The organism is Pseudomonas oryzihabitans NBRC 102199 (assembly GCF_000730625.1).
GTDB classification, from domain to species: domain Bacteria; phylum Pseudomonadota; class Gammaproteobacteria; order Pseudomonadales; family Pseudomonadaceae; genus Chryseomonas; species Chryseomonas oryzihabitans.
Genome location: NZ_BBIT01000011.1, coordinates 1 through 101,364 on the forward strand (window position 1 = coordinate 1; position 101,364 = coordinate 101,364).

A 101,364-nucleotide genomic window follows, 5' to 3' on the forward strand; every position below is an offset into this window, starting at 1 on the left:
CGGAAAAGGCTGCGCCGTTTTCCACGCTACGGTGCGGTCGCGCCCACATAAGGAAGCTCTGCACTATCCACCTTAAATGCGTGTAGTAAATAAAACTCGAATTAGGATATGCGCATAAGGAATTTCCTTCTTATGCCTTGCCTGCCTAAGGTGGACCCCAGCCAACGCCTTCCAAGAAGGCATCCCCTTACCTCGGCACGGGATTCACCACCATGAGCGTTCAATTCCTCGGCATGATCGGCCATCGCCTCACCTCGGAGATCATCGCCCCCTCCGGTCCCATCTTCGACAAGGGCTACGTCACCCGCTTCGCCCAGGCCCACGAGCAGGCTGGTTTCGACCGTATCCTGGTCGGCTACTGGTCCGATCAACCCGACGGCTTCCTCGTCACCGCCCTGGCGGGGCAGGCGACGCAGAAGCTCAAGTTCCTGCTGGCCCACCGGCCCGGCTTCGTCGCCCCGACGCTGGCAGCGCGCAAGCTGGCGACCCTCGACCATCTGCTCGACGGCCGCCTGGCGGTGCATATCATCAGCGGTGGCAGCGACCTAGAGCAGCGCAAGGACGGCGACTGGCTCGACCACGACCAGCGCTATGCCCGCACCGAGGAATTCCTCGACGTGGTGCGCCAGGAGTGGACCAGCACCCAGCCCTTCGACCACCAGGGCGAGCACTACCGGGTGGCGAACGGCTTCTCCGCCATCAAGCCGCTGCAGCAGCCGAGCCTGCCGGTCTATTTCGGCGGCTCCTCGCCCGCCGCCCTGCGGGTCGCCGGCAAGCACGCCGATGTCTTCGCGCTCTGGGGCGAATCCCTGGCCCAGACCCGCGAGACCATCGCCGCGGTCCGCGCCGAGGCGGCGCGCCACGGCCGTACCCCCAGGTTCAATGTCTCCTTCCGGGTGATCCTCGGCGACACCGAGGAGGCCGCCTGGGCCAAGGCCGAGGCCATCCGCCAACAGGCCAAGGCGCGCCTGGCCGCAGAAGGCGCCGTGCATCCGGCCAAGCCGGAAGCGGTCGGGGCCCAGCGCCTGCGCGATACCGTGGCCCTGGGCGACCGCGTGGATCGCCGGCTCTGGACCGGCATCGCCGCCCTGGTCGGGGGTGGGCACAACTCCACCGCCCTGGTGGGCACCGCCGAGCAGGTGGCCGATGCCCTGCTGGACTACTACGACCTGGGCGTCGACAGCTTCCTGATCCGCGGCTTCGATCCGCTCAACGACGCCGTCGAATACGGTCGCGAGCTGATTCCCCTGACCCGGGAGAAGGTCGCCGCGCGCCTGGCCGGCGCTCGTCGCACCGGCTGACACTTTCTGACCAACCCACCGCGCGACCGTACCCACGGAGCGCTCCCGATACCCTCGAGGAGACGCCTTCGTGATCAAGGGATTGCTATTCGCCGCCAGCCTGCTGGCCGGCACCTCCGCCGGCCTGGCCCAGGCGGTCACCCTCACCATCGGTGACCAGTTCTACTACAGCAGCACCCTGCTGGAGCAGGCCGGCGAACTCAAGGATCTGCCGTACCAGATCGAGTGGAAGAGATTCAACGCCGGTGGACCGGTAGTCGAGGCGCTCAACGTCGGCTCCATCGACCTGGGCATCGTCGGCGACACCCCGGTGATCGCCCTGGCGGCCCGCGGCGGACCTGTCAAGGTGGTGGCGGTGACCCGCAACCGCCCGGACGGCACCGCCATCGTGGTCGGCAAGGATTCGCCGATCAAGACGGTGGCCGATCTCGCCGGCAAGCGGGTGGCCATCTGGAAGGGCTCCTGGAGCCAGCAACTGGTCTATTCGGCGCTGGAACAGGCCGGCCTGCCCAGCGATGCGCCGCACTACAGCTACCTGATGCCCACCGAGGCGGTCGCCGCCGTAAGCCAGGGCACCCTGGATGCCACCGCGACCTGGGAGCCCTATGTCAGCATGGTGGAACGCCAGGGCGGACGGGTGCTGGTCACCGCCAAGGACCTGATGCCGGCTCCAGTCTATGTGGTGGCTAACACCGGCCACCTGGACGAGAACCGCGCCGCCATCGGCGATTTCGTCGCCCGTTTGCAGCGGGCGCGCAGTTGGGCGCGGGACCACGTCGACGTCTATGCCCAGGCCTGGGCCAGGCGCAACAACTCCGATCCCGCCATCGCCGAGAGCTGGTTCCGCCGCGACGCCACCTGGGTCGAGCCAATCAGCGCCCAGACCCTCGCCGACGGCCAGCAGACCGCCGATTTCCTGGTCAAGGCCGGAGTGTTGCAACAGCCCTACGACGTCAAGCCGCTCTATGACCAAAGCTTCAACCGCTATCTGCAGACGCCCCGGGAGGCCAGCCGATGAGCCGTCAACTGCACCTCGCCGGCTTTCTGCTGGCCGGCCCGGTCGTCCATAGCCATGCCGTCTGGCGCCATCCCGAGACCCAGGGCGACTTCCTCGACCCGGACTACTACGTGCGTGCGGCCAAGGCGCTGGAGGAAGGGCTGTTCGACTTCCTGTTCTTCGCCGACCGCCTGGCGGTGGGCGACCAGCTCGGCGGCTCGCGGGAGACCGCGCTGCGCCTGGGCGCCCAGGACGCCACCCGGCTCGACCCCTTGCCGCTGCTCTCCTACCTGGTGGCCCATACCCGTCGTCTTGGCCTGGGCTGCACCCGCTCCACCACCTACTACGAGCCGGCTCATGTGGCGCGGGCCTTCGCCACTCTGGATCACCTGTCCCGCGGGCGCGCGGCCTGGAACATCGTCACCTCGATGAACGACAGCGAGGGCCGGCTGTTCGGCAAGGAGCGTCACCTGGAGCACGATCTGCGCTACGACCGCGCCGACGAATTCGTCGAGGTGGCCGTCAAGCTGTGGCGCAGTTGGGGACCCGAGGCGCTGCGCCTGGATCGGGCCGCCGGCGTGCTGGCCGACCCCGCGCAGGTGCGCGCCCTCGATCACCAGGGCGACTGGTTCCGCGTGGAAGGGCCGCTCAATATCCCGCGCAGTCCCCAGGGGCGCCCGGTGCTGATCCAGGCCGGTTCCAGCGGCCGCGGCCGACGCTTCGGCGCGCGCTGGGCCGAGGCCATCTTCACCATCCAGCCCAATCTCGCCGCCATGCGTGCCTTTCGCGACGACGTCCGCCGCCAGGTGCTGGAGCAGGGGCGCTCGCCGGATGGCTGCAAGATCCTCACCTCGGTGATGCCCTTCATCGGCGGCAGCGAAGCCGAGGCCCGTGCCAAGCAGGAAAGACACAACGCCCTGGCGCAACCGGAAGTGGGGCTGATCACCCTCTGCTCCCAGCTCAACATCGACCTGTCGCGCTTCACCCTGGATACCGCCCTGGGCGAGGTGGTCGAGGTCGCCGACCTGCCGCCGCCCGCTGCCGAGAAGCTGCTGGCGCTGGGGTCGCGCACCACCCTGGCCGAATTGGGTCGCAGCTACGCCGCCAGCGTCCGCGTACCGCAACTGGTGGGTACCGGTGCCCAGATCGCCGACCAGCTGGCCGAGCTGTTCGAAGCCGGTGGCTGCGACGGCTTCGTGATTTCCCCCGGCTACCTGCCGGGTTCCTTCGTCGAATTCAGCGAAAGCGTGGTGCCGCACCTGCAGCGTCGCGGGCTGTTCCGGCGCCAGTACCAGGGCTCGACCCTGAGAGATCACCTGGGCCTCGGCCCACTGGAGGACTAGATGAGCACATCCAAGGATGCCGAGGGCTGGCTGACGCTGGCCCGCGAGATCGGCGCGGAGTTCGCCGCCCGGGTGGTGGCCGACGAGCGCGACCGCATTCGTCCCGATGCCCAGCTGCAACGACTCAAGGACAGCGGCCTGACCAACCTGGTCATACCTGTGCGGCTCGGAGGTGCCGGCCAGCTCTGGTCGCTGGCCATGCGCGTGCTGCGCGAGATCGCCGCCGGCGACGGCTCGGTGGGCCTGCTCTTTGGCTATCACCTGCTCAATACCGTGAACCTGCGCCGCGAGCCCCAGCCGCGGCGTGACCGTCTGCTGGCGGAAATCGCCGAAGGCCGACTGTGGCTGGCCGGGGTGGTCAATCCACGGGATGACGACATCCTCGCCACGCCGAGTGCTGATGGCGGCTATCGTCTGACCGGGCGCAAGGGCTTCTGCAGCGGCGCCGCCTTCGCCGATCGGCTCACCATCAGCGCCCGCGATCGAGAGAGCGGGGCGCGCCTGATGGTCACCCTGCCGGCGGACCGGCCGGGACTGGCCTATGCCGACGACTGGGACCACTTCGGCGTGGCCCGCAGCGACAGCGGCAGCTTCACCCTCGATGACGTCTGGGCCAGTGCCGAGGAGGTCCAGGTCTGCGACCTGGAAGACGCGGGCGACTTCGCCGCGGTGATCCGCACCCCGGTCAACCAGTCGGCCTTCACCCAGTACTACCTGGGCGCCGCCCAGGGCGCCCTGCGCGAGGCGCGGCGCTATCTGCACACCGAGGCGCGGCCCTGGGTGCATTCCCTCGCCGCCAGCGCCAGCGAGGACCAACTGGTGGTGAGCCAGGTGGGCGAACTCTGGATCGCCCAGCAGGGCGCCGTGGCCCTGGCCGATGTGGCCGCGCGGCAGGTGGACGCCTTGCTGGCCGCCGATGACGCCTTCACCGCCGAGCTGCGCGGCGAGACGGCCATCGCCGTGGCCAGCGCCAAGGTACTGGCCGCCCGTACCGCCCTCGATGTCACCACCCGGGTATTCGATGCCCTTGGCGCCCGCGCCACGCACAACCGCCTGGGCCTGGATCGCTTCTGGCGCGACGTGCGCACCCACAGCCTGCACGACCCCCTGGCCTACAAGGTGCTGGAGGTCGGGCGCTATGCGGTCAACGGCCAATATCCCGACATCCGCGCCTACACCTGAGGAATTTCCATGCTGCGCAAGACCCTCTTCGGCCTCACCCTCGGCCTGCTGGCCGCTACCCAGGCCCTGGCCACCACCCTGGTGGTGGGCGACCAGAGCTACAACACCCGCACCGTGATGGAAGCCGCCGGCGTCCTGAGCAACCTGCCGTATCAACTGGAATGGAAGCAATTCACCGCCGGCTCGCCGGTGGCCGAGGCGCTCAATGTCGGCAGCCTCGACCTGGGCCTGCTGGGCGATGCGCCGCCGCTGTTCCTCGGTGCCCTGGGCGCACCGATCAGGGTAGTGGGCATCAGCCGCCAGAGCCTGGAGGGGGTGGCAGTGCTGGTGCGCGGCGACTCCAGCATCCATAGCCTGGCGGATCTGCAGGGCAAGACGGTGGCCATCTGGAAGGGCTCTTGGAGCCAGCAGCTGGCGTTGGCCGCGCTGAACCGCGCCGGGGTGCCGCGCGAGCAGGTGAACTTCCGCTATCTCAACGCCCTGGACGCCTCCCATGCCCTGGAAGGCGGCTCGGTGGACGCCATCGCCACCTGGGAACCCTATGTCACCCAGGCCCAGCGCCACGGCGCCCGGGTGCTCACCACCGCCGAGGGCCTGATCCCCGCGCAGAGTTTCGTAGTGGCCAGTCAGGGTGCGCTGAACGATGTCGCCCGGCACCAGGCCATCGCCGATTTTCTCCGGCGGCTGCAGCAGGCCCGGACCTGGGCCAATGCCGATCCCGAACACACGGCGCGCTACGCCAGCGCCTGGGCCGAGCGTACCCGTGCCGACGCCGCCATCGCCCAGGCCTGGTTCGCCCGGGCGCGCACCGCTATCGGACCGGTGACTCCTGCGGCCATCGCCCAGGCCCAGCGCACCGTCGACTTCTTTGCCGGCGAAGGGCTGGTCAAGGGCTATGAGGCCAGTCGCCTGTTTTACGACGGCTTCCAGGCAGCCCTGGAACCCCCGGCGCAGACCGCGCAACGCTGAGTACGACACCCACGGAGGCGGCCTTGCGTTATGCTTGAGGCGCATGTCCAGCAGCGGGAAGTCAGACGCCTCCTCATGAAGACCGACGATATCGAAGCCTTTGTCGCGGTGATCCGCAGCGGCTCCCTCAATGCCGCTGCCCTGTCCCTGGGGCTCACCCAGCCGGCCATCACCCGCCGCCTGCAGAGTCTCGAACAGGACCTCGGCGTCGACTTGCTCGACCGCCACACCAAGCCGCTCAAGCCGACCCGCCTGGGGCAGGAGGTCTATGGGCATTGCCGTGCCATCCTGCGCGAGATGGACGCCCTGCGCGAGCGGGTGGCGGGCGATGCGCCGCCCTCCGGGCTGCTGCGCCTGGGCGTACCCCAGACCCTGGGCGATGCGCTGTTGCTGGAGGCCGTGAAAGACATCCGCACCCGCTACCCGGAGCTGCGCACCCAGGTGGCGACGGGTTGGGGCAGCGTGCTGGTCAACCGTATCGAGCAGGGTGAGCTGGACGGCGCCCTGGTGCTGTTTCCGGCCAACAAGGTATTTCCCGATGGCGTCGAGGCCCGGCCCCTGGGCGCCATGCCCTTGCAGGTGGTCGGTGCGCGCGACCAGGCGCCGGCCAGGGCGCAGCGGCTTGCCGATATCCAGGGGCAGGGCTGGGTGCTCAATCCCGACGGCTGCGGTTTCCGAGCCAGTCTGCAACGCACCCTGGCCGAGCAGGGCCAGGCGCTGCGCATCAACCTGGAGACCTATGGCACCGAACTCCAGCTCGGTCTGGTGGCGGACGGCCAAGGGCTCGGCCTCGTTCCAGCCCCGCTGCTGGCCCGCAGCGCCCATCGCGAACGCCTGGCGGCCATCCCGCTGAAGGACTTCAAGCCGGAGATCCAGCTGTGGCTGATCCATCCGCGTTTTCTCGGGGCGTTGCAGGAAGTGGTTGAAGGCTTCGGGCGGGATGCACGCCAGCTGTTGGCTGTCTCCTGAAAGCAGAACGCCCGGCAGCCAGGCTGCCGGGCGTCCGTTGTCGCCGGCTCAAGCCGCCGGCTTGGCCAGGAACTCCCGCAGCACGAAGTGCAGGATGCCGCCGGCCTTGAAGTAGCTCACCTCGTTGAGCGTGTCGATGCGGCAGAGCACTTCCACGCTTTCGCGGCTGCCGTCCTCGCGGGTGACCTCCAGGGTCAGCGGCATGCGCGGACGCAACTCGACGCCGTCGATGCCCAGCACGGCGATCTTCTCCTTGCCGGTCAGCCCCAGGGACTTGCGATCCACGCCGTCCTTGAACTGCAGCGGCAGCACGCCCATCCCCACCAGGTTGGATCTGTGGATACGCTCGAAGCTCTCGGCGACCACGGCTTTCACGCCCAGCAGGTTGGTGCCCTTTGCCGCCCAGTCACGGGAGGAACCGGTGCCGTATTCCTTGCCGGCGATGATCACCAGCGGGGTGTTTTCCAGCTCGTACTTCATGGCCGCGTCGTAGATCGACAGCTTTTCACCGGAGGGGACATGGAAGGTATTGCCGCCTTCCTCGCCGCCGAGCATCTCGTTCTTGATGCGGATATTGGCGAAGGTGCCTCTCATCATGACTTCGTGATTGCCGCGGCGGGAGCCATAGGAGTTGAAGTCGGCGTAGTCCACGCCATGCTCGGCCAGATAGCGGCCGGCGGGGCTGTCCTTCTTGATGTTGCCGGCCGGGGAGATGTGGTCGGTGGTGACCGAATCGCCCAGCAGCGCCAGGATGCGGGCGTCGTGGATGTCGGCGATGCGCGGCGGATCGCCGGCGATGCCCTCGAAGAACGGCGGATTCTGGATGTAGGTTGAATCGGCGTCCCAGACGTAGGTCTCGGCGTCCGGCACCTGGATGGCCTGCCACTTTTCATCGCCGTCGAACACAGCGCCGTATTGCTTGTGGAACATGGCGGTGTCGAGCTTCTGCACGGCGTCGGCCACTTCCTGCTGGCTGGGCCAGACGTCCTTCAGATAGACCGGCTGGCCATCGTTGCCGGTGCCCAGCGGATCCTGGGTCAGATCCACCTTCACGCTGCCGGCCAGGGCATAGGCCACCACCAGCGGCGGCGACGCCAGCCAGTTGGTCCGGACCAGCGGATGCACCCGCCCTTCGAAGTTGCGGTTGCCGGACAGCACCGAGGCCACGGTGAGGTCGGCGTCCTGGATGGCTTTCTCGATCGGATCGAGCAGCGGACCGGAGTTGCCGATGCAGGTGGTGCAGCCGTAGCCGACCAGGTCGAAGCCGAGGTCGTTGAGATAGGGCGTGAGGCCGGCGGCGTTGTAGTAGTCGGTCACCACCTTGGAGCCGGGGGCAAGGGACGACTTGACCCAGGGCTTGCGCATCAGGCCCTTCTCCGCGGCCTTCTTCGCCAGCAGACCGGCAGCCATCATGACACTGGGGTTGGAAGTGTTGGTGCAGGAGGTGATGGCGGCGATGACCACGGCGCCGTCTTCCAGCTGGAAGGTCTCGCCGTTCACCTGGACCTCGACGCTGCTGCCGACCTTGGCAGCCTCGGCCTTTTTCGGCGCCAGCGCGGTGAAGTCGCCAAAGGTCTTGGCCACCTCGCCGAGCAGCACGCGGTCCTGGGGCCGCTTGGGACCGGCCAGGCTGGACTGGACCTCGCCCATGTCCAGTTCCAGCACATCGGTGAACACCGGCTCGTCGCCTGGATTGCGCCACAGGCCCTGGGCCTGGGTGTAGGCCTCCACCAGCTGCACGGTTTCCTCGGGGCGACCGGACAGGCGCAGGTAGTCCAGGGTGATCTGGTCGACTGGGAAGAAGCCGCAGGTGGCGCCGTATTCCGGGGCCATGTTGCCGATGGTGGCGCGGTCGGCTAGGGGCAGGGTGGCCAGGCCGTCGCCGAAGAATTCGACGAACTTGCCCACTACGCCCTTCTTGCGCAGCATCTGGGTCACCGTCAGCACCAGGTCGGTGGCGGTGATGCCCTCGCGCAGCTTGCCGGTCAGCTTGAAGCCCACCACCTCGGGGATCAGCATGGACACCGGCTGGCCGAGCATGGCCGCCTCGGCCTCGATGCCGCCCACGCCCCAGCCCAGCACGCCCAGGCCATTGATCATGGTGGTGTGGGAGTCGGTACCCACCAGGGTGTCGGGGAAGGCATAGGTGCGGCCGTCTTCGTCCTTGGTCCAGACGCTGCGGCCCAGGTATTCCAGGTTGACCTGGTGGCAGATGCCGGTGCCCGGTGGCACCACGCGGAAGTTGTCGAAGGCGTTCTGGCCCCAGCGCAGGAAGGCGTAGCGCTCGCCATTGCGCTCCATCTCGATCTCGACGTTCTCGTGATAGGCGTTCTCGCTGGCGTAGCGGTCCACCATCACCGAGTGGTCGATCACCAGGTCGACAGGGGAGAGCGGATTGATCCGCTGCGGATCGCCGCCGGCCTTGGCCACGGCTTCGCGCATGGCGGCCAGGTCGACCACCGCCGGTACGCCGGTGAAGTCCTGCATCAGCACACGGGCGGGGCGGTACTGGATCTCGCGGTCGGCGGAGCGGGTCTTGGTCCAGTCGGCCAGGGCCTGGAGGTCTTCGCCGGTGACGGTCTGGTTGTCTTCCCAGCGCAGCAGGTTCTCCAGCAGCACCTTGAGCGACTTGGGCAACTTGTCGAGATTGCCCAGGGTCTTGGCCGCATCGGGCAGGCTGTAGTAGTGATAGGTGCGCTCGCCGACCTGCAGGGTCTTGAGGCTGTTGAGGCTGTCCAGGGCTGGCATCAGGGGTCTCCTAATCGACGTTTCGACGGTTGCCCGCTGGCCGTTCGGGCCTCGAAAGGTGAAAGAGAGCCGAACCAGCGCTGGGCGGACTGATTTTTCTAGGTGTAGTACTGGACCGATAGGCGCCGCCGGCGTTCCCCAGTGGGCGCGCTGGGGTATAGTGCGCGCCCTGCGTGACCCCTTGAGGAAGCCCTGTCGTGAATACCCTGTTGCTGCTGTGCCGTACCGGATTCGAAGGCGAGGTCTGCGCCGAGCTCGGCGAACGGGCGGCGCTGCTCAGCGTGGCCGGCTACGCCAAGGGCAAGCCGGGTGCGGCCTATGCCGAATTCGTCTGCGGCGACGCGGCGGACGCGGCGCGGTTGATGCAGCAGCTCAGCTTCGCCGAGCTGATCTTTCCCCGCCAGTGGTCACGCGGCGCCTTTCTCAGCCTGCCCGAGCAGGATCGCATCGGTCCGCTGCTCGAGTTGCTGGCGGACTATCCCGTCTGCGGCAGCCTGGCCCTAGAGATGCCCGACACCAACGACGGCAAGGCGCTCTCCACCTTCTGCAAGAAGTTCGAACGCCCCCTGACCCTGGCGCTGCGCAAGGCCGGCCGCCTGGTGGACGATGCCCGGGCGCCGCGTCTGCAGCTGACCTTTCTCAGCGGCCGCGAGGTCTTCGTCGGCCTGGTCGAGCCGGACAACGCCGCGCTCTGGCCCATGGGCATCCCGCGGCTGAGATTCCCGCGCGAGGCCCCCAGTCGCTCGACCCTCAAGCTGGAAGAGGCCTGGCACCACTTCATCCCTCGTGCCGACTGGGAGACGCGGCTGTCGTCCGAGATGCGCGCCGTGGATCTGGGCGCCGCCCCGGGCGGCTGGACCTGGCAGCTGGTGGCCCGCGAGATGCTGGTGACGGCGGTGGACAACGGCCCCATGAACGAGGCGCTGATGGACAGCGGCCTCGTCGAGCACCTGCAGGTCGACGGCTACGCCTTCGTGCCCAAGCACCCGGTCGACTGGATGGTCTGCGATATCGTCGAGAAGCCCGCCCGCACTGCGGCCCTGATCGAACGCTGGATCGGCGAGGGTCATTGCCGCGAGGCGGTGGTCAATCTCAAGCTGCCGATGAAGCAGCGCTATCGCGAAGTGGCCGGTATCCTCGAACGCCTGCACGACCACTTCGAAGCCCGCGGCCAGCGCGTCACCATCGGCTGCAAGCAGCTCTACCACGACCGCGAGGAAGTGACCTGTCATCTGCGTCGGCTGGATCGGAAACCCTAGGCCGCCGTCAGGCTCTGAATGCAGATCGCTGTAACCGTTCTATCCCTGGAGACCCCATGACCCTCGAAGCCGATGCCACCCTCGACGCCAGCGGGCTGAACTGCCCGGAGCCGGTGATGATGCTGCACAACAAGGTGCGCGACATCGCCCCCGGCGCCCTGCTCAAGGTCATCGCCACCGACCCCTCCACCCAGCGCGACATCCCCAAGTTCTGCGTCTTCCTCGGCCATGAACTGGTGGAAAAGAGCGAAGGGGAAGGGCGTTATCTGTACTGGATTCGTAAGAAGGTGGAGTGAGGCGCGCGCGAAGGCTCGCTTTGCTATTGTGAATTGGTTCACAATCAGTGATCTAGCAAGCAGGGAAGCCTCATATGAAAGCCAGGATGCTCGGTGTTGTCTCGCTCATTCTCGCGGGGTGCACGTCGGTACAGGTCCAGCCCGTCGCCGTACGCCCGGATGTGGTGTGTATCCAAGAGAATCCTGCTGTTTGGGTTAAAGACTTTCTCCCCGTGGTCCGGGCCGGTTTTGCTCGGCACGGTGTGCCTACCGAAAGCTATACACAGGTGCCACGCGAGTGCCCATACGTTCTTGAGTACACCGCGCGGCAAACCTGGGACGGCGTGCCTTACTTGTCAGCTGCCGAACTGACCCTACGCGACGCCAGTGGGCGCCTGGTGGGTCAGGCTGACTATCACCTGCGGGGTAAGGGCGGTTTCTCCCTTATGAAGTGGCAGGGGACCGCGACAAAGATCAATCCGGTGGTAGATGAGCTCCTGGGTCAGATGCGTCCCGCACCTGTCACCAGGCCGATCACGCCTGCTGTCTCGTCTTCTACACCTGCCGGGCTGACCTTTGAAGACGAATTGGCTGCGCTTCAGGCAAAAAACCTGAGTTACCAGGACTACAGCAATCAGTACCGTGCGCTGCGGCAGCGCTATGGTCTGGATCGCTGACTTCAATGTTGAACCCGTGGCGTTGGGCTTCGCCGCGCTCAACCCAATCTACGTCGCTTCCTTGGCCATAAGCTGGTGGAAAAGGGCGTTATCTGTACTGGATTCGCAAGAAGGTGGAGTGAGGTCAGGCACCGCTCCGCAGCCTGTCGAGCACCTGTAGGAGCGGCCGCATCGGCGGACCGCCAGGGTCGCGATAAAGCGGGCTCATCTCGTCACTTCGAGCCAGGGCCTAACCTCCTATCGCGGCCATGGGCCGCTCCTACACAGGGAGTGAGGCGTAGGTTGGGTTGAGACGGCTTCCTCGTCGAAGCCCAACAGGCCGGTGCCAAGCGAGTCGTAGCGTGGAAAACCGCGCAGCGTTTTCCACTGTGGGCGCCTACGTTCAGACGACACCTAGGCCCCTGACCACCCCCACCAGATGCTCCCCCAGCCGCCGATGCTGGTCCGCCTCGAAATGCACGCCGTCCACCGGACTCACCTGGATGATCTCGCCCGCGTCGACGAAGGCCGCGCCCTGGGCCTCGGCCACCTGGCGATACCGTGCGGCCAACTCGCGGGACTTGGCCGCACCACCAACGAAGATCTCGCCGAGAAAGCCCACTTCCTCGATGGGCACCGGCGCCATGACGATGAGCCTGGGCGTGGCACCGTCCGGTCCGGCGTTGCAGCGCCTGATCTCTTCCAGCAGCACCTGCAGGGCGCTGGCGATGTCCGCCGGTGTCACCGACAGCCGCGCCTTGAGGTCGTTGGTGCCCAGCATCAGCAGCAGGACATCCACCGGTAGCTGACTTTCCAGGCAGGGCCTGAGATAGCTGAGGCCATTCTTGTGATGGCCGTCGATGGGATCGTCGTGCACCGTGGTACGAGCGGGCAGGCCTTCCTCGATCACCCGCCAGTCGGCGCCCAGCCCGCGGGCCAGGACGCCGGGCCAGCGTTCGTCCCAGCCAAAGCGTTCGAGTACGCCGGGCTGGGTCAGGGGGCGGGTGCCGTGGGTGTTGGAGTCGCCATAGCAGAGCAGGGTACGCAAGGGCATGGAAAAGCCTCGTCGGGACAGGTCATCCCCACCCTAGAAGCTATTCCCGCCGATCGCGAGGGCCGGCGGTCGTGCCAGCGCGGCCGGGTCAGCCCTCGCTGGGCGCCTGGCCGCCCCGCGTCGCCTGATCCAGTGGCGAGCCGCCCACCTCGTAACGCACGTTCATGCGCGGCGAGGCCAGCTCGATGCCGGCATCGTCCAGGTAGCGTTTGAGCCTGAGGTTGAACGCCCGGGAGACCTCCCACTGCTTGATCGGCGCGGTCTTGAAGCGGAATCTGAGGATCGCCATGCCGGAATCGAAGCTTTCCACCCCCTGTAGCTCCAGCGGCGACCAGATGTCCCGGCCCATCAGCGGATCCTGGCGCAGCGAGCGGCCGACCTCCTGGACCATTTCGATGGCCTTGTCCACCGACAGCGCCTGGGGAATCGGCAGACGGAAGATGGCGTAGCCGAATTGCCGCGAGTAGTTCTGGATGCTCTTGATCTCGCTGAACGGGATGGTGTGGACGATGCCGTCGATGTCCCTCAGCCGCACGGTGCGGATGGTCAGACCCTCGACGGTGCCCAGGTGGTTGCCGACGTCGACGTAGTCGCCGATGGCCAGGGAGTCCTCGATGATGATGAACAGCCCGGTGATGAGGTCGGCCACCAGGCTCTGGGCGCCGAAGCCCACCGCCAGGCCGATGACGCCGGCACCGGCCAGCAGCGGGGTGACGTTCACGCCCATGTTGGCCAGGGCGACGATCAGGGCGATGACGAAGATGGTCAGGAACAGTACGTTGCGGATCAGCGGCAACATGGTCTGGGCGCGGGCGTTGTTCGGGCTGACGCGGTGCAGGTTGAGGCCGCGGTGGATGGCGGTGTCGGCCAGGATCCACACCAGCCACGCCAGCAGCAGGGTGCCACCCAGGCCGAAGAACTTGCTGGCGACCGCATGGCCGTCACCCTGGCTGAATCTGAGCAGCGAGAGATTCCAGGCGCGCAGGGCCAGCTCGATCCCCACCAGCCAGATGGCGATGCCCAGCACCAGCACGAAGAAGGCGCGCAGCCGTTCGGCATAGGCCTCTTGGATACGGCCGTGCGGCCGCCGGCGCAGCAATCGCGCTCGCACCAGGGCGTTGAGTCCCAGGGCGGCGCCCATGGTCACGGCGAACAGCAGCGCCCGGCGCAGGGCGTCGCTGGTATCGCCGGCGGAGACGAAGGTGGCGACCACCGAGACCGCCACCAGGATCAGCAGCGGCAGGTGCCAGAGCCGGGCGATCAGGTGGCGCACGCCCTGCAGACCGTGCAGCGCCTGGCGCTTGGCCAGCGGCTGGTTGCGGATCAAGTGGGCGATGGGGCGGCGGAATCTCAGGGCGAACTGGGCGGTGAGCAACGCCGCGCAGATGTTGGCGCCGATGGCGATGACCGCGGCCAGGTGTGGCCCCAGGGTCTCGGCCAGGTGCGGATCGCTGGCGGCGCCGCCCAGCGCGGCCAGGCTGCCGATGATCCACAGCGGGCGGAAGGCGCGGCGGCGCAGGATCAGCAGGGCGCGACTGCGATGGGCGCCGCTGGGCAGCGAGCAGATCACCACCACGGTAGCGGCGAACAGCGGGCCGGTGACGGCGGCATAGGCCAGGGCGACGGCCACCGTCTTGCCCAGCGAATCCGGCAGCCACAGCGACACCACCAGGGTCAGGATGAAGGCCAGCAGCCAGGGCGCCAGCTTGCGCAGGGCGAAACGGACCAGGTCCAGGGTGCGCGGCCTGAGCGGCAACTCCTCGGACAGTCCGAATCTCACCCGCAGGCGATGGCTGATGGTCTTCAGGCCCAGGGCGCAACCGGCCCAGAAGGCCAGGGTGACGACAAAGCCGGAGAGCAGGTTGAGGCGCTGTTCGGGCGCCGGCGCCAGGGCGGCCAGCTCGGCGCCGGCCTGGTCCAGCTGGTATTGCCAGCGTTCGCGCAGGTTGTCGCGTTGCAGCTGCTGCTCGACCACCGTCAGGGTGTCGGTGATCAGCCCGATCACGCCCTGGGAGGCGCTGGGCTCGGCCTTGTTCTGCGCCGCCTGCAGCTTCTTGAGATCCGCCAGCAGGCGATTGCGCTGCTGGTCGCTCTCCAGGGTCTTGATGACCTGGTCCAGGGACTGGCCGAATTGCGGATCGACCTGGTCCTTCTGGGCGCCCGGCAGTCCGGGCAGGGCGGCCTGAGCCGGGCCGATGAGCAGAAAGCAGAGGCAGAGGAGTTGTAGCAGGCGAAAGATCATCGAAGCCGCACGCTCGCGAAAGAGGGAAACGCCCGTCCCGGTCGGCAGGACCGCCGGCCGGGGCGAGGGCGCCAGTGTACCAAGGGCAGCGCGCTAGGCGCTGTGGATGCGTCGACGGGCGCTGCGGGCCAGCCGCACCGAGAGCAGGATGGCCGCGCAGGTCAGGCCCAGCACCAGCCCCTGCCAGAGGCCGGCCGGACCCCGTGGGGCACCGAACCAGTCGCTCAGGCCCAGTGCCCAGCCCACCGGCAGGCCCACGCCCCAGTAGGCCAGCAGGGTGATGATCATGGTCGCGCGGGTGTCCTGGTAACCGCGCAGGGCGCCGGCGGCGGTGACCTGGATGGCATCGGAGAACTGGAAGATGCCGGCGAATACCAGCAGCGAGGCCGCCAGCTGGATCACCGCCAGGTCCTGGGAATAGAGCCCGGCGATCGCCGTGCGCGCGGTCAGCATCAGGGTGCAGGAAACGCAGGCGCAGAGCAGCCCGGCGGCCATGCCGACCCCGGCGGAAAAGCGCGCCTCGCGTGGTTCGCCGCGCCCCAGCGCCTGGCCGACCCGCACCGTCACCGCCATGCCCAGCGCCAGGGGCACCATGAACACCAGCCCGGAGAAGTTGAGCGCCACCTGGTGCCCGGCGACCACGGTCGGTCCCAGCTCGCCGATCAGCAGGGCCACCACGGAAAAGATGCTGGATTCGGCGAAAATCGCGATGCCGATGGGCACGCCGATGGCCAGCAGGGCGCGCAGCGTCGGCCCATGGGGCCGCTCGAAGCGGGCGAAAAGGGCGCAGGCGCGATAGCGCTCGGTGCGGATGATTGCCAGCATGGCCAGCAGTATCGCCCACATCACCGTACCCGAGGCGAAGCCGCAGCCGGCGCCGCCCAGCGCCGGCATGCCCAGGTGGCCGTAAATGAAGATCCAGTTCAGCGGCACGTTCAGCGCCAGGCCGGCGAGCCCTACCAGCATCGCCGGGCGGGTACGCCCGAGGCCGTCGCTGAAGCAGCGCAGTACATAGTAGAAGGCGGTGGCGGGCAGGCCCATGGCGATGCCCTTGAGATAGAGCAGGGTCGGCCCGATCAGCTGGGCGTCGACATGCATGGCCACCAGCAGCGGGCGGGCGTTGAGCAGCAGCAGGCTGGCGATGAGGCCACAACCCAGGGCCAGCCATAGCGCCTGGCGCACCAGCGGACCGATCTCCTGGCTGCGGCCGCCGCCGTGGCGCTCGGCTACCTTGGGGGTGGTCGCCAGCAGGATGCCGGTCATCAGCAGGAACACCGGAATCCACACGGAGTTGCCCAGGGCGACGGCGGCGAGGTCGAGCGGGCCGACCCGGCCGGCCATGACGGCGTCGACGAAGCCCATGGCCGAATGGGAGAGCTGGGCGATGACGATGGGCGCGGCCAGGGAGAGCAGGGCGCCGAATTCACGTCTGATGCGGGGCAGGGAGGAGGTCACTTGATCGTTCGGTCAGCTTCGGGGCCGATAGTCTAGTCCTCATGGCCCGGGTGGCAACCCTCGCGGCGACCATTGCCTGCCGCCGATGGCCTGCTAAAGTGCCGGTCCCCGCCCTTGCGAGTGCCCAGGCATGCACATTCTCGCCGACGAAAACATTCCGCTGCTGGACGCCTTCTTCGGGCCCCACGCCACCCTCGAGCGCCTTCCCGGCCGCGCCTTTGATCGCGCCGCCGTGAGTCGCGCCGATGCGCTGCTGGTGCGCTCCATCACCCGTGTCGACGCCGCGCTGCTGGCCGGGTCCAGGGTCGGCTTCGTCGGCACCTGCACCATAGGCACCGATCACCTGGACCTGGGCTATCTCGACCAGGCCGGCATCCGCTGGAGCAATGCGCCCGGCTGCAACGCCCGCGGCGTGGTGGACTGGGTGCTCGGCGCCCTGCTGGCACTGGCCGATGGTGCCGGCGCCGAGCTGGCCCAGCGCACCTATGGCATCGTCGGCGCCGGGCAGGTCGGTGGCCGCCTGGCCGAGGTGCTGCGCGGACTGGGCTGGACGGTGCTGGTCTGCGATCCGCCCCGCCAGGCCGCGGAGGGGGGTGACTTCCACAGCCTCGACGAATTGCTCGAGCGCTGCGACGTGCTCTGTCTGCATACCCCGCTGATCCGGGACGGCGAGCAGCGCACCTTGCACCTGTTCGATGCCACTCGCCTGGCCAGCCTGCGCCCGGGGACCTGGCTGCTCAACGCCTGCCGGGGCGAGGTGGTCGATAACGCCGCGCTGCGGACGCATCTGGCCAGCGGCGCCGAGCTCAGGGTGGCGCTGGATGTCTGGGAAGGCGAGCCGGGCATCGATCCTGAACTGGCCCGCCTGTGCCATCTGGTCACGCCCCATATCGCCGGGCACAGCCTGGAAGGCAAGTGGCGCGGCACTGCGCAGATCTACGAAGCCTTCTGCGCCTGGAGCGGGGAGACACCGCGGCTGAATCTGGGCGATCTGTTGCCGCCGCAGCAGCTGGAGCGCCTGGTGTTCAGCGGGGATACGCCCGAGGCGACTGTCTTCAGGCGGGTCTGCCGCGCGGTCTATGATCCGCGTGACGACGATGCGGCGCTACGCGCGACCCTCGGCTTGCCGGCCGTGGCGCGCGCCCAGGCGTTCGACGCCCTGCGCAAGGGCTATCCCATGCGTCGGGAGATTCCGGGGCTGGTGCTCGAAGGGGCGGGCGTGGCTCGGCTGGCGAGGGCCCTGGGCTGCAGCTGGCGACATGGCGACGGCTCCGAAAGCGGCGGTGTCGCTTAGGACCGAGGCGAGGCGCAAGCGTTCAGGTGGGGTAGCGGCCTCCCGCCAGCCGGCCGGGACGGCCTAATGACGGGAGCGCAAGGCGCGGGAGCCGCATGGCTCCCCCGGACTTAGTGGTATGCGCAGAGGTAGGCGGTGTCTTCCGCGACCTTGAGCTGGAACTTGGCATTGGCCGGCACGGTGAACTGGCTGCCCGCGGCGAAGGTTTCCCAGGTCTCGCTGCCCGGCAGCTTGACGGTCAGGGCGCCGGCCACCACGTGCATGACTTCCAGCTGGCTGGTGCCGAATTCGTATTCACCGCGGGCCATGACGCCCAGGGTGGCGGGCTTGGACTTGAGGCTGAAGGCGATGGATTTGACGGTGCCGTCGAAGTATTCGTTGACCTTGAACATCGGATTTCCTTGTGCGAAAGCGGTTGGGACCGTCGGCGAGTATGCCCAAGGCCGAGGCCCACTGTCACCGCTCCAGACGAGGCTAGCGCGCGAAGGCTGGCAGGCTGGCGGGCAACAGCTTGGCGGTGTTGCGGGCGTCGGTCTCGGCCCGGTGCAGCACCCCGGTAAAGGCCAGTCCCGCCGATTCCAGGGCGGCGGTGAGTCCCAGCGGACGCGCCAGGCCGCGGGCCTTGGCGAAGGCCTGCTTGAGATTGCGATGTGGCACCCGGGCCAGGTGGGTATGCAGGTCGTGCTCGCGCCAGGCGCGTTCAAGCAGGCGACGGTCGAAATCGCCCCAGCTGCACCAGCCGGCGAGGGTGGTCTCGTAGGCGCCCAGCCAGGCCTCGAACGCCGGCCAGGTGCCTTCAAGCGGCTCGGCGCCATCGACGTCGGCCTGGCTGATATGGGTGAGGTTGCGGCAGAAGGGCGTCAGCAGCGGCAGCCGCCGGGGCTGGACGAAACTCTGGTAGCGACCGAGCTCCTGGCCCTCGGCGTCCACCATCACCGCGCCGATCTCGATGATCTCCATCAACTCCAGGGGCCAGCCGCCTTCGTCGGTGGTCGCTTCCAGGTCCAGCACCAGCCAATGCTTCATCGTCACGCCCTCGGGGAGCCGCCTCGATCGTCGCAGATAAGACGGTGGAAAGGCCGCGGGGTTGCGTGGCGAGGTGCGAATGAATGTTACATTCATGACTCGATAGCGACATCTGGTCACGATTCGCTTGTGAGGCCCCGGCCTTGCTCTTAAGCTTGAAGCCTCTTTCTCTGCGAGTTTCACCCATGGAGTGCCGTCCGGGTTGTGGCGCCTGTTGCATCGCGCCGTCGATCTCCTCACCGCTGCCACGCATGCCCCAGGGCAAGCCCTCCGGCGTGCGCTGCGCCCACCTGGACAGCACCAACCGCTGCGACCTGTTCGGCTCGCCGCTGCGCCCGGCGGTGTGCGGCGGCTTCCAGGCCGAGCTGGCGTTCTGCGGCACCAGCAGCGCCGAAGCCATGGCCATCCTGCTGCGCCTCGAAGGTGAAACCGCCGCCTGATCCGGTTTTGAATTGCGCTCTCCGACAACCACAACAACAAGGGACGTCCCATGCACAAGCCGCTTCGCTCCATCCTCGCCCTGACCCTGCTCGCAGCCACCGGCCTGGCCCAGGCCGAGGACTGGCAACTCGCCAAGCAGGAAGACGGCATCCAGGTCTACACCCGCGCGGTCGCCGGCTCCAAGTACAAGGCCTACCGCGGCGTGGTCCAGATCAAGGCCGATCCGGCCACCATCGCCAAGCTGCAGGACGACCCCGTGGGTTCCTGCAAGTGGATCTTCCGCTGCCAGTCGCTGCAGGTGCTCAAGCGCCAGGACAACCAGGCCTGGACCTACATGCGCATCGACATGCCCTGGCCGGTGACCGCCCGTGACGTGGTGCTGCACATCACCGAGCAGAAGACCCCCGATGGCGGCTTTACCCGCACCCTCGAAGGCCAGCCGGACTATCGGCCTGCCGCCGACGGCTATGTGCGGGTCGCCAGCTTCCAGGGTCAGTGGCGCGTGGTACCGAAGAACGGCGGCTCGGAAGTGACCTACGAGGCCCAGAGCGAGCCGGGTGGCAGCGTGCCGTCCTGGCTGGCCAACAGCTTCGTGGTTGATGCCCCGCTCAACACCCTGAAGGGCCTGCGCCAGGCCGCGCAGCGCTGATCAACCGCCTTCGGGCAAAGGCCTGGCCCGTTGGCGCCAGGCCTGTTCAATACCTCCCCCGCGCCAAACCGTGGCGGTCCACCCGCATTCCTGAGTAGGCGTCTTTAATACCACCCCTTTGGTTTTGATGCATGAAGGGCGAACCCCTCTGCCTCGACGCTGGTAATCAGCGAGCAGGGGCAGTGGCTGCCCGGCTGCGTCTCTTGCGACGCCAGCCATCCACCAGCCGGAAGGCCAGCAGCGCGGCGCCGATGGCAGCGTAGATCGCCCACTCTTCCAGGTCCGAACGCACGATCCAGAGGTAGTGCAGCAGCCCCAGGCCTAGCACCAGGTACGCCAGCCGATGCAGCTCCTTCCAGCGCTTGCCCAGGCGGCGCATGGCCGGGCGATTGGAGGTGACGGCCAGGGCCAGCAGGATCAGCAGGGCCGCGGCCCCGACGATGATGTAGGGCCGGCGCTGCAATTCCACGCCCAGCTGCGACAGGTCGAAGCCCAGCACGAAGGCCAGGTAGCCGAGGAAGTGCAGCAGGGCATAGGTGAAGGTCCACAACCCGAGCTGGCGGCGGATCACCGGCCAGAGCTTCCAGCGGGTGAGGCGCGACAGCGGGGTCAGACTCAGGGTCAGCAACAGCAGCACCAGGGCGCCGGTGCCCAGCTTGTCCACCAGTGCCTTGCCCGGGTCCGGGCCGAGGGCGAAGATCCAGGCCTGGTACAGCCACCACAGCGGCGGGCAGAGCGCGGCGACGAACACCGCCAACCGCCAGAGCAGTACACCCATTAATAGTTTCTCCGCAGATCCATGCCGCTGTAGAGCGAAGCCACTTCCTCGCCATAGCCGTTGAACATAAGCGTCGGTCGCACGTTGGGGCTGAACAGGCCGCTGGGCAGGCGCCGTTCGCGGGCCTGGCTCCAGCGCGGGTGATCCACTTCCGGATTGACGTTGGCATAGAAGCCGTACTCGTTGGGCGCCATGCCCTGCCAGGTGGTGCGCGGCTGCTCTTCCACCAGGCTGATGCGGACGATGGACTTGATGCCCTTGAAGCCATACTTCCAGGGCACGATCAGGCGCAGCGGCGCGCCATTCTGGTTGGGCAGCACCCGCCCGTACATGCCCACCGTCATCAGCGTCAGCGGATGCATGGCCTCATCCAGGCGCAGGCCTTCCACATAGGGCCAGTCCAGCAGGGCGAAGCTGGAATTCATGCCGGGCATGTGCTGCGGATCCTTGAGCGTCTCGAACCTCACGTAGCGCGCCTTGCCGGTGGGCTCGACGCGCTTGAGCAGGCTGGCCAGCGGAAAGCCCAGCCAGGGGATGACCATGGACCAGGCCTCGACGCACCTCATGCGGTAGATGCGCTCTTCCAGGGTATCCGGGGCGAAGAGGTCTTCCAGGCCGTAGGTGCCGGGCTTGCCCACCTCGCCATCGACCACCACGCTCCAGGGCTGAGTGGGCAACTGGGCGGCATGGGCCGCGGGATCGCTCTTGTCCGGGCCGAATTCATAGAAGTTGTTGTAGTGGGTGGCGTCCTTGAAGGGGGTGATGTCCTCGCCCTTGACCGTGGCCGCCTGCCAGCGGGTATCCGGCAGCTTACGCTCGAACCAGTCCGGGCCCTTGGCGGCTTCGACGTCGCCGTAGCTGGAGGCGGCGGCCAGCGCCCAGCCGGGCAGGGCGGCGCCGGCGAGCAGGGCACCGCTGGCACCGAGCAGTTGGCGCCGAGACAGGTAGACGGCTTCGGGGGTGATCTCCGACCCACGACAGGCAGAGCGTGGAACGATCTTGATCGGCATGACGGACCTCGACGGGGGCGCGCAGGAGCGCGGCTGGCTAACAGCGTGAGACATCCCGGTCGTGAAAAGCTTCCCGGGCCAACGATAGCCTGCCGTCCCGGTCCGGCGGAAGGCCGTTGCGCGCCTGTCAGTCGGCCGTTCAGGTCGCTGCCAGGCAGGCGCGGGACCCCGTGCCATACTGCGGCGACCTCTCGCCCTCAGGAGTCCCCGATGAAGAAGCTGATCAATAGCCCCACCACGGTGGTTCGCGAACTGCTCGAAGGTCTCGTCAGCCTGGATCCCGGCCTGGCCCTGCTGGCCGAGGAACAGGTCATCCTGCGCCAGCCCCTGGCCGCAGCGGGCGAGCGCCCGGTGGCGGTGATTTCCGGCGGCGGCAGCGGCCACGAACCGGCCCATGCCGGCTATGTCGGCGAGGGCATGCTGACCGCGGCGGTGGCGGGAGACGTCTTCACCTCACCGAGCGTGGATGCCGTGCTGGCCGCGATCCGGGCCGCGGGCGGTCCTGCCGGCGCCCTGTTGGTGGTCAAGAACTACACCGGCGACCGTCTCAACTTCGGCCTGGCCGCCGAACTGGCGCGCAGCGAAGGCATTCCGGTCGAGACGGTATTGGTGGCGGACGACGCGGCCCTGCGCCACACGGTGGCGCCGGAAAGGCGCCGGGGCATCGCGGGCACCGTGCTGATCCACAAGCTGGCGGGCGCGGCAGCCGCCGCCGGACGTCCCCTGGCCAAGGTGGCCGCCCTGGCCCGCGCCGCGAGCGCCGAGTTGCGCAGCATGGGCGTGGCCCTGGGCGCCTGTACGGTGCCGGCGGTGGGGCATCCGGGTTTCCAGCTGGCGGACGACGAGGTGGAATGGGGCCTCGGCATCCATGGCGAGCAGGGCGTCGAGCGCGGCCCCCGGCTGGGCGCCGACGCCACCGTGGCGCGGCTGCTGGATACCCTCATCGAAGACGGCGGCTATCCAAAGGGCACGCGCCTGGCGCTGCTGGTCAATGGCCTGGGCGCGACGCCGCCGCTGGAACTCGCCCTGGTGGCGCGGGCTGCACTGAGCCAGTTGCGCGAGCGGGGCCTGGTAGTGGAACGCGCCTGGACCGGCACCTTCCTCAGCGCCCTGGACATGCCCGGCTGTTCGCTGTCGCTGCTGCCAGTGGATGAGGCGTGCCTGGCGCTGCTCGATGCGCCGACCCAGGCGCGAGCCTGGCCGGGTGACGGCCGGGTCCCGGCGGCGCCCACGCTGTTGCCCGCACCGGCGGCGGCAGCCGAAACGATCCCTCGCACCCCCGGTCCCCTGGCCGCGCGGCTGCAGGCGGCGGCAGATGCCGTCATCGCCAGCCTGCTGGCCAACGAAGCCCGCCTCACCGATCTGGACAGTCGCGCCGGCGATGGCGACCTGGGCACCAGCCTGGCCCGGGGCGCCGAAGCCATGCGCGCCTTGCCGGCCAGTGCCTGGTATACCCCGGCCAGCGCCCTGGCCGCCACCGGTCAGGCGCTGCGCCGGGCCATTGGCGGCAGCTCCGGCCCCTTCTATGCCTGCGCCCTGGTTCGCGCCGCCCAGGTGCTGGATGGGGTGGAGCGTCCGACCCTTGCGCAGTGGGCCGAGGCGTTCGACGGGGGCGTCCAGGCCCTGGCCGAACTGGGTGGCGCCCAGCCGGGCCAGCGCACCATGCTCGATGCCTTGCGCCCGGCCGCGGATGCCCTGCTGGCCGGCGCCCAGGCGGGCGCCAGCCCGACGCAGGCCTTTGCCGCTGCCCTCGCCGCTGCCCGTGAGGGCGCCGAGGCCACCGCCGAGATGCTGCCGGCCCAGGGCCGTGCCAGCTACCTGGGCGAGCGCGCCCGCGGCATTCCCGATGGCGGCGCCGTCGCGGTGGTCTGCTGGCTGGAGGCGCTGGAACCCGTAATGGCCCGCTAGGCCGAGCCAGGGCCCTGACTAGTCCTGCGGCGTCCGAGCCAGCCATGGCGGCAACCCAGGGAGAGCAGGGCGCCGAGAAAGGCCAGGGCCATGTCCTTTTGCGCATCCCAGGGATCGCCCTGGGCGCCGACGAAGGCCTCCCCGGCGTCTTCCGCGAGCAGGTCGGCGCCCAGCCACTCCATCAGTTCGTAGCCGGCCGAGGAGGCCAGCACGAATTCCAGGGCCACATAGGCGCTCCGCCAGCCACGCAGGCCGCTCAGGCCCTGGACCACCTCGCGAACGGGGCGCGCCAGCAGCAGGCCGTAAGCGAAATGCACCAGCCGGTCGTAGTGATTGCGCTGCAGGCCCAGCGCCTCGTCCAGGCGAAAGCCGGTCAGCGCCTGCCAGGCCTCCTCGTAGGGCACCTGGGAATAGGTGTAATGAGCGCCAATCTGGTGCAGCACCAGAAAGCCGCAGAGTTGCAGACTGGCGCTGGCCGACAGCTGGAAGCGCCGCTGCACGAGGGCGACGCCCGCCAGCGTAGCGATCACCAGCAGCTGCTCGATCATCCAGGTGAGACGGTCGCTGGGTGCCCAGCCGAGCGTCAGGGTCAGTAGCGCCAGCATCAGCAGCAGGGCGAGTTGCAGACGAGAGCAGCGGGTGGTGTTCAAACACGAGCGCCTTGTGCGGAAAGCGGAGCATCGCGACGGCGATCCCAGCAGCATGGACCGGCATTCGAGCGCTGCCGTTCCAGCGCAGCGATCCCGTGTCGGCGCGGCTTCGCTGGCAAAAACCGCAAGCGCAACGGCGGCACCGGCGCCGCTTGCCGGCGGTCCCACGAGCAGGTCTTTCCGCTACCCTGGAGCCTCTCCGATGTCCATCCTGCCCAAGCTCCCGGCCTTCGATTCGAGCCTGGCACTGCTACGCGAGGGCTATGCCTTCATCAGCAATCGCTGTGAACGTCTGGAAAGCGATGTCTTCGCCACGCGCCTGCTGCTGCAGCCCACCCTCTGCCTGCGCGGCCCGGCGGCGGTCGAACTGTTCTATCGCGAAGAGCGCTTCAGCCGGGTGGATGCTGCGCCTCGTCAGCTGCGCAAGACGCTCTTCGGCGAAGGCGGCGTCCAGGGCCTGGACGGAGCGGCCCATCGCCAGCGCAAGGCACTCTTCGTCGACATCACCCGATCGACGCGGGTGGAAGTCTTGGTGACCCGGGCGGAACAGGAGTGGCACGCCAGACTGGCCAGCTGGCAGAGCCGCGGCGAGATCGTCCTGCTGGACGAATTGCATCGCCTCTATACCCGCGCGGTCTGCGACTGGGCGGGTGTCGCTCTGGACAGGGAGGAGGAAGGGCAGCGCTGTGCCGAGTTGGTCGCCCTGATCGAGGGCGGTGGCCGCGTGGGTCTGGGCAACCTGGGCGCCCGTCGCGCTCGACAGCGGCTGGAGCTCTGGCTCGGTCGCCAGGTCGAGCAGGCCCGCCAGCGGCCGGCGCCTGCCGGCAGCGCCCTGGCGCTGATCGCTCAGCACCGGGAAGCGGATGGCCAGCCGTTGTCGCCGCAGGTGGCCGCGGTGGAACTGCTCAATGTCTTGCGGCCGACGGTGGCCGTGGCACGCTTTTCCACCTTCGCCGCCCTGGCGCTGTACAAGCAGCCGGCCTGGCGCGAACGGCTGCGGGCCGATCCCGCCGCCCGGGTACCCTTTGCCCAGGAGGTACGACGCTTCTACGCCTTCTTTCCCTTCACCGTAGCGCGGGTACGGGAGAGCTTCGAGTGGCACGGCGTCGCCTTTCCCCGCGGCACGCGGGTCTTGCTCGATCTCTATGGCACCAACCGCGATCCGCGCAGCTGGTCACGTCCCGAGGTGTTCGATCCCACGCGTTTTCTCGCAGAACAGCCTCCGGAGGCCGCCTTCGTACCCCAGGGCGGCGGTGAGGTGGCCCACCAGCACCGCTGTCCGGGTGAGGGCATCGCCCTGGAACTCATGACCTCCGCCCTGCGCCTGCTGCTGCAGGACATGACCTACCAGGTACCGACCCAGGACCTGCGCATCGACCTGGCCCGGATGCCGATGCGCCCGGCCAGCGGCCTGATCCTGAGCGAGGTTCAGGCGGTGCAGCGGACGCGCAGTTCGGTCAGCTAGGCGGCCCGCGCCGCCACCTGGGAGCGCGCCGTGAGCAGACTCACCACCACGAAGCTGACCAGGCTCAGGCCGAGGCTGAAATAGATCGGCGTATTGGCCTCCAGGCCGTCCTTGAGCATGAAGACGATGGCCGCGCCGGAACCCAGCAGCATGCTGGCCAGGGCACCCGCCGTGGTGGCGCGCGGCCAGAGGATGGCCCCCAGCAGCGGCACCAGGATGCCACCTACCAGCAGGTTGTACGCCAGGGTCAGGGCGCCGATGACGTCATTGACCAGCAGCGCGATGGCGAGCACGGCGAGACCGGTGAGCAGGGTGAACAACCGGGCCATGCCCAGGGTCGAGGCCCGGCCGCCGCGCAGTCGCGGCAACAGGTCCTCGGTCAGGGTGGTGGAGGCCGCCAGCAGGCCGGCACTGGCGGTGGACATCATGGCGGCCAGGGCAGCGGCGATCACCAGGCCGCGGATGCCGTCCGGCAGGGCGCTGCGGACGATGGCGGCGAAGGCGTTGTTGGCGTCGGCGAGATCCGGCAGCAGCACCCGGGCGCACATGCCGATCAGTGCGCCCACCAGGCCGTAGATCACGCAATAGACGCCGGCCAGGCTGCCCGCCACGCGCGCCACGCCTTCGCTGCGCGCGGTGAGGACCCGCTGCCAGATGTCCTGGCCGATGAGGATGCCGAAGAAGTAGATCAGGAAGTAGGTGAAGATGGTGTCGTAGCCGAGGGTGGTCAGGGCGAAGGCGCTGGCCGGCAGCTTGGCCACCAGGGCATCCCAGCCACCGACCTGGGTCAGGCAGATCGGCAGCAGCACGAACATCAGGCCCGCGGTCTTGATGACGAACTGGACGATGTCGGTCAGCGTCAGGGACCACATGCCGCCGATGCTGGAATAGATCACCACCACGCTGCCACCGAGCAGGATGGCGCTCCAGAAGGGCAGCTCGAACAGCACCTGGATCACCGTGCCCATGGCCAGCACCGAGACCACGCTCAGCATCAGCGCATAGACGAACATGATGGCGGCGCTGGCCTGCCGGGCCAGGGGCGTATAGCGCCGTTCCAGCACCTGGGTCACGGTGTAGATGCGCAACTTCAGCAGGGGTTTGGCGAGAAACAGATTGAGCACCAGGATGCCACCACCCAGCATGGCGCACAGCCAGAAGCCGGACAGCCCGTGGACGTAGCCCAGGCGCACCGTGCCCACGGTGGCGGCGCCACCCAGCACCGTGGCGGCCATGGTGCCCAGGTAGCAGGCCGGGCCGAGGTTGCGACCGGCGACGAGGAATTCTTCCTGATTGCGGGCGCGGCGCATGCCGTACCAGCCAAGCAGGAGCATGGCCAGGGCGTAGGCCAGAACGACGGAAATATCCAGGAGCATGACGGAATCTCTTGCAGGACTAGACAGGGCCGGGCGCACCGACCCCGTGACAGGGTTCAGGTATCAGGCGGCGCGGATGCCCGGGAGCGCGGTGCGGGCACGACTGCGTCTGGAGCGTCGGGGGCCGGTCGGGCCATAGACGGCCGCCGGTTCCGGGAACAGCAGGAGCAGCAGCAGATAGAGCAGGGCGGCGCTGCCCAGGGCCAGCGGCAGGCTCAGGTCGATGCCGCCCGCCAGTTCACCCAGGGGCCCGACGAACTGACCGGGCAGATTGACGAAGGCGAGGCCGAGCAGGGCGCTGGGAATCCAGGCGCCCATGCCGCGCCAGTTCCAGCCATGGTGGAACCAGTAGCGGCCACCCTGCTCGCCGCGGGTGAACACCTGCAGATCGTCCGGGCAATAGAAGCCGCGGCGGACCACCAGCCCGAGGATCATGATCACCATCCAGGGGCTGGTGCAGGTCACGATCAGCACGGCAAAGGTGGAGACGCTCTGCACCAGGTTGAAGCTGAAGCGCCCGATGAAGATGAAGGCGATGGCCGCCAGCCCGATCAGCAGGGTCGCCCGTACCCGGGTCAGCAGCCGGGGTAGCACGCTGGAGAGATCCAGGCCGGTGCCATAGAGCGCGGTGGTGCCGGTGGACAGGCCACCGATGATCGCCAGCAGGCATACCGGCAGGAAGTACCAGGTGGGCGCGATGGCCAGCAGACCGCCCACATAGTTGTTTTGCGCGATGTAGTCGGGTGCCCTGGTCGCCACCAGCGAGGCGGTGGCCAGGCCGAATAGGAAGGGGATCAGGGTGGCGGTCTGGGCCGCGATCACCGCCAGCAGGATGCGCAGGCGGGGCGTCTGCCGCGGAATGTAGCGCGACCAGTCGCCGAGAAAGGCGCCAAAGGACACCGGATTGCTCATGGCCACCAGGGCCGCGCCGACAAAGGCTGCCCAGAAGCCCGGCTGACCCGCTTGCAGGGTGCCGGCGTAACCGGCGTCGAAACTGCCGGCGAAGGCCGGGATGCCGAGCAGGAACAGCAGGCTGGCACTGACCACGGCGATCTTGTTGACCCACAGCATGAAGCGAAAGCCATAGAGGCACACCGTCAGCACCAGCACGGCGAACAGCCCGTAGGCCAGCCCCAGGCTGAGCGCGTTCTCCGGCAGTCCGACCAGGCGCTGGGCACCGCCCACCAGGGCATCGCCGGAACTCCAGACCGACAGCGAAAAGAAGGCGATGGCGGTCAGCAGCGAGAGAAAGGAGCCGACGATACGGCCGTGGACGCCGAAATGGGCACCGGAGGAGACGGCGTTGTTGGTGCCGTTGAGCGCGCCGAACAGCCCCATGGGCGCGAGGATCAGGGCGCCACACAGGACCCCGCTCGCAATGGCCAGCACCCCGGCCTGGAAGGACAGGCCGAACAGGATCGGAAAGCTGCCGAGCACGGCGGTGGCGAAGGTGTTGGCCCCGCCAAAGATCAGGCGGAACAGGTCGAAGGGGGTGGCATGGCGTTCGTGGTCGGGAATCTGCTCGACGCCAAAGGTTTCGATACGGGTGATGCCGTCATGATGGTCCATGGATGACGCCTCGACACGGTTATACGCAGGCCGGACCCGCGTTCTTGTTGTCGGCGGACCAGGCGGTCCGCCGGTGTTCGGCAGCGAAAAGACAGCGGGTGGGCGACCGTCATGGCGGGTCGCCGCACCTTGGAGCGTCAGCGGTAGGCCACCCCCGGCAGCACGCAGAGCATCTCGTAGAGCAGGTTGGCGCCGAGCAGCGCGGTATTGCCGGTGGTGTCATAGGGCGGCGAGACCTCGACCAGGTCGCAGCCCACCAGCTCGAGGCCACGGCAGCCGCGGATGATCTCCAGCGCCTGGATGGTGGTCAGGCCGCCGATCTCCGGCGTGCCGGTCCCTGGCGCCCAGGCCGGGTCGATGCTGTCGATGTCATAGGACAGATACACCGGTCCGCCCCCGACTCGCTCGCGCACCTCGGCCATCAGCGGCGTCAGCGATCTGTGCCAGCATTCCTCGGCCTGCACCACCCGAAAGCCCTGCTCGCGGCACCAGTCGAAATCGTCGGCGGCGTAGCCCTGGGCGCGCAGGCCGATCTGCACCACCCGGTCGCAGTCGAGCAGGCCTTCCTCCACCGCGCGGCGGAAGGTGGTGCCATGGGCGATCTTCTCGCCGAACATGTGCTCGTTGACGTCGGCGTGGGCATCCACGTGCACCAGACCGATCTTGCCGTACTTCTTCTTCATGGCGCGCAGGATCGGCAGGGTCAGGGTGTGATCGCCGCCCAGGGTGAGGGGGATGACATCGTGCTCCAGCACCTGGTCGTAATGCGCCTCGATCAGGCGCACCGTATCGAGCAGATTGAAGGTATTGATGGCCACATCGCCCAGGTCGGCGACACTCAGGGAATCGAAGGGCGCCGCGCCGGTGGCCATGTTGTAGGGCCGGATCATCACCGATTCGCTGCGCAGCTGGCGCGGACCGAAGCGGGTGCCGGAGCGCAGCGAGGTGCCGATGTCCAGCGGGATGCCGATGAAGGCGGCATCGAGGCCTTGAGGGGAGGCAAGGTGGGGCAGTCGCAGCATGCTGGCGATGCCGCCGAAACGGGGCATCTCGTTGCCGCCCAGCGGCTGGTGCAGGATCTTTTCCACGGGTCATCCTCGTCGTAGTGATGTCCCGATTGTGCAAAGCCGATGGCGGCTGAAGAATCGGCCCGGGCAAAAAATCACTTCAGAGATTTCTGAACTAATGGCTAGACTGCCGGGCTGCGTCCACCGGAGTCCGCCATGGCCAATGCCCTCCACGACATCCGCCTGCTCAAGCTGTTCGCCTGCGTGGTCCGCCACCAGGGGTTCGCCGCGGCGCAGCAGGAATTGAACCTGTCCACCTCGGCCATCAGCACCTACATGAGCCAGCTGGAGGGTCAGCTCGGCGTCACCCTCTGTCATCGCGGCCGGGGCGGTTTCGCCCTGACCAGCAAGGGTGAACTCTTCCATCAGGAAACCCTGCGCATCCTGGGCGAGATCGAGGGCTTCGAACGCTATGCCACCACCCTCAGGGGCGAACTGAGCGGCACCCTCAACCTCGGCGTGCTGGATTCGCTGTCCAGCGAACCGGCATTGCCGCTGGCTCAGGCGATCGGCCGCTATACCCATGACTATCCCGGCGTGCATCTGCACCTGGCCGTGACCAGCCCCTATGAATTGCAGCTCGGCGTCCTGGAAGGACGGCTGGATCTCGCCGTGGGCGCCTTTTCCGCCCGTATGAACGGGGTGGTCTACCAGCCGCTGTATCGCGAGCAGCACTGGCTGTATTGCAGCGATCGGCATCCACTGTTCCAGGAGCGGCGCATCCCGGCCGAGATGATCACCCGCCAGCGGATGGTGCGACGCGGCTATTGGAGTCAGGCGGAGTTGGCTCGCCATGGCTTCAAGGAAAGCGCCGCCACCGTGGAAAGCATGGAAGCGCAGTTGATCCTCATTCTCTCGGGTGCCTATATCGGCTATCTCCCGGAGCACTATGTCCACGCCTGGGTCGACCAGGGACGGCTCAAGGCCCTGCAACCGGCCACCTTCGGCTATCAGGCGCCGTTCTCCCTCATCAGCCGTCGAGGGCGCGGAAAGGAGCCGCTTATCCAGAGTTTTCAGCGCATCCTTAAAGCCCAGATGCAACATGCCGATAGCTAGTATGACGATAACCAAATGGTTACCGTCGGCGCCTGTGACGGCAGTTGGCCACCATTGAACTGGTTGATGTCGCACGGAGTAGATAACCCGCTAGATAAGGCACCCGCATGCGCACGAATTTGCCGGTCACCCAGCAAGGCCGTACCTTCAAGGAAGAGGAACGACTCATCTCCACCACTGACCTGCAGGGGAACATCACCTACTGCAACGAGGCCTTCATCGCCATCAGTGGCTATACCCGGGAGGAGCTGATCGGCAGTCCGCACAATCTGGTGCGTCATCCCGACATGCCGCCGCCGGTGTTCGGCCACATGTGGGCGACCCTCAAGGAGGGCAAGCCGTGGATGGGCATCGTCAAGAATCGCTGCAAGAACGGTGATTTCTACTGGGTGAGCGCCTATGTCACCCCGATCCTCGAGCAGGGCCGGGTGATCGGTTACGAATCCGTGCGTTCGCTGCCCAGCGCCAGCGAAGTCCGTCGCGCCGGCGAACTCTATGCCCGCATCAATGCCGGCAAGGCCCCCGTGCCCATGACTCGCCGCCTGGGCAGCGCCATCGCCGCCTGCTGGTCGACGGTGGCAGCCACTGGCGTCATCCTCGGCGGCCACTTCCTGCTTGATGACACGTCTCAGGCGGTCCTCATCGTCGCGGCGCTGCTGGGTATCAGTGGCCATCAGCTGTATCGCCAACGCGCCAGCATCGAGCGCATCCTCGCCGATCATCCAAAGATGTTTTCCAGTGCCGTGGTCGCCCCGACCTACAGCGACCAGTGCGGCGCCCCGGCCCGCCTGGACCTGGCGCTGCACAGCGAAGCCGCGCGACTGCAGACGGCCCTGACCCGCCTGGCCGATGTCGGCGACAGCGTGCGCCTGAAGGCCCGCGAATCCTCCCAACTGGCCCAGTCCGAGGCCGAATTGCTGGATCAGCAGCGCCATGAGACCGACCAGTCCGCCGCTGCCATCACCCAGATGACTTCCACCATCCACGAGGTCTCGCAGAACGTCCAGGAGACCGCCCAGGCCGCCGCCAATGCCGAGAGCCTGGTGCATTCCGGGCGGGACAAGGCCGAAGAGAGCCTGACGTCCATGCGCGAACTCGGCGCGGCGGTCAGCGACATCGGTCAGGCCGTTGGCGAGCTGGCGAACTCGACCCAGAGCATCGGCAGCGTTGCCGACGTCATCACCGCCATCGCCGAACAGACCAACCTGCTGGCGCTCAACGCCGCCATCGAGGCCGCCCGCGCCGGCGAAGCCGGTCGTGGTTTCGCCGTGGTGGCCGACGAGGTCCGCTCGCTGGCCTCGCGCACCCGCGAATCCACCGAACAGATCCACCAGATCATCGCCAATCTGCAGGCCAATGCCGACCGCGCCGTGGCCACCGCCAGTCGTGGCGAAGAGACCTCGCGCCAGAGCGAACGTCACTCGGCAGCGGTACGCGAATCCCTGGAAGGCATCAGTGCCTCGGTCAGCCTCATCACCGCCATGAGCCAGCAAATGGCCACCGCGGTGGAAGAGCAGAGTCACGTGTCCGAGGACATCAACCGCCAGATCAGCCGCATCGCCGATCTCTCCGACCACAGCTCGGCCCAGGCCCGTCGTGGCTCGGAACTGAGTCGCGAACTGGAAGGCATGGCCGACTACCTGCACGATCTCACCGCGCGCTTCAATCGCTAGGGCGGAGCAGGGCGGCGGCGATCCGGTATGATCGCCGCCCCGATTCGCTCCGGAAGCCCTGATGTCCCGTCCCGCCTGCGCCCGCTGCCAGCGTCCCCTGTCGCTCTGCCTGTGCGCGCTGATTCCTGCCCTGGCCAGTCGCACCCGGGTGCTGCTGCTGCAGCATCCCAGCGAGCGGCGCCATCCGCTCAACACGGCGCGCCTGGCCGCCCTGGGGCTCGACAATGCGCAGCTGGAGATTGGCGAGTCCTTTCCCGACCTGCCGCTCTGGCTCGCTGACCATGACGCCTGGCTGCTGTTTCCCGGACCCGAGGCGGTCACGGTCGATCTGTTGCCGCCTGCTGCCGTGACCAAAGCGCCACGGCTGCTGGTGATTCCCGACGGCACCTGGCGCAAGGCGCGCTTGCTGCTGCACGCCAATCCGCTGCTGGCGGCCCTGCCCAGGCTTACCCTGCCGCCTGGCGCACCCTCGCGCTATCGGGTGCGCAAGGCCCCGGCGCCGGATGCGCTGTCGACGGTGGAGGCCGTGGTCGCGGCGTTGAATGCGCTGGAGGCGCCGCGCCGCTTCGATGCCTTGCTGGCACCCTTCGAGGCGCTGATCGACGGCCAGATCGCCGCCATGGGGCCGGAAACCTTTGCACGCAATCATGGCGGCGCAGAGCCGCGCGACTGAGGGAATTACCCGGGTGCCGGACCACTCTACCTAGAGAGAGTCAGCAGAGGAGTCACCCCATGTCCCGCTTCCCGATCCGCCAGCACGACGAATTCGCCAGCCTTGCCATGCCCCGCGCTGGCGGTGAACCCGATCAGCCCGATCCGGCGCCCATCCAGCCCAGCGAGCCGGGCGAGCCCACCGTCCCCGATCAGGCACCGCCGACCCCCATGGCCAGAGCCGCCTGAGCGCCGCTGCGTTTCCCATGAAAAAAGGGCGATCATCACTGATCGCCCTTTTTTCACGCCGGTCGCGCGGCTAGCGCCGGGTCTTCTGCCGGAGCAGGTAGACCGTCACCGCCGCGCAGCTGGTGAAGGCCGCTACCCGTGCCCAGACGTAGGGCACCAGCCAGCAGGAAAAGCCCACGCTGATCCACATGGCGACGATGGCGTAGACCTTGCCCTTGAGCGGGATGCCTTCGCCTTCCAGATAGGGCTTGACCCATGGCCCCAGCCATTTGTGGTTGATCAGCCACAGATAGAAGCGCTCCGAACTGCGCATGAAGCAGGCCGCGGCCAGGAGCAGGAAGGGCGTGGTGGGCAGCAAGGGCAGAAAGGCGCCGATGATGCCCAGGGCCACGCTGAGCCAGCCGAGGCCCAGCAGCAGGTAGCGGACCCAGCCCTTGCGCTGGCGGGGTCTGGGGGTGGCCTCGTCCATCGCTCAGTGACGCGGCTTGAGCAGCGCCGGCTTTTCTTCGGGGGAATGGCAGAGCAGGAACAGCTGGGTCAGCAATTCCGGGATCTGCACCATCATGTCGGCGACCAGGCGACGGTCCTGGGCGATTTCGGAGAACTCCGGCTGTTCGTCGAACAGACCCGAACCCACCATGATCGGCAGCAGCAGCTCGCTGACCTCGTCTTCGGCGTCTTCGAACCACACGGCTTCGCGCAGGAACACGCCTTCCATGAAGCCGATGCACCAGCCGCGCAGTTCGGAGTCGTCCGGCTCGGGGCCGAGATCCAGGTCGCAGGGCAGGTCCAGCTCTTCGTCACTGCCCAGCACGCGTAGGATATGCGCCTTGAGCTGCACCAGGGAGCGCTCGATCTCCTCCTGCTGGGCGGCGTCGCGATACTGCGGCGGCTCGGCGAAGAGGGCGTCGATCCACTCGCGTTCGGGAACCTCTTCCGGGCAGATGGACAGGGCGGTCAGGTAGCCATGGGCGGCTACGTAGTCGAGCGCTTCTTCGTGCAGATCGTCTGCATCGAGAAAATCGCGCAGACGGGTCAATTGTTCGGCGAAGGACATCGGCTACTTACCTCGGAAAGGATTCGAAAGGGCAGAACGGCCGGAATTGTAGACGAGCGCCCCGGTCACGTCGAACCTGACGGCCCGGCGCCGGCCGACGGAAAAGCACCGCCGCAGCGACCTCGGCATCCGTATAATGGCCGTTCCATTCGAGGAGGCTTCATGTCAGAACCTGCGCTGCGCATCCTTAAAGACGTCTTTGGCTACGACGCGTTCCGTGGCAACCAGGCCCGGATCATCGAGCGCGTGGCCAGCGGTGGCGATGCGCTGGTGCTGATGCCCACGGGCGGCGGCAAGTCCCTGTGCTACCAGGTGCCGGCCCTGCTGCGGCCCGGCGTGGCCGTGGTGGTCTCGCCGCTGATCGCGCTGATGGACGACCAGGTCGCCACCCTGCTGGAACTGGGCGTGTCGGCGACCGCGCTCAACTCCACCATGACCGGCGAACAGCAAAGAGCCGTCGCTGCGCAGCTGGAGCGCGGCGAGATCAAGCTGCTTTATCTCGCACCCGAGCGCCTGGTCCAGCCGCGCATGCTGGATTTCCTCAAGCGCCTGCCGATCGCCCTGTTCGCCATCGACGAAGCCCACTGCGTGTCCCAGTGGGGCCATGACTTCCGCCCGGAATACATGCAGCTCGGTCAGCTGGCCGAACACTTTCCCGGCGTGCCGCGCCTGGCGCTCACCGCCACCGCGGATTCCCGTACCCGCGAAGAGATGGCCAGCCGCCTGCACCTGGAGCAGGCCGAGCGCTTTCTCTCCAGCTTCGACCGACCCAACATCTTCTATCGCATCGTGCCCAAGGAGTCGCCACGCAAGCAGCTGCTGGCCTTTCTGGCCGAGCGTCGCGGCGATGCCGGCATCGTCTACTGCATGTCGCGCAAGAAGGTGGAGGAGGTGGCCGAGCAGCTCAGCAACCAGGGTTTTCCGGCCTTGCCCTATCACGCCGGCCTGCCCAATGACGTGCGCGCCGCCAACCAGAAGCGTTTCCTCAACGAGGAAGGGCTGATCATGGTCGCCACCATCGCCTTCGGCATGGGCATCGACAAGCCCAACGTGCGCTTCGTTGCCCACCTCGATCTGCCCAAGAGCCTGGAAGCCTACTACCAGGAAACCGGGCGTGCCGGCCGTGACGGCCTGCCGGCCGACGCCTGGATGGCCTACGGCCTGCAGGACGTGCTGCTGCTGCGGCAAATGATGCAGAACTCCGAAGGCGACGAGCGCCACAAACGCATCGAGCGGCACAAGCTCGAAGCCATGCTGGCATTGTGCGAAGAAACCCGCTGCCGGCGCCAGGTGCTGTTGGCCTATTTCGACGAGCACCTGCCCCAGCCCTGCGGCCATTGCGACAACTGCATCGACACCGTGGAGACCTGGGACGCCACCGAACCGGCGCGCCAGGCGCTGTCGGCCATCTACCGCAGCGGTCAGCGCTATGGGGTAGGGCACCTGGTCGACATCCTGCTCGGTCGGGAAACCGAAAAGATCGTGAGCCTCGGCCATCAGCGCCTGGCCGTGTTCGGCCTGGGCAAGGCCCGCGGCGAAGACGAATGGCGCACCCTGTTCCGCCAGCTGGTCGCCCGTGGCCTGGCCGAGGTGGATGTCGACGGGTTCGGCGGCCTGCGCCTGACCGAAAGCTGCCGCCCCCTGCTGCGCGGCGAAGTGCGCATCGAATTGCGCCGTGATCCCAAGCCCCAGCGCGGGCGGGGCAGCAGTGGCAGTGGTTCGGCCAGTGCCGCCAGCCAGTTGGTGCGCGCCGACGAACGCGAACTCTGGGAGGTCTTGCGCACCCTGAGACGCAAGCTGGCCGAGGAGCACTCGGTGCCGCCCTATGTGATCTTCCCCGACGCCACCCTGCTGGAGATGCTGCGCAGCCAGCCGCGCTCGCTGGACGAGATGAGCCGGGTCAGCGGCGTGGGCGCGCGCAAGCTGGAGCGCTATGGCCAGGCCTTTCTCGACGCGCTCAATGACGGCGACGCCGCGCCCGCGCCGGTCGCCGACGTGCGCCACGAGGTGCTGACCCTGGTACGCGCCGGGATGACGCCCGAGCAGGCGGCGCGCCAGCTCAATTGCTCGGAAAAGAATGTCTATGCACTATTGGCCGAGGCCATCGCCGGGCAGCAGATCGCCCTGGAGCAGGCCCTGGACCTGCCAGAGGATCTGCTGGCGGAAATCCAGGATGCCTTCCTCGAAGATGAGGGCGAATTGCCGCCGGTAGCCCAGGTCGCCGCGCGCTTCGAAGGGCGGGTGGCGGCGGGTGCGCTGTACTGCGTGCGGGCAGCCCTGCAGGCGGAATTGGCGGACTAGCGAGGCGCGGCGGTTGCCCCGCCATGCCGGTAAACAGAATAATGAGAAAATCCAAGTACAAGGTTTAGCCTGAATGACCCCTACCGATCCACACCTGTTTGGCCGCCAGATCTTCCACGTGTCCCGTGCCTGGCGCGCCGAGCTCGACCGGCGCCTGAGTCATCTGGGGCTGTCTCAGGCGCGTTGGCAGGTATTGCTGAACCTGGCGCGGATGAAGGGCGTCCAGCCCACCCAGCGTGAGCTCGCCCAGAGCATCAGCATCGAGGGGCCGACCCTGGCACGGCTGCTGGACGGTCTGGAAAAGCAGGGGCTGGTCAAGCGCCTGGCGGTTACCGAGGACCGGCGTGCCAAGCGCATCATGCTGACCCAGGAGGCCGGTCCGCTGATCGAGAAGATCGAGACCATCGCCGAAGCCCTGCGCAAGGAGCTGCTCAGCGGCCTGGACGACGAAGAGATCGCCATCTGCCAACAGGTACACCAGCGCGTCCTGGCCAATCTCGAGCGCGGTTGACTGCCGTCTGGCGGCTTGCCCCGCGCGGGTAGCGCCCCCCGCCGTCAACACCCGCTTCGGCCGAGGCGTCTGGGTCGCCTATCGCGCCCAGTCGCCTTCGCGGTGGGCTTTTCGGCGCGTGCGGCCATCGGTTTGCCGTCTGTCGGTATCGATGCTACGTTCCAGCGTAGCGGAGGCGATTTTTGTGAGCCACCGCGCTAAAACACCGGTTTACTCGAATACCTGACGCAGCGGTATCCATGGTCGCGAAACGCCGTCCCCTTGCCTTTGTCATCCTGTCGGCCGCCGCGCTGACCACTCTTCCTCAAGCGGCGCTCGCGCTCGGCCTGGGGGGCATCACCCTGCAGTCCGCTCTGAACGAGCCCCTGCGCGCGCGGATCGAGCTGGTCAATATCGGCGATGCCGATGCCGGGGACTTCCGCATCCACCTGGCGGCGAACGAGGCGTTCGCCCAGGCTGGCGTGGACCGCACCCAGTTCCTCGATGACCTGGTATTCACCCCGCACCTGCGCACGGCGGCCGGCAGCTACATCGAGGTCACCTCGCGCCGCTCGCTGGTCGAGCCCTATCTCGGCTTCATCGTTCAGCTGGAACAGCCAGGCGGCAAGCAGCTGCGCGAATTCACCCTGCTGGTGGATCCCCCGCGCAGCGGTGGCGCCCCTACCAGCGTCGCCAGTACGGCGCCGGCGCGGGTCCAGGCTGCACCCGCGCGCGCCGCCGCTGCGGCCCCCGCCACGGGCTCGATGGCTCGACAAGCCGTTTCGGCGCCGCGCCAGGGGCTGGCACCTTCGCCGGATCTGGCTGCCGGGGAAGGCGTCTACCAGACGCGTCCCAAGGACACCCTCTGGAGCATTTCCAAGCGCCTGGGGCCCATGGCGAACCGGTCGGCGGAGCAGCTCATGGCCGATCTGTTCGCGCTCAATCCGGCGTCCTTCGCCAACAACGATCCCGGGCGACTCAAGGCGGGGCAGCGCCTGCGGCTACCGGTGGGGGTCAGCGAGCCTGCGCCGCGGCAACCCGTGGTGGCCAAGACCGCCCCATCGCCGGCGCCCACCCCGGTGCCCGCGGCACCGGTCGCCGCCGCGCCGGTGCTGGCACCTGCACCCGCGGCCTCGGCAGCCGCACCAGCGCCCGTCGCGGCCCCAGCCCCGGCAAGCGAAGGGGCGGCGCCACCCGTAACGGCGCCGCAGCCCGCCGCAAGCCCTGCCGAGGACACCAAGCCGCTGCTGGTGACCCAGGACCTGGGTCGGCAGGTCGGCGATCTGGAGGGTCAGCTCACCCAGCTGCAGGAGCGCTACGACGCGCTGCTGGCGCAGAAAGAGGCGATGATCGAACAGCTTCAGCAGGACCGTGACGGTCTGCAGCAGCAGTTGAAGCAGGCGCGTTCGGTGGCCCTGGCCGCGCCGACGCCGGTAGGCACCCCCGCGGCACCTGCAACGCCAGCGCCGCAGGCGGCACCCGTTGTGGGTTCCACGTCCGACAGCGCCGACGAAGGCCTGCTGTCCCTGCGCTCGCTGTTGCTGGCTGGCGCCGCGGCCATTCTGGCCCTGGCCGGGGTGCTCTGGTGGCGTCGGCGCCAGGCCGAAGAGGCTGCTGTCGACGTGGAGGACGAGGTCGAGCAGCTCGACAGGGCGGAGCCCCTGCCCGAGCCCGTTCTGGCCGCTACCCAGCCGGTGCCTGCCAAGGCCAGGCCGGCGACCGTCGCCAGCCCGGCGCCGGTCGACGATCATGCCGGTCGTGCGGAGATCTACATCGCCTATGGCCGTTACGGCCAGGCGCGAGAAGTGCTGGAAAGCGGTCTCGCCGAAGACGATCGGCGGCAGGATCTGCGGCTGCTGCTGCTCCGGGTACTGGCCACCCTGGGCGAGGCCCAGGCGTTCCGGCAGCACGAACAGCGCTTTCTCGCGCTGGGCGGCGTGGCGGCGAGCCTGGCAGTGCTGCATGCCCAGTTTCCCGGGATGTCCGCCGAACCGGTGGACCCCCTGCTGGAAGATGATCTGGACCTCGACCTGCCGGCGTTCGACGCGCCAGCGAGCGAGTGGTCGGCGGAATTGCAATTCGCCGAGCCGGCGGCGCCTGCCCCGGTGACCGAAGAGCACTATGACCTGGATCTGGCCGACCTCAGTCTCGATGAGGCCATTGCCCTGACCGAGGAGCTGGATGCCGATTCCGGGTGGAAGCAGGTCGATGCCCTGGAGGTCAGCCTCGAGGACGACTTCCCCGAAGGCCTGGGCGAGTTGCCGGCGGTCATGGAGCTGGACCTGAGTCTCGACGAGCACTTCATGGCCGACACCATCGCCCGGCGGTTCGCCGAGGCCGAGGCCTGTCTCGACCAGGGCGACGTCCAGCACGCGACCTCGTTGCTGCAGGAGATCGTCAGCGAGGGCAGCGACAGTCAGCGCGAGCGGGCCGAGATCCTGCTGTCCCGCATCGCCTGATCAGAAGCTGTTGCCCAGGTTGATGTAGAAGGCGTGCTCGCCCTGGTCGCTCAGGCCATAGGTGAACTTGAGCGGCCCCAGTGGCGTATCCAGGCCGAGGAACAGGCTGGCTGCGCTGATGTTGCCGCTGTCGTAGTCGTCGTCGCGGTTCCAGATCCGCCCCTGCTCCAGGCTGCCACCCAGGTACACCGGGGTGTCCAGTGGGAACAGCGAGCGTTGCGTGAGCTGGTGGTAATAGATCAGCCGCGCCAGACCGTAGTTCTGCCCGGACAGGGCGTCCTGCCGATAGCCCGAGAGCTGCCAGGCTCCGCCCAGCAGGAAGCTGCTGGTCACCACATTGGTGTCGCTGTCGGTCGATAGGGTGCGGCCCAGACCGCCACCCAGCACGAAGGTGTTGTAGCCGTAGCTGAGCGCCTTGTTCAGGTGCAGATCCAGCTGACGATATCGCGAATCCGAGCCCAGGCTCGGATCGAATTGCTTGAGCGTCAAGGCCAGGTCCTGGCCCTCGCGCGGGAAGTTCACGTCGTCCAGATCGTCCAGCGAATAGCGCAATACGTAGAAGCCTTCGGTAAAGGACTCCTCGGGTGTCTCTCGCGGGCCGACGTGCACCTTGGTGCTGCCCCAGTCGTGGCCGATGCCCAGGCGTATCTCGGCCTTGTTGCCGATCTGCCTACCCACGTTCAGGCCGAAGCCATAGCGTTCGCGGCGGTATTCGGCGATGGGGTCGTTGCGTTCCAGCTGTTCGATGTTGCGCGCCTCGCCGCCGATATAGGGGGCGATGAAATAGCGTGAGCCGACGTCCAGCGGCTGGTAGAACTCGCTGTAGAGCTCCTGGTGATCGCCGATCTGCACCCGCGTCAGCCATTCGCCACCCAGGCGATTGAGGCCATTGATGCGATAGCTGGCACCGAAGTTGAAGGCGCTGTCGCCTCGCAGGTCATCCGACAGATTCAGGCCCAGCCGCAGGAAGTCCGTGCCGCTGCGCTTGCCGCGGGCGTAGATCACCAGCACGTTGTCACCGGGGCCATCCCGGCGGATGCGGTATTCCACCTGGTCGAAGTAGTCCAGGCCATAGAGGGTGCTCATGTCATCCTGCAGGCGCTCGACATTGAGCGGTTCGCCCAGGCGCTGGCGGATGTAGTGGCGGATGACCTCGTCCTCGACCTTGGAATCGTTTTCGATGCGGATGGCGTCGATGACCGGGGTGCGGCTGCTAGGTGCACGCGCGGCCGCCACCGCGGTGGTGCGTTCGTTCTTCGCGTCCTTGCGCAGCACCGCGAGCTCGCCGGCCATGGCCATCGTCGCCCGGTAGCCCGCATCGATCAGCGCCTTGACCTCGCTGAAGTCGGCGCTGGTATAGCTGGCCAGCGGCGGCTGGATCAGCAGGTCCTGCTTGCCCAGGGTCGCCAGTTGCGCCTGGGAGTTGTTGCGGGTCATCAGGGTGGTGGACTGATTGAGCACGTCCAGCACCGTGGTCAGGTCCTTGCGCTTGAGCAGCGCGGTGCCGATGTCGACCACCACCACCCGCTGCGCGCCCATGTCCCGCGCCACGTCGATGGGGATGTTGTCGACCATGCCGCCGTCCACCAGCAGCCGACCGTCGATCTCCACCGGGGCGAACACCGCCGGAATCGACATGCTGGCGCGGATGGCCCGGGGCAGGTGGCCGTGGTCGAACACCACCTTCTCGCCGGTGGTGATGTCCGTGGCCACGGCGCGGAAGGGGATGGCCAACTGGTTGAAATCCCGGGTGTCGCTGGTATGCACGAACAGCTTTTCCAGCATCATCCCCAGGTTCTGGCCCTGGATCACCCCGATCGGCAGGCCCAGGGTGCCATCGTCGCGAAAGCTCAGCTTCTGCTTGACCAGGAAATCGCGGTCATCCTGCTTGCGCCTGAAGGGCACGTCCTTGCGTGGCGGCTGGTCGGAAAGCACCTGGCCCCAATCCATGTCCAGCGCGATGCGTTCCAGTTCCTCGGCGCTGTAGCCGGCGGCATAGAGACCACCGATCACCGCGCCCATGCTGGTGCCGGCGATGGCGTCGACCTGGATGCCCTGTTCCTCCAGCGCCTTGAGCACGCCGATATGCGCCAGCCCCCGGGCCGCGCCGCCGGACAGCACCAGTCCCACCTTGGGCGGTGGCGCACCCCAGGCCAGGGCGGACAGCAGAAGGCAGACTACGGGCAGCAACAGGCGCATAGGACGGACCACATGGCGGACGGGATCGAGGGCTGCGTATTATAGGGAGCCCAGGCCTTGCGAGGTGTACCGTGGCGAACGCCAAACCTGTCATCACCATCCATTACTGCACCCAGTGCCAATGGCTGCTGCGCTCGGGGTGGCTGGCTCAGGAGCTGCTCAGCACCTTTGGTACCGATCTGGGTGGGGTGACGCTGCTACCGGGGACCGGTGGTGTGTTCGAGATCGCCTGTGGCGGGGAGGTGCTCTGGGAGCGCAAGCGGGATGGCGGCTTTCCCGATGCCAGAACGCTGAAGAACCGGGTCAGGGACCTGGTGTTTCCGGAGCGCGATCTGGGGCACGGCGAGGGACAGCGGCGCGAAGGCGGGGATGGCGCCCCCGAAGGGGCGTGAGATCAGGCTTCCGAGCTGACCGTATCCCGTACATCGAGGGTATTGGTGACTGGCGCTGCGGCGGGTGCGCTCACTTCGGCCGCGCGAATCTCGACGGCGTGCAGGCCCTTGGGACCCTGAACGATGTTGAAGTTGACCGCCTGGCCCGCCTTGAGTGTGCGGTAACCGTCCATCTGAATGGCCGAGTAATGAGCGAATAGGTCTTCATCACTGTTATCTGCAACGATGAAGCCATATCCTTTGGCGTTGTTGAACCATTTGACCTTGCCACTGAGCATACCGGCTCCCTCTGCAAAGGACTCCAAGCCTGGAGTATCATTCGACTACAGTTCCAGTGAATCCACACAGACGCCACTACAACGGAACCCTTGGTACCTCGTCGGGTACAGGATGTTTGTAACACCCTTTCAGTCTTAGTCAAGGCAAGGCACTAGGCGGCTGAGACGTGGATCAAGCTCTTTTTTTCCTGCTATTCATCCCGTAATTCGGAATCGATCAGAATGCGTGTAATCGACCCCATCCGACTGGCGGCGGACGACAACGAACATCAGGACGGCGACAACGGTGGCCTGGCGGTGCAGGAAGCCAAACCTGCACTAAAACGGCCAGCCAGATATCGCGTTCTGATGTATAACGATGACTACACCCCGATGGAGTTCGTCGTCGAGGTGCTGGAACGCTACTTCAGCATGAACCGCGAAGCGGCTACCCAGGTGATGCTCACTGTGCATACTCAGGGAAAGGCGGTCTGCGGAACATTTACTCGCGATGTCGCTGAAACCAAGGCCATGCAAGTCAATCAATATGCGAGGGAGTGCAACCACCCGCTGCTGTGTGAAATCGAAATCGAAAGTTAGATCTGTGCTGCTTGGGCTACTGTGCTGCTTGGGCTATGAGGTGAAGCTATGTTGAATCGTGAGCTCGAAGTCACCCTGAATCTCGCCTTCAAGGAGGCGAGGACGAAGCGTCATGAATTCATGACCGTTGAGCACCTCCTGCTGGCGCTGCTGGACAACGAAGCGGCCGCCACCGTGTTGAGAGCCTGCGGCGCCAACATCGATCGCCTGCGTCGCGATCTGTTGGAATTCATAGATTCCACCACGCCCCTGATTCCACAGCAGGATGACGAGCGCGAAACGCAACCGACGCTGGGCTTCCAGCGGGTCCTGCAGCGTGCGGTCTTCCACGTGCAGAGCTCGGGCAAGCGCGAAGTGACCGGGGCCAACGTCCTGGTCGCCATCTTCAGCGAACAGGAAAGCCAGGCGGTGTTCCTGCTCAAGCAGCAGAGCGTGGCGCGGATCGACGTGGTCAACTTCATCGCCCACGGCATCTCCAAGGTGCCCGGCGCCGCCCCTGAAGCCGAGCAGGATCAGGACGCCGCCGAGGAGGAGGGTGCCGAACCCAGTTCCTCCAACAATCCGCTCGAAGCCTACGCCAGCAACCTCAACGAGCAGGCGCGGCAGGGCCGCATCGACCCGCTGGTCGGCCGCGAGCACGAAGTCGAGCGCGTTGCCCAGATCCTCGCCCGGCGTCGCAAGAACAATCCGCTGCTGGTGGGTGAGGCCGGGGTCGGCAAGACCGCCATCGCCGAAGGCCTGGCCAAGCGCATCGTCGACGGTCAGGTCCCCGACCTGCTGGCGGACAGCGTGGTCTACTCCCTGGACCTCGGTGCCCTGCTGGCCGGCACCAAGTACCGTGGCGACTTCGAGAAGAGATTCAAGGCCCTGCTGGCCGAGCTGAAGAAGCGGCCCCATGCCGTGCTCTTCATCGACGAGATCCACACCATCATCGGTGCCGGCGCGGCCTCGGGCGGAGTGATGGATGCCTCCAACCTGCTCAAGCCGCTGCTGTCCTCCGGTGAGATCCGCTGCATCGGCTCCACCACCTTCCAGGAATTCCGCGGCATCTTCGAAAAGGACCGGGCACTGGCTCGGCGCTTCCAGAAGGTCGACGTGGTCGAGCCCTCGGTGGACGATACCTACGGCATCCTGCGTGGCCTCAAGGGGCGCTTCGAGCAGCATCACCACATCGAGTACACCGATGAGGCGCTGCGTGCGGCAGCCGAGCTGGCCGCCCGCTACATCAACGACCGCCACATGCCTGACAAGGCCATCGACGTCATCGACGAAGCCGGCGCCTATCAGCGCCTGCAGCCCGAGGATCGTCGCGCCGAGCGCATCGACGTGCAGCAGGTCGAGGACATCGTCGCCAAGATCGCGCGGATTCCCCCCAAGACCGTCAACAGTTCCGACAAGGAGCTGCTCCGCAACCTGGAGCGTGACCTCAAGTTGACCGTGTTCGGTCAGGACCTGGCGATCGAATCCCTGTCCACCGCCATCAAGCTGTCCCGTGCCGGTCTGAAGTCGCCGGACAAGCCGGTCGGTTCCTTCCTCTTCGCCGGTCCCACCGGCGTGGGCAAGACCGAGGTGGCGCGGCAGCTGGCCAAGGCCATGGGTGTGGAGCTGGTGCGCTTCGACATGTCCGAGTACATGGAGCGGCATACCGTGTCCCGGCTGATCGGTGCGCCTCCCGGCTACGTCGGTTTCGACCAGGGTGGTCTGCTGACCGAGGCCATCACCAAGACGCCGCACTGCGTGCTCCTGCTCGACGAGATCGAGAAGGCCCACCCCGAGGTGTTCAACCTGCTCCTGCAGGTCATGGACCATGGCACCCTGACGGACAACAACGGTCGCAAGGCCGACTTCCGTAACGTGATCCTGATCCTGACCACCAACGCCGGTGCCGAAACCGCATCCCGTGCCTCCATCGGCTTCACGCTGCAGGATCACACCACGGATGCCATGGAAGTCATCAAGAAGAGCTTCACGCCAGAGTTCCGCAACCGTCTGGACACCATCATCCAGTTCGGCCGCCTGAGCACCGAAGTCATCAAGAGCATCGTCGACAAGTTCCTCACCGAACTGCAGGCGCAACTCGAGGACAAGCGTGTGCAGCTTGAGGTCAGCGATGCGGCCCGTGGCTGGCTGGCAGAGCGTGGCTATGACGTGCAGATGGGTGCTCGTCCCATGGCGCGCCTCATCCAGGACAAGATCAAGCGGCCGCTGGCCGAGCAGATCCTGTTTGGCGATCTGGCCGATCATGGCGGTATCGTGCACATCGATGCGGTGAACGACGAGCTGGAGTTCGAGTTCGAGACCACGGCCGAGCCTGCCTGAGGGCAGGTCGCGGTTTACAATCGCTCATGAAAAAGCCCGGCATCGCCGGGCTTTTTCATGAAAGGATTCGCTTAACGCGCGCGGTAGGTGATCCGGCCCTTGCTCAGATCGTAAGGCGTCAGCTCCACGCGAACCTTGTCCCCCGTCAGGATGCGGATGTAGTTCTTACGCATCTTTCCGGAGATGTGCGCGGTGACGACGTGCCCATTTTCCAACTCCACGCGAAACATGGTGTTGGGCAGGGTGTCGACGACAGTACCTTCCATTTCGAAGCTGTCTTCTTTCGACATATATAGAAAAGCCCTCGGTGACAAGATAGGCCCAGAGCAGTCCGGGCGAAAAAGGCCCATATTCTGACAGAAATTCAGAAAAAGCGCTATTTCGTCAGGCCAGGGCGACCCAGCGCTGATTGACGAAGAGCTCGATGGGGCGATACTCGGTCTTATAGGACATCTTGCGACACCCTTTGATCCAGTAACCGAGATAAACCGCATCCAGGCCGAGGCGCCGGGATTCCGCGATCTGCCAGAGGATGCCGAAGACGCCGAGGCTGCGCTTCTCCTCGCTGGGATCGTAGAAGGTATAGACGGCCGACATGCCGTTGGGCAGGACATCGGTGACGGCGATTCCGATCAGACGATCTTCCACCCGCATCTCATAGAAGAAGGCGTAGGGCAGGTTGCTGACCAGGAAGGTGGAGAACTGGCCGCGACTCGGCGGGAACATGTCGCCGTCGGCGTGCCGCTCGCTGATGTAGCGGGCGTACAGCTGATAGCGTTCTTCGGTGAAGCCCGGGTCGCAGCGGCTGACCTTGATGTCGAGGTTGCGCTTGAGGACGCGATTCTGCTTGCGGCTGGGGCGAAAGCGGGCGACGGGAATGCGGGCGGGGACACAGGCCTTGCACAGCTGGCAGTGAGGGCGATAGAGGTGGTCGCCACTGCGGCGGAAGCCCAGTTCGGACAACTCCGCGTAGATCTGGCCGTTCATGGGCTGCGAGGGGTCGAGAAACAGCGTGGTCGCCTGCTCGTTGGGCAGGTAACTGCAAGCGTGAGGCTGGGTTGCGTAGAACTTGAGTCTCGCCAGCTCGGTCATGTCGAACCTCTACATAAGCCTAGCCTGAGTGTAAGTCACCCGCAGGAGGTAGGCCAGGCGGCCATGCTGGCCTGATCCAGGTATTTGGCCAGGTATTCGGCAAAGCGTTCCCGAGAGAGACAGCTCGCGCCGAGACTCTGCAGATGTGCGGTTTGCATCTGGCAGTCGATCATCACGAAGCCCCAGGCCGCCAGGTCCCGGACCAGGGTCACGAAGCCGATCTTGGAGGCGTTGTCGACGTGGCTGAACATGGATTCGCCGAAGAACAGCTTGCCCATGGCGATGCCATAGAGGCCGCCGACGAGCTGGTTGTCGTCCCAGACCTCCACGGAGTGGGCCCAGCCCTGGGTGTGCAGTTGCTGGTATGCCTGACGCATCTCCGCGGTGATCCAGGTGCCGTCCGCATCGCGGCGCGGACCGGCGCAGGCTAGGATCACCCGCTCGAACGCCTGGTCGTAGGTGACCCGCAGCGGCGTCTTGCGCAGAGTCTTGGCCAGGCTGCGAGAGACGTGCAGATCCGGCGGAAAAAGCACCGTCCGCGGATCCGGCGACCACCAGAGCAGGGGCTGGCCGGCCTGGTACCAGGGAAAGCAGCCATGTCGATAGGCGCTGATCAGGCGCGCCGCACTCAGGTCGCCGCCGATGGCCAGCAGGCCGTTGGGTTCGCGTAGCGCCTGCTGCAGTGGCGGAAAGTCAGGGCTTTCGCGGGTCAGCCATTTCACCATGGTAGGGGAGGGCGCCTTCTGATGGGTGGAGCCGAAGCTGTGCCGCTTGTGCGTAACAAGCTCAAGAAATCGTCATAACTCTTTGTCAGGACAACGAAAGAATGCTCCAATGTTGTGCCTGAAGGCGGTTCCGGTACGGCCGGCCGCTATCGTGCCATGTTTCGCCGTGGGACTGTAGAAGCAGGGCCCGGGCGATCTAGAATGGCGCACTGTTTTTGATTCACGGTCACACGTTCCGTGTGCGGGAAAAGCGCGCTTGAAGCAATCCAGTTCTGTCAGCCACGTCAACCAATGGCGTGAGCATCTGCATTATCGTCTCAAGGAGGTGGTGCTCATCGCACTGGCCGCCTTGTGCCTGTATCTGCTCATGGCTCTGCTGAGCTACGACCCCTCAGATCCGGGCTGGACCCACACCAGTCGCATCGATCAGGTCCATAACACTGCGGGCCGCGCCGGCGCCTGGCTGGCCGACGTGCTGTTCATGGCCCTCGGCTATTTCGCCTTTGTGTTTCCCGTACTGCTCGCCGTCAAGACCTGGCAGATCTTCCGCAAGCGGCATCTGCCCTGGGAATGGAGCGGCTGGCTGTTTTCCTGGCGGCTGACCGGCCTGGTGCTGCTGGTGATCTCGGGTTCGGTACTGGCCTATATCCATTTCCATGCGGCTTCGGCGCTGCCGGCGTCCGCCGGCGGCGCGCTGGGCGAGAGCCTCGGGCAGCTGTCGGTCGCCGCCCTCAATGTCCAGGGCAGCACGCTGCTGTTCCTCGCGCTGTTCCTGCTGGGGCTCACCGTCTTCACCGACCTGTCCTGGTTCAAGGTGATGGATTTCACCGGCAAGGTCGTGCTCGATCTGCTGGATCTGGTGCAGGGTGGCTTCAGCCGCCTGGCCGGCGGTCGCCGTCAGGCTCCGGAGCTGGACCCCTTCGACGAGCCGGTGTCACCGCCGGTGGCCCGCAAGAGCAAGGCGCGTGACGTGCCGGTTCCGGTCGCCGACGAAGACCTCGACGACCTGCTCGACATCGCGCCCCCGCCACGGGTCGAGCGCGCCGCGCCGCGCATCGAGATGCCGGCGCCCAGTCGCTTCGTCGCCGAGCCGGCGGAGTCCGCACCAGTTGCAGCCGCACCCGTCGCGGCGGCTGCCAGCGTGGCCATGCCCAGCCCGCCGCCGCGCAAGGCTGCGCCGGCGCCAGCCCCTGCGCCTTATGCGCCGGCAGCCGCCGTCACCCGTGTCGATGCGGACCTGGAGGGCACCCTGCCGCCGCTATCGATCCTGGATCGCGCCGAAAAGAAACAGCAGAGCTACTCGCCGGAATTCCTCGAAAACATGTCGCGCCTGCTGGAGGTCAAGCTCAAGGAGTTCGGCGTCGAGGTGCTGGTGGAGAGCGTCCATCCCGGCCCGGTGATCACCCGCTTCGAGATTCAGCCGGCGGCCGGGGTCAAGGTCAGTCGCATCTCCAACCTGGCCAAGGACCTGGCGCGCTCCCTCGCCGTGTTCAGCGTCCGGGTGGTGGAAGTCATTCCCGGCAAGACCACCGTGGGTATCGAGATTCCCAACGAGGATCGCCAGATGGTGCGCTTCTCCGAGGTGCTCGAATCGCCCGAGTACGCGGCTGCCAAGTCGCCCGTCACCCTGGCCCTGGGTCACGACATCGGCGGCAAGCCGGTGATCACCGACCTGGCCAAGATGCCGCACCTGCTGGTCGCCGGTACCACCGGCTCCGGTAAGTCGGTGGGCGTGAACGCCATGCTGCTGTCGATCCTGTTCAAGTCCAGCCCGGAAGACGCGCGGCTGATCATGATTGATCCCAAGATGCTGGAGCTCTCGATCTACGAGGGCATTCCGCACCTGCTCTGTCCGGTGGTCACCGACATGAAGGAAGCCGCCAACGCCCTGCGCTGGAGCGTGGCGGAGATGGAGCGGCGCTACAAGCTGATGGCGGCCATGGGCGTGCGTAACCTGGCCGGCTTCAACCGCAAGGTGAAGGACGCCGAGGAAGCGGGCACGCCGCTGACCGATCCGCTCTATCGTCGCGAGAGCATGGACGACGAGGCGCCGCTACTGAAGACCCTGCCGACCATCGTGGTGGTGGTGGACGAATTCGCCGACATGATGATGATCGTCGGCAAGAAGGTCGAAGAGCTGATCGCGCGGATCGCGCAGAAGGCGCGAGCGGCTGGCATCCACCTGATCCTGGCCACCCAGCGTCCCTCGGTGGACGTCATCACCGGTCTGATCAAGGCCAACATCCCGACGCGGATGGCCTTCCAGGTGTCGAGCAAGATCGACTCCCGGACCATTCTCGACCAGGGCGGCGCCGAACAGCTGCTCGGTCACGGTGACATGCTCTATCTGCCGCCGGGTACCGGCCTGCCGATTCGCGTCCACGGCGCCTTCGTGTCCGACGACGAGGTCCATCGCGTGGTCGAGGCCTGGAAGGAGCGCGGCGCCCCCGACTACATCGAAGACATCCTCAGCGGCCCGGACGAGGGCGGCGGGGCAGGCTTCGAGGGGGCTGGTGGCGAAGGCGGCGAGAGCGACGAGGACGATCCGCTCTACGACGAAGCGGTGCGCTTCGTTACCGAGAGTCGCCGGGCTTCCATCTCCGCGGTCCAGCGCAAGCTCAAGATCGGTTACAACCGGGCGGCACGCATGATCGAAACCATGGAAATGGCCGGTGTCGTATCGCCCATGAACACCAACGGCTCGCGTGAGGTCACAGCGCCTGCTCCGGTGAGAGACTGACATCCATGAGGACCTCGATGCACAAGCTGCGTTGCTTCGCCCTGGCCGCCCTGGCCGCCGTAAGCTTTTCCGCCCATGCCGACCAGGCGTCGGTGGGTCGCCTGTCGCAATTGCTGGACAAGGCCCAGACCCTGACCGCGCGCTTCTCGCAACTGACCCTGGATGGCTCGGGTACCCGCCTGCAGGAAACCGCCGGCAACATGAGCCTCAAGCGTCCCGGGCTGTTCCGCTGGCATTCCGATGCCCCCCAGGAGCAACTGCTGGTGTCCGATGGCAAGCAGGTCTGGCTGTACGACCCGGACCTGGAGCAGGTCACCATCCGCAAGCTGGACCTGCGCCTGACCCAGACGCCGGCGCTGCTCCTGTCGGGCGACATCTCCAAGATCGAAAGCAGCTTCGACGTCACCAGCAAGGACGCCGGCAACGTCGTCGACTTCGTGCTCAAGCCCAAGACCAAGGACACCCTGTTCGACAGCCTGCGGCTGTCCTTCCGCAACGGCGTGATCAACGACATGCAGTTGATCGACGGTGCCGGTCAGCGAACCAACATCCTCTTCTTCAACGTCAAGCTCAACGAGCCGGTGGCCGCGTCCCAGTTCACCTTCCAGGTGCCCAAGGGAGCCGACGTCATCCAGGAGTGATCGCACCCCATGGATCTCTTCAGCACCGCACCCGTCGGGCAGCCCTTGGCTGCCCGCATGCGTCCCGAGACCCTCGATGAATACGCGGGTCAGCAGCACCTGCTGGCGCGGGGCAAGCCCCTGCGCGAGGCGCTGGAGCAGGGTGCGCTGCATTCGATGATCTTCTGGGGTCCGCCCGGGGTGGGCAAGACCACACTGGCGCGGCTGCTGGCGCAGGTCTCCGATGCCCATTTCGAAACGCTGTCGGCGGTGCTCTCCGGGGTCAAGGAGATCCGCCACGCGGTGGAGGTGGCCAAGCAGCAGGCTGCCCAGTATCGTCGCCGCACCATTCTCTTCGTCGACGAGGTGCACCGCTTCAACAAATCGCAGCAGGATGCCTTTCTGCCCTATGTCGAGGATGGCACCCTGATCTTCATCGGGGCGACCACCGAGAATCCCTCCTTCGAGCTCAACAACGCGCTGCTCTCGCGGGCGCGGGTCTATGTGCTCAAGAGCCTGGACGACGAGGCCCTCGCCGGCCTGGCACGCCGCGCCCTGACCAGCGCCAAGGGCCTGGGCGAACGCCGGCTGAGTCTGCCCGACGACGCCCTGGCGCTGCTGCTGGCCGCCGCCGATGGCGACGGTCGCCGACTGCTCAACCTGCTGGAGAACGCCGCGGACCTGGCCGAGGACGGTGGTGTCCTGGATGCCGAGCTGTTCCAGAGTCTGCTGGGCGATCAACGCCGGCGCTTCGACAAGGGGGGCGAGGCCTTCTACGACCAGATCTCCGCGCTGCACAAATCGGTGCGGGGCTCGAATCCCGATGGTGCCCTCTACTGGTTCGCACGGATGATCGACGGTGGCTGCGATGCGCTGTACATCGCCCGGCGCGTGGTGCGCATGGCGAGCGAAGATATCGGCAACGCCGATCCGCGCGCCCTGAGCCTGTGCCTGGACGCCTGGGACGTCCAGGAGCGCCTGGGCAGTCCGGAAGGCGAGCTGGCCATCGCCCAGGCGATCGTCTATCTGGCCTGCGCGCCCAAGAGCAATGCCGTTTACCTGGGTTACAAGGCCGCCCTGGCCGATGTGCGCCAGAACGGCTCGCGCGAGGTGCCACTGCACCTGCGCAACGCGCCGACCAAGCTGATGAAGAATCTTGGCTACGGCGACGAATACCGCTATGCCCACGATGAGCCTGAGGCCTATGCCGCGGGCGAGGACTACTTTCCCGAAGAGCTCGAGCCGCGCCGCTACTATGAGCCGGTTCCCCGTGGGCTGGAGCTGAAGATCCGCGATAAACTGCAGCACCTGGCGGACCTCGACCGGTCCAGCCCGCGCCAGCGCCGGCGGCGTTCCTGACCCCCCGCCCGCGCCGTTGCCCCCATTCCTAAGCAAGAGAAACGGACATGCTTGATTCGAAACTGGTTCGCACCCAAACCGAGGAGGTGGCCGCGCGTCTGGCGACCCGTGGCTACGTCCTGGACGTCAGCCTGGTGGAGTCGCTGGAAACTCGTCGCAAGGCCGTGCAGACCCGCACCGAGACCCTGCAGGCCGAGCGCAATGCCCGCTCCAAGGGGATCGGCCAGGCCAAGGCGCGCGGTGAAGACATCGCGCCGTTGCTGGCCGAGGTCGATCGCATGGGCAGCGAACTGGAAGAAGCGAAGCGCGAGCTGGATCTGGTCCAGGGCGAGCTGGATGCCCTGCTGCTGGGCCTGCCCAACCTGCCCGACGCCTCGGTGCCGGTCGGCAAGGACGAAGACGACAACGTCGAGGTCCGTCGCTGGGGCACGCCGCGTGAGTTCGACTTCGAGATCAAGGATCACGTCGCCCTGGGCGAGACCCACGGCTGGCTGGACCTCGAGACCGCTGCGCGTTTCTCCGGCGCCCGCTTCGCCGTGATGCGTGGCCCCATCGCCCGTCTGCACCGCGCCTTGGCGCAGTTCATGCTCAACCTGCACACCGGCGAGCACGGCTACGAAGAGACCTATACGCCCTACCTGGTGCAGGCCGAAACCCTGCAGGGCACCGGTCAGCTGCCCAAGTTCGAGGAAGACCTGTTCAAGATCGGCCGCGAAGGCGAGAGCGATCTTTACCTGATCCCCACCGCCGAGGTCACCCTGACCAACCTGGTCGCCGGCCAGATCCTCGACGCCAAGCGTCTGCCGCTCAAGTTCACCGCCCATACCCCCTGCTTCCGCAGCGAAGCCGGGGCCTCGGGGCGCGACACCCGCGGCATGATCCGTCAGCACCAGTTCGACAAGGTGGAGATGGTCCATATCGTCGAGCCGAGCACCTCCTTCCAGGCCCTGGAAGAGCTGACCGGCCACGCCGAGACCGTACTGCAGCGCCTGGAACTGCCCTACCGGGTGCTGTCGCTGTGCACCGGCGACATGGGCTTCGGTGCCACCAAGACCTACGACCTGGAAGTCTGGGTGCCGAGCCAGGGCAAGTATCGCGAGATCTCGTCCTGCTCCAATTGCGGTGATTTCCAGGCGCGCCGCATGCAGGCCCGCTATCGCAACGCCGAGGGCAAGCCCGAGCTGGTGCATACCCTCAACGGCTCCGGCCTGGCCGTGGGTCGTACCCTGGTCGCCGTGCTGGAGAACTATCAGCAGGCCGATGGCAGCATCCGCGTTCCCGACGTCCTCAAGCCCTACATGGGTGGCCTCGAGGTCATCGGCTGATGGACTACCTGCCGCTCTTCCACAAGCTCGACGGCCGTCCGGTACTGGTGATCGGCGGGGGCGATATTGCCCTGCGCAAGAGCGTGCTGCTGGCCGAAGCCGGCGCCCTCATCACCCTGGTGGCGCCGGAGATCGAGCCTGAGGTGCGCGCCTTCGTCGAGGCGCGGGGCGGCAGTTGCCGGGTCGAGCGCTATGCGGCGGATCATCTCGCCGGACATTGCCTGGTGATCGCGGCCACCGACGATGACGAGGTCAACGAGAGGGTGTCTCACGATGCCCAGGCCCTGGGCCTGCCGGTCAACGCGGTGGATGCGCCGAAGCTGTGCACCGTGATCTTCCCGGCCATCGTCGATCGTTCGCCCCTGGTGATCGCCATTTCCAGCGGCGGTGACGCCCCGGTGCTGGCGCGCCTGGTGCGGGCCAAGCTGGAGAGCTGGATCCCGGCGACCTACGGGCAGCTGGCGCAACTGGCCCAGCGCTTTCGCGCCCGGGCGAAGACGCGCTTCGCCGATCTGCAGGCGCGGCGGATCTTCTGGGAAGAGGTGTTCCAGGGCGAGGTCGCGGAAAAGGTCTTTTCCGGGCAGCCCCAGGCGGCCGAACAGCTGCTGGAAGCCAAGCTGACCAGCGAGACCGCCACCTTCCGCGGCGAGGTCTATCTGGTCGGCGCCGGTCCCGGCGATCCGGATCTGCTGACCTTCCGCGCCCTGCGGCTGATGCAGCAGGCCGACGTAGTGCTCTACGACCGCCTGGTGGCCCCGACCATCCTCGACATGTGCCGGCGCGATGCCGATCGCATCTATGTCGGCAAGCGTCGCGCCGAGCATGCGGTGCCTCAGGATGATCTCAATCGCCTGCTGGTCAAGCTGGCCCGGGAGGGCAAGCGGGTCCTGCGATTGAAGGGAGGCGATCCCTTCATCTTCGGTCGCGGCGGCGAGGAGATCGAGGAGCTGGCGGCCGAGGGCATTCCCTTCCAGGTGGTGCCGGGCATCACTGCGGCCAGTGGCTGTGCGGCCTATGCCGGCATTCCCCTGACCCACAGGGACCACGCCCAGTCGGTGCGCTTCGTCACCGGTCATCTCAAGGACGGCTCGGCCGATCTGCCTTGGACCGATCTGGTGGCGCCGGGGCAGACCCTGGTGTTCTACATGGGCCTGGTGGGACTGCCCACCATCTGCGAGCAACTCATCGCCCATGGCAAGGATCCGGCAACGCCGGCGGCGTTGGTGCAACAGGGCACCACGCTCAATCAGCGGGTATTCACCGGTACCCTGCAGGATCTGCCGCAGCTGGTTGCCGAGCATGAGGTCCACGCGCCGACGCTGGTGATCGTCGGCGAAGTGGTGGCACTACGCGAGAAGCTGGCCTGGTTCGAAGGCGCCCAGACGACGGTCTGACACCTAGACCGCGCCCTGGATGCCGGCACTGCTCAGGGCCTCGCGGCCATGGGGCAGATCCAGCTCCAGGGCCGGCCCCTTGGGCACGATACCGGTCGGATTGATCTGCGCATGGCTGCCATAGTAGTGGTGCTTGATGTGCTCGAAGTCCACGGTCTCGGCGATTTCCGGCCACTGATACAGCTCCCTCAGCCAGCCCTGTAGCGCCGGATAGTCCCGGATGCGCCGCAGATTGCATTTGAAGTGGCCGTGGTAAACGGCGTCGAAGCGAATCAGGGTGGTGAACAGGCGCCAATCGGCTTCCGTCAGCCATTCGCCGGTGAGATAGCGCTGGGTCTGCAGCAGCTTTTCCAGTTCGTCGAGGGTGGCGAAGACCTCGTCGAAGGCCTCTTCGTAGGCCTCCTGGGTGGTAGCGAAGCCAGCCCGGTAGACGCCGTTGTTGACCGTCGGATAGATGCGCTCGTTGAGGGCGTCGATGCGCCCGCGCAGGGCCTCCGGGTAGAGGTCCAGGCGATTGCCGGTCAGCTCGTCGAAGGCGCCGTTAAACATGCGGATGATCTCGGCGGATTCGTTGCTGACGATGCGCTCCTCCTGGCGATCCCAGAGCACCGGCACGGTAACTCGGCCGGTGTAGTCGGCCTGGTCGCGCTGATAGAGCTGGTAGAGACGCTCAAGGTGATAGAGGTCGTCACCACTGGAGCCCTTGGCCAGGTCGAAGGTCCAGCCTTCCTCGCGCATCAGCCAGCTGACCACCGAGACGCCGATCAGGTCCCTGAGGCCCTTGAGCTGGCGATAGATCAGGGTGCGGTGGGCCCAGGGGCAGGCCAGGGACACATAGAGGTGGTAGCGCCCGGCTTCCGGGGCATAGCGCGAGGCGCCTTGCGGAATGGCTTGCTCGGGGCGGGCGATCCAGTCCCGACGCTGGGCCTCTTCCCGTTTGAAATGGCCATCCTTGCCATTGTCGTACCAGCGGTCCTGCCACTGCCCATCGACCAACAAGCCCATATCGTCATCCTCCGCTGCGTTGCGGTTAGGAACCCGGGGAGCCGCTCCGGGTTCCTGAGGCGACGTCAGAGCGTCCGGTCGCGCGCTTCCCAGCGTCGCTCGGCTTCGCGCTGGGCGCTGGCCTGGTCCTGGCCCAGCGCGCGCAGGGCTACGGCCAGGGTGGCGATGACCGCCAGGCGCCCATAGGGGTCTTCCGCTTCCCCGCGCCAGGTGGCGGCGAGCAGGGCCGGATCGAGGCGCTCCGGCTTGACCTGGCGACGCTCGGTCAGCGCCGGCCAGCTTTCGTCCCAGGCTTCGCCGCCACGGGTGCCGTAGAGGTGGGCGATGACATCGGGATTGCGCTCGACTTCACCGCCTTCGCCCTTGATGACGATGCTGTCATCACCCAGCAGACGACTGGCTTCGCGGTGCACCTCCTGGTAACCCGGATGGAAGATGCTCTGCAGGATGCAGCGCGCCTGGCTGGGGTTGAGCAGCCGGACCAGGGAGTGGATCGGCGAGCGCAGGCCGAGCTCGGCCTTGAGATCGATCATCCGCTGCAGGGCTGGCATCCAGGCGGCCAGCGGCAGGAAGGCCGGCTGACCGCGATCGAGCAGGGCGTCGACGTCCTGCCAGTCAGTGGCGGTCGGCATCCCCAGGTCGGCCAGGCACTGTTCGGTATAGAGCCGGCCCGCGGTGTGGGTACCACCGCCATGCATGACCACCCGCACGCCACTGCCGGCCAGGCATTTCACCGCCAGCAGGTACCAGGGCAGGTGACGCTTCTTGCCCGCGTAGGACGGCCAGTCGAGATCGACGGCGAAACCTGGCGGCTGCAGCCGCGCCCGGACGGCGCGGGTAAAGCCAGCCAGTTCCTCGGCGCTCTCTTCCTTGTGTCTGAGCAGCATGAGAAAGGCGCCGAGCTGGGCTTCGGTCACCTGGCCGTCGAGGATCAGGCCCATGGCCATTTCCGCCTCGGCCTCGGTCAGACTGCGGGCGCCGCGCTTGCCCTTGCCCAGGGCCCGGACATAGACGGCGAAGGGGTGTTCTTCGGGCGTGGTGAGGGTCATAGGCAATTATCCGGTTTCGGCAGGCCGGCCAGTTTGGCGCCGAGCTTGGCCGGCGCGCCCTTGAACAGCAGGTTGAGCTGCAGACTGGTGCCCAGATCCGGGCCCAGCGTCTGGGCAATGTACTTGATCAGCGGCCGATTGGCTGGTGAAAGCTGGAATTGTGCGTAGAAGTCACGCAGCGCCTGCAGCACCTGCCAGTGGCGTTCGGTCAGCTCGATGCCTTCCTTGAGTGCCAGTTGCTGGGCTACTTCGGGACTCCACTGGGAGAGGTCGCGCAGATAGCCTTCGGGGTCGAGGTCGAGAGGCATGGCTAGGTCCAGCTGATGACCTTGGCGTAGCTCACGCTCAGGTCGACGAAGGTGGGGTAGTCGATCAGGGTCACGGCCCGCTCGGGTTGCAGGCAACGCGCCTGGACGTCTTCCGCCAGGGCATAGAGGGCCGCCTCGGCTGGCAGTTGCGTCAACAAGTCGGCCGCCGTGCTGCCAGGGCGCAGGGCCTCGACGGCAGCGCCGGTGAGCAGAACGGCGTCCTCGCCGCGGACCCAGCTCAGGCCATCCAGGGCGCCGGCGTCCAGCAGCGGCGAGCGGGAAAACAGGTGCAGGGTAGTCAAATGGAAATCACCTGGTCATGATCGTGGATCAGCGCCATCAGGGCCTCGGGCTCCAGCGGCGTTACCCAGGCGGGCAGCTGCTCCGGCGTAATGCCCAGGCGGCGCAGGGCGGCCGCTTCGGCGTAGATGGCCTCGACGCCGAACAGCGGCAGCGCGGAGAGGTTGGCGCTCAGGTCCTTCTGCTCAAGGGCAGCGCTGTCGGCCGACAGCAACTGGGTCACCCCGGGGCCTGCGAACAGCAGCGCCAGGGGCAATTCGAAGGCGCCACCGGCCAGCACGATATCCAGCGCTTCGCGCGGACCGGGGCCGCTCAGGGCCGGCTGGCGGGAGATGACGAGAGTACTCCTGGCCATGCTAGTCACCTCCAAAGCAGAGCAGGCGATCGGCGTCCTGCACCGCCTCGTGCAACTGGCCCAGACCGGACAGCTGCCAGGGCGCCCGCACGTTCACCGCGCCCTCACGTTCGTAGCGCCGCGCTTCGTTCTCGTCCAGCAGTCCACGCTTGAGGGCGGCGGCGATGCAGACCACGGCGTCGATCTGATGACGTTCGATCAGCTCGCGCCAGCGCGCGGGCAGATCGGATTCGTCCTGGCCACTGACCAGGGCGTGAGAGGCGTTATGGACGCCGTCGCGGTAGAGAAAGAGACGCGACAGCTCGTGACCCCCGGCCAGCAGTGCCTCGCAGAAATGCAGGGCCCGACGCGCCGAAGGCGCCTGGGGTGGGGAAAGGATAACGATGGCAAATTTCATGGATGCAAAAAGGCCCGCCGAAGCGGGCCTCTCGGGCTACCGCTGGTGATCAATCGTTGTTGCTGGCGAATCCGAAGATCTGCAGCAAGCTGATGAACATATTGTAGATCGAGACGTACAGGGTGATGGTAGCCATGATGTAGTTGTCTTCACCACCGTGCACGATGGCGCTGGTCTGGAACAGGATGGCCGCGGCGGCGAACAGCACGAAGCCCGCGCTGATGGCCAGTTGCAGACCGCTGATCTGGACGAAGAAGGACAGCACTACGGCGCCCAGCAGGATCCAGAAGCCCGCCATCAGGAAGCCACTAAGGAAGCTCATGTCCTTGCGGCTGATCAGGGCGTAGGCCGACAGGCCGAAGAAGGCCAGGGCGGTCATGCCGGCGGCGGAAGCGATCACGCTGCCACCGTTGGGCAGGCCCAGGTACATGTTCAGGATCGGGCCCAGGGTATAGCCCATGAAGCCGGTGAGGGCGAAGGTGCTGACCAGACCCCAGCCGCTGTCGCGGGTCTTCACGGTCAGGAAGAACAGGCCATAGAAGCCGATCAGGACCACGAAGATGTTGGGGTAGGGCAGCCGCATCTGCTGCGAGACGAAGGCGACCAGGCCGCTGAACGCCAGAGTCATGGCCAGCAGGGCATAGGTGTTGCGCAATACACGGCTGACGTCCCGCGGTTGCGCGATAGCAGGGTTGTAGGCGTATTGACGCTCGTTCATGGTGTACTCCAAAGCTAAATTAACGGTGTGATGTACCGTACGACCCCGAAGATAGCAAATGTTGCTTAAGGATCGCTTGCGACTGTTTGACAGTGTGTTGCCATCAGGTACTATGCGCCCCTCTTACGGAAGTGTGGCCGAGTGGTTTAAGGCAGCGGTCTTGAAAACCGCCGACTCGCAAGGGTCCCAGAGTTCGAATCTCTGCGCTTCCGCCAATATTTTCAAGCACTTAAAGCTGACTGTTCCTATCCTGCAGCCTCAGTTGGCTAGGCTTCGTAAGCGAATCGTAAGCAGCAGTCGGAGTCGCCGGTATGGGTGTATACCGCGTAGCAGAAGTCTGTCCTAATGGGCATGTCACCACTAGCCGTGCAGATGCTCGCCCTGAGCAACGCGAGCCCTTCTGCTCCAGGTGTGGAGAGGCAACGTTAACCTCTTGTGACTGCTGTGCTGCCTCTATCCGAGGACACTATCAAGTAGATGGGGTGATCGGTGGCCTAGCTTATGAGCCTCCGGCGTATTGCTACAATTGCGGTGCCGCATTCCCTTGGACTCAACGTAAAATTGATGGCGCAATGGAGCTTCTAGAGCTTGACACGGTGCTTTCCCACACTGAGCTCCTGCAAATGCGCACAGACTTGGTGGAGCTGACTAAGGATACCCCTAAGCTACAAGCAGCTTCACTGCGTTTTAAAAAGGCTATGAGCAAAGCTGGGGTTGGGGTAGCCACTGGCGTTCGTGAAATCGTAATCGACGTCCTAAGCGAAGCTGCCAAGAAGGCAATTTGGAGCTGAGCCACATCTAAACCGTTCATGTCCCAAAATGTGACTTTTGTCACGTTTTTGTTGAGTGGACAGCAAGCGTCAGACGATTCTCTCCTAAGTCTATGTCAGCTTAGGGAGCTGGTGATGTTGAAAAAGGACGTTCAAAATTATGCGGAGACGCTTCAGGTCCCTTTCTTGGTGCATTTTACGCGTGCTCAGAATCTCGATCGTATAATGAGACATGGTTTGTGCCCTTCGTCAGAATTGAAGAGGCTAGGTATTGTACCGGACTGTAATGACGAGCTGAAGCTGGATGGGCGCGGTGGCGGGATTTCCACATCTATCGCTTTCCCCAATTGTAAAATGTTCTATAAGTATCGCGAAAGCTGTCCCGGCACCGATTGGGCAGTGATAGTTTTGAAGAACTCTATACTTTGGTCGAAGGATTGCGCGTTCTTTAGGCACAATGCGGCAGACGCTTTGATGAGTCGTCTTGACATTGATGACTTAAAAAGTCTGTCGGCATTCGAGAAAATGTATGAGAGTGTGGATTGGTTAGATTCGCGTGACGATCAGTGTCTTCTGCCATATGATCCAACCGACGTGCAGGCAGAAGTAATGTTTTTCGAAACCATTGGTCCGGAATTGATTTTAGGGGCGGCCTTTGAATCTTTCCCTGTGATGAAGAAGTACGAGCATCTTTTTGCCGGTAAAAAAGTTCGCGTTGATGGTGTGAAGAAGAAATTTTTCGCCTCTAGGGGTTACGTAAGGAAGTATTAATTTTGGCTGAGAGACCAGTGTTTCTACCCGTTTTCAATGATCAGCGTTTTGTTGACGTTGATTTTATTGAATTCAAATGGTTTGCGGGTATGTCGGTCTCTCAAAAGCAGCGCTCGGTAGACTCCTTGCATCAAGCTACTAGGAAGACGAAACATGACATTCGTCTTCTAGAGATCTCAAGTAAATCTACCAGTGCTCTCGGGGTAAATCTTAGTGCTTTCAATCTGAGTTTCACCACTCAGAAGCACAACCTAACTATGAGCGTTGAGTCCGCCTTCCAGGGAAGCAAGGTTTTTGAACGTGGTGGACCCTATAAAGATCTATTTTGGTGCACATCTAGAGATGCGAAGAGGGATCCTAGGCTTGTTTCTTCGGGTCGGCTGATTTGTTTCGAGTTTTTTAAAGATCGCTGGCCACTAGAGCCTTTGACTTCATTTTATGACTGGCTGTATATCAATGCGTTGAGTAAGCAGCCTGGAAGTGTAATAGATGAGCTGTTAGCCTATAATGCTTTTACTGATATCGAATTCAATCCTGATAAGTCGATTAATTGTCAGGCTCATTCTGCCGCGTTGTTTGTTTCTCTCGTCAAGAAGGGTAAGTTAGAATTCGCTCTATCCTCTAAGGAAAATTACTTTTCGCTATTGTCGGGTCGCCTTTCTAACAATCAAGGTCCACAAGAGGATTTTTTCGGTAGCGTACCTAAATCCCCATGAGCTACAAGCCAGCCAGTCGCCGCCGAAACGCGGATTCGGCCGGGCTCAACGGTAACGGTAGGGGGAGTGGCGCAATGCTGCTTGGTCGGCAGCATAGGCATTACCTCGGCCCATAGCTGCATTCCCTCAAGCTCCAAAATGCCCCCAGTATCGCCAGGCTCAATGAACCCAATGATCTCGCCGGGCAGGGTGGGTTTGAGGGCGTCGAAGCGTTCGGGGTCAATTCCAAGGTGCATGAGGTACTCCGGTATCTTCAACTTCTGACACAGGGGTAGCCCAGTCCAGGTAATCGGCTGACCTTGCGACTCAGCGAACCGGCTAGCGCCGTTGAATACCTGATCGTCAGCAGAAGCCGGCAAACGGTTTGCCACTGGCAGGCTGTGGTCAATGGGTGCCGCAGGCTGAATACCGGCGAAGTCTCGTTCCCAGTTAGCCAGGTAGGGCGCTAGGCGCTCAACGGGCCATGAATCCATGTCAGCCATGGCCAGCGAGAACTCGCGCGACATGTGCTCAGGCTCGACGTAATCAGGATCGGTGGCTTTCAGACGCTCGTTCTCTAGGGCGTCGTCAAGTGGAACTAGAGGAACGATGTATAGCCACTTCAAATCTTGGGCGTCCTTGACCACAAGGGGGATTGACGTGTGGTGCCTGTCCTTGGCCGGCACGTCGCGCAGAAAGGCCCGCTGACTGCGGAAGAAGCTGCATTGATAGGTGCAGGGTGGCGCATCAGGGTCCAGGAGCGCCTGTTGCTGCTGCACTGCGATGCTTTCCCATGCGTCAGCCGGCAGGATGGGCGGCATAACCAGATCGAACTGCGTGGCCGTACCTGACCACCCAATGTCCACCTTCTCCTGTTCATCCAACCGCTTGCCAAGAGCGCGAAGCTCTTTGAGTTGCGCTGTCAGTGCTCGCATGTCGCTTTCTCTAGGTGCTTGAACACTTCGGGCATCAATGCATCGGCGACTGTATTGCCATCTCTGTCGCGCCAAGCAATGGGGCAGCTTTGCTTCCTGTAGTGCTCAAGTTCTTTGATAAACCATCCGTACCAGTCTTGATCTATAAGACCTTCAATCAGGGCATAGTCCAAGAGGCTTAGCAGTTGCTCCGCACGGCCACCAGAGTTGCAGAACCTCTCAAGTAGCGTTCCTCTGGCCAGGTCGCGAACGTCTTTCTGCAGTGACCTCCTAGCCATCCAAATCAGGAAGTGCCGGCGGCTGCTATAGAGAGCGTGCTCTTTTACCGCAGCCACTTGCCCCGTGGTCAACGAGGAATTGCTGAAGTAGAACGTCACGCACCCATGATATAGGCCGTTCCCCGAAAGTTTGTGCTCATAAGAAGACACCCCTCCTGCACTTGCAGCTTCAACAATCCTCGCACTCACGCTTGCATAGAACTCTTTGTTAGTTTGCTCAGGCGTTCTAATGAGAACCTCGCTGAATGGCGGCAGGTCTAACCTTTCGTAATGGAAGATTTCCGCGTGCGTAAAGCTGGACGAACTTTTGTCACCCTCGTTGCGTATCGAATAGGGTGCATCAACCCACAGGACAGGATTCATACCGCCACCTCCAGCCGCTGTTTGATCGCCAAGATTTCTACGGCCAGTTCATCTACCTGCTTGAGGCTGGCATAGGTGCCCAGGGCATCGAGCAGCATCTTTCCCTGATCCACGCTGAGCTGCCCTTTGCTGATGGCCTCGATGATCTGCCCGGCCTGCTCGGTCAACGTCAGGCTGCGATCCAGATCGAACGTCACAGGCTCGTAGGTGGCACGCAGCGGGGGCTGCACGCGGGCCAGCACCAGGCCCATGGCCATGGTGTCGCCATCAAGGGCTTTCTGGACGATGGCTGCTGCCAGTTCCTTGCCCTTGGTCTCCAACTGCTCCGCGAGAAGGGTCCGCTTGTTCTTGCTGCCCTTCGGCCGACCCTTGGGGTTTGCGATCTGGCCAGGCTGAAACCCACCTTTCCTTCTTACCGGCGCCGGGCCTGTAGCCGGCTGTGACAGATCACCAATAGCTACAGTAGAAGCATCGCGCTGATCACAGTCATGGTTCGCTCCCGCAAGCGTAGTTTTTTGTTGCGTATCAAATGCAGTGGGCTGGCTCATGGTCAGATCACCCCGAACCGGCGAGCGGTGAGGAAGCCTTGCTCTTGCTCGGTCTTCAAGGCCGCCACCTTCTTCTGACTTGCAGTGACGCGCTCACGCACCTGCTGCGCCTTGCGAAAACCACCACGACCCAGCGCTTTCTCAGCACCGGTGAACACGAGGCCGCCACGCTCTTCAAGAAGGGCACTGGCCTGCTTCATCACCTGGAGGCGCCGGAACATCTGCGGGTTCTGCTGCTGTTGGTAAAGGCGGGTGTAGTGATCGACCTCTACCTGTTTCAGCCCGGACAGGTAGCCAGGGCCAGCGAGGACAGCTTCGAGGCTGGCCGTATCGCCGCTTTCCAAGGCCTCAGCGAACCAGGCCCGGCGCTCATCCGCCGGCAATGCTTTGACATGGGCGCGGATTTCCGAGGTCATGCCGGTGGTTGCTTTGGTGGCTTTCAGCGGTGCATTCAGCTCAGCTTCTGCGTGGGCGATGCGCTTGCCGAGGCTGTCCGTCGCGTTTTGCATTGCCCTCAAAGCCGCCTCCATACGACTGCCAGCGTAGTCAGCAACATTCAGAAGTTTGGCGTCGTCGGTCAGTGAAGTGTCGGGCTCAATTGCTTCGCTGAACTCGTGGATCTTGCCGAGTTGCGTATAGGCGGAGGTGAAGGCACGTACGGCATCGGCAACGTGACTGGCCGTCTCGTCGTTATAGCCTTCGATGCTTTCGATTACTGCGGGGTGAAGGCTGGGGGAAACTTTGGTATTGATGTCCATTGGAATCACCGATTCGTCTGATTGGAAGTCAGGCGATTTTCCGGTTGCGCCAACGGGGTTGCTTATTTACTGGTTACATAGTGCCCTGTTTTTTAAAAGGTCTACAAGCGAATACTGTAAAAATAATACAAAGAACAGCAAATACAGTGTTTGTCGTTCTAGTTTTTGCATATTGGCGACGGCCGATTGGCCGGCAAGGGGGGGGGCCAGGTGTGCAGCTCAGTTGTGCACTGATCGGGGGGGGGTAAAGCGGTGCACAACTGCACTTCTACACAACTGAGCGTATATATAAGATTTTGATAGATTTTATTAATTAAATCTAATAGATGTAATGGCCGGTTACCTATACTGCAAGGCTAGGTGTGCAGAAGTGCAGGTGTGCAGCCATAAGGTATGGCCCGATCGCTTGCACAACTGACATGCCTTGCCGATTTCGCTTAAAGTACAGGGGGCTTACTTCTGTACATTTTCCTACCCCTCTCACCATTAACCTGCTCAACGCCCATCCTGTCCAGCATCTCATCCACTACCTGCCAGTGCCGGCGGTTCTGGGCTGATCCGATCCGCTCTTCAACCTGCTCACGGGTGACACTAGCTCCAGCCTGCTCGCGAAGAAGGCCATCCATCGCCTGCACGATGCCATGGACGGCCGCCTGCTTCTTCGATGATGATTCAGCGCCCTGAGAGGCATCCTCTGGCCTCTTGGTAGCGTCATCCCATAGCGCCTTGACCTTGGCATAACCCCAGGAGATAGGGCTAAGCTTCACTGCGCAGAGAACGCTGGAGCTGCCATCGCTCCGTATCTGAAGGGTGTGGACGGGGTGAGTTTGGTAGAGCGCCGCGAAAGGTTCAGTCAGAGAGTTCTTCACCGTACAGATCGCGTAGCTGTATTCGTCCCCTTGATCGTACGCGCACATGAATGCCTGGCGGAGAGAAGACGTCCAAGACGATGACCCGGCCACCGTGTCCGCAAGGTTATCGTGCTTTCCTTTGTTGACGTGTCCAACGATGGCGATGGTCACCCCGTGCCTGTCGCATAGCGAAAGCAGATATGCGGTGAGTCGCTTGACCCCACCGTCATCGTTCGCACTTTCGCCCTTTCCCCAGGTGGTCAGGGCGACAGCAGTATCAAGCACAACCAGGCGGAGCGGTTTTTGCTGGGACCGGGTTTTTGCCTCTTCGATAGCGGCGTCCAGGTGCTCGTAGGTATTGAAGTTGGCAGCTACCGGGCGACCGTCTTCATCTTGGTGTGCCGCGATGGCCTTAAAGACGTGAAGCGTTCCAGCCACGCCACCGCTCTTTATATGGCGTGCCTTGATCTGATCGGTAGGTTCTTCGGTGCTGATCCAAAGAGATGAGTAACGGTTTGAAAGCTGTGCTGCCTGAGTCGCCAGGAACGATGACTTGGCAGTACCACCTCGACCATAGAAACCCACTACCTGCCGCTCCGGCAGCCATGGGTCGCTCAGATACTTTACTTGGGCGGTGGTATCTCCGATCATGGCAGTCTCCAAAATGATTGATGCATTCGCGATAGGCCGCTTGGGCTGGGCGGCGTTGCTTTTCGGATTGATCCATCCCTGGTCCTGAGCCTCCTTGAAGACGGCTTGATAGCCAGTCCTATCGCCTGTGAAGGTGCCCCACTTGCTGGAGGCTTCGGCCGCGTTGAACTTGAGAGACGTCTGCGACCAATCAATCCAGAGCCCGCGTCCGGTCTGACCAAGCTCACTCAGTGCCTGCCCTACCTTTACCCATAGGTGATAATCGTCCGCTGGCAGGTGATTGAGGGCGGAACGCAACTCGGTCACAGTTTCCCCTGACAGAGAGATCGTGCCTTTAGCCTGCTCTTCCCTTGATACGCCAGCGTTGAGACGCGAGTGCCTCGGCCTAAGCACCTGCTCGACATATTCACCAAGGCATACACGCGAGGAACCTCGCACGGTCTCTTCCGTGAATGTGAAGAACCGCCCTTCGCAGTAGGCCTCGATGCCAGAGGCGTTAGAACCCAGCGTCTTGAAGTGCCGGCCATACCCGAGAGCATGGCATCCGCGTCCGCTTGGGCTTTTCTCAACATACCCTGGACAGTGATTAGCCAGGTCAGAAAGCCCATTAGAAGGGACGTCATCTAGGTCAATCCCTTGCCAATATCCGTCACCGTCCCTACCCAATGCGATGGCAAGGCCCTCATATCCGCCATTACTCATTGCGAGTGTATGTTCTGCGTTTTCATAGGTCGCAAGGTTCGCCACGTCGTCAGGGGAGTCGAGCGCTCCACGACGCCTCTCGCCATTTGTATAGAAGGGCACTTTTCGACCGGAGATGAGTCGCCATAGGAGCCAGCGCTTGGAGCCCTTTAAGGCGGTTAGCGTGTCGGTGGCTACAGCTCGCTGCGGCTCGCTGTGCTGGGCGATCGGCACCTGATCAATGCATTGGTACTGGGTGGCAACTGGCCCGCTTTGTATGGAAGCACAGCTCACTCCAAAATTATCAACGTATGCTCTAATATTTTCGGGTACATTAGGCTTGTTCATTTGGGTGTATCATCCTTGAAGCCGGCGCGGCAACGCCGGCTTTTTCTTGATCGCTAACTATCTGCTTACGGCTATCGCTGCCGGAATGACGTAAGCGTTGGAAATATTCAGGGCGTGCGGAAGTGACCATCTAATGTGTGGTTAGGCGGTCTTGGAATATTGGCTGGTACTGTTGAAGGTCTGGCTATCAAGCCAGGCTACGACTTCGGACTTTACGTATCGGATAGAGCGGCCAAATTTACGGAAGGCTGGGCCTTTACCGTGGATGCGCCATATCTCTAGAGTGGTGGGCTTGATGCCAATAATGTCTGCGGCTTGGGCGTTATTGATGTAGTCCATGATAGCGGTCTCATTTCACCGCCATACGCGCACAAAAAATGGCAGTACGGCGGTTGGTCGAAGCGCCTGTCAGCGCTTTAGTCTCCGCCGTCTGCCATGCAGACTTTTCGTTGAACTAGCAGGGCCATGCCGTTGCTAGTAAAGCTGAGTTGGTATGTGGGTTACACCTTACTGTGACTTATGGCGACTTAGCAAGCTGTCAAGTGCCTACTCACGCAAATTATCCAACTTTAAGTTCGGTGACGTTGGCACCGGTCGCCACCGCCCTAGCAATATCGGCTCTCTGCTCCATCCAGTCGGCGATCCGCTGCACCTCTGGCCGCAGATACTCAAGCCTAGAGGTCTCAAGATAGTGCCTAGCTGTCACTCCCTTTGGAACGTGGTTTGTCAGGAGCTCTATCTTGTGCAGATCAATGCCTGCGTGCGCCACTCCTATCGTTGTGAAGGTACGCCGTAGGTCGTGCGGCGATAGCTTGACCCCGGCAACCTCTGACACTCGCCGCATGGTATCGCGAGGGTCTTTCAGGTGCCCGACCTTGCCCCACGACGTGAACACAAACGGGCTGCCTGGTACTCGCTGCCGGGTCTCCAGCAGCTCAGCAGCCTGGGACGAAAGCGGCAGCCACACCGGGTTCGAGTTCTTAGGGTCTGGAATGTGCCACCAGCCTTCATCGAGATTTACCCGATCCCAGGTCAGGGCGGAGGCCTCGCCGATACGTGCGCCGGTCAGCAGCAGAAAGCGCACCAGATCAATAGCGGCCAGGGTGTCACGGTTGTACGCCACCACACGCGAGTCAGTGAGAAAGCTCCAGACCGCACCGATCTTGCTATCCGGTACACGGCTCGTCCTTGGTTTTAGCGAGGCCCATTTCTTGTGCAGCACGTCCACCGGATTCTCTTCAATGATCTTGCCGCCATCCTGCTTGCGGTACTCCCGCATCGCGTAGTTGAACAGCGCTCGAAGGACGGAGAAGCCTTGGTTGGCCTGGGCTGGTGCTGGGCCGGTACCGCGCAGTCCTTTGGTTTTGATTTCGTTGAATCTCTTAGTGACCTCATCCCGACTGATGCTCGCAACAGGGCGCTTAAGCCAAGCCTCGAATGTTGTGGTTACGTGACGCTCGATCTCGCTCTTGCTGCTTTCCTTCAGCGGGCGGTCCCGCAGGTAGCCGTCCGCAACGTCGCGAAGAGTCACCTTGGTGGCTGCTTCCTCCTTGGCGACTGCTCTCGGGTCTGTGCCCATCCGCATCGTCCGTAAGTGCTCCCGAGCAACGTCACGTGCTTGCTCTGCGGTGAATACGCCGTGAGGGCCGATGCTGATTCGCATGGATTTGCCGGCAGCCCGGCCTTGGACGACGTAGGTGATCTTACGACTGGGCGTAATGCGAAGGCCGAAGCCCTTGAGTTCGCTATCCCAGAGCAGCTCTTCCTTTTCGGTAGGTGCTACCAGCTTGTCGACAAAGCTTTTGGTAATCTTCGGCATGTCGCTTCCTGTACAGAGGAGGGTGACCACGCGGTCGGGGCTGTTGGCGCAGCCGCCGGCCGCTCCTATAACGCGATGCCCGCCGATTGCTTTTCATAAGCGCTTCGTAAACGGGCTGCGTAAAGGTAGGACAGGCTACATAAGGTTGCCAAGCGATCTAAAGCCTTGAGACGTATGGCTTTGTATTGCTTACGGAGGGAGGGTAAGGCTCTGTAAGGCTGCGCTCCGGGAAACTTGAAAACCGCCGACTCGCAAGGGTCCCAGAGTTCGAATCTCTGCGCTTCCGCCATCTGCGAAGCCCCGTTCTTACGGGGCTTTTTGCTGTCTGCAGGGTCGAATTTCAAGAGCGCTCGGGCGAGAAAAAAGAGCAGTTCCGAAGTTCTTTCGGAACAGCGCCGATGCCTGACCTTCTATAGCCCTGGACTTGATGAGGGTGAGCATCGCGGCAACCCTGGCCCCCGAACGAGAGCCAGGGCTGAGCTGAGTGCGATCGTGGGGAACTGCCTTTTGAGATGAGCAGGCAGAACGGCCTGAGTCAGGACGTGCCAAGCATCGTCAAACTATCGGTCATCCGCAAGCTGACGACCCTGGTCACGCGCCATCGTCAGCAGGCCACCATGGCCACCACAAAGATGGTTGCCAACCCGATACACATGGCACCCAGGGTGAGCGCCAGTAGGCCCTGATCGCTGGCCAGCGATCGTGGACGAATGAGTGCAGATTTGAGCGGGACGCTATTTAGCCGGCCGTGGGGCCTCGACTCGAAGAGCGTCACTGTCCTTGTCAATTGATAGCGCAACTGAAATATCCTTTTCAGTTTCGGTACTGGGCTGCGGCACCCAGCTATTGGCCGCGATTGTGGCTTCAGCGAAGCTCAACAGCAAGACCATTGCTGCTACGCAAGTTCCTATGGCAATCGCATTGATTACCTTCTGTTCTTTCACAGGCGCATTCATGTTGCTTGCCTAGCCCGGGTCCACGTCGAATGAGGTGGTCTGACAACCGCAGGCGGCAGAAGTGCGGAGGCATTAGGTTTTCACGATCAACCCTGGCTCCCGTCACCGCGGTAAGGCGTCGCTATTCAGCGCGAAACCGGTATCCTGTCTGACGACTTTGTACTCCGGTCTTCCTGCTCCCACATGCCACCGCCGCCGATGACTGCAACTCGGCTGAAACCCCTCGTGCGCCCCGGCGTTCGTATCGATGGCGGTGCGATATGCTCCGCTGCGGATCCAGTTCCAGTATCTGGACATGAAAAAGCCCGCGCGAAGCGGGCTTTTTCCAGACCGAGGAGCAGCGTCCCAGTCAGGGCGTGTTGCCCTTGGCCAGGGCGGCAGCGATGGCCGGTGCGTCGATGGCGTTGGTCAGGACCTGGGTGCCCGAAAGGATGACGTTGTTGGTCGGGCCGCTGCCTTTGATCTCGTCGCTGGCGAGCAGCTTGCCCTGGTCGTCGAGGACCTGGGTGATGACGTCATAGTCGAAGCGGACGCGCATGTAGGCGTCGGATTTCCACTCCCGCAGTTTCAGCACCAGCAGCTTCTGGCCCTGGGGCGCGCGGTCGCTGGCCTGGCTGGGCATGGCGGTGATGGCGGCGCGGGCCAGGGCCTTTTGCACGGCGTCCTGCAGGTCGGCGGAGAGGGGGCTACCGCTGTAGGTGCGGACGCTCCAGGGGTTGTAGTAGAGACCGCGGATGTTGCCGACGTAGGTGGCGTCCTTGTTCTGGGCGACCACATAGGGGCGCTCATCGAGTACCGCGACGGCGACCGGCTTGTCGGCCTTGACGGTGAGTTGCGGGGCGGTCTGGCGGTAGTCGATCTTCTGGCCGATGGCGCAACCGGCCAGTTGCAGCGCAGCGAAGGTGATGAACAAGAGATGGGACGGCTTCATGCGAAACTCCTTTTTCGAGAGGCGCGCAGTCTAAGCCATCAGCTCCGTCATGCCAAAATAATGTGATGCAGGTCACTAGATATCTGGATGGCCACGAGTCGATTGCCGGGCTCCGCAGCCGGGTGGATGCGCCTGGCACGCTTATCAGTGGGGTAGGCAGGCCAGGGGATTACCTGCCTTTCAGTGGCGGGGACTCACGCAGCCTCAAGGGAAGGCACAGCGCTCAATGATAAGACAGTCCCCGGGCTCTGCCCCGACCCGGGCGGGCTACAGCGTCTTCTTGTATTCCTTGTCCACCTTCTTGTCTTCGCGGTGGCGTTCCTTGTCCAGATGGGTATCGGTGCGGTCGGCTTCGTCGGCGGCATGGGCCGCGCCCTTGTCGACTTCCTTGCGGTCGTGGCGGGCGTCCTTGCTCACATCCCGGCCGTCCTGGCGGATGCTCTTTTCCACCGGGCTTTCGGCCAGCGCGACACCTGTGGCGAGGACACTCAGCAAAACGGTCATGGCTGCTGCGGTAAGGCGGGATTTCATCGAGAAGCGCTCCTGAATCGAGAGAGAGGGAGTGGCCGTCCAGAGCGACCGCTTCGTTTGCAGTAAAGCGGTAAAGCGGCCGTTTTGAAAGGAAAGCTGCAGAGACGCCCTGTTCAAGCGGGCGAGCTGGAGGCCCAGGCGGACGCATCGTGCGGATGCAGACTCTCCAAATGGCGCACCTGGAGGCTCACGTCCCGGTAGCTGTCACGCAGGGCGACCAGCAGGCGGCGGGCGGCGTCCTCGACGAACATCAGGTTGCTGCCATTTAGCGCGGCGAAGGCCTGTTCGTCGGCGCGCTTGACGGCGGTCTGCACCGGCGTGCCCAGGGCCTGTTCGCACTGGTCGATCAGGGGCAGCAAGCCGAAGTCGACTGCCCCGGCCGGCAGGCTGATCCGTACCCGGGCCAGGCTGCGCTGGCTGTGCGGGGTGGCCAGGGAGGCGTGACGGCTCAGCCAGTGGGCGACGGTGGCGGGATCGAGCTGCGTGGTGGTCCCGTGTTCGGCCAGAAAGGCCCGTTCGATCAGTTGCCGGGACAGGGCGGCGGAGCAGGGACAGGTGGAGGCGTAAAGGATCTCGACGCGCGCGCTGAGCTTGAAAGCGCCGGCTACCCAGCTGGCTTCCAGGCGTACGGGATAGCGTTTCCAGCCACTCAGCTCGGCGGTCACCAGGGCGGGGCGGCGGATCAGCAGGGCGAAGTCCAGCCGCAGGCGGGCGGCGCGGGAATCGCAGCTGCGGTGGCTGGCGACCATGCCGCTCAGCAGCAGACGCAGACGCTCTGGCGTCAGGAGAGCTTCGCCGCCCAGGCGATCCAGCAGTTGATAGAGGCGGGACATATGGATGCCCTTGGCGGTGGCCGCGGGCAGGTCGACCTGGACGTCGGCCCTGGCGGGCAACAGGCCGCCGAGATCGGCGTGGCCGAGGCGGATCGGCAGGTCGATACCCTGCATGCCGACCCAGTCGAGGGCGGCGGGCAGGGTGGCGGTCTCGCTGAGGGAGACATCGGGGAGGATGGCGTTCATGGGCAGGGCTCGCTTCAGTGCGGATCGGTGGCCTGGGGCCAGTCGCTGAAGGGGTTGTGCAAGCACATCCAGGCCGCGGGGCCGGCGGCGAGTTCGCTGTCGGTCAGCAGGCAGGCATCCAGGCGGGCGCGCAGGGCGGCTTCGTCCATGTCCATGCCGATGAGTACCAGTTCCTGGCGAGCATCGCCGACGCCCTCGTGCCATTTTTCCTTGATGAGGGCGACGGTTTCTTCATCCTCCGGCCACTGCTCGGGCGGTACCGCGGCCCACCAGCGCCCGGCCACGCCATGGCGGGCCACGGCGCCGGCCTGGGACCAGGTGCCGGCATGGGCGGGATGGCTAGCCAGCCAGAAGTAGCCCTTGGAGCGGATCACGCCAGGCCATTCCCCCTCGACCAGGGCGAAGAAGCGCTCGGGATGGAAGGGGCGGCGGGCCTGATAGACAAAACTCGAGATGCCGTATTCCTCGGTCTCGGGGGTATGTTCGCCGCGCAGCTCCTGCAGCCAGCCCGGCGCCTGGGCGGCTTTGTCGAAGTCGAAGAGTCCGGTCTGCAGCACCCGCTCCAGCGGTACGGCGCCAAAGCTCGCCAGTTCCAGTCGTGCGCGGGGATTGAGGCTGCGCAGGATGGCCAGCAGCCGATCACGTTCCGCCGGCCCGATGAGGTCCAGCTTGTTCACCACCAGGACGTCACAGAATTCGATCTGCTCGATCAGCAGGTCGACCACGGTGCGCTCGTCTTCCTCGCCGAGGGATTCGCCACGGGATTCCAGCAGATCGGTGGAGGCGTAGTCGCGCAGGAAGTTGAAGGCATCCACCACGGTGACCAGGGTGTCGAGCTGGGCGACGTCGCCCAGGCAGCGCCCGTCTTCGCCGGCGAAGGTGAAGGTTTCGGCCACGGGGAGCGGCTCGGAGATCCCGGTGCATTCGATGACCAGCTGATCGAAGCGGCCATCGCGGGCGAGGCGTTCGACTTCCAGCAGCAGGTCTTCGCGCAGGGTGCAGCAGATGCAGCCGTTGCTCATCTCCACCAGCTTTTCCTCGGTGCGCGACAGCTCGGCGCCGCCGTCGCGGACCAGGGCGGCGTCGATGTTGACCTCGGACATGTCGTTGACGATGACCGCCACCCGCCGGCCTTCGCGGTTGTTGAGAATATGGTTGAGCAGGGTGGTCTTGCCGGCGCCGAGAAAGCCGGAGAGCACGGTGACAGGGAGTTTCTGGCTGGGGAAGCTGGCTGGGGTCGTCATGGTCATCACGGCTAGGGTAGGTCGTAGAGCGGGCGCGTCCCTGTAGAGGATGCTCCAGAACTTTATAACACGTTATAACATAACATTTAGTGCAGGTTAAGAACGGACCTGTTCCCTGCACGGCGTCTTCTTCAGCTAACCGGGTGGGTGACTCGAGCCGCCCGCCATTGATCCAGGCGGACTGCCCTCGGTCACAGGCGCCAACTAGACGTGCTGACCGCCGTTGATATGGATCTCGGCACCGTTGATGTAGCAGGAGCGTTCGCTGCAGAGGAAGTAGATGGTCTCGGCCACTTCGTCGGGGGTACCCAGGCGCTTGAGCGGGACCTCGGCTTCCACCAGGCCATCGGTACCGGGCGAGAGGATGGAAGTGGCGATCTCGCCCGGTGCTATGGCGTTGGCGCGGATGCCACGGGGACCGAATTCATGGGCCAGTTCCCGGGTCAGCGCGGCCAGGCCTGCCTTGGAGGCGGCATAGGCCACTCCGGCGAAGGGATGCACCCGCGAACCGGCGATGGAGGTGACGTTTACGATGCTGCCTCGAGCGGCTTCAAGCTCCGGCAGCAGGGCGCGGGCCAGCAGGGCGGTGGAAACCAGATTGACGTTGAGGACGTGGGTCCAGGTCTCGGCATCCGACGCGGCTACCCCGAGGCGACCGCCATCCGGCCCCTTGGGCGAGATGCCGGCATTGTTGACCAGGGCATCCAGCTTGCCGCTGGGCAGGCGCTCGCGGACCGTGGCGACCAGGCGATCGATCTGGGTGAGGTCGGCGAGATCGGCCTGGATGTGCGCGTCGCGGGCTTCCGGCCAGGCGCATTCTTCGGAGAACGGCTGGCGGGAGACGGTGAGCAGACGCCAGCCCAGGCTGCGGAACAGCTTGACGGTGGCGTGACCGATCCCGCGACTGGCACCGGTGAGCAGCATGGTGCGCTGGGTCATGGGCGACCCCGGCAGGCAGAGGGGCGGACGAGGGGCGACAGGACGGGCATGGTGGGTGACTCCGGCGTCTGGCAGGCCGGTTCACTATGCCCAAGCAGGACAGGTGGGGCAATCGATGGACCTGTCCTCACCGGCGGACCGATGAGGACAGGGTGCCTTCAGGCTTCTTCGAGGGCGCGCGGGCGGGCACTGCGCTGCTCGGCGGTGGGTTCTTCGGCGGGCTGCAATTCGAAGTCGAAGTCGATTTCGGCGAACTGGCTGCCGTCGAGGCCACGGGCACGGGCGGCGTCGGCATCCTCGTGGAAGCGGATGTCGGCGATGAGTTCGTCGCGGGTGGCGTAGGCGAAGTCATCGTGCAGGTACTTGTCGCCGGCCAGGTTGATCTGGGTGGTCAGGTGGCGATGGCCGGGAGCGGAGATGAAAAAGTGGATGTGGGCCGGGCGCTGGCCATGGCGGCCGAGGCCGTCGAGCAGGCGCTGGGTGGGGCCGTCCGGCGGGCAACCGTAGCCGGAGGGCACGATGCTGCGGAAGGCGTAGCGGCCCTCGGCGTCGGTGCGGATGCGTCGGCGCAGGTTGAATTCGGACTGCGCCGGATCGAAGTAGGAATAGGTGCCGCCGGTGTTGGCGTGCCAGACGTCCACCAGGGCGCCGGCCAGCGGGCGACCCTCGGTGTCGCGCACCTGGCCGGTCATGAACAGCGGCACGCCGGCGTCCTGGCCATCATCGAGCCGGGCTTCGCCTTCGCACAGAGGGGCACCGGCCACATAGAGCGGGCCTTCGATGGTGCGCGGGGTGCCACCGGTGCGGCCGGCCTGTTCGTCCTGGGCATCCAGCAGCAGATCCAGATAGTGCTCCAGGCCGAGGCCGGCGACCAGCAGTCCGGCTTCCTGGCGCGCGCCCAGGTCGTTGAAGTAGCTCACCGCCTGCCAGAATTCCTCGGGCGTCACCTCCAGGTCCTCGATCATGCGGATGCTGTCGGTGAGGATACGGTGCACGATGGTCTTGAGGCGCGGATTGCCGGCGTCCTGCTCGAAGCCGCTGGCGACTTCAAAGAACTTCTGCACATCGGCGGTCTGGGAAAGGGCTAGGGTCATGGAGCGATCCTCGGTGTTGTTGTTATGGGCGGCCAATCAACGGTCGTCGGCGTGGATGGAGGAGGGGTGTCGGCACAGGGCGGTGACCTCGATCTCCATATAGGGGTAGAGCGGCAGTTGCAGCAGGGTATCGTGCAGCGCCTGGGTATCGGCCACGTCGAAGATGCTGACGTTGGCGTAGAGCCCGGCGATCCGCCAGAGGTGGCGCCAGGTGCCCTGGCGCTGGAGCTCCTGGGCCAGTTCCTTTTCCGCCTGCTTGAGTCGCGTGGCGTCGGCGGCAGGCAGGTCGTGGGGCAGTTTGACGGTCATGCGGACCATGAACAGCATGGTGAATCCTCCACGGGGCGTGATCAGGCAGTGGCGACGGCGAGGCTGCTGCGATCGCGACGGAAATGGGCGAGGCGGTCTTCGTCGAGGCTGACGCCGAGGCCGGGACCCTGGGGTAGCAGCAGCTGGAAGTCGCGATAGGTCGGCGGCTCGACGAGGATGTCCTCGGTGAGCAGCAGTGGACCGAACAGTTCGCTGTGCCAGTCCAGCCGCTCCAGGGTAGCGAAGGCATGGGCCGAGGCCAGGGTGCCGATGCTGCCTTCGAGCATGGTGCCGCCATAGAGGCCGATTCCGGCCGCCTGCGCCAGGTGGGCGACCTTGAGCACCGCCCGAGGACCGCCGGTCTTGGCGATCTTGAGGGCGAACACCGGGGCGGCGCCGGCACGGGCCAGGGCGAAGGCGTCGGGGAGGCTCTCGATGGCTTCGTCGGCCATCACCGGCGCCGGACTCCGGGCGCTGACCCGGGCCAGGGCCTGGACGTCATGGCGCGGCACCGGCTGTTCGATCAACTCCACCCCTGCGTCGGCCAGGGCCTGGCAGGCGCGCAAGGCCACACCTTCGCTCCAGGCCTGGTTGACGTCGACCCGCACGCTGGCGCGATCGCCCAGGGCGCGCTTGATGGCTGTCACGTGGGCGATGTCCCGGGCCGGTTCGGCCGCGCCGATCTTGAGTTTGAAATGGCGATGGCGGCGCAGGTCGAGCATGCGTTCGGCCTCGGCGACGTCCTTGCCGGTGTCGCCGCTAGCCAGGGTCCAGGCCACCTCCAGCCCCTGTTGCACCCGGCCGCCGAGCAGTTCGGCGATGCCCAGGCCGCGACGCTGGCCCTGGGCGTCGAGCAGAGCGGTCTCCAGGGCCGACTTGGCGAAGGTATTGGCGCGCACGCTGCGCTCGACCCGCTGCATCACGGCATTGAGGTTGTCGGCGTCCTGGCCGATCACCAGGGGCGCCAGATAGGTATCGAGGTTGGTCTTGATGCTTTCCGGGCTCTCCCCGGCGTAGGCCAAGCCGCCGATGGTGGTGGCTTCGCCGAGGCCCTGGCTGCCGTCGCTGCAGGTCAGGCGCAACAGCACCAGGGTCTGCCGCTGCAGGGTATGCATGGCCAGCTTGTGCGGGCGGATGGTGGGCAGGTCGACGAGGCAGGTGTCCAGGCGTTCGATGCTGATCATGGGCCAAATCCATCAGGGGCGGTCGTTGCCGCGCGTTCTTGTAGGGACGGCTTTCAGCTTGCGAGTTGCCTCCCCGGCAGTCCAATATCCGTTGCGTGTTCTACGATACCCTGGAGGTATGATGGAGCTGCGGCATCTGAGGTACTTCCTGGTCCTGGCGGAGACCCTCAACTTCACCCGCGCGGCCGAACGCCTGCACATGGCCCAGCCGCCGCTCAGCCGGCAGATCCAGCAACTGGAAGAAGAGCTGGGGGTGAGCCTGCTGGAGCGCGGCCGGCCCTTGCGCCTCACCGAGGCCGGGCGCTATTTCCAGGAACACGGCAGTCGGCTGCTGGCGCAGCTGGACGAGGTGCGCGACGGCACCCGGCGGGTGGCCGAGGGGCGCAAGCGCTGGCTGGGCATCGGCTTCGCGCCGTCCACCCTCTATGGCGCCCTGCCGGAACTGATCCGCCGACTGCGCACCGATGCCGGGCTGGAGCTGGGGCTGTCCGAGCTGATCACCCTGCAGCAGGTGGAGGCGCTCAAGAGCGGACGCATCGACATCGGTTTCGGTCGCATCCGCATCGAGGATGCCGCGGTGGTACAGGAGGTGTTGCACGAGGACCCGCTGGTGGCGGTGCTGCCGGCCGGGCATCCGTTGCTGGGCGCGCCGGTGAGTCTGGCACGCCTGGCGCAAGAGCCCTTCGTGCTCTATCCCTCCGCGCCACGACCCAGTTATGCCGACCACGTGCTGGCGCTGTTCGCTCGCGAAGGAGTGAACATCCGCGTGGCGCAGTGGGCCAACGAATTGCAGACGGCCATCGGCCTGGTGGCGGCCGGACTGGGGATCACCCTGGTGCCGGCCTCGGTGCGCCGGCTGCACCGCGACGACATCGACTACGTCTCCCTGAGCGATACTCAGGCGGTCTCGCCCATCGTCATCAGCTACCGGGCCGGCGATCGCTCGCCGCTGCTGGCGCATTGTCTGGCGCTGGTGCAGGAGACCGCTGCGCAACAGGCCTGAAGCCCCGACCAGCCGTGGCCTGGGCGGGATTTGCCCGACGCCCGGGTGGCGGCCGCCGCGTAATTAGCTGCGCCAAGGGGATGGTCGCGGCAGTCTGCGGACAGCCCCGCAGCGCGCACCGCGCCGAAGATGATTCCAGACCTGAGCAACCTGGAGTCTCTTGCGATGACCGGATCCTATATCCACGTACCTGCGCCGTCCGGCGCCTTCGACGCCTACTTCGTGCCCTCCATCGACGGTCGCGGTCCGGGCATCGTCCTGTGCCAGGAGATCTTCGGCGTCAACGCCGCCATGCGCGCCGTGGCCGACCAACTGGCCGAGGAGGGCTACAGCGTGCTGGTGCCGGACCTCTACTGGCGCCAGGCGCCGCGCATCGAACTGGGCTACACCCCCGAGGATTTCGAAAAGGCCTTCGGTCACTACCAGGCCTTCGACGAGGGACTGGGCGTGGTGGACATCGGCGCCGCCCTCGACCATCTGCGCAGTCGTCCCGAGGTAAGCGACGCCGGCCTTGGTGTGGTGGGTTACTGCCTGGGCGGCAAGCTGGCCTACCTGGCAGCCTGTCGACTGCCCCAGGTGGCCTGCGCCGTCGGCTACTACGGCGTCGGTATCGAGAAGGCCCTGGGGGAATTGGAAGGACTGCGCGGCCGGCTGGTCCTGCACTTCGCCGAAGCCGACCAGTTCTGTCCGGAACCGGCGCGGGAGGCCATCCTCGCCGCCCTGGCCACGGTGCCGGCCACGGAAGGCTATGTCTATCCGGGCGTCGACCATGCCTTCGCCCGGCCGGGCGGCCATCACTACGACAAGCCCGCCGCGCTGCTGGCCCACGAGCGCACCATCGCCGCGCTACGCCGCACCATCGGCCCGGACTACAACCTCTCGGCGCTGTGGGAAGAACATATCCGCCACGAATTCGATACCCGCGACGTGCCGGCGACCATGGCTACCATGGTGCCCGAGCCCTACGTCAACCATATCCCGACCATGACCGGCGGGGTCGGCTATCGCGAGCTAGCGCGCTTCTATCGCTATCACTTCGTGCATGGCAATCCCAAGGACATGAAGCTCACGCCGATCTCGCGCACCGTGGGTGCCTCGCAGATCGTCGACGAATTCGTCATGAGCTTCACCCACGACGAGGCCATCGACTGGATGCTGCCGGGCGTCGCGCCGACCGGCCGCCATGTCGAGATCCCCATGCTGGGGGTGGTGAAGTTTCGCGGACCCAAGCTCTACCACGAGCACATCTACTGGGATCAGGCCAGCGTGCTGGTGCAGATCGGCCTGCTCGACCCCCAGGGGTTACCGGTGGCGGGCGCCGAGACCGCGCACAAGCTGCTCGACGAGACGCTGCCATCCAACACCCTGATGCCGAGCTGGGCTTCCAGCGCCGGCAAGTCCATCGAGGAGTGAGGCCATGAGTCTGCATTCCCTCGACGGCAAGACGGTGGTCATCAGCGGCAGCGCCACCCTGATCGGCCAGGCGGTGGCCGAGACGCTGGTCGCGGCAGGCGCCCGGGTAGCCCTGCTGGACATCGACCCGAATGGCGCGGCCGGTGCCGAGGTGCTCGGCGATGCGGCCTTCTTCCAGACCGTGGACCTGACCGATGACGCAGCCTTGGCGCTCGCGGTAGCCGCCATCCGCGAACGCTTCGGCGCAGTGGCCGGCCTGGTCAACCTGGCCTGTACCTATCTCGACGATGGCCTGGAGTCGTCGCGCGGCGACTGGCTCAAGGCGCTGGACGTGAACCTGGTGTCGGCGGTGATGCTGGCCAAGGCGCTGCACCCCGACCTCAAGGCGCGGCGCGGGGCCGTGGTCAACTTCACCTCCATCTCCGCCGACTGCGCCCAGACCGGTCGCTGGCTCTACCCGGTGTCCAAGGCGGCGCTCAAGCAACTGACTCGCAGCATGGCGCTGGACCTGGCGGCGGACGGCATCCGCGTCAACTCGGTGTCGCCGGGCTGGACCTGGTCGCGGGTGATCGCCGAGGTCAGCGGCGGGGATCGCGCTCACGCCGACCGCGTCGCCGCCGACTTCCATCTGCTCGGCCGCCTCGGCGAGCCGGCGGAAGTGGCCCAGGTGGTCGCCTTCCTCTTGTCGCCGGCGGCGAGTTTCGTCACCGGCGCCGACTACGCCGTGGACGGTGGTTATTCGGTCATGGGACCGGAGCGCAACCAGCCGGCCATTCCACGCCTCGCCGAACGGGAGTGATGCCATGCAGAACCCCTTCTGGCGCCTGTTCAACGGCTTCACCCCCACCCGCAACTCGACTCCCCGGAGAACCTCCATGCGTCGTATCGCCATCGTCGGGGCCGGCCAGGCCGGCCTGCAACTGGGCCTGGGCCTGCTCGCCCAGGGCTACCATGTCACCCTCACCACCAACCGCACCGGCGAGCAGGTGCGCGCTGGCAAGGTCATGTCCAGCCAGTGCATGTTCAACACCTCATTGCAGACCGAGCGCGACCTGGGGTTGAATTTCTGGGAAGATCAATGCCCCGCGGTGGAAGGCATCGGCCTGGCCGTCCCCGATCCCGTGCACCCAGACCGTCCCGCCTTCCAGTGGAGCGCCCGCCTGGAGCGCTATGCCCAGGCGGTGGACCAGCGCCTGAAGATGCCGGCCTGGATGGACGAATTCGAGCGCCGCGGTGGCGAGCTGATCATCCAGGACGTCGGCTTGGCCGAGCTGGAAACCCTGAGTGCCAGCCACGACCTGACCCTGCTGGCCGCCGGCAAGGGCGAGGTGGTCAACCTGTTCGCCCGGGATACCGAGCGCACCGTCTTCCAGCAGCCGCAACGCGCCCTGGCGCTGACCTACGTGAAGGGCATGACGCCCATGTCGCCCTATTCGCGGGTGGCCTTCAACCTCGTCCCCGGCGTGGGCGAGTACTTCGTCTTCCCCGCGCTGACCCTGAGCGGACCCTGCGAGATCATGGTCTTCGAAGGTATCCCCGGCGGCCCCATGGACTGCTGGCAGGACGTCACCTCGCCGGAACAGCACCTGGAGCGCAGCCTGGAGATCGTCCGCCGCTTCGCGCCCTGGGAGGCCGAGCGCTGCCAGAATCTGGAGCTGACCGACGCCGGTGGCGTGCTGGCCGGGCGCTTCACCCCCATGGTGCGCAAGCCGGTGCTGCGCCTGCCCTCGGGCCGGCCGGTGTTCGGCATGGCCGACGCCCTGGTGGTCAACGATCCCATCACCGGCCAGGGCTCCAACAATGCCGCCAAGTGCAGCAAGGTCTATCTGGAGGCCATCCTCGCCCAGGGCGATGCCGCCTTCACCCCGGATTGGATGCACCGGACCTTCGAGCGCTACTGGGACTATGCCGGCGAGGTGGTGAAGTGGACCAACAGCCTGCTGACCCCGCCACCACCGCACATCCTCGATCTGCTCGGCGCCGCCAGCCAGTCCCACGCCATCGCCTCGCGCATCGTCAACGCCTTCGACGATCCCCGCCGTTTCGCCCCCTGGTGGTTCGAAGCGGAGGCCTGCCAGGGCTTCCTGCGTGAACACCTGAACCAGGCTGCCTGAGGAGCCCACCATGACGATAGACGCGCTGGATCTCATCGCCGCCGACCCGGCCAACCCGCGGGCGCTGCGCAACCTGCTGGGGCAATTCGCCACCGGCGTCACGGTGATCACCACCCGCGGCCGTGACGGGCGCAAGGTAGGGATGACCGCCAATTCCTTCTCCTCGGTGTCCCTGGAGCCGCCGCTGGTGCTCTGGAGCCTGGCCCGCCAGGCGCCGAGCCTGCCGGACTTCCTCGCCGCCAGCCACTTCGCCATCCATGTGCTGGGCAGCGACCAGCACCAGCTTTCCGGCCACTTCGCGCGGCCGGCGGAGGACAAGTTCGCCGGTATCGCCCACGTCGAGGGCACCGCTGGCGTGCCGTTGCTGGAGGAGGCGGTGGCCACCCTGATCTGCCGCAACCACGTCCAGTACGAGGGTGGCGACCACCTGATCTTCCTTGGCGAGATCGAGCACTACCGACACAGCGGCGGAGAACCGCTGGTCTTCCACGCCGGCCAGTACCGGGTCGCCAGCGCGCATCCGGCGCTGAGCGCCTGAGCCTCGGCAGCGCCCGTCGATTCCACTCGATCGGCGGGCGCTGCCCTTTCGAATCTGCCTTTCGCGAGCACGAACAGCCGTATTCAAGGAGCCTTGCATGACCCGGATTCGCTATCTTTCCCTCGCCGGTGCCCTGGTTGCCGGAACCGCCCAGGCCTATGACCTGCCGGTGGTCAACCTCGGCCTCACCAGCTTTCTCGACGGCGGTCTGCCTGCGGGCAACGGCTGGTACCTGCAGCAGTATTTCCAGAACTACAGCAGCCATCGGCTGACCGATCAAAACGGTGACAAGCTGGGGCTGCCGAAGACCAAGCTGGACTACCAGGTATCGGTGACCCAGCTCAGCTACGTATCGGACCTGCGCCTGGGCAACGGCAACCTGGGTCTGAACATGTTGCTGCCGGTGGTGACGCGGATGAAGGTCGACGACGGCCTGAACAACGCGGCGCTCAAGGACCAGGGTGGCGTGGGCGATCTGCTGATAGGACCCTTCATCCAGTTCGATCCGGTGATGGGCGCCAATGGCCCGCGGTTCGTCCAGCGTGTCGAGTTCCAGATCAACGTGCCCACCGGCGAGTACGACCGCGACAAGGACATCAATCCCGGCAACCATGCCTGGTCGTTCGACCCCTATTGGGCCGCCACCTACTGGTTCACCCCGAACTGGACCGTCTCGGTGCGCGCCCACTACCTCTACAACTTCAAGAACGACAAGCCGAGCTATGCCTTCGGCGATGTCTCCGACATCCAGGCCGGCCAGGCGCTGCACGCCAACTTCGCCACCGAATACGCCGTCACCCCGCAACTGCGCCTGGGCATCAACGGCTACTGGCTCAAGCAGATCACCGACACCCAGGTCGACGGCCACGACGTCTCCGGTCGGCGCGAACAGGTCTGGGCCATCGGCCCGGGCGGCATGTACAGCTTTTCCAAGAACGACCACCTGGTGGCCAACGCCTACTTCGAGCAGGACGCGGAGAACCGTCCCGAAGGCAGCCGGGTGCAGGTGCGCTACATCCACCACTTCTGACCGGACGGAGTTCAGCTCCCTTCGTCCACTTTCAAGCCTGCCGGGGATGGCAGGCTTTTTTTTGCACGGCGTTTGGGCGGTAAGCTCAACCAAGGGCGTGTCCAGGTGGTTCAGATATAGCGGCAGACGATGCGGGGTGGCGCCGGAGGTTATGGTCCTATTGGTCTTGGACGGTTGCGCCGTCTCATTCCAACCTCCGGCTCATTGAGGCCATGGCGGTCCGCCGTTGCGACCGCTCCTACGGCATCACTCACTTCTGTAGACGTCGATAACCGTAGCGTGGAAAACGGCGCAGCCTTTTCCACTGGAATCCGTCGCGATGCGTGCCCTCACCCCAACCCTCTCCCGAGGGGAGAGGGGGCTATCGGAGCAGGTGTTCGTCTTTCAAGGTTTTAGCAAGATCCTGATCAATCTGAAGCCCTCACCTTGGTAACAGCTTTCTCAGAACTGCCATGGGTCGCGGCCAGTCGGGTGAGCGCAACGAAGCTCAACAGAAAGGGTTCGCCGGGCGCTCCGGGCCAAGCGGTGGAACCAGATAGAGGCTGCAGGAAGATTCGTGCCTGTTGGGTTTCGACGGCAAGGCTGTCTCAGCCCAACCTTAAAAAGCAATAAGCCCGGCAGGCGAGCTGTCGGGCTTATTGAAAGAGGCAGCGCAGCGTTAACGCGTAGACGCACTCTGCAGGAATTTCTCGCTATACAGCCGCGTCTCCTCGCCCAACCCCTGCTGGTCGAGCCAGGTCTTGACCGCCTCGACCATGGGCGGCGGGCCGCAGAGATAGAGGTCGCAGGCCTGGTCGGTGAGGAAGCGCCGGTCGAAGTGCTCGGGGATATAGCCGCTGAGGCCCTGCCACGCCGGACCCGGCTGGCTGACCACGGGCTGGTAGTCGAAGTCGGCGATGCGCGCGCGGTAGGCCTCCAGCCGGGCGCCCTCGCAGAGATCCTGCTCCTGGGTGACGCCATAGAACAGCCGCACCGGCTGGCCGCAGCCGCCTTTCTCGGCCATCTCGTCGAGCATGCCGAGGAAGGCCGACAGGCCCGTGCCGCCCGCCACCAGCACCAGCGGCCGCTCCACCTGGCGGAGATAGAAGCTGCCCAGGGGTGCCTCCAGTTCCAGGTTGAGGCCCGGCTGGCAGCGTTCGCGCAGGAAGTTGCTCATCACCCCATCCGGCAGCAGACGGATGAGGAATTGCAGCTGGTTCTGCGCATTGGGCCGGTTGGCGAAGGAGTAGGCGCGCCAGTCATCGGTGCCGGGGATACGCAGCCGCGCGTACTGGCCTGGGAGGAATTGCAGCTGCCGGGGGGCAGAACTGGCGTCCAGGTGCAGGATGGCGGTGGTGGCCGAGACCAGCTCCACCGAGATCACCTGGCCACTGATGCGCTCGGGCTCGGCGGCGTGGCAGAGGCTGGAGTCGTGGTCGAAATAGAAGGCGGCGTCGGAGGTCACCCGGGTCTGGCAGGCGAGCATCTTGCGCTGCGCCAGGTCACGCTCGGAAAGGGCTTCCTCGTCGACGTAATCCTGGCTGTAGGCGCCGGCTTCGCAGCGCCCCTGGCAGGTGCCGCAGACGCCTTCGCGGCAGTCCAGCGGCAGGCTGATGCCCTGGCGCAGGGCCGCGTCCAGCAGCAGTTCGTTGGGCTTCACCGCGATGAACAGCGTCTTGCCGTCGGCGAAGCTCAGAGCGACGTTGTGGCTCATGGCGGTGGCCTCAGAGATGGTAGAAGTCGAGTACGGAGTTGATGACGTCGTTGAGCAGCAGCACCTGCTTGCGGGCGATACGAAAGTCGCCGTCCACCTCGCGCAGGTGATAGGTCACCTGGCCGTAGAACTGCTCGGACACCCCGTGGCGGGCATAGAGCGTCAGCCAGCCGGCGCGCACCTCCAGCAGACCGTCGTCAGCCCGGGCGACGCGTACGTTGCTGATCTGGTGCAGGGTGCGCGGCAGTGGCGTGGAGGCGGCCGACTTGCCGGTGCGCAGGCGGAACACCCGGTCCTCCAGGCCGGAGCGGTCGGCGTAGTAGATATAGGAGAGACCCTGGGTGGGATCGGTCACGTACTCGTGCTCGCTGATCCATTGCGGCAGGTGGAAGACGCTGTCGGCCTCGAACAGCGCCAGATAGGCGTCCCAGTCCTGGGCATCGCAGAGCGCGGCCTGGCGATAGAGGAATTGCTCCACGGCGTATTGCAGATCAGGGTTCATGCCGACACCTCCGTCGGTTGCAGGGCTTTGTTGGCCAGGCCGTCGAGCAGGAAGCGCTGCCAGGCGCCGTGCTGGTTCACATAGAGGCCTTCATGGGTGAATTCGGTACCGGTGAGTACCGGCTGGATGCCCAGGGCCTCGCTGTTCACGGTGGGGCCGGCGGTCCAGCGATGATGGCCGCGGGAGATGTCGTTCCAGCGCTCCAGGCGGGCCTGAAAGCCGCGCTGGGCCTCGCGGAATTCCACCAGATCGTCGGGCGTACCCATGCCGGAGACGTTGAAGAAGTCCTCGAACTGGCGGATGCGGTTGGTGCGGTCGGCGGGCGCCTCGCCCTTGACGCCGATGCACTGGCTGATGATCTCGGTCTTGTTCCAGGCCACCGGCCGCACGATGCGCAGCTGGGAGCTGATCTGGTCCATGAAGAACAGGCTGGGGTAGATGTTGAGGTTGCGCAGGCGATGCATCATCCACTCGGCGCGGGCCTGGCCGTATTCCTCGACCAGGCGCGGCATCACGCTGGCGTAGCCGGGGCGCACCGTGGGGTTGGGCATGTCGCTGAACAGCAGGCTGTGGCCATTCCTGAAGGAGAACCAGCCATCGTCGGTCTCGGCATCGCCGGCGCCGAGCTTGCTGTAGTCCAGGGTGCTGCTGGCACCGCCTTTCTCGGCGTTGACCTGCTGGCGGTGCTGCACGGTGGAGACGTAGTTGTAGTGCACGGTGCTGACGTGATAACCGTCGAGGCCGTTCTCGTTCTGCAGCTTCCAGTTGCCGTCGTAGGTGTAGGTGGACTTGCCCGGCAGGATCTCCAGCTCACCGGTGGGGGACTGGGCCACCATCATGTCGAAGAAGACCTTGGCGTCGCCCAGGTAGTCTTCCAGGGAATCACTGCCCTGGGTGTCCAGGCTGACGAAGACGAAGCCCTTGTAGCTCTGGATGCGCGCCTTCTTCAGGCCGCGGGTGGCCTTGTCGAAGCCATCGGGGTACTCGCCCGGCGCCTTGACCTTCACCAGGCGGCCGTCGCTCTTGTAGCACCAGGCGTGGAAGGGGCAGGTGAAGGTGGACTGGTTGCCGCGCGCCACGCGGGTGAGGGTGGCGCCACGGTGCTGGCAGGCGTTGATCAGCGCGTGCAGCTCGCCGTTGCCGTCACGGGTGATGATCAGCGGCTGGCGGCCGGCGCGCATCGTGACGAAGTCGTGGGGCTTGGCGATCTCGCTTTCGTGGCAGGCGTAGATCCAGACCTTCTCGAAGATCAGCTCCATTTCCAGCTCGAACAGCTCGGGTTCGGTGAAGAGATCGCGGGCGATGCGATAGACGCCGTCGGCCGGACGGAAGTCCAGGCAACCTTGGATGTAATCCTGCCATTGGGCAATGCTGCGGGTGCTCATCAGGGGTGTCCTCTAGGGTGAGACTCACCTCGATTGAAGCCCCGCCACCCCAACCCCTCTATCCGCTTTTTCACTGATCGCTAGCCGGATTTTTTCGCTCGCCGGACTGGCCTGCACTCTGCGGATAGTGGCGGCGGCACGCGGCGTGCAGCATGGAACCAGCCAGCGGAGGAGCCCAGCATGCAGCAGACGAATTTCGAGGTGCAGACGCACAGTGGCCAGGTCGCCGAGGCGTGTCGCTGGATGAGCGCGGTGGCCGGTCCGCATCGCCTGGAAACCCGCAGCGGCGCCGAATTGAGTTTCCATCACCAAGGACTGCGACTGCCGGGCCGAGCCACGGTGCTGGGGCGGATCGGCTATGGCGCCGCGGTGCAGATCGGCATCGACGCCCTGGATGCCTACAGCCTCAGCCTGCCGCTGCAGGGGCGCCAGTCGCTGGCCAGACGCGGCGCGCGCATACGTTCCGACAGCCAGTGCGGAATGGTCGTCGCGCCCCACGAATGGCAGCGGCTGGACATGGCCGCCGACTGCCTCAAGCTGCAGGTGGTGATCCGCCGCGAAGCCCTACAGGAGGTGGCGGAGGGCCTGCTGGGCCGGCCTTTGGCGGCGCCCCTGAGCTTTGCCGGCGAGATGGAACTGGCGCGCCCGGCGGTCGCGGCGTGGTGGCAGGGGGTGCGCCAATTGCTGGACGGCTGGAGCGCTGTCCAGGCGCTCTACGGCCAGCCGGCACTGGCCAACGACCTGGAAGTGATGCTGCTCAAGGGCCTGCTGCTGGCCCAGCCGCACAACTACTCCGCGGCTCTGGAGGAAGGCGTAGGGACGGGCTATCCCGAGTTTCTCCTGCGGGCGCGGCGTTATCTCGAAGCCCATGCGCGGGAGAATCCCTCGCTGGAGAGTCTGGAGCGCGTGGCCGGCGTATCCCGGTCCAAGCTCTATGCCAGCTTCCGCCGCTATCACGGCCAGCCGCCCATGGCCTATCTCAAGCGGCTACGGCTGGAAGAGGTGCGGCGCCTGCTGCTGGCGCGTCGTGACGGCGCGAGCGTCTCGCGCATCGCCCTGGATTGGGGCTTCGAGCACCTGGGGCGCTTCGCCAGCGACTACCGCCAGGCGTTCGGCGAGACGCCGTCGCAGACCCTGGCGGGACGGCGTCTCAACTAGCTGGAGAGCGCCCCGCGAAAGCGGCGGGTTTCCGAAGGAGACTCGCCGTAGCGGCGCTTGTATTCCTGAGCGAACCTGCCGAGGTGGGCGAAGCCCCATTTGTAGGCGGTGTCCGTCACCGATTCCACCCGGCCGCTGCGCAGTTCTTCGTTGACCCGCTCCAGGCGCAGGTCGCGCAGATAGTGCATGGGGGTGGTGCCGCGATAGGTGCGGAAGCCGGCGAACAGGGTGCGCACGCTGACGCCGCCATGTTCGGCCAGGGTTTCCACGCTGAGCGGCTCGTGCAGGTGTTCGGCGATATAGGCCTCGATGCGCTTGATGAAGTAGGGCGAGACATTGCGCTCGCGGGTGCCTTCCAGCTGGCCGTGCAGGGAATGCGGCTGGCCATAGAGCAGGGCATTGAGCAGCGAGGATTCGAATTGCTTGAGCACCAGCGGCTGGTGGATCGGATGCGCCGGATCGGCCAGGCCGTCCATGAGCAGGCCGAGCAGTTGCAGGAAGTAGGCGCCACCGGCCTGGCCCAGGTCCAGCCGCGGATCGAATTGCGGCAGGCGACCCTGCTGGGGCAGGTGCTGGGCGCAGTGATGCTCCAGGTCGGCGCGCTCCAGGCGCAGTACCAGCTGCGCGGCGCCGCCATACCATCTCATGCGCACGGGCAACTCCGGCGACAGCAATGCTGCCACCTGCGGCGAAGACTGGAAATCCACCGCGCCGCAATGGATGTCGGCGCCTCCTGTCAGCGGGATCTGGACCAGATAGAAGTCCTGCAGGCACTGGGGATCGATATCGACGTCGGTGCCGTATTCCAGGCGATTGAGCGACAGTCGCCCGCGGCTGATGTGGTGCAGGCTGGCGCTGACCACCTCGCCGCGCTGCACCGGTTTCAGCTCATGGGGCTTGAACACCTTGCTGACACCCTGGCAGGCCGCATCCCGGTCGGCCACGAGAAATTGCAGGCTGCTCGAACAGAACAGCCGGGTCTGGCGAAAGCGCTCTCCGCTTTCGGAGGGCGTGACGTCTTGGGTCATTGTTACCTCCTTGCACACAGGCGTGGCCCCGCGCACCCTTTTGTTTCCTGCCGGTTGCAGCCAGCGGATAGCGGCTGCAGTCAGCGGATAGTCGGTGGGCAGCGGAACTCGTTCTTGGCCGATCGCGGTCGGCCTTGCAGGGGAATTTGCAAGGGGCGGGCCAAGCAAGGCGTCTAACAAAGGGTTTCGGGCGATCAGCGGCCAGGCCGGTCGCCATCCGCTCAGGCGTCGTCGTGGCGCAGTCGCCCATGCTCGCTGCGCACTGCCGCCATGAAGGTCTGCATGGCCGAGGACTGCACCCGGTGGCGGCGACGGATCAGTCCATAGGGCGGCAGTCGTGGTTCGAAGGCGATGGGCAGCACCGCCAGCAGGTGCCGGCCGGGATAGTCGTTGACCACCGACAGCGGCGTCACGCCGAGCATGTCGGTCTGCTGCAGCAGCGCCAGCAGGGTCATGATGGAGGTGGTTTCGACGATGCTGCCGGGGATGTCGACCCGGGCATCGTGGAAGGCCTGGTTGATGATGGCCCTCATCGGGCTGGGGTGCTGTTGCAGCACCCAGGTGTGCTCCTGCAATTCGCCCCAGGTGAGGTGGGTGGCCTGGGCAAGGGGATTCTGGGCGCCGGCGATCACGCAGAGCACCTCTTCGCCGAGGCTGTCGAACAGCAATTCCTCGGCGCGGGCCCCGGTAGGAATGCGGCCCAGGACCACGTCGAGCTGGTCCTGCAGCAGCGCCTGGACCAGAACGTCGCTGGTATCCACCTGGATGGACATGGACAGCCGCGGATGGCTCTGCTTGAGGGTGGCGATGGTGCGGGTCAGCAGCCCCGAGGCCAGCGCCGGGATCGCGCCCACCGCCACCCGGCCCAGATTGCCCGATTCCAGCGCGACCAGCTCCTCGCGCATGCCCGAGAGTTCGGCGAACACCATCCGCGCGTAGTAGATCACCGTGTCGCCAAAGGCCGTGGCGCGCATGCCGCGCGGCAGCCGCTCGAACAGCCCCACGCCCAGCAGGCTCTCGATCTCGTGCAGCATCTTGGTGGCGGCCGGCTGGGTCATGCCGATGTCGTCGGCGGCGCGGCGCAGCGAGCCGAATTCCGCCAGTGCCAGCACCAGCCGCAACTGGCGCAGGCGCAGACGGCTGTGGATGGTATGGGCATCGGGAATGCGCGTCATGCTGGCGAACCTTGGGGCAGGGGAGCCGGCTAGGGTAGCGCATGAGCCCGGGCCTGGCGTCGGTGGGGTGCGTCCGCGCCAGGCCGGGGCGTTCACGACGGCCGTACCTTGGCCCGCGGCTGGCCCAGGCGCAGCGCCTGCAGGCCCCGCGCGAGCAACGGCCAGCAGAGCATCAGCAACGCCGCGGTGGTCAGACTGCCCACCAGCGGGTTGGACCAGAAGATGCCCAGCTGGCCATCGGAGAACAGCATCGATTGGCGGAAGGCGTCTTCGGCCTTGTCGCCCAGCACCGCCGCCAGCACCAAGGGGGCGATGGGATAGCCGAGCTTCTTGAAGGCATAGCCGAGGATGCCGAAGCCGAGCATCAGCCAGACGTCGAACAGGCTGTTGTGCACCGAGTAGGCGCCAATCACGCAGACGGTAAAGATGATCGGCGCGATGATGCAGAACGGGATGCGCAGGATGGCGGCGAACAGCGGCACCGTCGCCAGCACCACGATCAGGCTGACCACGTTGCCCAGGTACATGCTGGCGATCAGACTCCAGACGAAGTCGTGCTGTTCGGCGAACAGGGTCGGCCCCGGATGCAGGCCCCAGATCATCAGGCCGCCGAGCATCACCGCGGCGGTGGCGGAGCCGGGAATACCCAGGGTCAGCATCGGCAGCAGGGCACTGGTGCCGGCGCTGTGGTCGGCGGTCTCCGGCGCGATCACCCCTTCCAGTTCGCCCTTGCCGAAGCCCTCGCGGTTCTTCGAAAAGCGCCGCGCCAGGCTGTAGCTCATGAAGGAAGCGGCGGTAGGGCCACCGGGTGTCACGCCCATCCAGCAACCGACCAGGGCGCTGCGCAGCCAGGTCAGCCAGTAGCGCGGCAACTGTTTCCAGGTGCCGAGCACGGTGCGCAGGGTGATGCGCGCCTGCTCGCCACGAAAGACCAGGCCTTCCTCCACGGTGCAGAGGATCTCGCCGATGCCGAACAGGCCGATCACCGCCACCTCGAAGCTGATGCCCGACAGCAGTGCCGGCTGGTCGAAGGTCAAGCGCAGATTGCCCGACACCGTATCCATGCCCACCGCCGCCATGGCGAAGCCGATCATCATGGCGGCCACCGTTTTCAGCGGTGGATTCTTGCTCATGCCGATGAAGGTACAGAAGGCCAGCAGGTAGACGGCGAAGAACTCCGGCGAGCTGAATTCCATGGCGAAGGCGGCGATGCGGCTGGAGAGGAAGGTCAGCAGCAGCACCCCGACCAGGGCGCCCAGCAGCGCCGAGGTGAAGGCCGCGGTCAGGGCCTCGCCGGCACGACCCTGGCGCGCCAGGGGGTAGCCGTCGAAAGTGGTGGCCACCGACGAGGGTTCGCCGGGGATGTTGAACAGGATCGAGGTGATGGAGCCGCCGAACAGCGCGCCCCAGTACATGCAGGAGAGCAGGATGATGGCCGAGGTCGGACTCATGGTGAAGGTCAGCGGCAGCAGCAGGGCGACGCCATTGGGCGCGCCCAGGCCGGGCAGCACCCCGACCAGGATGCCGAGCAGCACGCCGATCACCATCAGGGCGAGGTGATGGAAAGACAGGATCAGCCCCATCCCGTGCATCAGGGAGTCGAATTCGCTCATGACAGGCTCCTCAGCAGGCGGGCGAGGTCGGCCAGGGGCCCGGCATCCAGCGGTACCTTGAACCAGAGGGCGAAGATCAGATAGCTGGCCAGGCTCACGCCGCCGGCGGTGGCGAGGATCTGCCAGGCGCCGTAGCGCCTTTGCCGCTGGCGATCCCGTGCCATGAACCAGGCGATGAACAGGAAGGCCGTCAGATAGAGGCCCAGCAGGGGCAGGGCGACGACGAAGGCCAGCATCGGCAGGAACACCCGCAGCACCTGGCCGAAGGCGGCGCGTTCGACGAAGCTGGTGCGCAGCGCCTGCCAGCGCCACAGGGTCTGCAGCGCCGTGGCCAGACTGGCCAGGGCCAGCAGCAGGCCGATGTAGAAGGGGAAGTAGCCCGGCTCGGGGCCGGCATCGCCCCAGCCGATACCCTGTTCCAGGCTGCCCACCATCACGATGCCGCCAAGGCCAGCGGTAAAGGCCGCCAACCCCAGTTCCACCCAGCGGGTGGTGATCAGAGAATCTCCGGCCATGGCCGTCTCTCCTGTGTCGGTGCGCCGATCAGCGCTTGAGCCAGCCCGCGTCCTCGAACACCGGGGTGACCCGTGCGGTGTCCTGGGCGATGTAGTCCTGCAGCGCCTGGCCTTCGAGGAAGGTCGGCACCAGCGCATTGCGCTCGATGTAGGCCTTGAACTCCGGCGTCTGGCTGACCTTGCGCAGCAGTTCCACATAGAAGGCCCGTTGTTCCTCGCTGACCCCGCCCGGCAAGAGCACGGTGCGCGGGAAACGGTACTGGTCGATGCCCAGCCCCTGCTCCTTGCAGGTGGGCACGTCGGACCAGGCCTGGGTCTCGGTGACCTTGGCGGTATAGGTCATGCGCGCCTGGCTGAACACGCACAGCGGCACCACCTGGCCGCCGCGCCACTGGCTCAGGCTCTCGCTGGGGTTGTTGACGTTGGAAGTGATGTGCTTGCCGGCCAGCTGGGTCGCCGCCTCGCTGCCACTCTTGAAGGGAATGTAGGTGAGCTTGGTGCCCTCGGTGCGATTGAGCAGCAGGGTCAGGGTCTGGTCGACGTCCTTGGACTGGCTGCCACCCATGCGCTTGCCGGCCGGATCCTGCTTGATGGCGTCGAGATAGCCCCGGGCGTCCTTCCAGGGCGCGTCGGCGTAGCTCCAGAGGATGAAGTCATCCTCGGCGATGGCCGCCACCGGGGTGAGGTCGGCGAGCTGGTAGCCGAGCTTGGCGGTCAGCGGCAGCAGATAGACGTTGTTGGTGGCGATGACCAGCTTGTCCGCCTCGCCCTTGGCCATCTTCATCTCCAGGAAGGCCTCGGCGCCGTTGCCGCCACCCTTGTTCATCACCACGGTGCTGGCGTCGAGCAGCCTGTGCTGCGTGATGATCGACTGGATCAGTCGGCCGAGCTGGTCGGTGCCGCCACCGGGACCACCGGCGACCACGATCTCCACCTTGCCCTCGGGTTGCCAGGCAGCCTCGGCGACGGGAGCCACCACAGCGGCCAGGCACAGGGGGAGGGCGGCGAGCAGGGAAGTGCTGCGCATGGGACTACCTCTTTCTTGTCGTTGTTTTGGGTGGGCCGAGTGTGCGCAGCACCCGGCGATCCTGACCAGTCAAAAGAAGGCATGCACCTATAGCCTGGGGTTATGCCTGGCGCTGCTCTTCATCTGACTCCGCACGGCAAAAGGGCCGTAGCGACGAGCGAAAAACGACCTATATCCTGCGGCTATACACCTATGCGCAGATTTGATTAGACGGTTATCGCCCCCCGGCTGATAGTCGACCTCGCCAGCCGGCAGCTGAACACCCATAACAAGAATCCCAGGGGTCCATGCCATGCTCTCGACGTCCCGTTCCTCACGCCTCGGCGAAGCCGCCGTGCCCACGGCGCTCCAGGCTTCCCGCGTCCGCTGGCGCATCTTCGCCATCATCTTCGGCCTTACGGTCATCAACCTGGTGGACCGCGTGTCGCTGTCCATAGCCATGCCCACCATCGCCCGCGAATTCCAGCTGACGCCGGCCACCCAGGGGCTGATTCTCAGCAGCTTCTTCTGGGCCTATGCGCTCCTGCAGATTCCCGGCGGCTGGCTGATCGACCGCTACGGCCCGCGCCGCGTCATCGGCTGGTCCACCGGGCTCTGGGGCGTCTTCCAGACCCTCGCCGCCTTCGCCACCGGCGGGCTGTCGCTGATCTTCGCCCGGGTCGCCCTGGGCGCCGCCGAGGCGCCGCTGTTCCCGGCCGGTGGCAAGCTCAATTCCCTCTGGCTGGCTTCCAGCGAGCGCGGCCGTGGCGCGGTGCTGATGGATTGCGGCGGACCGCTGGGCGTGGCCCTGGGCGGTCTGCTCATCGCCTACCTGATCGCCGTCTTCGGTTCCTGGCGCACCGCCTTCTTCATCGCCGGTATCGCCACCCTGGCCATGGCCTGGCTCGCCTGGCGCTATCTCCGGGACGACCCAGCCGCCCACCCCGGGGTCAATGCCGCCGAGCTGGCGCGCATCAACGAAGGTCGCACCACCTCGGTGGCCCAGGCGGCCAAGGCCGGCGCCCGGGGCCTGGGCATCGCCCGTCGCTCCCTGGCCGGCATCCTCATCGGTCGCGCCAGCTGGGCCATGGTCTTCTTCGGCCTGCTGACCTGGGGGCCCAGCTACCTGGCCCAGGCCCGCGGCTTCGACATCAAGGGCATCGGCGCCGCTACCTTCGTCATCTTCCTCTGCGGGGCGGCCGGCTCCCTGGTCGGTGGCTTCCTCTGCGACCTGCTGGTGCGCAAGGGCGTGCGTCGTGGCCTCGCCGCCAAGGGACTGCTGTCCTGCTCCGGCCTGGTGGCCCTGGCGGCCTTCCTGCTGCTGCCGCGGCTGACCGATCCCTATGCCGCCGTGGCGCTGCTGTCGCTCACCGCCTTCTTCCTCATGTGGGGCAGCCTCTACTGGAGCTTCCCGGCGCTGCTGGCGGTGCCGGCACGGGTCGGCCTGATCGGCGGGGTAATGAACCTGGCCGGCAGCCTCGGCGGCATCGCCGTACCCATCCTGGTCGGCCTGCTGCTGCAGCACCTGGGTGGCTATCCCGCGGTGCTGGGCTTCTTCGCCCTCTGCTCGGGCCTGTTCATCCTCGGCACCCTGTTGATCGTCCTGGACCAGCGGGAGGTGCAGCATGGCTGAGCTCTATGACGGCCCCATCGTCGATGCCCATCATCACTTCTGGGAGCCCCGGCGCAACTTCCACCCCTGGCTGTCCGGCACGGAAACCATCCCCTTCCGCTATGGCGACTACAACGCCATCAAGGGTGACTATCTGCCCGAGCACTACCTGGCCGACGCGGCCGGTCACCAGGTGGTCCAGACGGTCTATGTCGAGACCGAGTGGGATCCGCGTGATCCCCTGGGCGAGACCCGCTACGTCCATGACCTGGCACGCCGCCATGGCGCGCCCCATGCGGTGGTCGCCCAGGCCTGGCTGGATGCGGCAGACGCCGCCGAGCTGCTCGCCGCCCAGGCCTCCTTCGAACGGGTGCGCAGCGTCAGACACAAGCCCGGTGGCCCGGCGCGCCCGGAAGAGGTGGGCAGCCAGCGCACCCTGATGAGCGACGAGCGCTGGCGCCAGGGCTACGCCGAACTGCAGCGCCACGGCCTGCACTTCGACCTGCAGACGCCCTGGTGGAATCTCGACGAAGCCTGTCGCCTGGCGCGGGACTTCCCGGCCACCCAGCTGATCCTCAACCACACGGGGCTGCCGTCCGACCGCAGCGCCGAAGGTCTGGCCGCCTGGCGCGCGGCCCTGGCCCGCCTCGCCGAATGGCCCAACGTGGCGCTGAAGATCTCCGGCCTGGGCCTCGCCGGCCAGCCGTGGCGCGCCGAAGACAACGCCTGGATCGTGCACGAGGCCATCGCCGTCTTCGGCGCGGAACGCGCCATGTTCGCCAGCAATTTTCCCGTCGATCGTCTGTGCGGCAGCTACGACACCATCATCGGCGGCTTCAAGCGTCTGGTGGCCGACCTGCCCATCACGGCCCAGCGCCAACTCTTCCACGACACCGCCCAGCGTCTGTATCGCCCGGTGGCCGACGTCTTTCGCCTGGACACCTACCTGAGGACTTCCGCATGAGCAATTCCACGCTTCCCCGCCTGGCCCTGGTGCTGGGTGATCCGGCCGGCATCGGCCCCGAGCTGATCGCCCGCCTGCTGGGCGATCCCGAGGTGCGCAGCCGCGCCCGCCTGGTGCTGATCGCCGACGAGGAGGAGGCCCGTACCGGCATGCGCATCGCCGGTTGCGAGTATCCCTACCGCCCCATCGATAGCCTGGATGCCCTCGATTTCCAGGACGACGTACCCCTGCTGTATCCCTACCGGGGCGCTGCGGAAGGCGCCTTTCCCCGCAGCGAAGCCAGTGTCGTCGGCGGCCGCTACAGCCTGGACACCCTGGCCGTCGCCCTCGACCTGACCTGGGCGGGCCACACCGACGCCATCCTCTTCGGTCCGCTGAACAAGACCTCCCTGCACCTGGCAGGCATGGGCCACAACGACGAATTGCACTGGTTCGCCGAGCACCTCGGCTACCAGGGGCCATTTTGCGAATTCAACGTGCTGGACGATCTCTGGACCTCGCGGGTGACCTCCCACGTCGCCCTGAAGGATGTCCCTGGCTTGCTCAGCCAGGAGCGGGTGATCGAAGCCATCCAGCTGATCGACAACGAACTCAAGCGCAGCGGCCTGGCGCGACCGCGCATCGGTGTCTGCGGCCTTAATCCGCACAATGGCGACAACGGCAGCTTCGGCCGCGAGGAGATCGACCTCATCGGCCCGGCCGTCGAGCGCGCCAGGGCGCTGGGCATCGCCGCCGACGGCCCCTATCCCGCGGACACCATCTTTCTCAAGGTCCAGGGGGACGCCCGCGCCTTCGACGCCGTGGTGACCATGTACCACGACCAGGGCCAGATCGCGATCAAGCTGATGGGCTTCTCCCGTGGGGTCACGGTGCAGGGCGGCTTGCCCATTCCCATCGCCACGCCCGCCCACGGCACCGCCTTCGACATCGCCGGTCAGGGCCGCGCCAATGTCGGTGCGACCCGTCAGGCCTTCGAGATCGCCTGCCGCCTGGGCGCTTCCCGCCACTGATAGCTGCCGCGGCGTCCAGGCGCCTCCCGAATCCGCCGAACCGGTCCCTGGGGCCGGACGGCCTTACTCATGCTCGAAAAAGGAACCTCACCATGAAAATTACCAGCGTTCGCACCCGCGTCTTCGAATGGAAGGGCAAGGTCGTCCCGCCCCAGGCGCACTTCTGCACCAACGCCACCGACATCCTCTATGAGCGCGGCGACGCCATGGGCTCCTTCCGCTTCCACGGCTGGCTGGTGGTGGAGATCGAAACCGACAGCGGCCTGGTCGGCCTTGGCAACTGCGCCCTGGCGCCGCGGGTGGCCAAGGAAATCATCGACCTCTACCTGACCCCCATCGTCCTGGGCCAGGATCCCTTCGACAACGAATACCTCTGGCAGAAGATGTATCGCCGCACCCACGCCTGGGGCCGCAAGGGCATCGGCATGGCCGCCATCTCCGCCGTGGACCTGGCGCTCTGGGACCTGATGGGCAAGGCGGTAGACAAGCCGGTGTTCAAGTTGCTGGGTGGCCGGACCAAGGAAAAGATCCCCTGCTACGCCTCCAAGCTCTACGCCAATGACAATCTGGATCTGTTTCTGGAAGAGGCCCAGGGCTATCTCAACCAGGGCTTCGATGCCCTCAAGATGAGATTTGGCTACGGGCCGAAGGACGGCCCCGCCGGCATGCGCCGTAACATCGAGCAGGTGCGCGCCTTGCGCGAGCTGGCCGGCCCCGACGTCGACATCATGCTGGAGTGCTACATGGGCTGGACCCTGGAATACGCCCGCCGCATGCTGCCCAAGCTGGCCGAATTCGAACCGCGCTGGCTGGAAGAGCCGGTCATCGCCGATGACATCGAAGGCTACGTCGAACTCAAGAAGATGGGCATCATGCCCATCTCCGGCGGCGAGCACGAATTCACCTCCTACGGCTTCAAGGACCTGCTCGAACGCCGCGCCGTGGACGTCATCCAGTACGACACCAACCGCGTCGGCGGCATCACCGCCGCGCGCAAGATCAACGCCCTGGCCGAAGCCTGGTCGGTGCCGGTCATCCCCCACGCCGGCCAGATGCACAACTACCACCTGACCATGGCCAGCACCGCGTCGCCCATGGCCGAGTTCTTCCCGGTATTCGACGTGGAGGTAGGCAACGAACTCTTCTACTACGTCTTCAAGGGCGAACCCCAGCCCGTCGGCGGCTACCTGCAACTCGACGATGACAAGCCCGGTCTGGGCCTTGAGCTGTCCGAAGAACACCTCAAGGACTTCGATGTGATCGAGTAGTAGCGGTATCGATTGCCGCCTCTGGGAAGAGTGGCGGCCAGCTGCGGAATCAGACTCCGGCTTGCTGGTGTCGCCATTCCTGACTCCGGCCGCCAAAACCATAGGCAGCCGCCCGCGCGTCGATCAGATGCACATAGCAGAGCTCGTGCACATCGGGCCGGAGTTTCGCCATGGCCGCCTGGACTTCATGAAGGAAACGCGCCTTTTCGCCTTTTGTGTTCGTCTCGTCGGTGATGCTGATGTCGAGATGAAAGGCACTGCCGCCGAGCGTCGCCAGCGATTCCCCGCCCAGGAACCAGTCCGCAGCAGCTATATAGTGAACAGTAGTCGCCATCAGCTCCGGGCGCTTGCCCAGATGCTCTGCGACCAAGTCATTGATGACGGCTGCGGCACGTTGACCGAGCGCTACGTCTCGCTCGCCTGATAGATGGAGCACGATGTGGGGCATGGCTGCTTCCTCGTTGGTTGGTGGCCCCAGTCTGAAGAGACTGGTTGCAGCGGAAAAGCCGGAAGATAAAATGTCATCCGTCGGTTTTTGGAATGGATGCTCATGTCAGGCTTCGATCTGGATCTATTGCGTACGCTCGTTACGGCTGTCGATGCAGGTAGCCTTTCGGCGGCGGTACCACTGCGCTGTCTCTCGCAATCAGCTCTCAGCGAACAACTACGTAAGCTGGAAGAGCGCGCCGGCCAGACTCTATTGATTCGCAGCAAGGCCGGCGTGAGACCTACCGCTGCAGGCGAGCGTTTGCTGGCCCATGCCAGGCCGCTATTGGCCATGGCCGATGCGGCTTGGCGTGATCTCCACGGGATCCCTCTTGAAGGTGAAGCCTGCCTGGGAGTGACCGACTATTTTCGTCCGGTCGATCTGGCGAGCCTGCTGGCACGCCTGCATCAACAGCTGCCTGGACTGCGTCTGCGTACCCGTATCGGCAGGAGCGACGAGCTTGAGGTTGCTCAGCGCGAAGGCGAGCTGGACCTGGCCATCGTCATGAAGCTGGATGTCGCCCGCAAAGCTGCACCCGGGGTGACGATCAATCCGCTACACCAGGAACCGCTAATTTGGGTAGGCGCCTCGAATACGAATCCGCTACAGCCGGGACGACCGGTGCCTCTGGCCTTGTTGCCGGAAGGCTGCTCCCTGCATCGATTGACCTGCAGCCGTCTGCAGGCCGCAGGTATTCCTTACGTGATCAGCCATATCGCGTCTGGTGTGGCCGGTTTGCAGGCTGCACTGACGGCAGGGCTTGGCATCGCATGCCTGAATGCTTCCGCCGTTACCGGCCAGGGGCTGCGCCTACTCGCCGAAGACGCTTTGCCAGCGTTACCCTCGGCACGCTTTCTGCTTTTGCAGGCTCATCATGATGAGGGCTCCGTGCAGTCGCGGCGTTTGCAGGTGCTGAGCGAGACTATTGCTGCAGGCCTGCGCGGCTAGGTGGAGAAGGCCTACATGTTGTTTCGGACGGGCGCTCGATTTTCGCCGGTGCTCAACCGCAGTGCGAGATCACAGCGCCCGCTACGTAACCTGACTCAACCCGCCAATATCGCCGCCGCACCTCGTGGCTGCCGGGTGTACCACAGCACCCGGCTGACCCCACGGGTCACCGCCACATAGCTCAGGCGCAACGCCTCGTCCGCCATGGCGTCGTCATAGCTTTGCTGGAAATGTCCGCTGGTCGCATAGAGGGCGTTGCGCAGCGGATGGGGCTGCTGGGGCTGGCCATCGTCCAGCACGATCGCCACCTCGGCCTGCAGGCCCTTGGCTCGGTGAATGGTGCAGGTGCGTACGCCTGGCTGACGTCCCAACTGCTCGTTGATGGCTTTCAAGGGCGCGTTCAGGCGACTCATCACCATGACCGCGCACCGCTCCGGCCGCTCTCGTTCCGCGGCATACGTCCGTTGCGCCTCGATCTCGTACAGCAACGCAGCCAACTGGCGGGCGATATCGAATTGCGGCACGACCTTGACCCCATGACCCTGGTCATCCGCCGCGCGGGAGGCTTGGGTTTTTTTGGGCTGCTTGTGGCGCACCTGGGTCAGGATGCGTTCACCATCAGCCACGATGTCTGGTGAAGAACGGTAGTTGGTTCCCAACATCAGTGTCTGGCTGGGCGTCTGGCCTGGAAACCAGCGATCGAAGTGAATGAACAGCTCCGGCGAGCTGCCCCGCCAGCCATAGATGGATTGCCAGTCGTCACCGATGGCCATCAGCGTAGGCGCAGCTTTCTCCTCCGCAAGCCTGCGCTGTACCTGCTGCAGCCAGAGGGCGATCTGCGGCGAGATGTCCTGGAATTCATCGATCAGCAAATGGGTGAAGGGCTGCAGACGGGCAATCAGGGCGCGACTGGGTTTCTTTTCCAGGCGATCCGTCAGCACGGCAAAGGCGGTATTGAAGGTGATCAGCCGCTGTTCCTTCAGCAGCTTGCCGAAGTGTCGCCAGAACTGCTGCATGGCCTCCAGGAAGATCCGGTCCCGCGTCGAGCACTCCAGCTGACTGCTCTTTATAGAGCCGACCCGCAACCCCAGGGTCTCGGCGAATGAGGCCTGGCCATAGAAGAGGTCGGGCAGCGGTTGGGGTTGACGTTCGCCATTGAGGACGAAGGGCTGCAAGGGTGGCGCGCCGGGTGGCTCCTCCTCATTGGGCGGCGCCAGTTCCAGCAACAGATGGACCCGACGCCGAAAGCCGGCGTCCTCGCGGTAGCAATGCTCGTAGGCCTGTATCAGGAGCTGCCGTTGAGCCTCGTTCAGGCTGGCGCCAGCCAGCATGCCGTTGTCCGGTTCGTCGTCACCTTTCGATTGGCTGGACAACTGCTCGAACCATTGCGTCGCCCTCAGTTCGGTGCGCGCCAACTGTGCCAGGGCCGAGTGAAAGGTTCTTACCAGCTCGCGTGCCGCCTCGTCATCCAGCGGGGCCTCCCAGAAGGCCAGGACGCGCTTGAGCTGGGCGCGCAACTCTTCGCAGGACGCCTTGGTAAAGGAGATGACAGTCAGCTGCTCGCGCGAGATGTCGAGATGACACAGCATGAACACCACTCGCAGCACCAGCGTCGTGGTCTTGCCCGAACCGGCCCCCGCGAAGATACGGGTAGCCGGAGCCCGCGCGAGGATCATCTTCCACTGCTCAGGTGACGGTGGCTGGATGATGCCCTGAGCCACGGCCTGCTCGACCCGTACCTTCATCCGCTGCTCCTGGGAGCGCTTGATGGTGAGTGCGGGGCCATAGATGCCGGCGGGGGAGGGGATGGCCGGGGTAGCCTGTATAAAGGATTGCTCGCTGTTCGCCGCCTTGACCGAGACTTTGGGCTCGGCCTGCCGTTTGCGGGCCTTGGTCGGCTGCACCTTTTTCTGGCCGCTTGGCGCCTGCTCTCCTTTAAGGAAGAGCGTGGTACGGGGAAACCAGTCGCCCAGGGTGTTTCTCAGCTGTTGTCGATAGCGAGCCAGGATGGAAGTCATGCAGTCCTCGAAACATGGTCTGCCGGCATCTTACCTCGCACAGGTGACAGCTCGCCTTTTGGTGGCCTTTTTCATCCCTGCCGAAAGATTCTTGAAATAACCTGTTGACCTGCTCTGAAACTCCCCTATAATGCGCCCCACTTCCGGCGCAGACGCTGAGGTGGCTTGAAAATCAAGCACTTAGGTCTGAGCCGGGCGAGGGGTCCACGGATTCTTCGCCATTTGGCTCTCACCTTCGGGTGACAACGAAATGAGGCGGAGGGGGTTGACAGCGTCTTGGGATGCTGTAGGATTCGCCTCCCGCTGCCGAGATTGGCTAGACCGGTCAGGAAAGCGCAAGTGGTTGAGTTGAAACGAAAAAGTTCAAATCAACGCTTGACAGGATGTGAGGACAGCGTAGAATGCGCGCCTCGGTTAGCGACACGGTCGCAACCAA

At 65.3% G+C, this 101,364-nt stretch carries 95 protein-coding genes, 2 tRNA genes and 1 pseudogene; 47 read left to right on the forward strand and 51 right to left on the reverse strand.

Annotated elements, in window-relative coordinates; all coding sequences use genetic code 11:
• Nucleotides 1-212 precede the first annotated feature (212 nt).
• The 6 genes from POR01S_RS13275 (at nt 213) to POR01S_RS13300 (ending at nt 6,761) form a co-directional block, all read left to right on the forward strand.
• Nucleotides 213-1,301 (forward strand): LLM class flavin-dependent oxidoreductase, encoded by a 1,089-nt coding sequence (locus POR01S_RS13275; RefSeq protein WP_042136353.1) that lies wholly within the window; start codon nt 213-215, stop codon nt 1,299-1,301.
• A gap of 70 nt (nt 1,302-1,371) precedes the next feature.
• The gene (locus tag POR01S_RS13280) at nt 1,372-2,319 is read left to right on the forward strand and encodes an ABC transporter substrate-binding protein (RefSeq protein WP_042136355.1); all 948 of its coding nucleotides are present in this window, start codon (nt 1,372-1,374) and stop codon (nt 2,317-2,319) included.
• Entirely contained in the window at nt 2,316-3,641 is a 1,326-nt protein-coding gene (locus POR01S_RS13285; RefSeq protein ID WP_042136357.1) for an LLM class flavin-dependent oxidoreductase, read from the forward strand. Before POR01S_RS13280 ends, POR01S_RS13285 begins: the two co-directional genes overlap by 4 nt.
• The gene (locus tag POR01S_RS13290) at nt 3,642-4,823 is read left to right on the forward strand and encodes an acyl-CoA dehydrogenase family protein (protein ID WP_042136359.1); all 1,182 of its coding nucleotides are present in this window, start codon (nt 3,642-3,644) and stop codon (nt 4,821-4,823) included.
• 3 nt (nt 4,824-4,826) lie between these two features.
• Nucleotides 4,827-5,792, forward strand: a complete 966-nt coding sequence (locus POR01S_RS13295) for an ABC transporter substrate-binding protein (RefSeq protein ID WP_420893624.1) — start codon at nt 4,827-4,829, stop codon at nt 5,790-5,792.
• Between the two features lie 75 nt (nt 5,793-5,867).
• A complete protein-coding gene (locus POR01S_RS13300; RefSeq protein ID WP_042136481.1) occupies nt 5,868-6,761 on the forward strand; it encodes a LysR family transcriptional regulator in 894 nt (297 codons plus the stop codon).
• Nucleotides 6,762-6,809: 48 nt separating this feature from the next.
• Here the strand turns inward: POR01S_RS13300 and acnA are convergent, their stop codons facing one another.
• Nucleotides 6,810-9,509, reverse strand: a complete 2,700-nt coding sequence (gene acnA, locus POR01S_RS13305) for an aconitate hydratase AcnA (protein ID WP_042136363.1) — start codon at nt 9,507-9,509, stop codon at nt 6,810-6,812.
• Between the two features lie 197 nt (nt 9,510-9,706).
• On the opposite strand from acnA, the gene rlmM reads away from it, so the two are divergent.
• From rlmM to POR01S_RS13320, 3 genes are all read left to right on the forward strand, one after another.
• The gene (gene rlmM / locus POR01S_RS13310) at nt 9,707-10,768 is read left to right on the forward strand and encodes a 23S rRNA (cytidine(2498)-2'-O)-methyltransferase RlmM (RefSeq protein ID WP_042136365.1); all 1,062 of its coding nucleotides are present in this window, start codon (nt 9,707-9,709) and stop codon (nt 10,766-10,768) included.
• Nucleotides 10,769-10,824: 56 nt separating this feature from the next.
• The gene (tusA, locus tag POR01S_RS13315; protein WP_027597771.1) at nt 10,825-11,064 is read left to right on the forward strand and encodes a sulfurtransferase TusA; all 240 of its coding nucleotides are present in this window, start codon (nt 10,825-10,827) and stop codon (nt 11,062-11,064) included.
• A 74-nt stretch (nt 11,065-11,138) separates the two neighbouring features.
• On the forward strand, nt 11,139-11,720 hold the full coding sequence (locus POR01S_RS13320) for an Sbal_3080 family lipoprotein (protein ID WP_042136367.1): 582 nt from the start codon (nt 11,139-11,141) through the stop codon (nt 11,718-11,720).
• A gap of 382 nt (nt 11,721-12,102) precedes the next feature.
• Here POR01S_RS13320 and POR01S_RS13325 read toward each other — a convergent pair whose 3' ends face one another.
• From POR01S_RS13325 to POR01S_RS13335, 3 genes are all read right to left on the reverse strand, one after another.
• Nucleotides 12,103-12,753 (reverse strand): SGNH/GDSL hydrolase family protein, encoded by a 651-nt coding sequence (locus tag POR01S_RS13325; protein ID WP_052382665.1) that lies wholly within the window; start codon nt 12,751-12,753, stop codon nt 12,103-12,105.
• An 88-nt stretch (nt 12,754-12,841) separates the two neighbouring features.
• Nucleotides 12,842-14,995, reverse strand: coding sequence for a mechanosensitive ion channel family protein (locus POR01S_RS13330; RefSeq protein ID WP_042136369.1), 2,154 nt, complete (start codon nt 14,993-14,995; stop codon nt 12,842-12,844).
• A 93-nt stretch (nt 14,996-15,088) separates the two neighbouring features.
• On the reverse strand, nt 15,089-16,450 hold the full coding sequence (locus tag POR01S_RS13335) for an MATE family efflux transporter (protein WP_042136371.1): 1,362 nt from the start codon (nt 16,448-16,450) through the stop codon (nt 15,089-15,091).
• Nucleotides 16,451-16,580: 130 nt separating this feature from the next.
• Here POR01S_RS13335 and pdxB point away from each other — a divergent pair, with 130 nt between their 5' ends.
• The gene (gene pdxB, locus POR01S_RS13340; protein ID WP_042136373.1) at nt 16,581-17,744 is read left to right on the forward strand and encodes a 4-phosphoerythronate dehydrogenase PdxB; all 1,164 of its coding nucleotides are present in this window, start codon (nt 16,581-16,583) and stop codon (nt 17,742-17,744) included.
• A gap of 110 nt (nt 17,745-17,854) precedes the next feature.
• Here the strand turns inward: pdxB and ppnP are convergent, their stop codons facing one another.
• Together ppnP and POR01S_RS13350 are read right to left on the reverse strand one after the other, a co-directional pair.
• A complete protein-coding gene (gene ppnP, locus POR01S_RS13345) occupies nt 17,855-18,136 on the reverse strand; it encodes a pyrimidine/purine nucleoside phosphorylase (RefSeq protein WP_042136375.1) in 282 nt (93 codons plus the stop codon).
• Between the two features lie 82 nt (nt 18,137-18,218).
• A complete protein-coding gene (locus POR01S_RS13350; protein ID WP_042136377.1) occupies nt 18,219-18,770 on the reverse strand; it encodes a 3'-5' exonuclease in 552 nt (183 codons plus the stop codon).
• 185 nt (nt 18,771-18,955) lie between these two features.
• Between POR01S_RS13350 and POR01S_RS13355 the strand changes: the two genes are divergently transcribed.
• The gene (locus POR01S_RS13355) at nt 18,956-19,210 is read left to right on the forward strand and encodes a YkgJ family cysteine cluster protein (protein ID WP_027597778.1); all 255 of its coding nucleotides are present in this window, start codon (nt 18,956-18,958) and stop codon (nt 19,208-19,210) included.
• A gap of 50 nt (nt 19,211-19,260) precedes the next feature.
• A complete protein-coding gene (locus POR01S_RS13360; protein WP_007162268.1) occupies nt 19,261-19,860 on the forward strand; it encodes an START domain-containing protein in 600 nt (199 codons plus the stop codon).
• 166 nt (nt 19,861-20,026) lie between these two features.
• On the opposite strand, the gene msrQ is transcribed toward POR01S_RS13360, so the two are convergent.
• Both msrQ and msrP read right to left on the reverse strand, forming a co-directional pair.
• On the reverse strand, nt 20,027-20,638 hold the full coding sequence (msrQ, locus tag POR01S_RS13365) for a protein-methionine-sulfoxide reductase heme-binding subunit MsrQ (RefSeq protein ID WP_042136382.1): 612 nt from the start codon (nt 20,636-20,638) through the stop codon (nt 20,027-20,029).
• On the reverse strand, nt 20,638-21,648 hold the full coding sequence (gene msrP / locus POR01S_RS13370) for a protein-methionine-sulfoxide reductase catalytic subunit MsrP (RefSeq protein WP_027601163.1): 1,011 nt from the start codon (nt 21,646-21,648) through the stop codon (nt 20,638-20,640). The genes msrQ and msrP overlap by 1 nt, the downstream gene beginning before the upstream one ends.
• Nucleotides 21,649-21,858: 210 nt before the next feature.
• On the opposite strand from msrP, the gene POR01S_RS13375 reads away from it, so the two are divergent.
• On the forward strand, nt 21,859-23,556 hold the full coding sequence (locus tag POR01S_RS13375; RefSeq protein ID WP_042136385.1) for a dihydroxyacetone kinase family protein: 1,698 nt from the start codon (nt 21,859-21,861) through the stop codon (nt 23,554-23,556).
• Here POR01S_RS13375 and POR01S_RS13380 read toward each other — a convergent pair.
• A complete protein-coding gene (locus POR01S_RS13380) occupies nt 23,553-24,206 on the reverse strand; it encodes a DUF2238 domain-containing protein (protein ID WP_052382666.1) in 654 nt (217 codons plus the stop codon). The two genes, POR01S_RS13375 and POR01S_RS13380, sit on opposite strands and share 4 nt — an antisense overlap.
• A gap of 202 nt (nt 24,207-24,408) precedes the next feature.
• On the opposite strand from POR01S_RS13380, the gene POR01S_RS13385 reads away from it, so the two are divergent.
• On the forward strand, nt 24,409-25,671 hold the full coding sequence (locus tag POR01S_RS13385; RefSeq protein ID WP_042136387.1) for a cytochrome P450: 1,263 nt from the start codon (nt 24,409-24,411) through the stop codon (nt 25,669-25,671).
• Here POR01S_RS13385 and POR01S_RS13390 read toward each other — a convergent pair.
• The 3 genes from POR01S_RS13390 to speB all read right to left on the reverse strand — a co-directional run bounded on the left by POR01S_RS13390 (nt 25,668) and on the right by speB (nt 29,704).
• Nucleotides 25,668-27,047 carry a sodium:solute symporter family protein gene (locus POR01S_RS13390; RefSeq protein WP_042136390.1) on the reverse strand — a complete coding sequence of 460 codons (1,380 nt, stop codon included), beginning with the start codon at nt 27,045-27,047 and terminating at the stop codon, nt 25,668-25,670. The two genes, POR01S_RS13385 and POR01S_RS13390, sit on opposite strands and share 4 nt — an antisense overlap.
• Nucleotides 27,048-27,110: 63 nt before the next feature.
• The gene (locus POR01S_RS13395; RefSeq protein WP_042136392.1) at nt 27,111-28,616 is read right to left on the reverse strand and encodes a purine-cytosine permease family protein; all 1,506 of its coding nucleotides are present in this window, start codon (nt 28,614-28,616) and stop codon (nt 27,111-27,113) included.
• Between the two features lie 137 nt (nt 28,617-28,753).
• Nucleotides 28,754-29,704 carry an agmatinase gene (gene speB, locus POR01S_RS13400; RefSeq protein ID WP_027601158.1) on the reverse strand — a complete coding sequence of 317 codons (951 nt, stop codon included), beginning with the start codon at nt 29,702-29,704 and terminating at the stop codon, nt 28,754-28,756.
• A gap of 135 nt (nt 29,705-29,839) precedes the next feature.
• On the opposite strand from speB, the gene POR01S_RS13405 reads away from it, so the two are divergent.
• From POR01S_RS13405 to POR01S_RS23850, 5 genes and pseudogenes are all read left to right on the forward strand, one after another.
• Nucleotides 29,840-30,739: a LysR family transcriptional regulator gene (locus POR01S_RS13405; protein ID WP_042136393.1), complete on the forward strand. Its 900-nt coding sequence runs from the start codon at nt 29,840-29,842 to the stop codon at nt 30,737-30,739.
• Between the two features lie 107 nt (nt 30,740-30,846).
• Nucleotides 30,847-31,176: pseudogene (locus tag POR01S_RS24325) on the forward strand (PAS domain-containing protein); the annotation flags it as partial.
• 93 nt (nt 31,177-31,269) lie between these two features.
• Nucleotides 31,270-32,412 carry a methyl-accepting chemotaxis protein gene (locus POR01S_RS13410; protein ID WP_371100364.1) on the forward strand — a complete coding sequence of 381 codons (1,143 nt, stop codon included), beginning with the start codon at nt 31,270-31,272 and terminating at the stop codon, nt 32,410-32,412.
• 61 nt (nt 32,413-32,473) lie between these two features.
• A complete protein-coding gene (locus tag POR01S_RS13415) occupies nt 32,474-33,085 on the forward strand; it encodes a tRNA-uridine aminocarboxypropyltransferase (RefSeq protein ID WP_042136396.1) in 612 nt (203 codons plus the stop codon).
• A gap of 59 nt (nt 33,086-33,144) precedes the next feature.
• The gene (locus POR01S_RS23850) at nt 33,145-33,312 is read left to right on the forward strand and encodes a hypothetical protein (RefSeq protein WP_007162289.1); all 168 of its coding nucleotides are present in this window, start codon (nt 33,145-33,147) and stop codon (nt 33,310-33,312) included.
• 70 nt (nt 33,313-33,382) lie between these two features.
• Here the strand turns inward: POR01S_RS23850 and POR01S_RS13420 are convergent, their stop codons facing one another.
• Together POR01S_RS13420 and POR01S_RS13425 are read right to left on the reverse strand one after the other, a co-directional pair.
• Entirely contained in the window at nt 33,383-33,781 is a 399-nt protein-coding gene (locus tag POR01S_RS13420) for a YbaN family protein (protein ID WP_007162290.1), read from the reverse strand.
• Between the two features lie 3 nt (nt 33,782-33,784).
• Nucleotides 33,785-34,369, reverse strand: coding sequence for a UPF0149 family protein (locus tag POR01S_RS13425; protein ID WP_007162291.1), 585 nt, complete (start codon nt 34,367-34,369; stop codon nt 33,785-33,787).
• A gap of 162 nt (nt 34,370-34,531) precedes the next feature.
• Here POR01S_RS13425 and recQ point away from each other — a divergent pair, with 162 nt between their 5' ends.
• The 3 genes from recQ (at nt 34,532) to POR01S_RS13440 (ending at nt 39,619) form a co-directional block, all read left to right on the forward strand.
• On the forward strand, nt 34,532-36,670 hold the full coding sequence (recQ, locus tag POR01S_RS13430) for a DNA helicase RecQ (protein WP_027601154.1): 2,139 nt from the start codon (nt 34,532-34,534) through the stop codon (nt 36,668-36,670).
• 73 nt (nt 36,671-36,743) lie between these two features.
• Nucleotides 36,744-37,181 (forward strand): MarR family transcriptional regulator, encoded by a 438-nt coding sequence (locus POR01S_RS13435; RefSeq protein WP_007162293.1) that lies wholly within the window; start codon nt 36,744-36,746, stop codon nt 37,179-37,181.
• Nucleotides 37,182-37,420: 239 nt separating this feature from the next.
• Complete coding sequence (locus POR01S_RS13440; protein ID WP_042136399.1) at nt 37,421-39,619, forward strand: FimV/HubP family polar landmark protein; 2,199 nt, start codon at nt 37,421-37,423, stop codon at nt 39,617-39,619.
• On the opposite strand, the gene POR01S_RS13445 is transcribed toward POR01S_RS13440, so the two are convergent.
• The gene (locus POR01S_RS13445) at nt 39,620-41,818 is read right to left on the reverse strand and encodes a patatin-like phospholipase family protein (protein WP_042136401.1); all 2,199 of its coding nucleotides are present in this window, start codon (nt 41,816-41,818) and stop codon (nt 39,620-39,622) included. It abuts the gene before it with no gap.
• A 71-nt stretch (nt 41,819-41,889) separates the two neighbouring features.
• Between POR01S_RS13445 and POR01S_RS13450 the strand changes: the two genes are divergently transcribed.
• Nucleotides 41,890-42,210 (forward strand): Rdx family protein, encoded by a 321-nt coding sequence (locus POR01S_RS13450; protein WP_042136403.1) that lies wholly within the window; start codon nt 41,890-41,892, stop codon nt 42,208-42,210.
• 2 nt (nt 42,211-42,212) lie between these two features.
• On the opposite strand, the gene cspD is transcribed toward POR01S_RS13450, so the two are convergent.
• Nucleotides 42,213-42,488 (reverse strand): cold shock domain-containing protein CspD, encoded by a 276-nt coding sequence (gene cspD, locus POR01S_RS13455; RefSeq protein ID WP_007162297.1) that lies wholly within the window; start codon nt 42,486-42,488, stop codon nt 42,213-42,215.
• A 222-nt stretch (nt 42,489-42,710) separates the two neighbouring features.
• Between cspD and clpS the strand changes: the two genes are divergently transcribed.
• Entirely contained in the window at nt 42,711-43,067 is a 357-nt protein-coding gene (gene clpS, locus POR01S_RS13460; RefSeq protein WP_007162298.1) for an ATP-dependent Clp protease adapter ClpS, read from the forward strand.
• A 48-nt stretch (nt 43,068-43,115) separates the two neighbouring features.
• Nucleotides 43,116-45,386: an ATP-dependent Clp protease ATP-binding subunit ClpA gene (gene clpA, locus POR01S_RS13465; protein WP_007162299.1), complete on the forward strand. Its 2,271-nt coding sequence runs from the start codon at nt 43,116-43,118 to the stop codon at nt 45,384-45,386.
• Nucleotides 45,387-45,457: 71 nt separating this feature from the next.
• Here clpA and infA read toward each other — a convergent pair whose 3' ends face one another.
• From infA to aat, 3 genes are all read right to left on the reverse strand, one after another.
• Nucleotides 45,458-45,676 carry a translation initiation factor IF-1 gene (gene infA, locus POR01S_RS13470; RefSeq protein ID WP_002553999.1) on the reverse strand — a complete coding sequence of 73 codons (219 nt, stop codon included), beginning with the start codon at nt 45,674-45,676 and terminating at the stop codon, nt 45,458-45,460.
• 94 nt (nt 45,677-45,770) lie between these two features.
• Nucleotides 45,771-46,478 (reverse strand): arginyltransferase, encoded by a 708-nt coding sequence (locus tag POR01S_RS13475; protein WP_007162300.1) that lies wholly within the window; start codon nt 46,476-46,478, stop codon nt 45,771-45,773.
• Between the two features lie 35 nt (nt 46,479-46,513).
• Nucleotides 46,514-47,203 carry a leucyl/phenylalanyl-tRNA--protein transferase gene (aat, locus tag POR01S_RS13480; RefSeq protein ID WP_042136408.1) on the reverse strand — a complete coding sequence of 230 codons (690 nt, stop codon included), beginning with the start codon at nt 47,201-47,203 and terminating at the stop codon, nt 46,514-46,516.
• Nucleotides 47,204-47,459: 256 nt separating this feature from the next.
• Between aat and POR01S_RS13485 the strand changes: the two genes are divergently transcribed.
• Genes POR01S_RS13485 through cysG form a run of 5 tightly spaced genes read left to right on the forward strand, consistent with a single transcriptional unit; the run spans nt 47,460 to nt 54,641 of the window.
• Entirely contained in the window at nt 47,460-49,943 is a 2,484-nt protein-coding gene (locus tag POR01S_RS13485) for a DNA translocase FtsK (protein WP_042136409.1), read from the forward strand.
• 17 nt (nt 49,944-49,960) lie between these two features.
• Entirely contained in the window at nt 49,961-50,584 is a 624-nt protein-coding gene (gene lolA, locus POR01S_RS13490; RefSeq protein WP_007162303.1) for an outer membrane lipoprotein periplasmic chaperone LolA, read from the forward strand.
• 9 nt (nt 50,585-50,593) lie between these two features.
• On the forward strand, nt 50,594-51,922 hold the full coding sequence (locus POR01S_RS13495; protein WP_042136411.1) for a replication-associated recombination protein A: 1,329 nt from the start codon (nt 50,594-50,596) through the stop codon (nt 51,920-51,922).
• A 47-nt stretch (nt 51,923-51,969) separates the two neighbouring features.
• Nucleotides 51,970-53,247: a serine--tRNA ligase gene (gene serS, locus POR01S_RS13500; RefSeq protein WP_042136413.1), complete on the forward strand. Its 1,278-nt coding sequence runs from the start codon at nt 51,970-51,972 to the stop codon at nt 53,245-53,247.
• Nucleotides 53,247-54,641 carry a siroheme synthase CysG gene (gene cysG, locus POR01S_RS13505; protein WP_042136415.1) on the forward strand — a complete coding sequence of 465 codons (1,395 nt, stop codon included), beginning with the start codon at nt 53,247-53,249 and terminating at the stop codon, nt 54,639-54,641. The genes serS and cysG overlap by 1 nt, the downstream gene beginning before the upstream one ends.
• A gap of 3 nt (nt 54,642-54,644) precedes the next feature.
• Here the strand turns inward: cysG and POR01S_RS13510 are convergent, their stop codons facing one another.
• The 7 genes from POR01S_RS13510 to POR01S_RS13540 all read right to left on the reverse strand — a co-directional run bounded on the left by POR01S_RS13510 (nt 54,645) and on the right by POR01S_RS13540 (nt 58,773).
• A complete protein-coding gene (locus tag POR01S_RS13510) occupies nt 54,645-55,646 on the reverse strand; it encodes a glutathione S-transferase family protein (protein WP_042136417.1) in 1,002 nt (333 codons plus the stop codon).
• A 65-nt stretch (nt 55,647-55,711) separates the two neighbouring features.
• A complete protein-coding gene (locus POR01S_RS13515; protein ID WP_042136420.1) occupies nt 55,712-56,695 on the reverse strand; it encodes a glycosyl transferase family protein in 984 nt (327 codons plus the stop codon).
• Nucleotides 56,692-57,003, reverse strand: coding sequence for a TusE/DsrC/DsvC family sulfur relay protein (locus tag POR01S_RS13520; protein ID WP_007162309.1), 312 nt, complete (start codon nt 57,001-57,003; stop codon nt 56,692-56,694). The genes POR01S_RS13515 and POR01S_RS13520 overlap by 4 nt, the downstream gene beginning before the upstream one ends.
• A 2-nt stretch (nt 57,004-57,005) precedes the next feature.
• Nucleotides 57,006-57,305, reverse strand: a complete 300-nt coding sequence (gene tusB / locus POR01S_RS13525) for a sulfurtransferase complex subunit TusB (RefSeq protein ID WP_042136423.1) — start codon at nt 57,303-57,305, stop codon at nt 57,006-57,008.
• Nucleotides 57,302-57,658 (reverse strand): sulfurtransferase complex subunit TusC, encoded by a 357-nt coding sequence (tusC, locus tag POR01S_RS13530; RefSeq protein ID WP_042136424.1) that lies wholly within the window; start codon nt 57,656-57,658, stop codon nt 57,302-57,304. The genes tusB and tusC overlap by 4 nt, the downstream gene beginning before the upstream one ends.
• A 1-nt stretch (nt 57,659) precedes the next feature.
• Nucleotides 57,660-58,055, reverse strand: coding sequence for a sulfurtransferase complex subunit TusD (tusD, locus tag POR01S_RS13535; protein ID WP_042136426.1), 396 nt, complete (start codon nt 58,053-58,055; stop codon nt 57,660-57,662).
• A 49-nt stretch (nt 58,056-58,104) separates the two neighbouring features.
• Nucleotides 58,105-58,773: a Bax inhibitor-1/YccA family protein gene (locus POR01S_RS13540; protein ID WP_007162313.1), complete on the reverse strand. Its 669-nt coding sequence runs from the start codon at nt 58,771-58,773 to the stop codon at nt 58,105-58,107.
• 127 nt (nt 58,774-58,900) lie between these two features.
• Between POR01S_RS13540 and POR01S_RS13545 the strand changes: the two genes are divergently transcribed.
• The 4 genes from POR01S_RS13545 to POR01S_RS23425 all read left to right on the forward strand — a co-directional run bounded on the left by POR01S_RS13545 (nt 58,901) and on the right by POR01S_RS23425 (nt 61,030).
• Nucleotides 58,901-58,988, forward strand: a tRNA-Ser gene (locus POR01S_RS13545).
• A 96-nt stretch (nt 58,989-59,084) separates the two neighbouring features.
• A complete protein-coding gene (locus tag POR01S_RS13550) occupies nt 59,085-59,564 on the forward strand; it encodes a DUF2321 domain-containing protein (RefSeq protein ID WP_042136428.1) in 480 nt (159 codons plus the stop codon).
• A 114-nt stretch (nt 59,565-59,678) separates the two neighbouring features.
• Nucleotides 59,679-60,314, forward strand: coding sequence for a DarT ssDNA thymidine ADP-ribosyltransferase family protein (locus POR01S_RS13555; protein WP_042136430.1), 636 nt, complete (start codon nt 59,679-59,681; stop codon nt 60,312-60,314).
• 17 nt (nt 60,315-60,331) lie between these two features.
• Nucleotides 60,332-61,030, forward strand: coding sequence for a DarT1-associated NADAR antitoxin family protein (locus POR01S_RS23425; protein WP_217996699.1), 699 nt, complete (start codon nt 60,332-60,334; stop codon nt 61,028-61,030).
• Here the strand turns inward: POR01S_RS23425 and POR01S_RS13560 are convergent.
• From POR01S_RS13560 to POR01S_RS13590, 7 genes are all read right to left on the reverse strand, one after another.
• A complete protein-coding gene (locus tag POR01S_RS13560) occupies nt 60,982-61,944 on the reverse strand; it encodes a hypothetical protein (protein WP_042136431.1) in 963 nt (320 codons plus the stop codon). The genes POR01S_RS23425 and POR01S_RS13560 overlap by 49 nt on opposite strands.
• On the reverse strand, nt 61,932-62,585 hold the full coding sequence (locus POR01S_RS13565; protein WP_042136433.1) for a hypothetical protein: 654 nt from the start codon (nt 62,583-62,585) through the stop codon (nt 61,932-61,934). The genes POR01S_RS13560 and POR01S_RS13565 overlap by 13 nt, the downstream gene beginning before the upstream one ends.
• Nucleotides 62,582-63,133: a DUF5681 domain-containing protein gene (locus POR01S_RS23695; RefSeq protein ID WP_156045026.1), complete on the reverse strand. Its 552-nt coding sequence runs from the start codon at nt 63,131-63,133 to the stop codon at nt 62,582-62,584. The genes POR01S_RS13565 and POR01S_RS23695 overlap by 4 nt, the downstream gene beginning before the upstream one ends.
• Before the next feature lie 2 nt (nt 63,134-63,135).
• On the reverse strand, nt 63,136-63,891 hold the full coding sequence (locus tag POR01S_RS13575; protein WP_052382668.1) for a hypothetical protein: 756 nt from the start codon (nt 63,889-63,891) through the stop codon (nt 63,136-63,138).
• Between the two features lie 437 nt (nt 63,892-64,328).
• The gene (locus tag POR01S_RS13580) at nt 64,329-66,422 is read right to left on the reverse strand and encodes an AAA family ATPase (RefSeq protein WP_081875218.1); all 2,094 of its coding nucleotides are present in this window, start codon (nt 66,420-66,422) and stop codon (nt 64,329-64,331) included.
• Between the two features lie 141 nt (nt 66,423-66,563).
• Nucleotides 66,564-66,761, reverse strand: a complete 198-nt coding sequence (locus tag POR01S_RS13585; protein ID WP_042136438.1) for a helix-turn-helix transcriptional regulator — start codon at nt 66,759-66,761, stop codon at nt 66,564-66,566.
• Between the two features lie 220 nt (nt 66,762-66,981).
• Nucleotides 66,982-68,241 carry a tyrosine-type recombinase/integrase gene (locus tag POR01S_RS13590; protein ID WP_042136440.1) on the reverse strand — a complete coding sequence of 420 codons (1,260 nt, stop codon included), beginning with the start codon at nt 68,239-68,241 and terminating at the stop codon, nt 66,982-66,984.
• A 196-nt stretch (nt 68,242-68,437) separates the two neighbouring features.
• Here POR01S_RS13590 and POR01S_RS23700 point away from each other — a divergent pair.
• Nucleotides 68,438-68,530, forward strand: a tRNA-OTHER gene (locus tag POR01S_RS23700).
• Between the two features lie 1,016 nt (nt 68,531-69,546).
• Here POR01S_RS23700 and POR01S_RS13595 read toward each other — a convergent pair.
• The 8 genes from POR01S_RS13595 to POR01S_RS13630 all read right to left on the reverse strand — a co-directional run bounded on the left by POR01S_RS13595 (nt 69,547) and on the right by POR01S_RS13630 (nt 76,448).
• Nucleotides 69,547-70,128 (reverse strand): YajG family lipoprotein, encoded by a 582-nt coding sequence (locus tag POR01S_RS13595; RefSeq protein WP_027601141.1) that lies wholly within the window; start codon nt 70,126-70,128, stop codon nt 69,547-69,549.
• A gap of 267 nt (nt 70,129-70,395) precedes the next feature.
• Nucleotides 70,396-70,659: a hypothetical protein gene (locus tag POR01S_RS13600; RefSeq protein ID WP_042136442.1), complete on the reverse strand. Its 264-nt coding sequence runs from the start codon at nt 70,657-70,659 to the stop codon at nt 70,396-70,398.
• A gap of 113 nt (nt 70,660-70,772) precedes the next feature.
• Nucleotides 70,773-71,678: a GTP cyclohydrolase FolE2 gene (folE2, locus tag POR01S_RS13605; RefSeq protein ID WP_042136444.1), complete on the reverse strand. Its 906-nt coding sequence runs from the start codon at nt 71,676-71,678 to the stop codon at nt 70,773-70,775.
• 14 nt (nt 71,679-71,692) lie between these two features.
• Nucleotides 71,693-72,928: a zinc metallochaperone GTPase ZigA gene (gene zigA / locus POR01S_RS13610; RefSeq protein WP_042136446.1), complete on the reverse strand. Its 1,236-nt coding sequence runs from the start codon at nt 72,926-72,928 to the stop codon at nt 71,693-71,695.
• Nucleotides 72,929-73,126: 198 nt separating this feature from the next.
• Entirely contained in the window at nt 73,127-73,861 is a 735-nt protein-coding gene (locus POR01S_RS13615; RefSeq protein WP_007162330.1) for an SDR family NAD(P)-dependent oxidoreductase, read from the reverse strand.
• 158 nt (nt 73,862-74,019) lie between these two features.
• Complete coding sequence (gene catA, locus POR01S_RS13620; RefSeq protein ID WP_042136491.1) at nt 74,020-74,955, reverse strand: catechol 1,2-dioxygenase; 936 nt, start codon at nt 74,953-74,955, stop codon at nt 74,020-74,022.
• Nucleotides 74,956-74,991: 36 nt separating this feature from the next.
• Entirely contained in the window at nt 74,992-75,282 is a 291-nt protein-coding gene (catC, locus tag POR01S_RS13625; protein ID WP_042136448.1) for a muconolactone Delta-isomerase, read from the reverse strand.
• Between the two features lie 23 nt (nt 75,283-75,305).
• A complete protein-coding gene (locus POR01S_RS13630) occupies nt 75,306-76,448 on the reverse strand; it encodes a muconate cycloisomerase family protein (protein ID WP_042136449.1) in 1,143 nt (380 codons plus the stop codon).
• Between the two features lie 121 nt (nt 76,449-76,569).
• Between POR01S_RS13630 and POR01S_RS13635 the strand changes: the two genes are divergently transcribed.
• From POR01S_RS13635 to POR01S_RS13660, 6 genes are all read left to right on the forward strand, one after another.
• Nucleotides 76,570-77,451 carry a LysR family transcriptional regulator gene (locus POR01S_RS13635; RefSeq protein WP_027601134.1) on the forward strand — a complete coding sequence of 294 codons (882 nt, stop codon included), beginning with the start codon at nt 76,570-76,572 and terminating at the stop codon, nt 77,449-77,451.
• Nucleotides 77,452-77,616: 165 nt separating this feature from the next.
• Complete coding sequence (locus POR01S_RS13640) at nt 77,617-78,864, forward strand: dienelactone hydrolase family protein (protein ID WP_042136452.1); 1,248 nt, start codon at nt 77,617-77,619, stop codon at nt 78,862-78,864.
• A 4-nt stretch (nt 78,865-78,868) separates the two neighbouring features.
• Nucleotides 78,869-79,663: an SDR family oxidoreductase gene (locus tag POR01S_RS13645; protein WP_042136454.1), complete on the forward strand. Its 795-nt coding sequence runs from the start codon at nt 78,869-78,871 to the stop codon at nt 79,661-79,663.
• Between the two features lie 76 nt (nt 79,664-79,739).
• Entirely contained in the window at nt 79,740-80,978 is a 1,239-nt protein-coding gene (locus POR01S_RS13650) for a styrene monooxygenase/indole monooxygenase family protein (protein ID WP_042136493.1), read from the forward strand.
• A gap of 10 nt (nt 80,979-80,988) precedes the next feature.
• Entirely contained in the window at nt 80,989-81,516 is a 528-nt protein-coding gene (locus tag POR01S_RS13655; protein ID WP_042136456.1) for a flavin reductase family protein, read from the forward strand.
• 97 nt (nt 81,517-81,613) lie between these two features.
• Entirely contained in the window at nt 81,614-82,546 is a 933-nt protein-coding gene (locus POR01S_RS13660; RefSeq protein ID WP_042136457.1) for a SphA family protein, read from the forward strand.
• Nucleotides 82,547-83,204: 658 nt separating this feature from the next.
• On the opposite strand, the gene antC is transcribed toward POR01S_RS13660, so the two are convergent.
• From antC to antA, 3 genes are read right to left on the reverse strand one after another with little or no spacing between them, the layout of a single operon-like run.
• Entirely contained in the window at nt 83,205-84,239 is a 1,035-nt protein-coding gene (gene antC, locus POR01S_RS13665) for an anthranilate 1,2-dioxygenase electron transfer component AntC (RefSeq protein ID WP_042136458.1), read from the reverse strand.
• A 10-nt stretch (nt 84,240-84,249) separates the two neighbouring features.
• Nucleotides 84,250-84,741 (reverse strand): anthranilate 1,2-dioxygenase small subunit, encoded by a 492-nt coding sequence (antB, locus tag POR01S_RS13670; RefSeq protein ID WP_042136460.1) that lies wholly within the window; start codon nt 84,739-84,741, stop codon nt 84,250-84,252.
• Complete coding sequence (gene antA / locus POR01S_RS13675; protein ID WP_037007555.1) at nt 84,738-86,126, reverse strand: anthranilate 1,2-dioxygenase large subunit; 1,389 nt, start codon at nt 86,124-86,126, stop codon at nt 84,738-84,740. Before antA ends, antB begins: the two co-directional genes overlap by 4 nt.
• Before the next feature lie 180 nt (nt 86,127-86,306).
• On the opposite strand from antA, the gene POR01S_RS13680 reads away from it, so the two are divergent.
• Nucleotides 86,307-87,284 carry an AraC family transcriptional regulator gene (locus POR01S_RS13680; protein WP_042136462.1) on the forward strand — a complete coding sequence of 326 codons (978 nt, stop codon included), beginning with the start codon at nt 86,307-86,309 and terminating at the stop codon, nt 87,282-87,284.
• Here POR01S_RS13680 and POR01S_RS13685 read toward each other — a convergent pair.
• The 5 genes from POR01S_RS13685 to POR01S_RS13705 form a co-directional block, all read right to left on the reverse strand.
• The gene (locus POR01S_RS13685) at nt 87,281-88,312 is read right to left on the reverse strand and encodes an AraC family transcriptional regulator (protein WP_042136465.1); all 1,032 of its coding nucleotides are present in this window, start codon (nt 88,310-88,312) and stop codon (nt 87,281-87,283) included. The two genes, POR01S_RS13680 and POR01S_RS13685, sit on opposite strands and share 4 nt — an antisense overlap.
• Nucleotides 88,313-88,533: 221 nt before the next feature.
• Nucleotides 88,534-89,487 (reverse strand): LysR family transcriptional regulator, encoded by a 954-nt coding sequence (locus tag POR01S_RS13690; protein ID WP_027601125.1) that lies wholly within the window; start codon nt 89,485-89,487, stop codon nt 88,534-88,536.
• A gap of 92 nt (nt 89,488-89,579) precedes the next feature.
• On the reverse strand, nt 89,580-91,100 hold the full coding sequence (locus POR01S_RS13695) for a tripartite tricarboxylate transporter permease (protein WP_007162332.1): 1,521 nt from the start codon (nt 91,098-91,100) through the stop codon (nt 89,580-89,582).
• A complete protein-coding gene (locus tag POR01S_RS13700; protein WP_042136467.1) occupies nt 91,097-91,615 on the reverse strand; it encodes a tripartite tricarboxylate transporter TctB family protein in 519 nt (172 codons plus the stop codon). The genes POR01S_RS13695 and POR01S_RS13700 overlap by 4 nt, the downstream gene beginning before the upstream one ends.
• A gap of 28 nt (nt 91,616-91,643) precedes the next feature.
• Entirely contained in the window at nt 91,644-92,642 is a 999-nt protein-coding gene (locus POR01S_RS13705) for a tripartite tricarboxylate transporter substrate binding protein (RefSeq protein ID WP_042136469.1), read from the reverse strand.
• 292 nt (nt 92,643-92,934) lie between these two features.
• On the opposite strand from POR01S_RS13705, the gene POR01S_RS13710 reads away from it, so the two are divergent.
• From POR01S_RS13710 to POR01S_RS13725, 4 genes are all read left to right on the forward strand, one after another.
• Nucleotides 92,935-94,254 (forward strand): MFS transporter, encoded by a 1,320-nt coding sequence (locus tag POR01S_RS13710; protein WP_007162335.1) that lies wholly within the window; start codon nt 92,935-92,937, stop codon nt 94,252-94,254.
• Complete coding sequence (locus POR01S_RS13715; protein ID WP_042136471.1) at nt 94,247-95,197, forward strand: amidohydrolase family protein; 951 nt, start codon at nt 94,247-94,249, stop codon at nt 95,195-95,197. Before POR01S_RS13710 ends, POR01S_RS13715 begins: the two co-directional genes overlap by 8 nt.
• Nucleotides 95,194-96,207: a 4-hydroxythreonine-4-phosphate dehydrogenase PdxA gene (locus tag POR01S_RS13720; protein ID WP_042136473.1), complete on the forward strand. Its 1,014-nt coding sequence runs from the start codon at nt 95,194-95,196 to the stop codon at nt 96,205-96,207. Before POR01S_RS13715 ends, POR01S_RS13720 begins: the two co-directional genes overlap by 4 nt.
• Before the next feature lie 92 nt (nt 96,208-96,299).
• On the forward strand, nt 96,300-97,475 hold the full coding sequence (locus POR01S_RS13725) for an L-rhamnonate dehydratase (RefSeq protein WP_027597829.1): 1,176 nt from the start codon (nt 96,300-96,302) through the stop codon (nt 97,473-97,475).
• 49 nt (nt 97,476-97,524) lie between these two features.
• Here POR01S_RS13725 and POR01S_RS13730 read toward each other — a convergent pair whose 3' ends face one another.
• Nucleotides 97,525-97,923, reverse strand: a complete 399-nt coding sequence (locus POR01S_RS13730) for a tautomerase family protein (RefSeq protein WP_042136475.1) — start codon at nt 97,921-97,923, stop codon at nt 97,525-97,527.
• A 102-nt stretch (nt 97,924-98,025) separates the two neighbouring features.
• Between POR01S_RS13730 and POR01S_RS13735 the strand changes: the two genes are divergently transcribed.
• Nucleotides 98,026-98,910 (forward strand): LysR substrate-binding domain-containing protein, encoded by an 885-nt coding sequence (locus POR01S_RS13735; protein ID WP_042136477.1) that lies wholly within the window; start codon nt 98,026-98,028, stop codon nt 98,908-98,910.
• Between the two features lie 95 nt (nt 98,911-99,005).
• On the opposite strand, the gene POR01S_RS13740 is transcribed toward POR01S_RS13735, so the two are convergent.
• Nucleotides 99,006-100,928, reverse strand: a complete 1,923-nt coding sequence (locus tag POR01S_RS13740) for a UvrD-helicase domain-containing protein (protein WP_042136479.1) — start codon at nt 100,926-100,928, stop codon at nt 99,006-99,008.
• Nucleotides 100,929-101,364 lie beyond the last annotated feature (436 nt).

What these genes read in the sequence shown, in the direction of transcription:
- POR01S_RS13275 (WP_042136353.1), top strand. Translation starts at nt 213, where the DNA reads ATGAGCGTTCAATTCCTCGGCATGATCGGCCATCGCCTCACCTCGGAG.
- POR01S_RS13285 (WP_042136357.1), top strand. Translation starts at nt 2,316, where the DNA reads ATGAGCCGTCAACTGCACCTCGCCGGCTTTCTGCTGGCCGGCCCGGTC.
- POR01S_RS13290 (WP_042136359.1), top strand. Translation starts at nt 3,642, where the DNA reads ATGAGCACATCCAAGGATGCCGAGGGCTGGCTGACGCTGGCCCGCGAG.
- POR01S_RS13300 (WP_042136481.1), top strand. Translation starts at nt 5,868, where the DNA reads ATGAAGACCGACGATATCGAAGCCTTTGTCGCGGTGATCCGCAGCGGC.
- acnA (WP_042136363.1), bottom strand. Translation starts at nt 9,509, where the DNA reads ATGCCAGCCCTGGACAGCCTCAACAGCCTCAAGACCCTGCAGGTCGGC.
- tusA (WP_027597771.1), top strand. Translation starts at nt 10,825, where the DNA reads ATGACCCTCGAAGCCGATGCCACCCTCGACGCCAGCGGGCTGAACTGC.
- POR01S_RS13320 (WP_042136367.1), top strand. Translation starts at nt 11,139, where the DNA reads ATGAAAGCCAGGATGCTCGGTGTTGTCTCGCTCATTCTCGCGGGGTGC.
- POR01S_RS13325 (WP_052382665.1), bottom strand. Translation starts at nt 12,753, where the DNA reads ATGCCCTTGCGTACCCTGCTCTGCTATGGCGACTCCAACACCCACGGC.
- POR01S_RS13330 (WP_042136369.1), bottom strand. Translation starts at nt 14,995, where the DNA reads ATGATCTTTCGCCTGCTACAACTCCTCTGCCTCTGCTTTCTGCTCATC.
- pdxB (WP_042136373.1), top strand. Translation starts at nt 16,581, where the DNA reads ATGCACATTCTCGCCGACGAAAACATTCCGCTGCTGGACGCCTTCTTC.
- ppnP (WP_042136375.1), bottom strand. Translation starts at nt 18,136, where the DNA reads ATGTTCAAGGTCAACGAATACTTCGACGGCACCGTCAAATCCATCGCC.
- POR01S_RS13350 (WP_042136377.1), bottom strand. Translation starts at nt 18,770, where the DNA reads ATGAAGCATTGGCTGGTGCTGGACCTGGAAGCGACCACCGACGAAGGC.
- POR01S_RS13355 (WP_027597778.1), top strand. Translation starts at nt 18,956, where the DNA reads ATGGAGTGCCGTCCGGGTTGTGGCGCCTGTTGCATCGCGCCGTCGATC.
- POR01S_RS13360 (WP_007162268.1), top strand. Translation starts at nt 19,261, where the DNA reads ATGCACAAGCCGCTTCGCTCCATCCTCGCCCTGACCCTGCTCGCAGCC.
- msrQ (WP_042136382.1), bottom strand. Translation starts at nt 20,638, where the DNA reads ATGGGTGTACTGCTCTGGCGGTTGGCGGTGTTCGTCGCCGCGCTCTGC.
- msrP (WP_027601163.1), bottom strand. Translation starts at nt 21,648, where the DNA reads ATGCCGATCAAGATCGTTCCACGCTCTGCCTGTCGTGGGTCGGAGATC.
- POR01S_RS13375 (WP_042136385.1), top strand. Translation starts at nt 21,859, where the DNA reads ATGAAGAAGCTGATCAATAGCCCCACCACGGTGGTTCGCGAACTGCTC.
- POR01S_RS13385 (WP_042136387.1), top strand. Translation starts at nt 24,409, where the DNA reads ATGTCCATCCTGCCCAAGCTCCCGGCCTTCGATTCGAGCCTGGCACTG.
- POR01S_RS13390 (WP_042136390.1), bottom strand. Translation starts at nt 27,047, where the DNA reads ATGCTCCTGGATATTTCCGTCGTTCTGGCCTACGCCCTGGCCATGCTC.
- POR01S_RS13395 (WP_042136392.1), bottom strand. Translation starts at nt 28,616, where the DNA reads ATGGACCATCATGACGGCATCACCCGTATCGAAACCTTTGGCGTCGAG.
- POR01S_RS13405 (WP_042136393.1), top strand. Translation starts at nt 29,840, where the DNA reads ATGGCCAATGCCCTCCACGACATCCGCCTGCTCAAGCTGTTCGCCTGC.
- POR01S_RS13410 (WP_371100364.1), top strand. Translation starts at nt 31,270, where the DNA reads ATGACTCGCCGCCTGGGCAGCGCCATCGCCGCCTGCTGGTCGACGGTG.
- POR01S_RS13415 (WP_042136396.1), top strand. Translation starts at nt 32,474, where the DNA reads ATGTCCCGTCCCGCCTGCGCCCGCTGCCAGCGTCCCCTGTCGCTCTGC.
- POR01S_RS23850 (WP_007162289.1), top strand. Translation starts at nt 33,145, where the DNA reads ATGTCCCGCTTCCCGATCCGCCAGCACGACGAATTCGCCAGCCTTGCC.
- POR01S_RS13420 (WP_007162290.1), bottom strand. Translation starts at nt 33,781, where the DNA reads ATGGACGAGGCCACCCCCAGACCCCGCCAGCGCAAGGGCTGGGTCCGC.
- POR01S_RS13425 (WP_007162291.1), bottom strand. Translation starts at nt 34,369, where the DNA reads ATGTCCTTCGCCGAACAATTGACCCGTCTGCGCGATTTTCTCGATGCA.
- recQ (WP_027601154.1), top strand. Translation starts at nt 34,532, where the DNA reads ATGTCAGAACCTGCGCTGCGCATCCTTAAAGACGTCTTTGGCTACGAC.
- POR01S_RS13435 (WP_007162293.1), top strand. Translation starts at nt 36,744, where the DNA reads ATGACCCCTACCGATCCACACCTGTTTGGCCGCCAGATCTTCCACGTG.
- POR01S_RS13440 (WP_042136399.1), top strand. Translation starts at nt 37,421, where the DNA reads ATGGTCGCGAAACGCCGTCCCCTTGCCTTTGTCATCCTGTCGGCCGCC.
- POR01S_RS13445 (WP_042136401.1), bottom strand. Translation starts at nt 41,818, where the DNA reads ATGCGCCTGTTGCTGCCCGTAGTCTGCCTTCTGCTGTCCGCCCTGGCC.
- cspD (WP_007162297.1), bottom strand. Translation starts at nt 42,488, where the DNA reads ATGCTCAGTGGCAAGGTCAAATGGTTCAACAACGCCAAAGGATATGGC.
- clpS (WP_007162298.1), top strand. Translation starts at nt 42,711, where the DNA reads ATGCGTGTAATCGACCCCATCCGACTGGCGGCGGACGACAACGAACAT.
- clpA (WP_007162299.1), top strand. Translation starts at nt 43,116, where the DNA reads ATGTTGAATCGTGAGCTCGAAGTCACCCTGAATCTCGCCTTCAAGGAG.
- infA (WP_002553999.1), bottom strand. Translation starts at nt 45,676, where the DNA reads ATGTCGAAAGAAGACAGCTTCGAAATGGAAGGTACTGTCGTCGACACC.
- POR01S_RS13475 (WP_007162300.1), bottom strand. Translation starts at nt 46,478, where the DNA reads ATGACCGAGCTGGCGAGACTCAAGTTCTACGCAACCCAGCCTCACGCT.
- aat (WP_042136408.1), bottom strand. Translation starts at nt 47,203, where the DNA reads ATGGTGAAATGGCTGACCCGCGAAAGCCCTGACTTTCCGCCACTGCAG.
- lolA (WP_007162303.1), top strand. Translation starts at nt 49,961, where the DNA reads ATGCACAAGCTGCGTTGCTTCGCCCTGGCCGCCCTGGCCGCCGTAAGC.
- POR01S_RS13495 (WP_042136411.1), top strand. Translation starts at nt 50,594, where the DNA reads ATGGATCTCTTCAGCACCGCACCCGTCGGGCAGCCCTTGGCTGCCCGC.
- serS (WP_042136413.1), top strand. Translation starts at nt 51,970, where the DNA reads ATGCTTGATTCGAAACTGGTTCGCACCCAAACCGAGGAGGTGGCCGCG.
- cysG (WP_042136415.1), top strand. Translation starts at nt 53,247, where the DNA reads ATGGACTACCTGCCGCTCTTCCACAAGCTCGACGGCCGTCCGGTACTG.
- POR01S_RS13510 (WP_042136417.1), bottom strand. Translation starts at nt 55,646, where the DNA reads ATGGGCTTGTTGGTCGATGGGCAGTGGCAGGACCGCTGGTACGACAAT.
- POR01S_RS13515 (WP_042136420.1), bottom strand. Translation starts at nt 56,695, where the DNA reads ATGACCCTCACCACGCCCGAAGAACACCCCTTCGCCGTCTATGTCCGG.
- POR01S_RS13520 (WP_007162309.1), bottom strand. Translation starts at nt 57,003, where the DNA reads ATGCCTCTCGACCTCGACCCCGAAGGCTATCTGCGCGACCTCTCCCAG.
- tusC (WP_042136424.1), bottom strand. Translation starts at nt 57,658, where the DNA reads ATGGCCAGGAGTACTCTCGTCATCTCCCGCCAGCCGGCCCTGAGCGGC.
- tusD (WP_042136426.1), bottom strand. Translation starts at nt 58,055, where the DNA reads ATGAAATTTGCCATCGTTATCCTTTCCCCACCCCAGGCGCCTTCGGCG.
- POR01S_RS13540 (WP_007162313.1), bottom strand. Translation starts at nt 58,773, where the DNA reads ATGAACGAGCGTCAATACGCCTACAACCCTGCTATCGCGCAACCGCGG.
- POR01S_RS13550 (WP_042136428.1), top strand. Translation starts at nt 59,085, where the DNA reads ATGGGTGTATACCGCGTAGCAGAAGTCTGTCCTAATGGGCATGTCACC.
- POR01S_RS13555 (WP_042136430.1), top strand. Translation starts at nt 59,679, where the DNA reads ATGTTGAAAAAGGACGTTCAAAATTATGCGGAGACGCTTCAGGTCCCT.
- POR01S_RS13560 (WP_042136431.1), bottom strand. Translation starts at nt 61,944, where the DNA reads ATGCGAGCACTGACAGCGCAACTCAAAGAGCTTCGCGCTCTTGGCAAG.
- POR01S_RS13565 (WP_042136433.1), bottom strand. Translation starts at nt 62,585, where the DNA reads ATGAATCCTGTCCTGTGGGTTGATGCACCCTATTCGATACGCAACGAG.
- POR01S_RS23695 (WP_156045026.1), bottom strand. Translation starts at nt 63,133, where the DNA reads ATGAGCCAGCCCACTGCATTTGATACGCAACAAAAAACTACGCTTGCG.
- POR01S_RS13575 (WP_052382668.1), bottom strand. Translation starts at nt 63,891, where the DNA reads ATGGACATCAATACCAAAGTTTCCCCCAGCCTTCACCCCGCAGTAATC.
- POR01S_RS13580 (WP_081875218.1), bottom strand. Translation starts at nt 66,422, where the DNA reads ATGAACAAGCCTAATGTACCCGAAAATATTAGAGCATACGTTGATAAT.
- POR01S_RS13585 (WP_042136438.1), bottom strand. Translation starts at nt 66,761, where the DNA reads ATGGACTACATCAATAACGCCCAAGCCGCAGACATTATTGGCATCAAG.
- POR01S_RS13590 (WP_042136440.1), bottom strand. Translation starts at nt 68,241, where the DNA reads ATGCCGAAGATTACCAAAAGCTTTGTCGACAAGCTGGTAGCACCTACC.
- POR01S_RS13595 (WP_027601141.1), bottom strand. Translation starts at nt 70,128, where the DNA reads ATGAAGCCGTCCCATCTCTTGTTCATCACCTTCGCTGCGCTGCAACTG.
- POR01S_RS13600 (WP_042136442.1), bottom strand. Translation starts at nt 70,659, where the DNA reads ATGAAATCCCGCCTTACCGCAGCAGCCATGACCGTTTTGCTGAGTGTC.
- folE2 (WP_042136444.1), bottom strand. Translation starts at nt 71,678, where the DNA reads ATGAACGCCATCCTCCCCGATGTCTCCCTCAGCGAGACCGCCACCCTG.
- zigA (WP_042136446.1), bottom strand. Translation starts at nt 72,928, where the DNA reads ATGACCATGACGACCCCAGCCAGCTTCCCCAGCCAGAAACTCCCTGTC.
- POR01S_RS13615 (WP_007162330.1), bottom strand. Translation starts at nt 73,861, where the DNA reads ATGACCCAGCGCACCATGCTGCTCACCGGTGCCAGTCGCGGGATCGGT.
- catA (WP_042136491.1), bottom strand. Translation starts at nt 74,955, where the DNA reads ATGACCCTAGCCCTTTCCCAGACCGCCGATGTGCAGAAGTTCTTTGAA.
- catC (WP_042136448.1), bottom strand. Translation starts at nt 75,282, where the DNA reads ATGCTGTTCATGGTCCGCATGACCGTCAAACTGCCCCACGACCTGCCT.
- POR01S_RS13630 (WP_042136449.1), bottom strand. Translation starts at nt 76,448, where the DNA reads ATGATCAGCATCGAACGCCTGGACACCTGCCTCGTCGACCTGCCCACC.
- POR01S_RS13635 (WP_027601134.1), top strand. Translation starts at nt 76,570, where the DNA reads ATGGAGCTGCGGCATCTGAGGTACTTCCTGGTCCTGGCGGAGACCCTC.
- POR01S_RS13640 (WP_042136452.1), top strand. Translation starts at nt 77,617, where the DNA reads ATGACCGGATCCTATATCCACGTACCTGCGCCGTCCGGCGCCTTCGAC.
- POR01S_RS13645 (WP_042136454.1), top strand. Translation starts at nt 78,869, where the DNA reads ATGAGTCTGCATTCCCTCGACGGCAAGACGGTGGTCATCAGCGGCAGC.
- POR01S_RS13650 (WP_042136493.1), top strand. Translation starts at nt 79,740, where the DNA reads ATGCGTCGTATCGCCATCGTCGGGGCCGGCCAGGCCGGCCTGCAACTG.
- POR01S_RS13655 (WP_042136456.1), top strand. Translation starts at nt 80,989, where the DNA reads ATGACGATAGACGCGCTGGATCTCATCGCCGCCGACCCGGCCAACCCG.
- POR01S_RS13660 (WP_042136457.1), top strand. Translation starts at nt 81,614, where the DNA reads ATGACCCGGATTCGCTATCTTTCCCTCGCCGGTGCCCTGGTTGCCGGA.
- antC (WP_042136458.1), bottom strand. Translation starts at nt 84,239, where the DNA reads ATGAGCCACAACGTCGCTCTGAGCTTCGCCGACGGCAAGACGCTGTTC.
- antB (WP_042136460.1), bottom strand. Translation starts at nt 84,741, where the DNA reads ATGAACCCTGATCTGCAATACGCCGTGGAGCAATTCCTCTATCGCCAG.
- antA (WP_037007555.1), bottom strand. Translation starts at nt 86,126, where the DNA reads ATGAGCACCCGCAGCATTGCCCAATGGCAGGATTACATCCAAGGTTGC.
- POR01S_RS13680 (WP_042136462.1), top strand. Translation starts at nt 86,307, where the DNA reads ATGCAGCAGACGAATTTCGAGGTGCAGACGCACAGTGGCCAGGTCGCC.
- POR01S_RS13685 (WP_042136465.1), bottom strand. Translation starts at nt 88,312, where the DNA reads ATGACCCAAGACGTCACGCCCTCCGAAAGCGGAGAGCGCTTTCGCCAG.
- POR01S_RS13690 (WP_027601125.1), bottom strand. Translation starts at nt 89,487, where the DNA reads ATGACGCGCATTCCCGATGCCCATACCATCCACAGCCGTCTGCGCCTG.
- POR01S_RS13695 (WP_007162332.1), bottom strand. Translation starts at nt 91,100, where the DNA reads ATGAGCGAATTCGACTCCCTGATGCACGGGATGGGGCTGATCCTGTCT.
- POR01S_RS13700 (WP_042136467.1), bottom strand. Translation starts at nt 91,615, where the DNA reads ATGGCCGGAGATTCTCTGATCACCACCCGCTGGGTGGAACTGGGGTTG.
- POR01S_RS13705 (WP_042136469.1), bottom strand. Translation starts at nt 92,642, where the DNA reads ATGCGCAGCACTTCCCTGCTCGCCGCCCTCCCCCTGTGCCTGGCCGCT.
- POR01S_RS13710 (WP_007162335.1), top strand. Translation starts at nt 92,935, where the DNA reads ATGCTCTCGACGTCCCGTTCCTCACGCCTCGGCGAAGCCGCCGTGCCC.
- POR01S_RS13715 (WP_042136471.1), top strand. Translation starts at nt 94,247, where the DNA reads ATGGCTGAGCTCTATGACGGCCCCATCGTCGATGCCCATCATCACTTC.
- POR01S_RS13720 (WP_042136473.1), top strand. Translation starts at nt 95,194, where the DNA reads ATGAGCAATTCCACGCTTCCCCGCCTGGCCCTGGTGCTGGGTGATCCG.
- POR01S_RS13725 (WP_027597829.1), top strand. Translation starts at nt 96,300, where the DNA reads ATGAAAATTACCAGCGTTCGCACCCGCGTCTTCGAATGGAAGGGCAAG.
- POR01S_RS13730 (WP_042136475.1), bottom strand. Translation starts at nt 97,923, where the DNA reads ATGCCCCACATCGTGCTCCATCTATCAGGCGAGCGAGACGTAGCGCTC.
- POR01S_RS13735 (WP_042136477.1), top strand. Translation starts at nt 98,026, where the DNA reads ATGTCAGGCTTCGATCTGGATCTATTGCGTACGCTCGTTACGGCTGTC.
- POR01S_RS13740 (WP_042136479.1), bottom strand. Translation starts at nt 100,928, where the DNA reads ATGACTTCCATCCTGGCTCGCTATCGACAACAGCTGAGAAACACCCTG.